The organism is Chitinophaga jiangningensis (assembly GCF_900142605.1).
Classification (GTDB): domain Bacteria; phylum Bacteroidota; class Bacteroidia; order Chitinophagales; family Chitinophagaceae; genus Chitinophaga; species Chitinophaga jiangningensis.
The window spans coordinates 403,701-519,043 of record NZ_FRBL01000007.1 but is presented as its reverse complement, the minus strand read 5'-3'; the positions used below and the strand labels follow the sequence as shown (position 1 = coordinate 519,043).

The following is a 115,343-nucleotide window of genomic DNA, read 5'->3' as shown; positions in this document are numbered from 1 at the left end:
TCCGCAGATCAGGTGCGGCACCGTATCTACATTATAATGGTTCATCAGCGCCGCACAGATACCCACTGTACCCGGGCGTTTTCTGATTTCGACCTTCTCAAAGCTGCCATCCGCCTTTTTCTTGAACATATGCTCGCTGCGATGGTACGTAACGTTAATAAAGGCTGGCTTGAACTCCATCAGCGGGTCCAGGTGGTCGTATATAGAGTCGATACTCTTACCTTTCAATGGGGGCAGCACCTCAAACGATATGCGTGTATCTTTCGCCTGGGCTATATGTTCGGTTACTTTCATGTTATTGGCTGGATAATGTGGATGCAAAATTAATTGATCCCCTTAAAATAGTGTTTTTTGATCTTATGATAACTATAACTAGGCCAAGTGGATGAAATGTTTAATTTTGCTAAGTTTCAAAATATGGCACTAAGAATACATACAGACCAGCTTGTAAAGAAATACGGCGCCAGAACCGTGGTGAATCACGTGTCTGTCGAAGTGTCTCAGGGCGAAATCGTAGGGCTCCTGGGCCCTAACGGTGCGGGTAAAACCACATCTTTCTACATGGTAGTAGGCCTGATCAAGCCGGATGAGGGGAATGTTTACCTTAATGACTTGAATATCACCAAGTTACCCATGTATAAGCGGGCACAGATGGGCATCGGATACCTCCCACAGGAGGCATCGGTATTCCGTAAACTGAGCGTGGAAGATAACATCGCAGCAGTGTTGGAGATGACCAAACTGAAAAGAGCTGAGCAAAAAGAAAAACTGGAAGCATTGCTGTCAGAGTTCCGCCTCACACACGTGCGTAAAAGCCCGGGTGATGTACTGAGCGGTGGTGAACGCCGCCGCACAGAAATTGCGCGCGCATTGGCAGTAGACCCGAAATTTATTCTCCTCGATGAGCCATTTGCCGGGATTGACCCGATAGCTGTGGAAGACATTCAGTCGATTGTAGCAAAACTGAAGTACAAAAACATCGGTATTCTCATCACAGACCATAACGTACAGGAAACCTTATCCATCACCGACCGCGCATACCTGCTGTTTGAAGGAAAGATACTGAAGTCTGGCTCTGCTGAAGAGCTGGCAGAAGATGAACAGGTAAGAAAAGTGTATCTTGGCCAGAATTTCATTTTGCGCCGTAAGAATTACCTGGACGAAGCAGCTAAACAATAAACCATTCCACAGTAATCCTATTATGCGAATTTTAAGTCCTGCAATATCACAGTTGGCCAGATTACGTATGGGGCGCATAGCGCATTTCATGCAGTATCCGGTGCAAGTGCAACAGCAGGTATTTCAGAATCTTATCTCTGCCGCTCAGTATACCGAATTCGGAAAACAACACGGATTCTCCAAAATATACAAGATCGATGAGTATAAGAAGGCTGTTCCTATTCATACCTATGATACCATCAAACCCTATATCCAGCGGGTGATGGAAGGCCAACAGAATGTACTCTGGAATACTCCGATAAAATGGTTTGCCAAGTCAAGCGGCACTACCGCAGATAAAAGCAAATTTATTCCCGTAACTGTAGAAAGCCTCGATGAGTGCCACTACCGCTCCGGCCGGGATGTACTCACTTTATATTATAATAACTTCCCCGACTCGGATGTGCTCACCGGCAAATCACTCGTGATCGGAGGAAGCCACCAGGTGAATAAATTGTCGGACGACAGCGACTCCTACTTCGGAGATCTCAGCGCCGTGATGCTGCAAAACATGCCGTTTTATGGCAACATGATCCGCACGCCCGACCTCTCCATCGCCCTGATGGACGAATGGGAAGAAAAAATTGAGCGTATGGCCAATGCCGTTATACATGAAAATGTAACCAGCATCGCCGGTGTACCCACCTGGACCATCGTATTGATTAAAAGAATATTTGAGCTCACCGGTACAGACAACCTGGCCGATGTGTGGCCCAATATAGAACTATATATGCACGGCGGCGTAAGCTTTACCCCTTACCGCGAACAGTTTAAAAAACTGATCCGCAAGCCGCTGATGTATTACCAGGAAACCTATAATGCCTCCGAAGGCTTTTTTGCCGCACAGGATGTTATAGGAGAAGAAGGATTACTCCTGTTCCTCAACCATGGTATATTCTACGAGTTTATGCCAATGGAGGAACTGGGTAAGGAAGAGCCGCGCACGCTGCAACTCCAGGAAGTAGAGCTGGGTAAAAACTATGCACTGGTGATCAGCACCAATGGCGGCCTTTGGCGCTATATGGTAGGGGATACCGTACAGTTTACCTCCCTGCTGCCTTACCGGATCAAAGTAAGCGGCCGCACCAAATCCTTTATCAACGCCTTCGGGGAAGAGGTGATCGTGGAAAACTCGGATACCGCCATCGCCAAAGCCAGCGAAGCTACCGGCGCTATCGTGAACGACTATACGGCTGCTCCCGTATATTTCAGCGATAACGGCAACGGTGGCCACGAGTGGCTGGTGGAATTTGATAAGGCGCCGGACAATATGGAACACTTTATCGACGTTCTTGACGGCACACTTAAAACCATTAATTCCGATTACGAAGCTAAAAGACATAAGGACATCGCACTGGCACGACCACAGGTACACGTAATGCCACAAGGCACCTTCTGCGAATTCCTCAAAAGTAAAGGCAAGCTCGGAGGACAACACAAAGTGCCACGCCTCAACAACGACCGCAACTATCTCGAAGAGATCCTGCGGTTTGCTAAATCAAACATGAACGCTTAAAAACCTATCAACTATAACATGAAATTACTGGAGAACAAAGTAGCGATTGTAACTGGTGCCAGCCGTGGTATCGGTGAGGCTATTGCCCTGAAATTTGCAGCACAAGGCGCAAACGTAGCTTTCACATATGTAAGCTCCGATGAGAAAGCGAAAATTCTTGAAGATAAACTCACCGCTTTAGGCGTAAAAGCGAAAGCATATAAATCTAACGCAGGTGTATTTGAAGAAACCGAAGCACTGGTAGCGGATGTACTGAAAGAATTCGGTCAAATCGATATCTGCGTGAATAATGCCGGTATTTCCAAAGACAACCTGTTACTCCGCATGAGCCCTGATCAATGGGATGATGTGATGAACATCAATCTGAAGAGCGTATACAACATGACCAAACAGGTAATCCGCCCGATGATGAAAGCGAAAAGCGGCTCTATCATCAACATGAGCTCTGTTATCGGTATCATGGGTAACGCAGGTCAAAGCAGCTATGCCGCTTCTAAAGCAGGTATCATCGGTTTTACCAAATCAATTGCACAGGAAATGGGTAGCCGTAATATCCGCGTAAACGCCGTAGCGCCCGGCTTCATCGAAACTGATATGACCAGCTACCTCAAAGAAGGCGATGCTGCTAACAACTATATTTCTCAAATTCCACTCAACCGCTTCGGTACACCGGAAGATATCGCAAATGTATGCCTGTTCCTGGCTTCTGACATGAGCAGCTACGTTACCGGACAAACGCTGAGCACCTGCGGTGGACTTTGCATGTAATTACTATATGACTGATAAGTTATATTAATAAAAAACGCGGACTTAAGTCCGCGTTTTTTATTATTCCAAAGTTACGTATCTTTTGCCCTACAGTGAACCGGGGATAATCCCCAGCCAGCCATACTTTGGAGCATAAAACCTTAAATATCAGGCGTGAGAGTAGTGAATTAGCCGACTTTGAGTATTTATTCAAAGTCCACTATGACGCGCTCTGTACTTTCGCGTTTGATTTTGTGGGTCGCCGTGAACTGGCCGAAGAGATTGTACAGGAAACCTTCCTGAAAATATGGGAGCGCTTTTCAGAATTGCAAATTGAAGTCTCCGAAAAAGCCTACCTGTATAAGGCGGTACAAAACAATTGCCTCAATTGCCTAAAGCAGGACAAGATCCGCCAGCGGTATGGGTCAGAGCTGTTGCAGCAAATAGAATCACGTACCTCCCTGATGAACCTGAGCATGCATACGCCAGTAGAAAAACTGGAACACAATGAAATGATTGGCATGGTGGAAAAAGCCATCCGCCGCCTGCCTCCTCAGTGCCAGGATATCTTCCGGCTAAGCCGCTTTGAACAGCTTAGCTATCCCGAAATATCACGGCAGATGGGCATCTCCATCAACACCGTAAAAACACAAATGACCCGCGCACTAAAAAAGCTGCGGGATGATCTGCTACCTGTCCTGAAACCAAAGGAATAATCAACTAAAAATTTTTTTTCAGCTTGTCACCCTGTTGGTACAGGAGGATTGTCTTACACCTGTTTTATTCTTGTTATGACTAACTATTCGCGCGAGGAAATGGATGAACTGATTGCGCAGTTCCTGTCGGGAAACGCTACCACGGCCGAACAGCAGCAATTGGAGGACTGGATTGAAGCCAGTGCGGCTAACCGCCTGCACTTCCTCGGGCTGCGTGAAGCCTGGCTGGCTACTGCCCGTACGGGCAGCTACGATGCCCTCAGCGCCTGGCAGGAAATGAGGACACAGCTATCACCCAAGCCGGTATGGTACGCCGGATGGAAGAAAGCAATTCGTATAGCAGCCTCGTTTATACTGCCATTTATCATCGGTGGTAGTGCGGTACTGGCCTGGGTTTACAAGGGGAAAACCGCCAACCCGGACGGCATGGTAACCATCACCAGCCCCAAAGGAGCCACCACCAGGATAGAACTCTCCGATGGTACAGAAGTATGGCTCAACGCCGGCAGTAAACTGCAATACGCACACTCCTATAATGGACTGCGCAGAGAAGTAAAACTGGAAGGAGAAGCCTTCTTTAAAGTACATACCAATCCTCAGAAACCCTTTACCGTAAAGGCGGCCGACCTGAGGATACTGGCACTGGGCACGAGTTTCAACGTGAAAGCCTATCCGGAAGATAAAACAGTGGTAACCACCCTGATCGACGGAGAAGTGAAAATCGATGGATCCGCTACCAGCAAGCCATTTAATATGATGATGCGGCCACATGACCATGTCGTTTATCAAAAACCTGTCACGAACAATGAAAAACAACCGGCGCCGGCCCCTGATAATGGCCATTCAACCACGCCGGTAGCAACAAAAGCAGTGGATAATACAGAAATCTATACAGCATGGAAAGACGGTAACTGGATAGTAGAAGCACAAACCTTTGCCGAACTGGCAGTAACAATGGAAAGAAAGTTCAATGTACAGGTGATCTTTCAGGACGAGGCACTAAAGGCTTATAAATTCACCGGTACCTTCCGCCAGGAAACCCTGGAACAGGTACTGAATATTTTAAAATTAACCGCACCGCTCAAATACACGATAGACAAAGGAACCGTTACGGTGTCGGTAGATCAGTTGTTAAAGGAAAAGTATTCAAATGCCCTGAAGTCGGGCAGGTAATAATCAGTGAATAACGAAAAAAATTTAATCACCTGTAAAAAATATTCATGCACGATATGAACGACTAAAAAAATTGGGGTAATGCGACTTACCCCAATCAACGAAAATCACCTGATGCAGCCGGGTCTTTGCGACGGACCCACTGCCGTAAAATTCGTTTAACTAAAATCTTTACAAGTTTATGAAATCCACTTCAAACCTGGCGGAATTTATCTGCCCCAGGCGAAAATTATTGCTTATGATGAAAATGACGAGTCTGTTGATTTTCGCAGGATTTATACAGGCTTCCGCATCTACGTATGCGCAGGACCGTATTGCATCCTTATCCGCTGACAATAAGCGGGTTAAAGATGTATTCAAAATGATAGAAGGCAGCAGTAACTACCGCTTCTTCTACAATGAAGATTTCTCTGATCTCAACAAAGCTGTAACCATCGATGTGAAAAACAAAAAGATAGATGATGTTTTAGGTATGTTATTCGACAAAACTAACGTCACCTATCGCGTATTGGAAAACAATCTGGTAGTAATCACTCCTGCCTCAAAAGCAGTAGCAGAAAAGATCTCCGGTAAAGTAACCGATGCAAAAACAGGAGAAGCATTGCCAGGTGTAACGATTACCGTTGAAGGCAGCGGCGCTGGCGCTGTTACTGATGGTAATGGTACTTTCGCACTCAATGCACCCAACGCTAATGTAACCCTGGTGGTAAGCTATATTGGCTATATCCAGCAAAAAATAAGACTGGAAGGTCGCCACGAGGTGAATATTAAGCTGGAACCTGATACCAAGAAACTGGATGAAGTAGTGGTAATGGGGTATACCACCACCACTGTTAAAAATCTTACCGGTGCGGCGCAGGTAGTAAATGCCGCCAAACTCAAAGACGTTACTGCCAACAGCATGGATAAAATGCTCCAGGGTAAAGTATCCGGCGTGTTTGTAGGTAGTAGCTCCGGCGATCCTTCCGCAGCTCCGTCTGTGCGTATCCGTGGTAACGGTACCCTCACCGCAGGTAATGCACCACTGATCGTAGTGGATGGTATCATCGGTGGTTTGCCTAACCCAAGTGATATCGAGTCCGTAACTGTTTTGAAAGATGCTGCCGCTACTACTTTATATGGCGCCCGTGCCGCCAACGGGGTAATGGTGATCACCACCAAAAGAGGTAAAGCAGGTAAATCACAGACTACCTTCCGTACCAACATCGGCGCTGCACAGCTGAATACCGGCCACTTCAAACTGATGAATGGTGCCCAGCTGTTTGACCTGCAACAGGCCGCCGGTGCGAACATGGACCCGGCCATCCGCAACCTCAACACCGACTGGCAGCAACTCGCCTTCCATACCGCTTCTAACCAGAACTATGAACTGAGCACCAGCGGCGGTAGCGAAAAAACGAAATTCTACCTCGGTGGCAACTATTACAAAGAAGATGGTATCCTCAGAGGTACTGGATTGGAGCGCTTTAGCGGCCGCCTGAACCTCGATCATAACATCAATGACAAGTTCCGCATCAGCGCTAATTTCGCTGCTTCCCAGCAAAATGACCATGATAATTCCGGTGGGTCACTGTATCAATACTACACCAACAACCCATGGGATAAGCCATATGATGCAGACGGAAAGCCGATTAATCCTGTTTATGTAGATACCTGGTACAACAGGGACAGATCCAACTTCCTGTATGACCAGCAATATAACTACGACACCAGGAAACGCCAGTCCCTCGAAGGATTGTTTAAACTGGAATATGATATCACCAAATGGTTGTCATTCAGTAGCACCAATCGCGCTGAATCCTACCACTACCGCGAAGAATACAATGGCGACATCAGAACGTCTGCTGGTGGCGATGACCTCGGAAACCTGTATCAGGGCTATATCGATTCATCCGCATATATCAGCTCCAACCTCCTGAAAGCAAGGTATACCATTAAAAAAGATCACCACATTGATGGATTGCTCGGTGCTGAATTTCAGACAGTAAATTATCAGGCCGGCGACGCTACCGGTAAAGGTATCCTTCCGGGCAGAGATGTACTGGATGCTGCTGCTACCCCACAAAGTATCGGAAGCAGCAAAATTGACCGTGCATTCAATTCCTACTTTGTACAGGCGAATTATAACTACGCCTACAAATATTATTTCACCGGCTCTTTCAGACGTGATGGTTCTTCCCGCTTTGGTGCCAATAACCAATATGGTAACTTCTTTGCCTTCGGTGGTTCATGGGCGGCTTCAGAAGAAAACTTCATAAAAAATATCAAACAGATTTCCAACCTTAAACTGCGCGCCAGCTACGGTACTACAGGTAACGCCAACATCGACGATTACCTGGCTGTTGGTTCCTATGCAGCCACTGCACAGTATAATGGCTTGCCTTCCGTTTACCCGTACAGGTTAGACGTGCCAAATCTCTCCTGGGAAAAAGCCTACAATACCAACATCGGTATTGACCTCGGACTGTGGAACAGACTGAATCTTACAGTGGAAATTTATCAGAAGGACAACAAGGGCTTGCTGTTTAACGTACCGCTGCCAGCAAATGCCGGCTACCCTTATATTCCAATGAACGTTGGACAGGTAAGGAACAAAGGACTGGAAATTGCTGTCAACTCTGAAAACCTGATCGGTAAATTTAAATGGAGTACTGATTTCAACATCGGCTTTAACAAGAACCGGGTAATGGCCCTCTACGGTGATCAGTCACAGATCATCGATCCTGCCAGCAGCTACTTTGCCCTGCAAACAGGCCAGGACATGCGTACCTTCTATATGCGTAAATGGCTCGGTGTGGACCCTGCAAATGGAAATCCGCTGTGGGAAAAGGTTACCACTGACCCAACGACCGGGAAAGTTACCAGGACCGCTACCAGCAATTATAACAGCGCCACTTTACAAAACGTGGGCTCTGCATCTCCCAAATTCTTTGGTGGTATCAGAAACACTTTTGGATATAAGAATTTCCAGCTGTCCGCCTTCTTCACATTTGTATCCGGCAACCAGATTTACAACAGCACCAGAGAGCTGATGGATAACGATGGCGCCTATGCGCAGTACAACCTGATGCAGCTGGATAAAGGCTGGAGCCGTTGGGAAAAACCAGGCGATAACGCTACCCATCCTAAATACACACTGAACGGTAATAATAACTCTCACAAGCCATCTTCCCGATTCCTGGAAGACGGTAGCTACCTGCGCCTGAGAAACGTAAACCTGAGCTACTCCCTGCCTCAGGAATGGCTGCAGCGCATGAAAATCGGCAATGCCAGAATTTCTGTAGGTGGCGACAACCTGTGGACCCTTACCAAATTCTCAGGTATTGATCCTGAGGTGGACGACCGCGGTATCAATAGTTTCAAGTATCCTATTGCCCGAAAATGGTTTGCCGGTCTGGAAATTAATTTTTAACAGGTATTAAAAAGAGATTTATATGAAGCATATATCAAAATATTTCGCAGGTCTTTCGCTGGTGTTACTGGCTACTTCCTGCTCCCTCAAAAAAGATCCGCATGATGCTGTTCCTAACAAGGATGTAAAAGATCCGGCTATGTGGCAAAATGCTACAGACGGTAATTATGCCTTATTAAAAGAAGAGAATTTTACCCGTAACTATTGGCAGATAGGGGAGTTCCCAAGTGATGATATTGCATTGAGCGGCACCACAACAGACCCGCTTTTTTATTCATACACTTACGGACACCTGACCAACCAGGGCAACACTTCCGCCTACTGGCGCGCTGCTTACAGAACCATTAACGCCTGTAACCTGCTGTTGGCAGAAATGAAAGAAGGCACCTCCGCAGATGTAGATCAGATGATGGGGGAGAACCTGTTTCTCCGTGCGTTTGTACACCACAGCCTGGTGCGCACTTTCGGCCGCCCTTATCAGCAGTCGCCGGAAACAAACCTGGGTGTGCCGGTAGTCACCACTCCGGATATAACGGCTAAGCCTAAACGTAATACTGTTAAAGAAGTATACGACCAGGTAATTGCAGATTTGCTGAAGGCGAAAGACCTGATGACGGAAGACAGAAGCAACAGCTATGCTTCTAAAAACGTTGCCATGGCGATGCTGGCAAGGGTATACCTCTACAAAGGCCAGAATGACCTGGCGTATGCCTATGCGGATTCTGTGATCAGATCAAACCGCTATTCCCTGGTGCCTACCGTGGACCTGGCGAAATATTATACAAAGGGTAATGAAGATAATAAGGAAACCATCTGGGCAATCCATCATACCGCACAGGATGACAGAGACTGGTCATCCATCGGTTCCATGTATTATACTTCTCCGAGCGGTCTTGGTTATGGCGAAATCTATGCGTCAGAAGCCTATCGCAAACTGCTGGATAAATATCCGGAAGATGCCAGACATAGCTTTGTGCAGCCGGTAATACTGAAGAAAGCCAACGGCCAGGATTCTACCGATGCCAGTGGCAACAAGGTGATAGCTACCCGTGGTAAAGCCGGTGGTATCCAGGTGCAGAAGTGGTATATCCTGAAGTTCTCTAACCAGGATAATATCCCTACACTCAGCTCTCCGGTGGTATTCCGCCTGGCGGAAATGTACCTCATCAGGGCAGAAGCGGCAGCTAAAATGGGTAATAATGACCAGGCCATCGCAGATGTGAATACTATTCGTAGTCGCGCAGGACTCAGTGGCAGCGCACTTTTCACCACTGCCGACCTGAAAGGGTATGCCTCCGTACTCGACGTGGTACTCGACGAAACCCGCCTGGAGCTTGCGTTTGAATCGCACCGTTGCTTCGACGTGTTCCGGAATAACAAAAATCTGGTAAGAAATTATCCCGGTTATCACCCGGTAAATCCTCAAACGATTGAGTACACCAATCCAAGGGTAGTGCACTTTATCCCAGAACAGGATATTGTACTAAACCCTAACCTGGTACAAAACCCATAAGAATAACCATATACTATGAAAGGCTCCCTACGAAAGCAGGGAGCCTTCCTTTTTACCGCTTACACAGTCTTAGTAGCGATTCGCTATTTTTTTCCATATTTTTCCCGGATCAATTATTCTTACATGCTACAACTTCAGCCTCATACCCGTTTTGTAACAAAAGGATTGATATTGGCTGGTCTTACCTTTGGATTGTTTGGCACCGCCAGGGCCCAGCAGCTGAAGTATACCACCGGTAACAACTCCTGGAATGCAGATTCATTGGGTAACCACCGGGTGGTGGTCTATTTTAACGGCCCCGGAAACGTTGCCAGGGTAGTAATTCCCTGGCGCCGCCGTGATGAAAATCCAGCGGGCAAACGCATCGTCATCCAGGATGCTAAAACTAAAGCAAGGATAAAAAACATTAAACTTTTATCCATCAATCGTGAACAAGGAGATATTATTTTTGAACCCACCTCCGGCAAAGGTGAGTACTACATTTACTACCTGCCATACCAAAATGAAGGTCGCGCCAATTATCCACAGGGCGTATACCTGCCACCAGGGACTTCCGCTGATGTAACCTGGACGGATACTCTCCCTGCTGCCCCTAAACCGAATACCACGGTGAAGGCCATGGAGTCAGTGGATGAGTTCAACAGCTTTTACCCAATGGAGGTAATTGCTACCCAGGCAGAAATGAAATCCCTGCTGCTGAAGCACCCCGGCGCGGGTTACCTCATCTTCCCGGAAGACAGAGCCTTCCCCATAAAAATGACGGATGATATTCCGCAACGCTGGATACAGAAAGGGCCATCACAAGCCTTTCAGGGCCAGGCGGATAAAGGAGAGTACTATGCGTTTCAATTGGGTATATACGCACGTAAGGACCTGAAAGATGTACAAGTCCGATTCTCTGATCTGAAAACCGCCGACGGTAAACAAATTCCGGCTGACCAGCTGAGCTGCATCAATACTACCGGTACTACCTACGACGCCAAACCTTTTACCAGTACCGTAAATGTAGCCTCAGGCAAAGTGCAGGCACTCTGGTGCGGCATTGATGTACCAGCCAATGCACAGCCGGGTATATATAAAGGTATTGTTACCGTGCAACCGGAAGGAGCACCCGCCATGCCGGTACGTGTAACCCTTACCGTTACCGCTAAAACTGCTGTCAACAGCGGGTTTAACGAACCCTGGAAACAAACCCGCCTTAAATGGCTGAATTCTACACTGGCACAGGAAAATGCGGTGATAGCGCCGTACACGCCGCTGGTGATGACGGACAGCGTTATCTCTTTACTGGGCCGAAAGGTAGGTATCAATAAAGATGGCTTCCCTGCGCAGATACAGACTTTCTTTACCCCGGAAATGACCAGCACTACGGACAAGCCCCGTAACCTGATCATTGAGCCGCTGCACTTCCACTTCATCGGCGCCGCTACCGGCAAGGATTTGAAATGGACCAGCCAGGGCTGGACAGTGGCCTCCCGCGATAATGGGAAAATTACCTGGCATGCCGTGAATACAACACCTGGCTTACAGATGGATGTAGATGGCTCCCTGGAATTTGACGGACATATGGAATACGTGGTGAAAGTAACCGCCACCGAAGAAGTGGCATTTAAAGACGTTACTTTCCACATTCCTTTTGATACCACCGTAGCCAAATACATGATGGGCCTGAACCAGAAAGGAGGCCTCCGCCCGTCGATGGTGGATTGGAAATGGGATGTGGCACATAAAAACCAGGATGGCGCCTGGGTTGGCGATGTGAACGCCGGGCTGCAATTCACCCTTCGTGACGAGCACTATGTTCGCCCGCTGAACACCAACTTCTACCTGCAAAAACCTTTACTGCTGCCTACCTCATGGGGTAACGACAATAAAGGCGGTATCACACTTGGCCTCAAAGGCAAGTCGGTACTGGCAAATGCTTATACCGGCACCCGCACCATGAAAAAAGGAGAGGTGCTCTACTACAATTTCAACCTGCTGATAACGCCGTTCCATACACTGAATACAGATTTTCAGTGGTCCAACCGGTTCTATCATAAATACGCCAACCCGGATACCATCAAGGCTACCGGCGCCACTGTCGTGAATATCCACCATGGCAATGAAATCAACCCATGGATTAATTATCCGTTCATTGAGTGGAAAAAAATGAAGGATTACATTGATGTGGCACACAGCAAAGGGCTGAAGGTGAAGATCTACAACACGGTACGTGAGCTGTCCAACCACGCATGGGAAACCTTCCCGCTGCGTAGCCTGGGGCACGAAGTGTACAGCCCCGGCAAGGGTGGTGGCTTCTCCTGGCTGCAGGAGCACGTGGGAAAAGACTACATCGCTGCCTGGTTTGTTCCTGAATTTAAGGATGCCGCCATCATCAACAGTGGTATGAACCGCTGGCATAACTACTATGTAGAAGGTATGAACTGGCTGGTGCAAAACGTGGGCATTGATGGTATTTACCTGGATGATGTAGCCTTCGACAGGGTGACCATGAAACGCATCAAGCGTGTACTTACGCAGGATGGGCATCCGGGGATTATCGATCTGCACTCCGCCAACCAGTACAATAAATCTGATGGATTCCAGAACAGCGCTATGTTGTACATGGAGCATTTTCCTTACCTGAACAGGCTCTGGTTTGGAGAGTATTTCGACTATGAAAAGAACGGACCTGATTTCTTCCTCACGGAAGTAAGTGGTATTCCATTTGGTCTCATGGGCGAAATGCTGCAGGATGGCGGTAATCCATGGAGAGGCATGGTTTATGGGATGACTAACCGGATGCCCTGGTCGGATAATGCTGATCCTCGGCCTATCTGGAAGGTATGGGATGATTTCGGTATCCAGGGTTCCCGTATGGTGGGCTATTGGGTAGATGATAATCCTGTAAAAACAGATGATCCACAGGTGCCGGCCACGATCTATCGTAAGAACGGGGCGGTATTGGTATCCCTGGCAAGCTGGGCAGGCGGGGAAACCTCCGTGCATCTGAATATTAACTGGCAGGAGCTGGGCATCGACCCGGCAAAGGCAGTGATTACGGCACCGGATATACGTAATTTCCAGCAGGGACAAGTGTTTGCAAAGGATGCCGCCATACCGGTGGCGCCTGGAAAAGGCTGGCTGCTGATCATAAAATAAAATAGAAAAGACCGGAGGAGCCACCTCCGGTCTTTTTTTCAACAACTAAAAACTGAGGGGGTGATGCCCCTGATATCTTAATAACGCTTTCCTGCGATTTCCACCCTAAAGGTTTCCACACATTTTCTGTCCTGTAAGGTTACATACACCGTTTTTCCGTCCGGATCACCAAAGGTCAGGTTGCTGCATTGCTTGCCTTTTAGGGCTACTTCCCTGATCAGTTCACCTTTGGGCGACAATACCGCGATCGTCCCTTTACCCCAGCGGGCGATGTACAGGTTTCCGGCCTTATCGCATTTCATACCATCGAAGCCAAAATCCGGGAAGGTAGCGAAGAGGGTTTTATTGGAGATATTCCCTTTTTTATCTACATCGTATTTCCAGACTTTCCGCTGGGTGGCCTCATTTACGTAGAGTGTTTTTTCATCCGGGCTGAGCTCAATACCGTTGGTGGTACCCATGTTTGCCTCCAGCAGCACGGGTTTGCGGTTGGTATCGATGCGCCATAGCTGGCCGGTATTGTTTTTCCAGTTGGGGTCAGATGCAAAGATCTGGTCCTTTTTATTGATGCAAAGGTCATTTGGCTGATTGAACTGGTCGGAATGTACGTATACACTCACCTTTTTTGTCTTCATATCTACCGTAAGTACATTATGTCCTTTGAAATCGGGGAGATACATAGTGCCTTTGCTGTCAAAGTTCACGGAGTTGCCTATACTACTGTCCGGCAGTGTCACGAACACTTCGCCTGCACCGGTTTTCGTATCAATTTTCCCTACCGTGCCATCTTTCTGGAAGTTGACAACATAGAAGTTGCCGGCCTTATCGAAGTTGGGGCCTTCGATGTTTACGGAAAACATTTTTTCGGCGGTGAGGTCCTTTGCAGTGTAAAGAGGCCTTTCCTGCGCGAGGACGGACAGGCTACCACCTGCGAGTAGTGCCAGCATGTATGTTTTTTTCATTTTAATGGATTTTTGCCGCATTAAAATAATCAACTATTCCAAAAAAATATTTTTTACTTGATCAAAGGAAAAGCACTGCTGTTGGGCTTTTTATTTATCAAGTAGGATTTTCGGGGGAGATAGCAAATTCCGTTGCGTGGTATTTTACTACTTTTGCCCGCATGATTCACGTTTCGGAGTTTAAAGATCTGGCGCACCTGACTATTCATAAGGTAGGAAATTCCTCCAATGAGGAGATGCTGCTTTGTTCCAAAGCACCGCTGCAACTGGAGGATGAAACCATCAGCCAGCTGCTGATCACTTATTTTATTCAGCCGTTTACCAAGTCGGCAGAGTATTTCAGGTTTTTTCACGAAGCAGATTTGCAGCTGAATGAAGTTTTTCAATATTGTCGCCGTATATTTGGCGACCAAAATGAGTTTCAGGAGCAGTCTGTAAATATTGCCAAACATCTATATAAACATTCCACCCATCCCAAAATAAAAGGTGGAGAGCTCTATATAGCCTACTTTAGCAAGTGCCTTGTGGATGGAGAAGAAGTGCCTGCCATTGGAATATTCAAGTCAGAAAACCGGGATACCTATTTGAAAGTTTTCCTTGAAGACGATAATTACCAGGTGAATTATGAGGACGGCATCAATATTAATAAGCTTGACAAAGGCTGCCTGATCTTTAATACAGAGGAAGAGGAAGGCTATAAAGTGAGTATAGTGGACAGCACTGGAAAGCAAACAGAAGCTGTGTATTGGAAAGATGCATTTTTACAGGTGACCAGGAGGGAAGATAGTTACCATCAGACGGAACTGGCTGTAAACATGTGTAAGCAGTTTATAGATAACAAACTGCCCACGGAGTATGAAATGGACAGGGTAGATCAGGTAGATCTGCTAAACAAATCAGCCGCATACTTTAAGGAAAAAGAACATTTTCAGTTAGATGACTTTGCAAACGAAGTGTTGGGCCATCCTGAGGCTATCGCATCGTTTAAAGAATACAGGAACGAATACCAGCAAGCGTTCCAACAGGATATCCCTGATGAATTTGAAATATCTGCACCAGCCGTTAAAAAGCAACAGAAAGTCTTTAAGAGCATTCTGAAGCTGGACAGGAATTTTCATATCTATATACATGGTAATCGTGAGCTGATTGAACGTGGGTTCGATGAGGCTACTAATATGCACTACTACAAGCTTTTGTTTGAGAACGAAGCCTAGTAGGCCCCTATAAAGAATTTTAAAATTTTCTCATAAGCAAAAACCAATTATTAACAAAGGCTGCTCCGTCTGGGCGGCCTTTTAAGATTACGCAGCGCGACTATCAAGATAACAAAAATTTTATCTATATATAAAAAAAGAACCGGCTTTACGGCCGGTTCTTTTTTTATGATTTATTGTTGTTGTTATTATTAGGATTGGAAGGTTTTGGTTTGTGATGTTTAGGTGGGCGGCGGTCCTGTTTAGGTGGCTGACCCTGTCCTTGTCCTTCTCTTTCCTGTTTAGGCCCTTGCTGTTGCTGGCGGCCCTGGTGCTGATCGCGTGGCGGGCGGTTTTGCTGGTTGCCTCCCTGGTTAGGTTGTCCTCCTTGATTGGGTTGTCCTCCCTGTTTGGGCGGGCGGTTGTCCTGCTTTTGCCTGTTACGATCGTGGTGGCGGTTATCTGGGCGGCCCTGCTGTTGTCCTTTCTGCTCTTGCTTAGCTTCCTGACGTTGCTGCGGCTGTTTGCCCGGTTCGCCTTTCTGTTGTTTCTGTTTGTCCTTGTCCTTCTGCTTGCGCTTCTGAACAGTTTTTTCCAGAGACTTCAGGCTGATCTGTCCTACTACATCTGCAAATCCGAGATCGGTTTCTTTCGGTTTATGCACATTTACTACCTCTACAGCTTTCAGATCATCCGGCTTCACACCTTGTTTGTTGAGCTGGCGGATTTCTTTGGCCCTGGTAATGGTCAGCGGATATTGCTTGTTACTTCCTTCGTAGGAATACCACATGAGGCTTTTGAAGATATCGCGTTTCTGTAAGGTGGCTACCCCGTTCGCAGTTTCTATGGTGTCTGCATCTTCAGGGAAATCTTTCAGTGCATCCATGTAAGTATCCAGTTCGTAGTTGAGGCAGCATTTAAGGCGGCCACATTGTCCGGATAACTTCGCCTGGTTGATGGAAAGGTTCTGATAACGAGCAGCAGTGGTGTTCACGCTTTTGAAATCAGAGAGCCAGGTAGAGCAGCATAATTCGCGGCCGCAGCTACCAATTCCTCCTACTTTTCCGGCTTCCTGGCGGGCACCTATCTGGCGCATCTCCACTTTAGCTCTGAATTCGGAGGCGTAAACCTTAATCAGTTCACGGAAATCGACACGATCATCGGCAGTGTAAAAGAACGTTGCTTTTCGGCCATCGGCCTGAATTTCGACCTCGGTAAGTTTCATTTCAAGGCCCAGGCTGCGGGCTAATGCCCTTGATTTAATCAATGCCTCCTTTTCTCGGGCCTTATTATCACTCATCCTTTGCAGGTCGTCGTGTGTTGATCGACGCAGGACCTTTTTGACTTCGGGTGTGTCCTCTGCGCGTCGTTTTTTCATCTGTAGTTTTACCAGTTCACCTGTCAGGCTTACTGTTCCAACGTCAAAGCCGCTGATCCCTTCTACGGTAACCATCTCACCCTTATCAAGATGCTGTCTGGTTACATTACGGTAAAAATCTTTGCGGCTTCCATTGTTAAAACTAACTTCAATAATGTCAAATGGTGATAAGCTGTCTGCTAGTGGAATATTGGATAACCAATCAAACACATTCAGTCTGTTACAACCTCCTGTACTGCATCCTCCATTACTCTTACATCCTGCTGGCTTACCATCTACACCCGTACCACATCCGGCACAAGCCATATTATTAAATAGTTTAAATTTTAGAAATAAGCATTTCAGGTCATTCCATCCCCTTAATATACAGTATTCCTGTAATAAAAACAAAAAGACGGAAAGCAGCAAAGATAAGGAAAACAAGGGGATATGGCTTCCTAACGCCCCAGGTTATTACGTTTGAGGCAGAGGTTTCTTTTTAAATATATATTGTAGCTTGATGGACAGTGCATGAAAGAGCATTTTAGCGTTGGCATTTCGCTCAATATGGTAGTAGGCATTATCCAGGAGCTCCACAATCTGCTCTATCTGCTCCATCCCCGCCAGCTTCAGCAGCTTGGAAGAAAAGTCCATTTCCTCCGCAGAAAAGGCCAGCTGGCTACGATCGATAAACTGCAACCGCACTGCGTGCTCCAGTAGGTTGATGAAATAACGGAGGAATTGTTTCTGGTTTTCACGGCCGGTTTTGGCGCTGGAAATGCCTTCAATCCAGTCCTGTAGCGCGCCCCTGTTGCCAGTAAAGATGTAGTTAAGCCAGTTGCGCAGCAGCTCGTGGTAGTCGTCATCGGAATTTTGAAGCAGGTACACCGCCTCCCGGTAGTTGCCTGCCGCAATGGTGGCAATTTGCTGGGCCCTTGCTGCCGGCACGTTTCGGTCGGTGAGCGATTTTACCATATCCTCTTTAGGGATAGGATTTACTTTGATCAGGTGTGTCCTGGAAAGAATGGTAGCCAGGATCTGCTCCTGGTTTTCTGCTACAAAAATAAAAAGAGTATTTACCGGGGGCTCTTCTATTAGTTTGAGCAGGCGGTTGCCTTCATTGCCCAGGTATTCAGGCATCCACATCAGCAGGATCTTATAGCCGCTCTCAAAACTTTTGAGGTTAAGCTTGCGGATAATGTCCTGGCACTCCGTAGCTGTAATGTTACCTTGTTTATTCTCCGCCCCGATGAATTGCAACCAGTCATAGGTATTACCATATGGATTAGTAGTCACAAATTCTCTCCACTCACTCACATAATCAGTGCTCACCGGTTTATCGCCCGCCTTACGGGGAATTACCGGGTAAGAAAAGTGAATATCGGGGTGGATGTACTGTGATGCTTTGATACATCCCGGGCAATGGCCACAGGCGCCTTCCGGTTGCTTGTTTTCGCAAACGAGGTACTGTGTAAAGGCCAGCCCAAGCGGAAGTCCGCCGCTACCTTCCGGTGCAAGCAATATCAGTGCGTGACTGAGTCGGTTCTGCTGTACGGATTGTACCAGCTGATGTGCTACGGCGGACTGTCCTATGATCTCTTTAAAAAGCATGCCGCAAGATAATGAAAAGGGGATAAACCTTAGCGCGACAAAGAGCTGTAACAGGTGTTCTGAAATACTCCCTGACCGGTAACGGTATTGCCGGTATTAGCATAATAGTAATAACCGGTTATAGTTTTTTTCCGGGTATTAATTCTGGTGATGGTGATACTGGAAGTATCCGTTTCCAGGAAATGGTAATCGAAACCCGGTACCCTGGTGCCGATAATAATTAATCCACCTTCTACTTTTGCCTTCCGGGAGTAGGTATAGGTTTTTAATCTGATAGAATCGTTGCTCAGGAGGCTGTCCACATACATCCCGTCAAATAAATTGATGATCACTTTCATGCTATCGCTGATGCCTTCAATACTCACGTATTTCTGGCCACCGCTGTCTGTTTCCGCACGAAATAATAGACTGCTGGAAAGGTTCAGTGGCGTGGTTTTACCCTCGGTATTGAAGTTAAACACCATTTCGGGGCAGGATAAGGTAGGCTCATCGATGATGTTCTGGCATGCGGAAAGCCCGATGGCTGCGGCCAGACAAAGCATAGTTGGTCGTAAATATAATAGTAGATGTTTCATGCAATGGTTGCTCCAGGGTGAATGAATATTAGTGTCACACGGTCACGGGTATACGTAACCGAAGTAACATTTCGTTACCCTAAATATGGCAAAAGAGTATGTTCGGGGGGAGGTTGAAAATTATTTTTTCTCGATCGCTGCAATTACCTCCGGAGCATCTGGTTGCGTTTTTGGTGAAAACACAGCTACCAGGTTACCTTTTTCATCCAGCAGGTATTTCTGGAAGTTCCAGGTAACTGCTGCAGGCTCCAGGTGTTTAGCTTTGCTTTCGTCCATTAACCACTGGTACAGCGGGTGTATGTCAGCTCCTTTTACAGAGATTTTTGCAGCCATAGGAAAAGTGACAGCATATTTCTTGGTGCAGAACTCCTGGATTTCTTTGTTGCTACCAGGCTCCTGGCTTCCGAAGTTATTGGCAGGAAAGCCTACTATCACGAGGTTTTTCTGGTATTTCTTATATAGTTTTTCCAGGCCTTCGTACTGTGGTGTATTACCGCAAAGGGAAGCGGTGTTTACAATCAGCACTTTTTTGCCTTTGTATTTGGAGAAATCAATTTTACCACCGTCAACGGCGTCTACTTTAAAGTCGTACAAATGTGATGCAGTTGCTGCGAACAGCATAAAAATGGAGAGTAGTGTAATCTTAAACATAAACCAGGGTTGTTGAAAATTTGCAGGAACAAAAATAACGGCTCAGACTCAGGCATAAAGTTAAATATCCGTTATCATAAAATTTATTTTTTTTCAGCTCCAGGCGTATGCCAGGCAGGCGATGCTTACGGTAGCGCCTGCATTTACCAGGGCTTGGCTGCAGGCTTCGGTAGTGGCGCCAGTGGTGATCACATCGTCTACGAGTAGCAGGTGCATTCCCTGAACAGCCGGGGTAGCCCTGAAGACGGTTGACACATTGCTCCAGCGCCCAACTCTTCCTTTCCTCGTCTGGGTATTGGTGTAGGTCTCTCTTTTTAATAAACTGGTATCCAGCGGCTTGCCTGTAATCTCAGCAATCCCAGCAGCCAGCAGCTGCGCCTGATTGTAGCCTCTTTGCTTTTCTTTTTTGTGGTATAGCGGCACAGGTATGACCGCATCAATTTCGTATAGCCATGAAGTTTGGATGAGCATCAAACCGGTTTTGCGTCCTAAGTAAATGGCGAGGTCCTTCCGGTTCTTGTATTTAAACTGATGGATAAGTTGTTGAATACCGGACGACTGCGAATAGTAATAGGCCGCCATCGCATGCGCAATTTTAGTTCTCCCCCAGAAAATTTTTTCTATTGGATTGTCCGGAAATAAATGGAACTGTGTGGCAGGGAGTACGGCCTCGCAGGCGATACAGATTTTATCAGACTGAAGGTCCAGGTCCGTGCCACACACAGCGCAGCAGTGAGGGTAGAAAAGATCTACCAGCGGTGTTAACAAACGGGTTATCATCGTAATGGATATGTGTTTAAAAGAGCTGGCGGTATACTTCTTCTACGCGACCGACAGCAATTACTTCAATATTAAATTTAGTGAAATCAATTCCTTTTTTATTATAACGGGAGATAAAAATCTTTTCGAATCCTAGTTTCTCCGCTTCCGCAATACGTTGTTCTATTCTGTTGACCGCCCTTATTTCTCCGCTCAGGCCGACCTCTCCTGAGAAGCATACTTTGTTGGGAAGGGAGATGTCTTCATAAGAACTGAGCAGCGCACAAAGTACCGCCAGGTCAATCGCAGGATCTTCTACCCGCAAGCCGCCGGCGATGTTGAGAAAAACATCTTTTACACCGAAGTGGAAGCCCCCGCGTTTTTCCAGTACTGCCAGCAGGAGTTGGAGCCGGCGCAGGTCAAAGCCGGTAGCGGTGCGCTGCGGTGTGCCATACACCGACTGTGTAACGAGCGCCTGTACTTCTACTAACAAGGGGCGCATGCCTTCCATGGTTGCAGAGATGGCTACACCGCTAAGCAGATCTTCCCGTTGTGAAATAAGGATTTCAGAAGGGTTGGTTACCTGTCGTAATCCCGTGCCGGTCATTTCATAAATGCCAAGTTCGGCGGTGGAGCCAAATCTGTTTTTTATGGTACGGAGAATACGGTAAGCGTAATGCTGGTCGCCTTCGAACTGGAGCACTGTATCTACCATGTGTTCCAATACTTTAGGCCCGGCGATGGACCCATCTTTGGTGATGTGCCCGATGAGGAAAACGGGGGTATTACTTTCCTTGGCGAAGCGTTGCAGTTCAGCCGTAGTTTCACGGATTTGGGATACGCTGCCGGGTGCTGATTCGATAAAAGGAGATTGCAGCGTTTGTATGGAGTCGACTACCACCAGTTGTGGTTGCAGTTTCCTGATTTCTGCAAATATGGTTTGCGTAGAAGTTTCTGTGAGCAGATAAAATTGATCATTGGATACATTGATGCGATCCGCTCTCATTTTTATCTGTTGTTCACTTTCTTCTCCACTGATATAAAGTGTTCTGATATCTTTCAGCTGTAAGGCATTTTGCAGGAAGAGTGTGGATTTTCCGATGCCGGGTTCACCACCTACTAAAACGAGGGAACCCGCTACTATTCCGCCTCCCAGCACGCGGTTGAGTTCATTGTCCGGGGTGAGCAGTCGTTTTTCCGCCACTGCTTCCACGTCGGAGAGGTTAACAAATTTTTGCGTACGTGCGAGTGGGTTATCAATGGTTTTCCATTCCTGTTTTACCGGAATATCTTTTTGTACTCTTTCTTCAACGAAGGTATTCCATTGACCGCAACTCGGACATTTACCATTCCATTTTGCAGATTCGTATCCACAATTCTGACAGAAAAAAGCAGTTTTAATTTTACTCATATCGATGTATAAAGAGAGGGTACAAAGTAAGGAGATTTACAAAAATTGAAGCGGGGGATTTCCTAAAATGAGAAAAGAGCCAAACGGAAGATTCCGTTGACTCTTTCTACTTACTAACCCATTAAATTCAGGTCTAAATTACTAAATGGCTTCAGAATAAAAAAGTTTATTTAATCGATGTGAATAACTTTTGATGTATTTTTTTAATGTTATAAAGTGGCTGCCAGCGCTTATTTGGACCGTTATTTTGGTTCAATATTACTTTCATTGGCAAGCCGTAAAATGTTGATAAATAGAGGTGATGTTGGGGATTTTTACATATGAAATCTCACTGATGTATGGGTCCTGGCGTACTGACAAATAGGCTTATTTTTTCCTCAAAAAACTTCAATTTCGCCAATTTGGCAGTGTTAAATTTCTTGATGAGCGGTGGTCGGCGAAGGATGAAGCAGGTATGACAGGTGTCTGCTAAATAAATCTTAAATTGGAGTAGTTGGATCATTTTTTGACCCTTCATGTACCTATAATATTCTGTAAAAAAATTGCATATGACACCAGGAATTATGTTTGTTTCACTGATTTTTGTGGGGATCAGTATGCTTGTTGGCTTTATTCTGAAACGGCGCTTTCATGAATTTAGCGAAATACCCACCTCTTCTGGCCTGACCGGGCGGGAAATAGCGGAGAAAATGTTGAAAGACAATCAGATATACGATGTAAAAGTACAATCTGTGGATGGTTTTCTGTCGGATCACTACAATCCGGCGGATAAAACGGTGAATTTGAGTCCGGATGTATATAACGGGGCTAATGTGGCTGCTGCGGCAGTAGCGGCACATGAGTGCGGCCACGCGGTGCAGCATGCCACCCAATATCCCTGGTTGGGCTTCCGGTCGAAGCTGGTGCCTATTGTGCAGGTGAGTGCCAACCTGGTGAACTGGGTGTTGCTGGCGGGTATTCTGTTAATTAACACTTTTCCGCAATTACTGCTGATAGGTGTGATCCTTTTTGGTGTAACTACTTTATTTTCAGTGATTACGCTGCCGGTGGAGTTTGATGCATCCAGGCGAGCGCTGGCATGGCTGGACAGCAGCCGGGTGATGTCGGCCGGGGAGCATGATAAGGCTAAGAATGCCCTGTGGTGGGCGGCTATGACTTATGTGGTAGCGGCTTTGGCTTCCATTGCTACGTTTGTACAGTATTTAATGATATTCCTGGGGGCCCGGAACAGGGATTAAGGGAGATATTAAACATATAAAGGGAGGTTGGTGCCTGGAGGTGCCAACCTCTTTTTGTTTTGGAGGATCGGAAGAGGAGGGAGATGACACCTTCGGTGTCATCTCGGTGGGAGGGCGCGCAGCGCCCTCCCGGTTTCATGCATTTAACGTCTATACGTACGACTAATTGCAGGCACTATGATGGCTATAGGTGGTTGCCTGCAACAGCGAAAGTGCTTCGGTTGGCCCGGCAAGCGTCGCGGCGGCCTTAAAAGCGCCGGCCGCGCGTAGCGCGGCTCCTCCCACGTGATGCCGAAGGCATCACGTGCTACCCAACAAAACAAGCTCATCTGCAAATTCAGCAGCATCTGCATCTCCATACATTACAAAAAAACAAGTTATCAACCATTTCTTTCGATGTTGTTAATAACTTTGAAACAAATTTTTTATTGAACATCAATTAGTTGCAAAGGTGCCTTGTAAAAAACTGGTTAAAATGTATGGTTATTAAGAATGGGGAATGTACCTTTGCACTCCCTCATTGTGGGGGAATTGTTTACAAGACGTAATCTTTATCGTATACAACAATGAACACATTAAGTTTTAGAACAAAATCGGCTAACGACGCTTACGTAAAGCGTGACTGGCACATCGTAGATGCTACCAATCTGACACTTGGCAGGGTTGCTGCTAAAATGGCCGCCATTTTAAGAGGTAAGAATAAACCTTACTATACTCCTCATACTGACTGCGGTGATTATATCATCGTTATCAACGCTGAAAAAATCGTTTTAACCGGTAACAAAATGGAAGAGAAAGAATACATCCATTACACTGGTTTCCCTGGTGGTCAGCGCGTAGAACTGGCTAAAAACCTGATTCGCCGTCGTCCTGAGGTTATGATTGAGAAAGCTGTAAAAGGTATGCTGCCTAAAAACCGCCTGGGTCGCAAAATGTACAAAAAACTGTTTGTATATGCTGGTGCTGAGCATCCTCACGCAGCGCAGAAACCACAACCTTTAACTTTCTAATTTTTCTCTGATACATGGAAAAGCAAAAAAATACAATAGGTCGTCGTAAGGAAGCGGTTGCCCGTGTTTATATCAACAAAGGTACCGGTAACATTACTATCAACGACAAAGATTATAAATCCTACTTTTCTCTGGTTTACCTGCAAAACCAGGTAGAACTGCCTTTAAAAACTATTGACGCTGTTGATAAGTTTGATCTGAAAGTGAACGCTCAGGGTGGTGGTATCAAAGGTCAGGCGGAAGCTATTAAACTGGGTATCGCTCGTGCACTGTGCGAAGTGAATATCGAATTCCGTCCTGCACTGAAAGCTGCTGGTTTGCTGAAACGTGATCCAAGAGCTGTTGAACGTAAGAAACCAGGTAAAGCTAAAGCTAGAAGAAGCTTCCAGTTCTCTAAACGCTAATATTTTTGAGCTGTTGGCGGATGCTTTTTTATATCCGCTACAGTATTATTATTTGATCCTTTTAATTGAGCAATATAAACATGGAAAATAATACCTCATTGCAGCAGCAGTTACTGGAGGCAGGTGTTCACTTCGGTCACCTGAAGAAAAAATGGAATCCGAAAATGCTGCCTTATATTTTCGCAGAAAAGAAAGGTATTCATATCATTGATCTGAACAAAACCGTAGAAGGTTTACAGGAAGCAGCAGCTGCCCTGAAATCTATCGCAAAAAGCGGTAAAAAGATCATGTTCGTTGCAACTAAAAAACAAGCGAAAGAAATCGTAGCTGACGCTGCACGTAACATCAACATGCCTTTCGTTACTGAAAGATGGTTAGGTGGTATGCTGACTAACTTCGCTACTATCCGTAAGTCTGTAAAGAAAATGCAGAGCATCGAGAAAATGCTGGCTGACGGTACTTTCGACAATATCACTAAAAAAGAACGTCTGACTTTAAGTCGCGATAAAGAGAAAATGGAGAAAGTGCTGGGTGGTATCGCTCAACTGGCACGCGTTCCAGCTGCGCTGTTCCTGGTAGATATCTCTCACGAACACATCGCTCTGGCTGAAGCAAAACGCCTGGGTATCTCTACTTTCGGTATGGTGGATACCAACTCCGATCCTACCAAAGTTGACTTCGCTATCCCTGCGAACGACGATGCTACCAAATCTATCGCTATCATCACCAGCTATATCTGCGCAGCAATCGCTGAAGGTCTGTCTGAAAGAGCTAACGAGAAAACTGAAGATGTAGAAGAGGAAGAAGAAGCAGACGATAAAGCACGCAAATTCGAAGTTGAAGGCAACGACGAAAAAGGTGAAAGAGGTCGCAGACCAGGTGGCGGCGGTGGCCGTGGCCAGGGTGGCCAAGGCGGCGGTCAAAACCGTGGCGGTGGTCAAAACCGTGGTGGTGGCCAGAACCGTGGCGGTGGCCAGGGTGGTCAACGTCGTACTTCTAACACCGGTGGTGGCGGTCCTCGCAAACCAGGTGGCGGCGCTAGATAATATTTTCTAAAATACAGATTACGAATTGCGCTATTGCAGGAACTATCCCGCAAAAACGTAATTCGTAATTTGAGTTTAATATCATTTCAATAATTCTTAAACTTTATATAACTCATGGCAACAATTACAGCTGCTGATGTTAATAAACTGCGTCAGCAAACGGGTGCTGGTATGATGGATTGTAGAAAAGCACTGGTAGAAAGTGATGGTGATTTCGAACAAGCTGTGGACTACCTGCGCAAAAAAGGTCAGAAAGTAGCTGCACTGCGTTCTGATCGCGAAACTAAAGAAGGTGTTATCATCGCTAAAACTGCTGCTGATGGTAAATCCGGCGTTATCGTTGGTCTGGGTTGCGAAACCGACTTCGTTGCTAAAAACGAAGACTTCGTGAAATTCGCTCAGTCTATCGTTGACCTGGCCCTGGCTAACAACATCACTACTGTTGAAGCACTGAGCGCAGCTCCACTGGACGGCGCTACCGTTGCTGATAAAGTAAACGATCAGGTTGCTAAAATCGGTGAGAAAATCACCCTGAACAAATTCGAATACGTTACCGGTGAAGCAGTTACTGCATACATCCACGGTAACTACCGCATGGGAGTTCTCGTAGGCTTCAATCAGCCAGTTGCTGAAGAAGTTGGTAAAGACGTAGCTATGCAAATCGCTGCGATGAACCCGGTAGCTATCGATGCTTCCGGCGTTTCTGAAGAGACCATCGCCCGCGAAAAAGAAATCGCTATCGAGCAGATTAAAGCTGAAGGCAAAACCGCTGAAATGGCTGAAAAAATCGCTGCCGGTAAACTGAACAAATTCTTCAAAGAAAGCACCCTGCTGCAACAGGCCTTCGTTAAGGATAACAACAAATCCGTAGCGGATTACCTGAAATCAGTAAATGCTGGCCTTACAGTAACTGCGTTCAAGCGCGTTGCTTTAGGTTAATAACTTACCAATAGGAAAAGGAGAGAAAGAAATTTCTCTCCTTTTTTTTGCGCATAGATTTTCATGACCAGCAATTTTTTCGGAAATTGCACTGGTAATCCACACTCTTACAATATTCTTATAGCGTCATGTTGCCAAAGTACAAGCGAATCTTACTCAAACTGAGCGGTGAAGCCCTCATGGGTGAAGGAAATTATGGAATTGATCCTAAGGTGATAACTCAGTATGCTTACGACATCAAAGCCGTTACTGACCTTGGAGTACAGGTGGCTATCGTTATCGGAGGTGGTAACATCTACCGTGGAATGAATGAAGCAGAAACCGGTATTGAAAGGGCACAGGGTGACTATATGGGCATGCTGGCTACAGTGATCAATGGAATGGCCATGCAAAGCGGCCTTGAAAAAATCGGACTTTACACCCGTCTGCAATCCGCCATCAAAATGGAACAGATCGCAGAACCTTACATCCGCCGCCGCGCCATCCGCCACGTGGAAAAAGGTCGCGTCGTAATCTTCGGCGCCGGTACAGGTAATCCTTACTTTACTACCGATACCGCAGCCTCCCTGCGCGCTATCGAAATCCAGGCGGACGTTATCCTCAAAGGAACCCGCGTGGATGGTATCTACACCGCAGATCCTGAAAAGGATAAAACAGCCACCAGATACGAAACCATTACCTTTTCTGAAGTTTATCAGAAATCACTGAACGTGATGGATATGACAGCTTTCACTCTCTGTCAGGAGAATAAGCTGCCTATCATCGTTTTCGACATGAACAAACCAGGAAACCTCCTGAACGTCATCATGGGTAAAAACGTAGGTACCCTCGTTCACTAATTTCTTACAGATACTATTAAAAAGGCCGGATAGAAAGGTGCTACCTTTTCATCCGGCCTTTTGATTTTTATGTTGTGGCAAAACCTTCGGTTTTGCTGCTGCTGGTTCCGCGCTTCGCGCGGGGATATGCTTTAAAGGTATGTTTAGTATCGGAGCAGCCATTCTGGAAAATGTTGATTTATTACTGCTGAATATACCAATCCTTAATCTCACTGCGCGGTATATACAACATCACCTGTCCCAGCGCATACGGCCCTATCTCATAAGGCACATACACAAATACCACTCCCTTGTCCGTCAGCACGAAATTATCATTCGGCAGGATAGACGGCGTCAGTAATGCCTCGCGGATGGACTCATCGTTGCCAATCTTGTACTTTGCCCGGAAAGCCTTTTCCAGCAAGGGACTGAAAGCTTCCTTATAACCCGGTTTAAACACATCCGCCGGCTTTAACACCTGTTTCTTCGATAGATCCATGGTCACAAAGGTAGAACCCCAGTTGCCATGCGCCCCACCGGTATAGGCATAACCATATTTTTCAATGACCAGTAAAGGCCATTTGTTGTAGATCACCTTCATATCATTCTCTGAAGTCCAGTTCCAGGTGGCGGAAAGGGAAGCGTCAGTTAATTCGCTGATATCCGCAATATTAGCACTGGTCCTGTATCCCAGCAAAAAGGAATCGATGCTACGCTTCAGAAACTGCTGTGGATCACGCAGGGGAGAAGCTGTAATCTGTCCCTCAATAAAATCAGCGATCTCTTTTGTAACCACCGGCTGTGGCCATAAAATACTGTTGCTGGCCATGCCGATAGGAGAGCGGGGATTACCCGGCAGCAAAGCAGCAGAGTCAGTAGCAAACAACACCGCAAATGGAATAGCATCTTTCATGGCTGTTTCCAGCGAAAAGTGCTGAGAGGTACCGTTGCCATGCCATACGCCTTTGAAATTGCCCGCATCGTCCAGGGATCCACTAAAGAAACGCTCATTCTCCGGATCAATACTTTCTTCATATATTTTCACCAGTCCGGAATCTCCATTCCCCCAGATGGTTATCGGCTGACCGCTGGAATCAAAAGAATAGTAGCCACGATACATGCCTGGCGTGGTTTTCAGCAGCTGCATAGTGATAGGATGGTTATCCAGGTTTCCTTTGAGCTGTGTATAGAAAAAGGGAGTACTCACTAATCTGAGGGTGGCAACAGCGCTGTCCTTTTCCGCATTATTACCGCCGCCACGGGGGTTACAGGCCAGGAGTACGGCCAGGCCAAGCACTAAAAATAAGGCTACTCTTTTCATAGTATGATTTATATCAGGTAGGCCAAAATTAAGCATATCCTTCCATACCTTTGTTATCAGCTGCACTTTAGCAAGTTTACCCTTAAACTTATAAACCATGTTAAACCAGAAAATAGCAGATCTCCGCAAGGATTATATCATGGCTTCCCTTGATGAACACGACGTAGCAAAAGAACCGCTGCAGCAGTTTTCTCGCTGGTGGAACGATGCCACTACCGGCGAGGTAGAGGAGGCCAATGCCATGACGCTGGCCACCAGCACGCCCGACGGGCACCCGTCTGCACGTATCGTATTACTGAAGAGTTTTGATGATGAAGGATTTCTCTTCTTCACCAATTATGATAGTCAGAAAGGAGAAGAGATGGCCGCTAATCCCCATGTATCCCTGCTGTTTTTCTGGCGGGAGCTGGAGCGACAGGTACGTATAGTGGGCACCGTTAGTAAGGCGCCGGCAGCAGTGAGTGACGCTTATTATAATAGCCGGCCGGAAGGCAGCCGCATAGGGGCCATTGCGTCGCCGCAAAGCAGGGTGATTTCAGACCGTTCAGTTTTGGAAGAGGAGGTAGCCAGGCTTACGGGAAAATACGCCGGCAATACGCCTGTAAGGCCCGATTACTGGGGTGGATATATCGTGAAGCCTGCATCATTGGAATTTTGGCAGGGCAGAAGCAGTCGTTTGCATGATCGTATCCGCTACACTCTGCAAGGGGATGGTAACTGGAAAATTGAGCGCCTGGCGCCATAAGCGGCAACAGGACTAAAAATACAAAGGCGCAAATCATCTTATCCAAGATTATTTGCGCCTTTTAACTTCGTATACGAGAAACCTTAAGCTTTCTTTTCTGCTTTAGCGGCAGCAGCTTTTTTGGTTCTAGCTGGTCTTGCTTTACCAAAAGATTTATTGGAAATCTTACCTCTTTTGGTTTTTACATCTCCTCTACCCATAACAAATGATTTGTAGTTTATTAATATGATGTTGATAACAGCTGCAAATTAAATCAATTCGCTGAAATTCTATACAGCTGGCGGTTTTGTATAAAAAAAAAGCAAGAAACATCGGATGTTCCTTGCTTGAATAAGTTGTGCTAACTGATTAGAGCTTGTCAGACAGAGCTTTACCAGCTTTGAATTTCGCAACTTTCTTAGCTTTGATCTTGATGATCTGACCAGTTTGTGGGTTTCTACCGTTACGTGCAGCACGTTTAGAAACGGAGAAAGTACCGAAACCAACCAGGGTTACTTTACCACCTTTTTTCAGGGTATCAGCAACAGCTTTAGTGAAAGAATCCAGCGCTTCGTTAGCTTGGGTTTTGGTAATGCCAGCATCTTTGGCAAGTTTGTCGATTAATTCGGCTTTGTTCATAGTTAGTAAGATTTAACTAGTGAAAAAATGTTTGATGTGAGCAAATATAGCGCGTTTTATCAGATTACCAAATTTTTTACAACTTTTTTATACAAATTTTTATCGGCTGAAAAACGCTACAGGTAACGGTTCCAGCAGATTGCCCTTTGCAACGCTTTCACCTTATTTGTATTGTGAAATTCGTAAAACGCTGTACTGTAGCTACTTTGATAGTCTTTTTAGCATTGTTCAGCAGTTTTTCCAACTATTGTACCAAAGTCCCAAGCCCGTGAAAACAGTGGATTTCCTGTGGATAAGTTTACTGTTTTAAGTGCTATTATATGGTCTGCATCACCGTTCCAAACGCAATAAACTGGTCGCCAAACAGCTCGTAACCGCGCTGTCTTAACCCCCCGGAATGCTCTGCCATAAAGGTATTGTAGTTCTCCATGCTGTCTGTGAAGTACTGAATCGCATAGGTAGGCCCTTCGGAATCATCCTGGTCCAAAAGCCGACACATGCGGTAGTCATGGAAAAGACCTGTATTCAGGATAGCCGGAATCTGCTCTTCACGCATCCAGTGCATCCACTCCGGATGTATGCCTGTAGCCACTTTCGTAGTAATATTATAGATGATCATGTGTGCGATAAAAGTACTTGTTGATACCTTATATTATAAGGCCAGCTCCAGGTATACCGGACAATGATCCGAGTGCTTTACCTGTTGGTAGATGGCTGCATGCTTCAGCTTTTCCTTCAACGGCGCTGTTACATTGATATAATCAATTCTCCAACCCTTATTATTGTTCCTGGCATTGGCCCGGAAACTCCACCAGCTGTACTGATGCGGATCAGGATTGAAGTGACGGAATGTATCCACAAAACCACTGGCAAACAGCTTGTCCATCCAGGCCCTTTCCTCTGGCAGGAACCCGGTGGAGTTCTTGTTACTCACCGGATCATGGATGTCAATCGGCTGATGGCAGATGTTGTAATCCCCGCAAACAATCAGGTTAGGACGGGTTTTACGCAGCTCCGTGAGGTACGCAAAAAATTCATCCAGCCATTTGTATTTGTAGGTCTGCCGCTCATCGCCGCTGGTACCGGAAGGAATATAGGTGTTGATCAACGTCAGGTCGCCGAAATCCAGGCGGATAAAGCGGCCTTCCGAGTCACTCTGCAGGTTACCGTTACCGTATTGTACATTGTCAGGCTTAATACGGGTGAGCACTGCCACACCGCTGTAACCCTTCTTCTGTGCGGAAAACCAGTAATGTTCATACCCCAGTTTATCAAACTGTGCAAAGTCGACATTATCCTTGTTGGCTTTAATCTCCTGTAAACAGATAATATCTGCCGGATCTTCCGTTAACCATTCTGTAAAGCCCTTGGTCATAGCGGACCTCAGGCCATTCACATTATATGAAACAATTCGCATGATGCTCTACTGCTTTTACATGTCATATTCCAGGTTAGGGCGTAACCATTTTTCCGCCTCTTCTATCGTCCAGCCTTTACGCTGTGCATAGTCTTCTACCTGGTCTTTTTCAATCTTACCCAGCCCGAAATATTTGGCTTCAGGGTTGGCAAAATACCATCCGCTAACGCTGGCTGCCGGGTACATAGCGAGTGACTCTGTGAGGGTAATACCGGTGTTTTCCGTGGCATTCAGCAGGTCAAACAGCTTGTATTTTTCGGTATGCTCCGGACAGGCAGGATAGCCTGGCGCTGGGCGGATACCCATATAGGATTCTTTGATCAGTTCTTCATTTGATAAATGCTCCGCGCTGGCATAACCCCAGAACTCTTTACGTACACGCTCGTGCATCAATTCTGTAAAGGCTTCTGCAAGCCTGTCGGCAAGGGCTTTGAGCATGATACTGCTGTAGTCATCATGTTCTTCCTTGAACTTCTCCAGCCATTTTTCGATGCCCACGCCGGCAGTAACGGCAAAGCCGCCGATATAGTCCTGTTTGCCCGTGGCAGCAGGGGCAATGAAATCGGCCAGCGACAAGTTAGGCTGCCCTGGTGCTTTCTTGATTTGCTGACGCAGGAATTCAAGTTTAACAGGAGGAATCTCAGATTGTTCAGGAGTTACCTGAATTGTATCTGCGGCAATGGCATTGGCAGGGTAGAGGCCTATTACAGCATTGGCACCCAGCCATTTTTCAGCGATGATTTTTTTCAGCATCGCCTGCGCATCATTATAAAGGTTGGTAGCTTGTTCGCCTACCACCTCATCTGTCAGGATCTGAGGGAATTTTCCATGGAGCTCCCAGGAGATAAAGAACGGCTGCCAGTCGATGTACTTAGCTATCTCCCCTAAATCATAATTTTCAAACTTTTTGATGCCGGTAAATGCAGGACGTACGGGGGTAAAATTATCCCAGTTGATCGCTGTCTTATTTTCCTGGGCAACAGGGAAAGGCAAGTATTGTTTTACCGGCTTTTTATTCCGGAATGATTCGTTGAGCTTATTATATTCCTGGTTAAGGTCACCAAGGAAGTTCTTTTTAAGTGCCTTGTTGAGCAGGCTACCTGTAACGGTTACGCTACGGGAGGCATCCAGTACATGTACTACACCGTGCTGGTACTCAGGAGCAATTTTAACCGCCGTATGGGTACGACTGGTGGTAGCGCCACCAATGATCAGCGGCACTTCAAATTGCTGCCTTTTCATTTCGCGGGCCACGTGCACCATTTCGTCCAAACTGGGGGTAATCAGGCCACTCAGCCCAATAATATCTACCTGCTCCTGCTTAGCGGTCTGCAGAATCTTTTCAGCCGGCACCATTACGCCGAGGTCAATGATCTCATATCCGTTACAAGCCAGTACTACGCCTACGATATTTTTGCCGATATCGTGCACATCGCCTTTTACAGTAGCGAGGAGGATTTTACCGGCGGATTTAATTTCTCCCCCATGTTCTGCCTGCATACGCAGTTTTTCCTCTTCGATAAACGGTGTGAGTACGGCAACGGATTTCTTCATTACACGCGCACTCTTTACTACCTGTGGCAGGAACATTTTTCCGGAACCAAAAAGGTCACCCACGATGTTCATACCATCCATCAGCGGCCCTTCGATAACATCGAGCGGGCGTGGATATTTTTGTCTGGCTTCTTCCGTATCTGCTTCAATATAGTCGGTGATACCATTCACCAGCGAGTGACTGAGTCTTTCCTCTACGGTGCCCAGTCTCCAGCTTTCGTCTTTTTCCACGGTTTTACCTTTCGCCTTCACGGTTTCCGCGAAGGTGATGAGGCGTTCTGTGGCATCTTCCCGGCGGTTGAGGATAGCGTCTTCGCAGAGCTCTCTCAGTTGTGGTTCGATGTCGTCATAAATCTGCAGGGCGCCGGCATTCACGATACCCATATCCATACCAGCCTTGATAGCATGATACAGGAATACGGAGTGCATAGCTTCGCGCACGGCTTCATTACCTCTGAAGGAGAAGGAAACGTTGCTGACACCACCACTTACTTTGGTCAGTGGCATCAGTTCTTTTACGCGGCGGGTGGCATTGATGAATTCTACCGCATAATTATTGTGTTCTTCGATACCAGTGGCGATAGCGAAGATGTTTAAGTCAAAGATGATATCTTCCGGAGGGAAGTTTACTTTTTCCGTGAGGATTTTATAGGCACGGTGGCTGAATTCCACACGTTTATCTTCTGTGTCGGCCTGACCATGCTCATCAAAGGCCATTACAACCACGGCAGCACCAAATGCCTTACATATTTCAGCGTGTTCAATGAATTTTTCTTCACCTTCCTTGAGGGAGATGGAGTTTACGATGCACTTACCCTGCACGCATTTCAGACCTGCTTCAATAACACTGAACTTACTGGAATCGATCATTACCGGGATACGGGAGATGTCTGGTTCAGCAGCCAGGAGATTAAGGTAGGTGGTCATGGCCTTTTCGCCATCGAGGAGGGCATCATCCATGTTTACGTCCAGAATCTGGGCGCCGCTTTCCACCTGTTGACGGGCAACAGACAGGGCTTCTTCAAAGTGTCCTTCGCGAATGAGACGGGCGAACTTTTTAGAACCGGTTACGTTGGTTCTTTCCCCGATGTTGATAAAGTTGGCTTCCGGACGGATTACCAGTGGTTCCAGACCGCTCAGCCTCATGAAAGGCGGAATGATCCGGCGTTGCTGATCGTTTACAGTTGCATCTGCTTTAGTGGTAGTATCGTTCAAAGTAGTTACACTCATTGTTACTTGTCGTAGAATTGAATAAAAATTGACTATGCCAGTGTACGTGTCAGGACAGGTCGCTGACGTGGTTTAATACGCTTCACATGTTCTGCGATATGGCGGATGTGATCGGGTGTGGTACCGCAGCATCCTCCAACAATATTCACAAAACCGGATGCGGCAAAGTCTTCAATGATACAGGCGGTATCTTCCGGCTCTTCGTCGTACTCTCCAAATGCATTTGGTAAGCCGGCATTAGGGTAGCAGCTTACATTACAGGTAGCGATGTTGGACAGTTCTTCCACGTAAGGGCGCATCTGCTGGCCGCCGAGTGCGCAGTTAAGTCCTACTGAGAAAGGATTGGCATGCATTACAGAGATATAGAAGGCTTCCAGTGTCTGACCGCTGAGGGTACGACCGGAAGCATCTGTAATGGTACCGGAAATCATGATGGGCAGCTCAGGTTTGCCGCTTTCACGGAAATATTTTTTAATAGCGAAAATGGCCGCTTTACAGTTCAGCGTATCGAAAATGGTTTCGATCAGCAGGATGTCCACGCCGCCATCGGAGAGGCCTTTGATTTGTTCTTCGTAGGCAGCAACCACCTCGTCGAAGGTTACAGAGCGGTAGCCAGGGTTATTTACGTCCGGCGAGAGCGACAATGTTTTATTTAACGGACCAATAGCGCCGGCCACAAATCGTGGCTTGTCCGGGTTTTTAGCGGTGTATTCCTGCGCCGCTTTTTTGGCAATACGGGCTCCTTCCACATTCAGTTCATACGCCAGCTCCTGCATGTCGTAATCCGCCATGGCAATAGAAGTACAGCTGAAAGTATTGGTTTCAATAATATCAGCACCTGCTTCGAGGTATTCTTTGTGAATTGCTTCTATAATCTGAGGCTGAGTGAGGTTGAGGAGGTCGTTATTCCCTTTAAGGTCGCTGGGATAGTCTGCAAACCGGGTGCCTCTGTAATCTGCTTCGGTCAGTTTGTATCTTTGGATCATGGTGCCCATTGCACCATCGATGATGAGCACGCGCTCATCGGCACAGTCTTGTAAAGATTTCATGGCTCAATTGGTGTTTATTAGTTACTGTTAAAATAACAGGGGAACAATAAACAAATCCACCCTGTATATCCTTGCAAATATACTATATTCCTTACTATTATCCCGGTTTTCCATGCTTTCACAGCCATAGGCTAACATTTATATTCATGTTATAAGATATAGATTTTATCTATTTAATCGACTAAAATTTGGAAGTAGTCTACAAAGTCTACTATATTTGTAGGGTAATAATCAAGCATCATGCAACACGATAGTTTAAAGACAATGCAATTTTCAGCCGTGGCTCCCCACCAGTCAGGCTCCAGCTGCTACCCGGCAGCACGATGTATCTGCCTCTAATTATTCTAATTGTCATCCGCTTTTTCATCATTACAACAAAAAATCTAACCATGACGATATCTCAGCATATCCATACACTCCGTGAACACCTGGCAGGGTTGGGGTTGCAGCCAGTAGCGGAACTCTCTTCCAATCATCAGGAAGTATTTAAGGTATGTTTCCTTAACAAGTATGAAATGCAGCGCTGGAAAGAGTTAAAGGAACAAGATCAATCAGTGACCAACCATACAATATTTGAAGGGCTGGGCGAAAGCCAACCCTGATATGATTTTCATAACGTGGAATTACAGGTTAAACGAAGACGGGTGCTATTGAGCACCCGTATTTTTTTGTCCAAAATGATAAGAGGGACCTATGGCCCCTCTTATCATTTCGAGAGATGCTAACCCAGCGGCACTTACATCTCCCCGAAAAAATTAAAAGCAGTTATTTTTGCTGTACATAGCTTTCCAAAGGCAACCTGTTGGATATAGACCTCGCCAGCGTCATCTCATCCGCATACTCCAGTTCCCCGCCAAATGCAATACCACGGGCAATTGTAGTGATCTTTACCGGCAACTCTTTTAAACGCCGGCTCAGGTAATAAATGGTGGTATCTCCTTCAATAGTAGGGTTCAGTGCCATAATCACTTCGGTAACTCCCTTTTGCTGTACCCGCTCTACCAGCGAATGAATATTCAACTGCTCAGGCCCAACACCATCCAGCGGAGAAATGATCCCGCCTAATACGTGGTAGAGCCCGTTGTATTGCTGGGTGTTTTCAATCGCCATCACGTCGCGGATGCTTTCCACCACACATACCATCTGTTTGTTACGGGAATGGCTAATGCAAATGCTACAGGTATCCTCATCGGAAACATTGTGGCAATCTTTACAAAACCTGATCTGCTCCCGCATTCTCGCTATCGAATCACTAAACTGCTGCACCTGTGCAGGCTCCTGCTTCAGCAAGTGCAACACCAACCGCAGCGCGGTCTTTTTTCCAATGCCCGGAAGCCTGGAAAACTCATTAACCGCATTCTCTATAAGTGCAGATGAAAATACCATATTACAAAGGTAGCAATTCCTGTATGCCTAAATCTTCAGTGTTTTTATATTGTTCCAGCCCGCCTTGAGGTTGTATTTCTCCGGCAGCAGTATCACCCTTTCCGGCTGGCGCTTAGGCTCGGTAAAATAACTACCCCGATCCCACTTGCCATTGTTATTGGCATCCAGCAATACCCTTACGGTATACTCACCGGGAGTAATCAGCTCCTGCGTCCACTTCCCATTTACGGTGGTACCGGAATATTTGATGGACTTATCCTGCACCAGCTGCACCACAAAGTGCATGGTGCTGTCGCCTATCGCTTCGCGGGTGCTGTCGCTCACCACCAGGTCAGCCTTGAAAATGGAATACTCCACCAGTTTTTTAGTAACGAAATTCACGGTATCCGGTTTCAGCAATGCCTGGTTGGACGTATCTCTCACCGCATCCTTAGGGATAATCAGCTGATAAGGGGTGTTCTCCTTCCATGGATAATGCAGCACCCAGCTAACCCTGTTGCTGTCCAGCTGGGAATGATAGGTAACCTGCTCACGGGTGGAGTCCTGAAAGAGCTGAATCCTGTTGCTGTCTATCATTCTTAAAGGTTGGTTGAAATCTATACGCAGTGGTTGCGGCAGTTCCTGTTTATTTCCCTCCAGTTTGGGTGTAGCAGCCAGTTTAGGCAGCTTCTTCCTCCGTTCTTCTCTTTCCTTCTCCGTTTCTTCCACCTGCTCCGGTACATCCAGCGAATCCAGTGGATTTACCTTTTTGATGGTACTGTCGGTCTCCAAAAACAGCAACATGTTCACATCGGACAAATTTTTCTCAGTAATCGTAATCGGCTTTTCAATAAAGGCTATCAGCTCCGATTCCGCACTGTACATAAGATCTTTATCTTCTTCCTTGATAGCAAATATTTTATAGGTACCCGGTGCCAGGTTCTTAAATCGGAAACTACCGTCACTCTTGCTTTTTGCGTAGTATAACGGCTTTTCCTTGCTCACAATGGAATCCGGACTATCCCCCTGGTACAACAATACAGATACACTACTATCCAGCGTACCATTTTCTGCATTGATGATGCGCCCCATGATCTGCAAACTATCGAGATAGTCGCCGGTGGATACTACATACTGGAAATCCGGAATCGGGTTGCGCTCATTAATATCCCTCACCCCATCCGCAAAGTTGAACGTGTAGGTTGTATTAGGTTTCAGTGTATCCTTAAACGTAATAGTCACCGTTCTGAGCTTAGCCGTAGCCACGGGCTGGCGCTTCAGGGTAGGGGATACGATTAGCTTATCGTTAATGTTATCCAGCTCCACATACTCGTCGAAAGTAAACTGAATCTTCTGCCCCTTGAAGTGAAGGGTAGAATCAGCAGGGCGCGCCTGCAGCAATAACGGAGGCAGGGTGTCCCTCGGACCACCACCCGGCGGTACTATGTTGGCACAGCGTGAAAAAAAGATAATCGCTACTGGTATAAATATCAGCCAGAAAGTCCAGCTCCTGAATTGTTGATTCATGAATGTTAGAATATTTGGCAAACTTACGAAATGACTCGAAAGCGGTTGTTATATTTCATGTTCTTCTTGCAGGGCAGGTAGATAAATGTGTAACTTATTGTTATTCATTGCCTGGCCACTATTTTCCGGAAGCCCGAGTGTGCTTTTTAAAGGCGGTGTGCTAAAATACATTAACTTAAACGTACTAAGCTTTTAATGTTGACAACTCATGGGTGCAGTTTATTCCCTTTCGCGTATTCAAACCATACCGGCCCCGCTGGAGGCCGTGTGGGACTACTTTTCCGCTCCCGGAAACCTCGTGTCCATCACACCTTCCTATATGCGTTTCCGTGTTACTTCGGCGCCATATGACGGTAGCATTTATCCCGGGCAGATCATTACCTACAAAGTAAGTCCTGTTATGGGTATCCCGCTTACCTGGGTAACAGAAATCACACATGTCAATCCGCAGCGCTTTTTTGTGGACGAGCAGCGTAAAGGCCCGTACCGGATGTGGCATCACGAGCATCATTTTGAGGCCATACCGGGAGGAGTGCGTATGCAGGACCTGGTTCATTACGAATTGCCATTGGGAGTGTTGGGAACACTTGCCCATGGCATGTTTGTAAAGAAACAGCTGGAGGAGCTGTTTCTTTACAGAACTGCCAGAGTAGAAGAGGTATTTGGTAAGATGTAGTGGCTACTCCTGTTCAGTGACGGTTTTAGCCAGGTCGTTGCCACTATAAAGCCGGATAGCCGTTTTCCCGGTTTTGGGAATACTCCCCAGCCATAGCGGAACGATTGCCGCAGAGCCTTTCTCCGCATTAGCGGCCGCTGAAAAGTGCAGGGCAGCATTGTTGGTGTTTGTGTTGAGGGTGGCTGAATCCAGCGACAGCTGTGTGCCGTAGTAGGTTGGGGGCATGGTAGCCGCAATCACCACACTGGTGCCAAAATCAGGGGCTACTACATTATCCGCCATCGTTCTGGCCATGCCAAACAGGCTGTCAAATGTCTGCTGGTTATCGATCACCCAAAAGGTAAGGCTATCGGTGATCGTCACCGTATTCTTCACAAAAAAACCTGACAGCGGCTTTACGTCCAGCTGGGTAATCGGGTCAGGAGAGGTAGCTACCGTGCTGTCCATATCCTCCGTGTGTTGTTGGGGGGTATTCTGACAGGACAACGCCATGATCAGCATGGCAGCGGAAATAAAGGTTTTAAGCATAATCAGAAATTTTTTCAAATTATTGAACAGGTGGTGGCACCGGTGCCTTTGATAAGGAAATCAGCAGGGAAATGTTGCCCACACTGTGTTTGCCGGTACCGCTCATCCAGGCCGACCTGGTTTGTTGCGTATAGATGACGGAGCATCGGTTGAAGCCGAATCCGACCCCGTAGTCGATGCCCACTGTAAAGTGTTTCATATGCGTCACCTGCTGGCTGGACTGATCTATAAAATCTTCATTACGCCACTTAAAAATTCCTCCCTGCAGCAGGGCATTGTAATACACGATATTAAACATGGGATTGCCGAAGGCATACACCTGGAATTTGTTTCTGGTAGCGATTTTCAGATCAGCATTACCAAAATACGGATTAAATTTTCCTACCCTGATCACTGACTTTGCCTGCATGGAAGCCACCATGGTACCCGCTTGAGCAGTGGCGCTACCCACGATTTCGAGGAAGGGTTTAGGGGTATAGAGCATTCGCTCGTAGGTGAAATTATAGTTCAACAGCGGAGCATTGGGCACCTGATGCTCCCAGCCATTGGGCTTTTGATAATGGATCAGGTTATGAAAAAACGTCTGGGTTTCTTCCGCAAATGACCATGGGCCCATTACCCCAAACAGAAGTTCCGAGTGCAGACTGTATTGCTTCTCCGTATTATAGGAAGTGAGCTCATGGCGGGCAAACAGCGCACCGGCGTAGTAAAAGTCGTCCGGTATAAAAGAAGAATCACTGATGATATTCGGTGTGATCATGATCTGCATCAGGTTCCATTCCCATACATTGATCGCTTGTTTACCCGCTTTCGGCATTATCCATTTATCCAGAAACCTGCTCGGCTTATATTTCATATAGCGGTAACCGATAAGCGTACCGTTACTGTAAGCCCTGTCAGTTCCCTTGCCCCAGATGTTGAAGAAGTCATCATCTTCGTATATCCGTAGGAGTCGTGTGGCGTTTTGTGTAATCTGGGCCAGCGCCATAACGGGGATGCCCATGAGCAGGATCAATAGTAGCGTTATTTTCATGCCGTAGATATTAATGCCTATCGGAGTAATAACCATCTATCATGATCCATTGTTGAGCCGGTGTATGCTAAAAAATCTTGAAGATCTCGAATGCATCACGGGAGAGCTGTTCCCGGTGATCCGGGTGTGCAATATTGATTAGCTCCTGGGCTCTTTGTTTCAGGTTTTTCCCTTGCAGGTAAGCGATACCGTATTCTGTAACTACGTAGTGCACATGTGCCCTGGTAGTTACTACGCTGGCGCCGGGTTGCAGCCGTGATACGATGCGGGAAATGCCTTTAGACGTGGCGGATGGGATGGCGATGATCGGTTTCCCGCCCTGGGAAAGGGCTGCACCGCGCATGAAATCCATCTGACCACCTACGCCGCTGTATTGCCTGATGCCGATAGAGTCTGCACAAACCTGCCCGAAAATATCAATTTCGATGGCGCTGTTAATGGCAGTAACCTTTGGATTTTTGCGGATGTTAGTAGGGTTGTTAACGTACTCCACATCCAGCAGGCGCACGATGAGGTTATTATCCATGAAATCGTACAGGCGGCGGGAACCAATGGCGAAGCTGGAAATCAGCAAACCCGGTTGTATAGCTTTTTTGCGGCCGGTAATCACGCCTTTTTCCACGAGGTCGATGATGCCATCCGAAAACATTTCTGTATGGATACCCAGGTCCTTATGTGTATCCAGGCATTGGAGCACTGCGTTGGGAATACCGCCGATGCCCATTTGCAGCGTGGCGCCATCGTCGATCAGGGAAGCTACATGCTGGCCTATAGACAATTCCGCCTGGCTGGGGGCATTAATTTTTTGTTCATAAATGGGGTAGTCAGCTTCCACAGCGGCATTTATACGGGAGATGTGAATGACGCCGTCACCCAATACCCGCGGCATAGAAGGATTGATTTCTGCAATAATCACGGGGGCCAGTTCAATCGCTGACCGGCTCACGTCGCATGACACGCCTAAGGTGCAGTACCCGTTTTTATCCGGCGGTGAAACGGAGATCAGGGCTACATCAATGGGGTGGTCCATAGAGCGGAAGTACTTGGGTATTTCGCTGAGGAACATGGGTACGTAGTTGGCGCGACCTTCATTCACCGCTTTACGGATGTTTTTGCCAACGAAGAAGGTATCTACCTGGAAGGAGTTGACGTGTTCCACATCGGCATAGGGTGCATCCCATTCCGTGTGAATGCTTACCAGTCGTACGTTCTGGAGTTCGTGACTGCGGCGTGCCATTTCTTTTACGAGTAATTTTGGTGTGGCTGCAGCGGTATGTATGAATACGGTATTATTGGATTGAATGAGTTGTACGGCTTCTGCAGCAGATGTGTAGGGCATATGTTCGGATTTAACTACGCTAATGTATGGTGCCGGGGGCTGCTGAAAAATGAGTAATGTCATATCTGCGCAGCGGGTGGCTTCGTTTGGTGATAGGAACAAGTGATAACGGGTAATTGTTGGCAGGGCAGCCCTTGTCATTTTTTTGTTCAGGGAGATATAAATCTATATATTGGAAAATAATTAATATCACGGAACAGGCCGCTATGGCCGATTTCAAAAATGGAGTTGTCCATTCTAGCTGCAAGTGTGCATAAATTTTGCCGGTGCAGCTGTATCAAATACTTTTGGAATGTCATATTTTAGCAATCTAAACCGGTACTACTACTAATTGCGGAGAGATCTGGCACATATAAGTGAGCAAGCGCTGATAGATCGGCTTATTTTAGGGGACCCTGCAGCCAGGGAATTTCTTTATGACCGATATGCAGCTGCTTTGTATGGTGTAGTGCTCCAGTTGGTTCCTGTAAAAGATAGAGCCAGCGATGTGATGGTCCGGGTGTTTACCTGGGTATATCTAAATATCAAAAGTTATCAGACCTCCGGTTACAAGACGCTATTCGCATGGCTGTTGCGCAAAACCAGGGAAATGGCTATCAAAGAGGCCATACCGGAAGGGTCGCTGATCGGCACCGAATTGATCAGAAATGAAGAAGGAGTGTTACAGCGTTTTTATGTAAGGCTACCCACAGCAGAGCAACAGGTTTTCCGGTTGTGTTATTTCAGAGGATTATCAACAACAACGATAGCCCGTATGATGGCAATATCAGAAGGGCAGGTAAATGAAATATTGGAAGCTGCCATGAAGGCTTTCAGAAAATTCTTATCAGACACTTGGAACTAAAGTTTTACATAGAAAGCGGGATCATTGAATCCTACGTCTTAGGACTCGTATCAGAGGCTGAAGCAGAAGAGTTTCAGCTGATGAGAAAACTTTATCCTGAGCTCGAAACCGAAATCGAAGTGGTGGAGCGCAGGATAGAAAGAGCCGCCTTCGACGAAGCGGTACTACCTCCGGCAGAGGTAAAGGACCGCGTTATGCAAAGCTTTCGCTGGGAAGGTAACGGTGCGGGTGCCGGATTTGGTGGCGCTACGGCAGACCCTCCTCCCAACTACACCTTTATCAACATCCAGCCAAAAGACGGCGACCAGATAACGGTCCACAAAAACTGGCGGTTGTTCTTTATTTTCGTGGTGTTACTGGCAAAAATCCTCCTGTTTTTTGCCATCTTCTATTTCCTGAAATATGCACAGGTAAAAGAAGAACAGAAAAAAACAGGTCTGTATTACCATCCCTCCTCCATTACAGTCTCCCAGGTTTCCAAATAGCTGAAAATATTTTTTCACTTTGAGAATCCAGTTGCCATTAAAAGACGTAAGTATTATTACTAATATATTTATTAGTTAAGCTTGACGGACTTATATTATTTATCTTGAATATTAAGGAATATATCGACAGTGGTATCATCGAGCGGTATCTGCTTGGATTGGCCACTCCTGAACAGGAGGCCGAGCTGCAGTACCTGCGGGAAATATATCCGGTCCTGCGCAGGGAAGCGGAGGCTGTAGAGCTGCGCCTGGAAACGATGGTATTCGAGGAAGCAGTGAAGCCGCCGCCAGCTATCAAAACCAGGGTCATGGATGAGATTCGTGAGCCCTACTCCCACGAATCCTATAACGGCAGAAACTATACGAATAATAACAACGATACTTATATCCACCTCAATCCAGGATGGAAACGACAAATCACCGTGAGCGTATGGTGGAGATGTGCCTTCATCGCCATGTGTGTAGCCTTGATGGCATTGGCAGCCACTACCTTGTATCTGCACAACCAGGTGCAACGCCTCCAGGACGTGATCATTCACCACAATTATCCCTCTCCGCCAGCCACGCGCTGATACATTACAATTTCATTTGGTACGTTTATTGCAAATGCTGAAATTGCCGGCGATTTCAACGGGTTAAACCTTATAGGGATACCGTATGTTGTTATCAACAAGAGCATTTAAAATAAACAAATACACTTTCCATGAAAAATTTATCATTTGCTGCTGTACTGCTCGCAATGATCGCTATTATCGGATCTGCTTGCACTCCTAAACAAGGCGTAACCACCGACATTAATAAAGCTGCTGTAAAAGGTAACTGGGTACTGACCGATGTTAAATATGAAGGGATTCCTGATAACGCCAAAGTAACCGTTTTCGACCAGGCAGAAGCTAAATGTTTCATCGGAAGCCAGTGGGTATTGCCAGATAACGCTGCCATGGGTTCTTACACCCTCAGCGCCAGCGATAATGCCTGCGCTCCCGCTTCTCAGAAAATCGTTTGGTCTATCTTCAAAGGTGCCAACGGTATGCAGTTCCAGTTTAAAAAACTTTACTCCGGTGAAAAAGCGAAGAACGTGACCGACGGCTACCGTGTAGATATCCTCGGCGCCGGCAGCACCATGACCTGGAGAGCAAACGTAAACTTTGAAGGCAACAACGCAGCTATCATCTACACTTTACAGCGCCAGTAATCTGATACTAACATATTTCGTATAGCCGTTCCGATTATAACCGGAACGGCTTTTTTTATGCGGCCCAGAAATAGTATATTCGGTAAGCAGTAAAACCGGCATTTATATGAGCACGCAGCACACCAAAATCAAGTTCCTCGCCCATGCTAGTTTTCAAATAACTACCCCGGAAGGAAGAACCATTCTCATAGATCCATGGTATACCGACAATCCGTATCTCCCCGCCGGTACAACCATTCCGGAACAGGTGGATCTGATCCTGCTCACACATGGCCACGGCGATCACATGGATAAAAAGATTATTGAGATAATCCGCAACCTCTCGCCCAAAGTGATTGCCAATCCCGCCGTAAGAGCTTACCTGGCAAACAACAGTGTGCCTGCACATGTATTTGAAGCCATGAACGCCGGCGGCACCGTGTCATTGCTGGATGTAAGGATTACCATGACCAACGCCTTTCACCATGCAGCCATCACGCAGCCCGACGGCAAGCAAGGCTACCTGCACCAACCCAATGGCTTCATCGTCTGGCTCAGCGACGATGTATCTGTATACTACGCCGGCGATACCTCCGTATTCGGTGATATGGCCCTGATAGGTGAGATATACGAACCGGATATTGCCATACTCCCCATTGGCGACCGCTTTACCATGGGGCCGCTGGAAGCCGCTTTCGCCACCAGGTTGCTGAAAGTAAACCACGTTATTCCCTGTCATTACGGTACCATGCCCGCACTAACAGGAACGCCACAACGATTAAAAGAACTGACGCAAGACCTTTCGCACCTGGAAATACACGAGCTCAAACCCGGCGAAGAATTGGAAACTTCCGGGCTGAAGCTGAAGCATTGGTAAAAATCTGCCACTATTTTATCTGTAATACCAACTACTATGTTACCCCTGACAACGAGCAGGTTGATGGTATATCCGTGCCGGCTTCCATTGCTGACACATATATACCTCGGGAATGAACAAGCCGCCACAGCGCTGGATGCATACATCCCCGCCGAATGGCCCCCGGAAGACCTGAAAGAAATGATACCGTATTTTATTGAATCCCTGCAACATGATCCTAAAGCCTTTCCATGGCTGTTCTGGATCATCGTTACCCGGGCAGAAAGAACAGTGATCGGCAATGTAGGCTTTAAAGGCCGCCCGGATAAAAACGGTCAGGCCGAAATCAGTTATTACCTCCTGCCTGCATACAGAGGACAGGGTTATATGAGAGAAGCCGCGGCTGCACTGATCAGCTGGGCCTTCACGGCCACGCCTGTACGAAGAATAGTGGCGGAATGTGATGCTACCAACATCGCCTCGCTAAGGGTATTGCAAAAGCTGGGAATGCGGCTGGGATATAAGTCCGGAGATATGCTGTACTGGCATCTCCCTAAAAAATAAAAAACTACTCGGAAATATTCTGACGGGTAAAACGGATAAACAACTGCGCGAGTTTATCCTGCTGGCCTTGCAAATAGGTGAAATGCAGCTTCCTTACCAGTTTAAAATTCCGGATGGGCAGCACCACAAACTCACCTGCTTCCAGCTCGCGCTGTACTGCCTGCAGCGATATGAACGCTGCACATGGCGCATGATAGAGGTATGATTTAATGCTCTCCGTATTGCCCATATACATGGCAATATTGAGGTCCGTAATTTTCAGCTTCAGGCGCTTCAGCTCTTCCGTGAGCACTTCCAGCGTACCGGAACCATGCTCACGCATCAGCAGTGGAATGGTTTTTAATTCCGCCGGCGATAACGGCTCGCCATTACCGTAAGAATGCCTGGAATTGCCCACGAGCACAATTTCATCTTTCGCAAACTCCACATATTTTAACTGGGGATTTTTAGAGCTTCCTTCTATAATCCCCAGCTGTATACTTTTTTCAAACAGCGCTTGTTCAATCTGCTCCGTATTGCCACTGGTCAGTGAAGTTTTCACATCGGGATAACGCTGGTTAAACTTCGCCATCAGCGGTGGAATCAGGTACTGCGCAATGGTACTGCTGGCGCCAATCGGCAACATACCACCCTGGGTATGTTTGAGTTGATTAATGTCGTATTCCAGGTTACGGTAATCGGCAAAAATGATTTCTGTATGGTGCATCACCAACTGACCTGCACGGGTCAGTTTAATCTTGTTACCGATGCGCTCAAATACAGCCATACCAAGCTGCTGCTCCAGTTCGTGAATATGCTTTGTAACTGCCGGCTGGGAAATATAAAGCTCTTCCGCTGCCTTGGTAAAACTGAGGCGCTTGGCTACGGTATGAAATACTTTGAGTCTGAAATCGAACATGTGATAAAAATACTTAAAATCCGCTATTATGGATGAATATAGGCCCAGCCTTCCGTTTGTTTGATGATCAGCTCACCGTTACCGCTCGGCGTGTACTGGATAAACGGGAATAACTCGGATTTGGAAATGTTACGCTCTTTCAGTGTATTCTCGCACTCCACCAGGATAACACCTTTGGCTTTCAGGTCCTGCAACAGCTGTTCGTAAGGCTTACTCTTTTGAAATACCGCTACACCGCTGCCATGAGCCACCAGTTCCACAGTAAGCCTGTTTTGTAGTCGCGGGTCGGAAAGTGCGTTGCTGATGTTTCTTAACGTAGCACGGATAACTTTATCATCGTCACTGTTGAGTTGGTAAACAGCCTTAAACGTGGATGGCTGCTGGGCTTTGGCTTGCAGAAAACTACAGGCGCAAATAGCCGCTGCTAATAGTAATTGCTTCATGATCGCAATATAAAAACAAAAGCGCCGATTTGCGGCGCTTTCGTTTTTATGATTTTTTCTTGCCTGCGTCTTTGTTATTGGATTTGTAACGCATGTCCGGAGTACCATCTTTCTTTTTAGGCCCTTCGGTTTTGGCGGTTTGTTTGTTTTCTTTGAACCGCTTATCCGGTGTGCCGTCCTTCTTGGTTGGCGTAGCCTTGGCGGTGGCTTCTTTCTTGGTGGCCTCTTTTTTAGTGGCTGTGGCAGGTGTTTGCGCTATGGCTGCTGAAACGATCAGCATAAGTGCCATCAGGCCGGTCAGAAACTTTTTCATAAAAATATGTTTCCAAAAAATTAAGAAAAATTTCTATAAATAATATACCCACCCGGGCTTTTTAAGGGAGATTTAATTTTTCTCTACCCACATGCCATTGTCCCTGATCAGATTAATCAGTTCATCCACTGCCACATCGCTGTTAAGCCCTTTCTTTACAATTTCTTTGCCCCTGTACAGTGTGATTTTACCTACGCCGCTGCCTACATAGCCAAAGTCGGCATCCGCCATTTCCCCTGGTCCGTTTACGATACAACCCATAATGGCGATTTTAACGCCTTTCAGGTGGTGGGTCACCGCGCGTATGCGAGCCGTGGTTTCCTGTAAATCAAACAGTGTACGGCCACAGGAAGGGCAGGAGATGTATTCAGTTTTGGAGATGCGGGTACGGGTAGCCTGTAAAATGCCAAAGGCTACATTGTTGAGCGTAGCATACTGACTGGCATCCATTGGCTGGTTAGTTAACCAGATGCCATCGCCAAAGCCGTCCAGCAGCAGGGCACCCGCTTCGGTAGCGTGGTGGATCAGGTGCTGGTCGTTTGTTTCCTGCTGACTGCTGCTGTGAATAATAACAGGAACGGTTATATTTTTTTCCAGCAGCAGGGTAAAGAACCGGCGTACATTAGCCATCGCGGTAGGTCCGGTGCTGCCTGCACAAAATACCATAGTGGCCGCTTGTTGGGGGTCTGTGGCTAGTTGCAGCAGGGATGCTATTTCCGGTGTGTCCAGGTTATCGCAGTTCACGGCAATAAACTGTTCTTTGGCTTTCGGTCCTGCTTTGCCAGCCTGCAGGTATTCAGTAGTGGTATAATAAGGGAGATATTGATCTTTCTCAGCGAGGGTATTCCAGGTAGCGGCATTGAGTACTACACGCAACGTGCCTGGTAATCCAAAGGCAGGCACCTGGTCGGCAGTGTAGATGTAATCCGCCGCGGCATCTGCAATATTCCATTTGTCGCTGGGTTCATCGTAGGTGTAGCCGATGGCGGTAAGGTCGGCAGGCTGAAGCGCTGCGGCATTCCTGTAATCAGCAACCACTACCGGTACCTGCTTAGCGCCAATATTCTCAACGGCTTCACTGTCCCTCCGTTTGTAGGTGAAAGGGGAGTATGGCACATGTATCAGCGGTGTTGTTGTGGCTTCAGGTGTGGGAGTGCGGTTGGTATATCGCTTAATAATATCGCGGCATACCGGCAGTTCGAACTCAGGGTCCTCCGTGAGGGATACGCGAATGGTATCACCCACGCCATCTTCCAGTAAAGTGCCTATTCCGATGGCGGATTTAATGCGGCCATCTTCCCCGTCGCCGGCCTCCGTTACGCCCAGGTGCAACGGATAGCTGTGACCCAGTTCCTGCTGCATGGTTTGCACCAGCAGGCGGTAGGCTTGCACCATCACCTGTGGGTTGCTGGCTTTCATACTCAATACAATGTTGCGGTAACTCAGGTCTTCCGCAATACGCAGGAATTCCATAGCGCTCTCCACCATCCCCATTGGGGTATCACCGTAGCGACTCATGATACGATCGCTCAAGGAACCGTGGTTAGTACCAATGCGCATAGCAGTACCGTTTTCCTGGCAGATTTTCACCAGCGGCGTAAAACGTTCCCGGATACGGTCTATCTCTTCCTGGTATTCACTATCCGTGTAATCCAGTGTTTCGAATTTCTTTTTATCAACATAGTTCCCCGGGTTGATACGTACTTTTTCCACTATGCGGGCGGCTATTTCCGCTGCATTAGGTGTAAAGTGAATATCAGCCACCAGTGGCGTATGGTAACCTTGACGGCGAAGTTCTTTTTTGATGGCCAGCAGGTTTTCTGCCTCTTTTTTGCTGGGGGCAGTAATCCTTACCAATTCAGCGCCCGCTTCGATGCAACGTATGGTTTGGGCCACAGTAGCAGCCGTATCCATTGTATCGGTAGTAGTCATGGTCTGAATGCGGATAGGGTGATGGTTGCCTATCACCAGGTCTCCCACTTTCACCTCTAAGGTGTCCAGACGTTTGTAGGATGTTAATGAGTTGCAATAAAGCTGCATGCGATTATGTTTTCCTTGCTGTGCAAAGTTAAGAAAGTGGGCTTCAATATTCCTTGCAGAAAGGAACATTAAGTTTTTCTGAATAAACGGAGCATTTTGTGCCCTGTTATTCAGAAAAATCCCCCCGCCAACGGCGGGGGGATTTTTCTGCTATATGCTTAGTTAGTTGATTACCAATCTTTTTCAACCGGAACGACCTGGCCTTTAGCCTTCTTGGTTTTATCCTGAAGTTTCTTTTCTTCCTGCCCTAAGGCCTGCAGGAGCCTTTCAGCTTCCTGTTTGCTCATTTTACTGGGCTGTGGTTCTGGTTTCTGCTGCTCCTGGTTTTGTTTGTCTTTATCCTGCTGGTCTTTGTTTTGCTGATCCTTATCTTTATCCTGTTTGTCTTTATCCTTGTTTTGCTGGTCTTTGTTCTGGTCTTTGTTCTGGTCTTTATTTTTATCTTTCTTATCCTTGTCTTTATCCTTGTTTTTGTCTTTGTTGTCGCCGCCGCCACCTTGGTTTTGCTGCTTTTTCAGCATTGCCTGTGCATAGGCGAGGTTATAGCGGGCATCTTCATCTTTAGGATTAATTTTCAGTGCCTGTTTGTACGATTTGATGCTCTCTTCCCACTTTTTATCTTCCATGAAGGTATTGCCGATGTTGTAGTCGGCATCAGATTTCAGGTCTTTTTTATCTGCCAGTTTCAGGCTGTTAGCGTATTGGTTACGTGCTTCTTCGTACCGTTTTTGCTTATACAGCGAGTTACCGAGGTTATAGTTACCTGCGGCCGACTGTGCGTTTTGCTCCAGGGCCTTTTTGTAGTTGGCTTCCGCGTCGGCAAATTGTTGTTTACTGTACAGCTCATTGCCCTTGCGGATGTATTTATTGCCGGAACCTTTTTGCTGTGCGCTGGCCGAAAGGCCTGTCAGCACTGCAATGCAGATAAATCCATATTTTATTAACTGTAGTTTCATGTGTGTTGTTGTTGTTATGCTACTGAAGATGGCAATTCCTCTTTTTTCTTACGGCGTACTTCCGGGATAAAGAATTCTATCAGTAACAATGCCAGGGCTACGCCCAGGAAATATTGAAAATAGCTGTTGTAATCGGTGAAAATGTTTTCGCCAAACTCTTTTTGTTCCATGCTGTCAATTTTGGCAGCGAGGGAGTTGACCACTTCATCGGTATTATTTTCCAGGTGTTCGTAAATACCGTGGCCGGCGTAGGCGATGCCTTTCAGCTCCGCTTCATTGAGTTTGGATACTACGGTGTTGCCTTCCCTGTCTTTTTTATAGCCGCCGGTTTCAGGGTCGGGCAGGGGAGAACCGGTGGTAGAACCGATACCAATTGTATTGATAACCACCCCGTTTTCGAAGGCTGCTTTGGTTTTTTGCACCGCGGTTTCGTCATGGTCTTCCCCGTCAGAAATTACGATGAGTGCTTTATGTTTACGTTCTTTTTTATTGAAGGCATCATCGGCAGTCTGTATAGCTTGTCCGATCGCAGTTCCCTGGGTAGGGATCATGTCGGGCGATACAGTGCTCAGGTACATTTTTGCTGCCGAATAATCGATGGTGAGTGGCATCTGGAGGTAGGAGTTGCCGGCAAAAACCACGAGACCGATACGGTCGTTTTCCAGTTTGTCCATCAACTTGGTAATCAGCTGTTTGGCGCGTGTGAGGCGGTCGGGTTGTACATCCGTGGCCAGCATACTTTTACTTACGTCCAGTGCGATCATTACATCCACGCCTTTACGGGTGATTTTCTCCATACGGCTGCCTTTCTGGAGGTTGGCCAGGCCAATTACGCCAAAAAAGAAAGCGAAGAATATCAGGAAAAATTTGAGCACAAAAAGTTTGCGGGAGTAACCGGTGAAGAGCTTTTCCACCAGCGCCGGATCGCCCATACGTTTGATAGACCTGCGTTTCCACCAGGATACAGCCAGGAAGGCCAGCTGTAAAACCAGCAGGAGGGTCAGTGCCCATAAATACTCACTATGCTGAAATCGTAACATATTCTATTTTAAGATATTCATTACCGGTAGTAAACCAGGTAAGAACTCAAAAATAATTTTTTTGTAACGTATTCCAAGTGGCGGGTGCAGGGTTTAGGTATTTTTTAACGCTAAAAAGGGGTTCATAAAGTGAAAAGGGCCCAGGACCTTTGGTCCTGAGCCTTTTTCCAATGATCGTGTGTCAATGGCACGCGATCATTGGAGAGAAGAAATTATTACATCTCCCCTTTATAATAACCTGCATCCGTGAGGATATTACGAAGGATGGTAGCACGTGCCTTTACCATGTCGAAGTTAGGATCTTCAGATTCGATGTTGAGCACGAAGAAGGTTGGATGCCTGTTTTCTTCGATCCAGCCTACCATCCAGCCGATATGTTTTTTGCCTTCTCTGCCCCAGCCGGTTTTGTGGAAGAGCTCATATTTATCGGTCTTTTCGCGAAGCATCATGCCTCTCACTTCTCTCATCGCAGTTTTGGAGAAAGGCAGCTGATCGAAATATAATTTCTTTACAAGACCCAATTGCTCATCAGGAGTGATTTTCAGGGAATTGTCCAGCCAGAAGGTGTCAATACGGCTGATTTTCATGTTGCCATATTTTACGGAATCCAGCCACAGCTGCATGCCTTTCTGACCAATGCGGCGGGCTAATTCCTGGTAATACGGTACGGCGGATACCCTGAAGGCTTCGCCCATCGACAGATCTTTATTCCACTCCGGCATTTCGCGTGTAACACTGTCCCATGGAATAACGAGGGTGGTATCTTTGGCCACACCTGTTTGCAGGCCTACCAGGGAGTTGAAAATCTTGAAGGTAGATGCAGGAAGGAATGGTTGTTTGGCGCGGTCCAGGTTATATACTTTGAACACACCATTGCTGTTGTTGAAGAGCATGAAGGTTCCTTCTACCTTAAATTCACTAAAGTATTTTTCCCAGCTTTTTTCTTCTTTAACGTTGTTGGGAGCACAGGCTGCCAAGGATATAACGACAACTGCCAGCACCCAGCCGAGTTTTTTGATCATGATCTAATATTTGGTAGCTGCAAAAGTAAGTATAAAGCTGAAAGCAAAAAGCCAAATGGCGCAAAGTGAAGGCAATCAATGCCACACCTTGCGCCAATTTCAGCATTTATGAGGATGGGAACTCCTGCCTTATTTAATTACCCCCAGTTCTTTACCCACTTTGGTAAAGGCGGCAATGGCCTTGTCCAGGTGTTCCTGTTCATGTGCCGCGCTAAGCTGCACGCGGATACGAGCCTGTCCTTTCGGTACTACCGGGAAGAAGAAACCGATCACGTAGATACCTTCTTTCAGGAGCTTATCTGCAAATTGCTGGCTCAATACGGCATCGTACAGCATTACCGGTACAATCGGGTGATCGCCTGGCTTGATGTCGAAGCCGGCTTCCGTCATTTTGCTGCGGAAATATTTGGTGTTGTATTCCAGTTTGTCGCGCAGGGCGGTGGTTTCGCTCAGCATATCCAGTACTGCAATGGAAGCGCCTACTATGCTTGGTGCTACCGAGTTGGAGAACAGGTATGGGCGGCTGCGCTGGCGCAGGATGTCGATTACTTCCTTAGGGCCGCTGGTGAAACCGCCGGATGCACCACCCAGGGCTTTACCCAGCGTGCCGGTGATGATATCAACCCGGCCCATTACGCCACGGTATTCGTGTGTACCGCGACCCGTTTTACCCAAAAATCCGGAAGAGTGGCTCTCGTCAGACATTACTATGGCATCGTATTTATCTGCCAGGTCGCAGATTTTATCCAGCTGGGCGATGGTACCATCCATGCTGAATGAACCATCGGTAACGATGATACGGCTGCGGCAATCTTTGGCTTCCTGCAGTTTTGCTTCCAGGTCAGCCATGTTATTGTGCTCATAACGGAAGCGTTGTGCCTTACACAGGCGCACCCCGTCAATAATAGAAGCGTGGTTCAGGGCATCGGAGATGATAGCATCCTGCTCGCCAAACAGGGGTTCAAATACACCGCCGTTTGCGTCGAAAGCTGCTACATATAGGATGGTATCTTCGGTGCCGAGAAATTTAGAAATTTTCTCTTCCAGTTCGCGGTGAATATCCTGGGTGCCACAAATAAAACGTACGCTGCTCATGCCGTAACCATGGGTATCGATCGCATCCTTGGCCGCTTTGATCACCGCCGGGTTAGATGACAGTCCGAGGTAGTTATTGGCGCAAAAGTTAATTACAGTTTCGCCTCCAACCTGTATTTCAGCTCCCTGCTCCGAAGTGATGATGCGCTCTCTTTTATACAGACCGGCCTTATTGATTTCGTCCAGTTCTTCCCGTAAGCGGGCAGTAAACTTGGTATTCATGTGTTTTTTTTCTGTTTTAACCTTGTAATTGCTTGTTGCAGCACTAAAATATTACGATTATCAATCGTTTAGGCCAGAACAGGAGATTGATGTAAAAAGTTTGACTGAGGTGTAACATTTAGTTACTGCTCTCCGTCATAATAATATCATGATTATTGATGCCATGATGGAGTAAACTGATGCAAATAACTTATAAAGAAGGAGTTATTTTTTCTCCAAATATATAAGAAATAGAAAGTCAGTTTGTTGTAACTGTTCCCTGCAACTGGTATGTGTGAGAGTGTGGTTTGTAAGTGGTGTGGGATAATAAAACCGGATTAGATCCGGGGATTGGCATTGAAGTATTTGTCGGAACTTAGCATTAAATCCCGCGCCACCTGAATGACGGAAAAGGAGTACAATAAGTGTGTGGATCTGTACTCGGACAATCTCTTTCGGTTCATTGTCAAGAATTTAGAGAACGCGGAAGATGCCCGGGACGTAGTACAGAACTCATTTGAGATATTGTGGAAGCACTGCCAGGATGTGCCTTTTGAAAAGGCCAAGTCATACCTGTTTACAGTAGGCTACCACAATATGATCGACCATGTCCGTAAGGTGAAGCGCATAACACTGGTAGAACAGTTTAAGGAAGAGGAGAAGATATCAGACCATAAGATAAACAATGCCAAGGAAGTGATAGCCCAGGCATTGGCCAAACTGAGTGAAGTACAGCGTTCGCTGGTGATGTTGAAGGATTATGAGGGTTATAGTTATGAAGAGATTGGAGAAATCATGAATCTGAACCCTTCCCAGGTAAAGGTTTACCTGCACAGGGCCAGAATTCATCTGAAGAACTACCTCGTAAAAATCGAAAATGTTATTTGATATTATTATAATTGCTAATAATTAGTTTGTCAATAGATATTAACATATCAAACTATGAGTCTTTCCTGCTTAGTTATATAGATAACGAGCTGAGTGAGGAAGAACGGTCTGCACTGGAAGCATTCCTGCAACACCATCCGGCCATCAGGCAGGAACTGGAGTTATTGGATAGCATCCGGCTGGAGCCCGATGAGGAGATCGTGTTTGATCAAAAGCACTCCCTGTACAGAGGCGTGGAGTCGGATGAGCATATACAATCTCTTCTGCTCGATTACATAGATGGCGAACTGGATACTGCCGGCCAGCTGGAACTGACCACTTATTTGCAGGAGCATCCTGAATCAGCTAATACATTGGCACGGTTTCAGGCGGCAAAACTTGATCCGTCTGAGCAGATTGTGTTTCCGGACAGAGCCCTGCTTTACCGCACCACAAAAACACAGGTGCGCCGCATATCTCCCGTATGGTGGGGGGCCGCCGCAGCAGTTGTGGCCGGGATACTGGTATGGATGATGCCTTTTAATAATGCGGAGCATCAGCCTGTTAAACCTGTGCTCGCTCACGTTACTCCCCAAACAGCTCCTGTGCCGGCGCCAGCCCCAACGGTACTGGATAAGAACGATGATTTAGTTAATAGTAATACTGTCACTACTCCTTCCGCAGAAAAAAGTACTGCTAAACTGCAGGCAACGGTAAAATCGAAGATTGCCACCGTGCAGCAGGAAGCTGTACCACTAACTGCTGCCAGCCAGGTGAACAAGCCTGATGTGGCAGCCGTACCATTGCCACCACCCAGAAATGTATCCCAGGAAATTGTTGAAAAGCAGGCTGCTACAGTTACACTACCATCTGTAGCCGCTAATCACCCGCTTGTAGCTGATAAACCAGTTGAGAAAGAACCAGTGATCGCAGCTAATGCGGCAATAAGTTCCGGCACAACTGCCAGCCGTCCCGCTCCGGAAATCAAAGGCGAACTGATCATCTCTGTTAGCGGAAGCGATAGTAAGATCCTGGATAAGGTGACCAATGTGGCTAAATTTTTCTCCCGGAAAAGGAATAAATAATATTTGAAAATAGCATATGAAGCATAAAAGTTTACTCACACTGTTGCTGTTGATGTTGTGGTCAGGATTAACTCATGCACAGAAGGCTGTTGATACTTACAAAGACCCCGCTGCAGCGGCCGATACCATTCAGATCAAAGGACTCATCATTATAAAAAGTAAGAACGATAAAGGCCGTAACAGCTATAAGTTCTACAGTGATACCGCCTACGCCAGAAACAAGCTCAAGAAAAATCTGCAAACCAGGTTCTTCGTATTTGATATAGGTTTTAATAACTATATTGACAGAAGTGATTACACCGGCGCTGCATACGTTAATTACTTTTCCGGCGTAAACCAGTATACCCAATTGGCAGCAGCCAATAAGGCCGCCTACAGCTATTCCGCAGTAGGTTTAGCCACTATGGCACCACGGTCTGCCAGCGAACCGCTCACGCCTTCCGAGTTTAAACTAATCACCGGAAAGTCTATCAATTTCAATATCTGGCTGTTAGAACAGCGACTTAATATAACAAAACACAAACTTAACTTGTTATATGCTGTAGGATTGGAAATGAATAACTACCGATATGCCCGTAATATCACCTACGAACCGGGCTATCCTACTACCATCATTCGTGATAGTATAGAGTTTTCAAAGAACAAGCTTTTTGCCGAATACATATCAATTCCGGTAATGCTGAACTTCAATTCTAACCCTGCCCGACCCGCACGCGCCTTCCAGGCAAGCTTCGGTGTTCAGGGAGGTTACCTCCTGAAAGGCAGAACTAAACAGGTAAGTGATGAAAGAGGAAAAGTCAGAAAGACAGATGACTTCAATCTGAATAAATGGCGTTTCGGACTCGCCAGTGAACTGGGTTACGGACCAGTTAAACTGTACGCTAATTTTGCACTCACCGCCCTGCATGACTACGGTTTGCAGCAGTATCCATTCTCCATCGGCTTGAGATTGAATGGATTCTAAATGTTTTTGACCAGATTCTAAATTGAAATTATGCGTTCATTAGTTGCCCTTATGGCCTGCATAGGCTGTATTGCATGGGTACATTCCTGTGATGAGAGACTGCTCGGCGTTCGTGTAGGAACGCAACCCGAAGTAAATATTCCTACACTGGCTAGCCCAGGAAGCCCTGTTGATAACGATCGTGCTGTATTTGCAGCCGCCAGTGCACTCGAACATACCATTGTAGCTGCACCTGCTAATGACAGGCAGCTGGCAAAAGTATATCACTCGAAATCAAGGGCTTACAGAAAACCCGCTGAACACGCAAACATCCTCCTTGCTACCGCTGTCAGTGAGGTCGACTCGATGTTTGTAAGCACGGTGAACTACACACAGTCCACTCGTCATAACACTGACCTCAACCCCTGAGAGGTATCCCGCTTACTCCATCACCCCTTCCCATCTGGATAATTACAACCGGTTGTAATTACCCCTGCATTGCCGTTTATACATTTATCTTGCCCATTTACAGGTTTTTTTTATAGTTCCGGCTATATTTGAGTGCTATTTTAAAAAACCAATCATTTTATGAGAATTCTTAAACAGGCGACCCTGGTATTGGTGCTCGCAGGCTCATTTTCAATGGCCGGAGCACAGGATAAATACGAGTGGAAAGATGCCTCCTCGGGCGGTTACACCTACAAATACGTGACCAACGACCCGATGAAGGCCCGTTTCTACACCCTGAAAAACGGACTTACTGTTATCCTCAGCGTCAACAAAAAGGATCCAAGAATCCAGACCCTTATCGGTACCCGCGCCGGTAGCAACAACGATCCTAAAGATCATACCGGTCTGGCCCACTACCTCGAACACCTGCTCTTCAAAGGCACTCAGGTGTACGGAACACTCGACTGGTCAAAGGAAAAACCTTACCTGGACCAGATCGAAAATCTCTACGACAAATACAATAAAACCACCGGCAATGAAGCCCGTAAAGCAGTATACCACCAGATCGACAGCATCTCCGGTATCGCCGCCAAATACGCCATCGCCAATGAGTACGATAAACTCATGACCGCCATGGGCGCTCAAGGTACCAATGCCCACACCTGGACAGAAGAAACCATCTACGAAGAAGACATCCCTTCCAATGCAGTAGATAAATACCTCTCTGTACAGGCAGAACGTTTCAGAGACCCGGTTTTCCGCCTCTTCCACACTGAACTGGAAGCAGTATACGAAGAGAAAAACCGCGGACTGGATAATGATGGCCGTAAAATGTACGAAACCATGCTCAGCACATTGTTTCCTACTAACAACTACGGTCAGCAGTCTACCATCGGTACCGTGGAACACCTGAAAAATCCAAACCTGAAAGCTATCCGCCAGTTTTATAACGAATACTATGTGCCTAACAATATGGCCATCGTAATGGCAGGAGACTTTGATCCGGATTATGTGATCAAAGCCATTGACCAGCGTTTCAGCTACATGCAGCCTAAACCGGTTAAAGAATACAAACCAGCTCCTGAAAAGCCAATCAGCGCCCCTATCGTTAAAACAGTAATGGGCCCTGATGCTGAAAACTTAATGATTGCTTACAGAATGCCAGGTGGACTGGATACCAAATCCAACCTCCTGCTGGGTGTAATGTCTGCCATCCTCCAGAATGGTAAAGCAGGCCTGTTTGATCTGAATCTGAATAAAAAGCAGGAAGTATTAGCAGCCGGTGCTGACCTCCTGCAATGGAAAGACTACTCCATCCTGATGCTAAATGGTAAAGCAAAACCTGGCCAGTCCCTGGAAGATGTGAAATCCTTATTGCTCGGCCAGATCGAAATCCTTAAAAAAGGTCAGTTTGATGAGTCTCTCGTTAAAGCGATTGTTAACAACGCTAAACTGGCTGAACTTCAGGGGCTTGAAAATAATGGCAACCGCGCTAACAGCATCATGGACGGGTTCATTAAAAGCCGTGGCAAAAACTGGGCTTCTGATGTAGCTTATGTAACCGATATGAGCACTGTTACCAAACAACAGATCATCGATTACGCTAACAAATACCTGGGCAACAACTATGTGCTGCTGTACAAACGTAAAGGTGAAGACAAAGACATCGAGAAAGTAGAAAAGCCTGCTATCACGCCGGTAGAAGTAAACAGAGAAGCACAATCTCCTTTCCTGGAGAAAATTGCCGCTATGCCAGCTACTCCGGTACAGCCTCAGTGGCTCGACTACCAGAAAGATATTCAGAAAGGTAAAGTAGGGAACGCCGATGTTTTATACGTGCAGAACAAAGACAATGGCCTGTTCCGCCTTTACTACCGCTTCGATATCGGTACACTGAACGACAAAAAACTAATGCTGGCAGCCAGCTATCTGCAATACCTCAGCACCGATAAATACAGCGCAGATCAAATCAGCAAAGAGTTCTACAACATCGCTTGTAACTTCAGCGTTCAGGCAGGTAGCGAAAACACAACCGTTACTATCAGCGGTTTGCAGGAAAACTTTGACAAAGCAGTAGCTTTATTCGAACACATCATTGCCAACTGTCAGCCAAACGACGCTGCACTGGCGGCACTGAAAAGCCGTTTAAATAAAGTAAGAACAGACAGCAAACTGAATAAAGGTAATATCCAGAAAGGTTTGAGCAACTATGCCATGTATGGCGCTAAAAACCCTTTCAACTACACGCTGCCACAGGCTGAGTTGGATGGTCTCACTGCGAAGGAGCTGACAGATATGCTGCATAACCTGATGAATTACAAACACTCGGTGATTTACTGGGGCCCGCAAACACTGGCTGCTGCTACAGCAGACATCTCCCGTCTTCACAAAGTACCAGCTACTTTTGCGCAGGCGCCAGCAGCTACCAAATTTGCAAAACAAGCTACCAACAATGCACAGGTGCTGTTTGCGGATTACGACATGGTACAGTCTGAAGTTAACTGGGTAAGAAACAACGGCGAATACGATCCGGCAAACACTGGTATTATCAGCCTGTTTAATAACTACTTTGGTGGCGGTATGGGTTCTATTGTGTTCCAGACTATCCGTGAATCCAAAGCCCTGGCTTATTCTACCTACGCATTCTACGCATCTCCTGACAGAAAGAATGAGAAATATTCTACTGTTGCTTACGTAGGTTGCCAGGCAGATAAAATGAATGAAGCTATTGCAGGTATGAACGAACTGCTGAATGTAATTCCACGTTCAGAAAAAGGACTCACTACTGCTAAGCTCAGCATGAAACAGGATATCGAAACAGAACGTATCACCAACGATGGTATCATCTTCAGCTATCTGGCTGCTCAAAAGCTGGGTCTGGATTACGACATCCGTAAACAGGTATACGAGTCTATCGATAAAATGAATTTCGATGAAGTGAAGAAATTCCATGATAACAATCTTGCTAACAAGCCATATATCTATTGCATTGTGGCCAGCGAGAAAAAAGTAAACCTGGAAGATCTGAAGAAACTGGGTGAAGTGAAAAAAGTATCTCTCGAAGAAATCTTCGGGTACTAAACTTAACCATATTTCCGCAAACGGGGATAAAGCAGCCATAGGCCGCTTTATCCCCGTTCTGCTTTCCGGATGTTATGTAGCCTGCGATCACAATAAATAAAGGTCTTCCTGCGTTAAAAGCATTTTATCGAATACCCTATGGAAAAGTGCCGTCTTTATTGGATCGCAGCCCTGTTGTCGTTATTTGCATTAACAGGGTTTGTGAACAACAATGATCTGTATAATGTGCGATTAACTAATTCAAACATTGATGCAGATAAAATTTTTTTACTGATAGATAAGAGTGATTACCGCATGTATGTGTATGAAGATGTAACCTTGCGGAAGATTTATAAAGTCGTATTCGGAAATCGCGACCAGACAGACAAGCGCCGGGAAGGCGACCGACTCACACCTGAAGGAACATTTCATATTCAAAGCAAACGGATTGACAGATTGTGGAGCCGGTTTTTGTTATTGGATTACCCGAATGAAGCAAGCATACAAAAGTTCAGGACCATGCAGGAAAACGGTATCATTGCTGCATCTGCAACGCCAGGTGGCGGCATCGGCATTCATGGCGTGGAATCAGGCTCAGGCATAACAGATGCTTATGTAGATGGCCGTATTAACTGGACCCTCGGATGTATAAGCATGAAAAACCGGGATGTGAATGAACTGTTTGAGTTCATTAAAGTGGGTACACCTGTAGTAATTAGAAAATAATTTTTTCCATTCACGCTGTTGGTGCGCGCTTTTAGTGTTTTAAGAAGTGGAGTACTTCCCTTCTCCATTCTGTGGGCACTTTGCGGCAAAATGACTCATGGCCGGCCTTTTCTACCATGTATAATTTCTTGTTTTTTGTTGCCAGGTTATTGAATACGGATAAGGTTTCATGTTGCATAACGCGGATATCAGCTTTTCCCCAGAAGTAGAGCGTGGGCATGGTTACCTTTTTGGCGTATTCGGCCGGTTGCATGCCAAAGCCCCAGAATCCCTGTTCAAGGCCTCCCCAGAAGGTTAGCAGCTGCGACAGTGGGGTGGTGGGTAAATGCACGGAGCGCATGCGACTGTTTACGGCATCTACCAGGGTAGCATATGGGCATTCGATGATGATTTTAGCCGGTTGCAGCCGGTATTGAGCTATACTGTTCAGAATAGCAGCGGCACCCATGCTTACGCCCCAGAGCACAATTGGTTTTTGAGATTGTGCCTGCACATATTCCATGGCGAGTTTTACTTCTTCCTTTTCATAAAACCCGATACTGCAGGTATTACCTCCACTGTTACCGTGTGCCCGGAAGTCCACCAGCAGCGTATTGTATCCCAGGCTCCGGAAATAAGCTGCTTCCGGCAGTGGCCCTTGTTTGGAGCCGTTGTAACCATGGAAGAGAATAACGTTGCCTATGGGATGGGCCACCGGTATCCACCAGGAATTTATACGAATCCCTTTTGCTGTCTTAAGATTTACATCTTTATACACCGTATCAGGAAAATGCTTTATTACGGATTTGGATATACGAACGCCGAGAAGCACCATTTGCATTTTTTCGCCCACGGCCATTTGTTCCGGCTTTTTGTTGATATGATTAGGGTCGTTGTAGAAATGTGTAAACTTCCACGCGTGGAAGGCGGCGATAACATTCAGGAGGAGGAAAAGGGCCAGGAGTAAGTATCCCAGGCGTTTAAGCAGTTTCATAAAATGTCAGTTCCGGGCTTTGGCTACGTATTTACAGCTGACTCGGGAAGGGAAGTAAAAAAGCAGCTGCCCCTGGAGGCAGCTGCTATAGCAATTAAAGTTTACCGCGTTTGATTTCTTCCACCACGCCCGGATCGAGCAGGGTAGAGGTATCACCGAGGTTGTCCATATCATTTTCAGCGATCTTACGGAGGATGCGGCGCATGATTTTGCCGGATCTTGTTTTAGGAAGGCCGCTTACAAATTGAATCTTGTCTGGTTTGGCAATAGGGCCGATGATTCTGGCTACTGTTTGTGCGATATCTTTTTTAGTAAGCTCTGCATCATGGGTCATTTTTTCCATGGTAACGTAGGCGTATATACCCTGGCCTTTGATATCGTGAGGATAGCCGACTACAGCGCTTTCCACCACGCCGGCGTGCATATTGATAGCGTTTTCCACTTCTGCAGTACCGATGCGGTGACCACTTACGTTGAGAACATCATCTACGCGGCCGGTGATGCGGTAGTAACCATCGTCGTCGCGGAGGCAGCCATCGCCGGTGAAGTAGAGGTTTTCGTAAGTGCTGAAGTACGTGTTACGGAAACGTTCATGATCGCCGTAGGTGGTGCGCAGCATGCCTGGCCATGGGAATTTGATACAGAGGTTACCGTTTACGCCGTTGCCTTTGATTTCCTTCCCGGTTTCGTCAACCAGTATTGGTTGTACACCCGGGAGTGGGAGGGTGGCGTAGCCGGGCTTTTCTTTGGTAACACCTGCAATGGGTGTGATCATGATACCACCGGTTTCTGTTTGCCACCAGGTATCCACGATCGGGCATCTGCCTTTACCGATATTATCTTTAAACCAATGCCATGCTTCTTCGTTGATAGGTTCACCTACCGAGCCCAGTTTACGGAGTGAACTGAGGTCTTTATGGTTTACCGGACCGAGGCCAAAGCCCATCAGGCTGCGGATGGCTGTTGGTGCGGTGTATAAAGTGTTTACGCGGTATTTATCTACGATTTCCCAGAGGCGGCCTGCATCAGGATAGGTAGGTACCCCTTCAAACATGAGGGTGGTAGCTCCGGCGGACAATGGTCCGTAGATGATATAGCTATGACCGGTGATCCAGCCGATATCTGCGGTACAGAAGTATACTTCGCCTGGCTGGTATTGGAAAGTATTTACAAATGTATAGTTGGCATAAACCATGTAGCCGGCACAGGTGTGCACTACGCCTTTAGGTTTACCGGTGGAGCCGGAAGTGTAAAGGATGAAGAGCATATCTTCAGCGTCCATTTCTTCGGCGGCTACCGGAGGGTTGCCCATTGTTTCTACCGCTTTGATTTCATCTTCCCACCAAACGTCTCTGCCTTTGAGCATACTTACGGGAGTGCGGGTGCGGGTGCACACGATTACTTTTTCTACGGTAGGGCATCCCATGAGGGCGTCGTCTATCACGGATTTCAGCGGAATGTCTTTATTGCCGCGGAATGCGCCATCGCAGGTAATTACGAGGCTGCAGGAAGCGTCTTTGATTCTGTCGGCGATGGACTGTGCTGAGAAGCCTCCGAATACTACTGAGTGTATAGCACCGATGCGGGCACACGCGAGCACGGAGATGGCCAGTTCAGGAATCATGCCCATGTAAATACATACACGGTCACCTTTTTTAACACCATTGTTTTTGAGTACGTTGGCAAACTGGACTACTTTATTATATAGCTCGCGATAAGTGAGAATGCGGTGTCTTTCTTCCGGATCATTAGGTTCCCAGATGATCGCAGGCTGGTTCCCGAGGGTACCGAGATGGCGGTCCAGGCAGTTTTCTGTAATATTCATTTTGCCGCCCTGGAACCATTTAATCTCCGGGTCTTTAAAGTTCCACTCCAGCACTTTGTCCCATTTGCGTTTCCACAGGAAGTGGTCTGCAATGTTAGCCCAGAACCCTTCCGGGTCCATTACGCTCTGTTGATAAGCCTGCTGGTATTCTTCAATGTTCTTAATCTGGTATGGGTACGACATAGCACCGTAATTGTTATTTGGTTAAGTACAAGCATTTCCTAACGGGCTTTAAATTTAAGAAAAATTGGAAGTTTGATAGAGAAAATCTAAAAAGGAAGGTTATTTGTTAAAGTTTTATTCAACAGAAAAACCTCAGCTTACAAGAATGTAAAGTGAGGTGCTCATTGTTTTGTGTCGATAAAAATTAGTTTATGTCATCATTTTGATGATTTTTTTTTCTGGTTACGTGCAAAATAGCGGTTCGTATCCTGTAGTACTTCGAACAGGATTGCTATTATTTTCTCTTTCTCTGCATTGCTCAGCGCAAAATTGATTTCCCCGTTTTCATCCGGTTTGTCTTTCAGGCGCATTTTGCGATAGAATGTAGGAACACTCCATTTGCATTCTTTGCAAACTCGTTCCCGAAACGTGATCGGAACGTCTGATAGTCGGGCGTGAAAAACCGCCAGGATATTTTTAGTGCTTTTGGGCATCGTGGATTTATACTTCCCAATGGTTGATTTGAGAACGGGTAACATAATTTATAGTTTTAACAAAGGATGAGTGAATTATTATGTAAGCAAATATATTTATAAAGATTTTAAATGTAACAATTTATTGATACATTTTTTTAATCAATATTTGTCCTTTGTAATCCAATGCTGTAGCTAATTTTCAAGATATGATAGTTGACAGTGGCGGGTAAAATTTCTCAAAAATGTTCAAAACTTGTCAAGTGGTTTGCTGACATAAAAAATATCACGCGCAAATCGATATTCCCGTTTTAAATCTGATAAAAATCTGATCATTTTTCTTCGTTTACGCGTCGGCGTTAGGCCTGTCCAGGTGGCATTTATGGATTAATAAAATGTTGAAATAATAATTTAATTATCATCATGCGCCAGTTTTTTGCTAAATTATACGGCGATTGCTCCGGAAGGGTCCGGAAAGCAGTCATGTAAACAAAAAACTTAACGATGCAGACGAGCCTGATACACATGGGGCAACGGTTAAAGCAGATTCTGAAACAAAGGAAGATTAAGGTGATCGACTTTGCCAAGAAAGCCGGTTTTACCAACCAGATAGCACATTATCATTTACGCAAAAGTGATATGAAAAGAGCCAACCTGGAGCGTTTTTGCACCATCATTGGCATCACTACTGAAGAGTTTATGCGCTGGAATGGCGCACAGCTGATTGCGCAGGATAAGAACCTGCACCACGGGGAACGATTACTGGCCATTATTGCCGAAAAAGGGCTTAATAGAAGTCGTCTCGCAGAGCGGATGGATATGAGCCGCAGGACCATGTATAATCTCTTCGAAAAACAGACTTTTTCGCCCAGTGAGCTGGAGCGGGCCGCAAAAGCCGTAGATATAAGCCTGGAGGCCTTTTTGAACCCCGGTACCGTTGCCGAAGCCCGCAATAGCGATACCGAAGAAATGATGACCCAAAGAGAGAAATATTATAAGCTCCTCGAAGACCATAATGAACTGCTGCACCTGTACAATAACCTTAAGGATGAAGTGATTCAGCTGCGCCGCGAACTCCAGGAAGTGAAAAAAGTCGCAAAAACCCGCTGATTTGATACGCTGCGTATCAAAATGACATCCTTTTGTAAATAATAAGAATGATATTGAGTGTTATTTTGTAATTACAAATAGCTATATTTGTACAGCTGTGTATACCCCATAAAAAACTAAAAAGCACAGCATTACATGCTTATGGTACCACAATATGAGATCCATCACGGCATACGTTTGAGGCGCATTTTAAGAGATAAAAAGTTTGTACTCACCACCTTCGCAAAGCTGACGGGGTACACCCGACCAGGGCTGTACGACAACTTCCTCAAACCTAAAATCAAAACGGAAAAATTGATGAAAATGCTCCAGGCCATTCCTATTACCCTGGAAGAATTCCTGAACTGGAACTCCCTGAATGAGCAAAATACCCCACACCAGGGCGAACGACTCCTGCTCTACTTTGCTATTCATAAGCTGAAACCAAAGCAGGTAGCCATTTCGCTGGATATTAAGACGGATGAATTGTACGAGTGGACAGACCAGGAGGTATTAACCGCCGCGCAGCTTCAACTACTGGCGAATAGCATCCAACTTGATCCTGCATGGTTCACCAATCCGCAAACAGCCCTGCAGGAGGTAAACTGGATGGAAGCCTACCTGGATAAATGTATGGAGCTACAACAATGTGTAAGAAGGTTGAAAGCACTGGAAAAGAAACAACCAGTGCAGGTCTGACTATCGTTTGTGAACGGTTTACTTTACCAGCGCAGGCGTCAGCTGAAAATACTCCGCCACTTCCTGCCAGTTGTTTACCCGCTTGTAGTCGTTTAACAGGATATTATGAGGAGCCGTAAATAATAAGCGCTCACCCTTGAAATAACGCAAGTTCTTATCGTGGTCGTCAATCATGTAGTCGGCTTCTATGATGGTCTTGGAGCCACATAAAACTACATTTCTCCAGCTGATATAAGGGAAATGTTCACCCAGCCAGTCTATCTTCTCCTTAAGCGATAACGGAAACTCCGTGGCTGCAGATACGATAAACACCTCATGCTTATCCATCAGCGACTTTATCACCTCCTGGCTATCCGGCATTACCGGCAGGCTGCGGAAAAAGCCCTCCTCATGGATAAATTTCAGCGTTTCTCCCTCAATAGGAAATCCACCACCGTCCGGATGCCCGTTGAGCGATTCCCTCGTTACTCTTACGCCATGCTTCTGTTCATATAAATGGATCATGTGAGCCGTTAAGTCCGCCATCACATTGTCCATATCAATTGCTATTCTTGCCATATTTTGCTGTTTTTTGCAAACTTATGCAAAATTCAGCAAATTATCGCAAAATATTTCATAATATTGCAGAAAATGGCAAGATTATGCTGAAAGAGGAAAGGCTGGATTATATTTTAAAGAAACTGCAGGCAGATCATAAAGTATTGCAGGCAGAACTGAGTAACGACCTGCAGGTATCAGAAGATACCGTGCGCAGGGACCTGGAAGCACTGGCACAAAGTGGTCAGCTCATCAAGGTACGCGGCGGCGCCATCCCGCACTCACCCAACCCATATTCGTTTAAAGAAAGAATCGTTTACCACGAAGATGATAAGAAGCACATCGCTTCAAAAGCATTGTCGTTCATACACGACGGGCAAACCATCATCCTCGACGGCGGCACCTCCACGCTCATGCTGGCGCAGATACTGCCACTTCACCTTAAAGCCACCATTATCACCAACAGTGTTCCTATTGCAGCTAAACTGGTGGACCATCCATCCATTGACCTTATATTTACCGGCGGACGCATCGGGAAGGACTCCCAAACGGCCGGAGGCATGGAAACAATTAAAATGTTTCAACGGATTAAAGCCGACCTTTGCTTCCTCGGCATCTGCTCCCTGCACCCGGACGCCGGCGTAACGGGACTGGACCTGAATGAAGCCGATGTGAAAAGAGAGATGGTGGCATCCTCCTATAAAACCATTGCCCTCGCTACCAGCGATAAAATGGGGACAGCAGAACCTTACAAGGTATGCGACATACAAGGCATTGATACCATCGTGACGGATAACCCGGAACTTCCTTCCCTCAAACCATATAGCAACCTGGGCATCCAGGTGATATAACATTAACGACAGTAAATGATAAACGAGTTATCCTTACACGCAGCAGGTAAACGAACCATCCGCATTGCGGTAAGTGCCCTGTTTTTCCTGACAGGACTATGTTTCAGCAGCTGGACATCCCGTATTGCTGATATCCAGCAGGCCATGCAGCTTAATAATGCAGGGCTGGGCACCGTGTTGCTGGCATTGCCTATTGGCTCCATCATCTCCCTGCCCACGGCAGGCGTGCTGGTATCCAAATTCGGCAGCCGGCAGGTGGTAGTGAATGCAGGCATCGCCTACGCGGCACTGCTGCCTGTACTGGGGCTGGCAACAGCACCCTGGCAGCTGATGGGCGTGCTCGTGCTGTTCGGCTTTTGCGGTAATCTCGCCAACATTGCCGTGAATACACAGGCAGTAGCGGTGGAAGCGATGTATGGTCGCTCTATCATGGCCTCCTTTCATGGCCTCTGGAGCGCTGCCGGAGCAGCCGGAATCGGCATAGGCTGGATCATGGTGGCCCTGCGCATCGAACCCGTTTATCACTTCCTTTTTGTGGCTATGATGGGATGGACCATTGTAGCACTTACATCTTCCCGTATCATTCAGCAGGACACAAATATCTCCGCCAACCAACCGCTTTTTTCCAGGCCGGATAAATTTCTGCTTACGCTTGGTATCATTGCGTTTTGCTCCATGATCTGCGAGGGAACTATGTTTGAATGGAGTATTATCTATTTCCGCAGGGTATTAAAAATTGATCCTTCTTTTGCTGTAGCCAGCTCATTTGCGTTTATGACCACCATGGCAACCGGCCGGTTTATTGCTGATCGTTTGCGCGTAAAATATGGCGCTAAAGTAATGCTGATCGCCAGTGGTTTACTCACCGCTGGAGGCCTGCTGATTGCCGTTATTTTCCCTTATTTCTTCTCTGCCATTTTCGGTTTCATGCTGGTAGGGCTGGGGGTATGCTCCGTGGTGCCGCTGGTGTACAGTGCCGCCGGCAAAACAACGCTCATGTCGCCCGGTATGGCACTGGCCACCGTTTCCACAATCGGTTACCTCGGCTTCCTTTGCGGGCCCCCACTGATTGGCTTTGTGGCGCAGGTGAGCAGCCTCTCTGTTTCCTTTACGATGATTGCGGTGATGGGCGCGCTGATAGCAGTGCTGGCGAGCAGGATCAGGATTTAACCCCGGTTGTCATCGTCATCAGCAGCTGATGGCAATTGCTCAATAGAGTTTCCAGTGCCTGTTCTGTTTTATAAAAACTGCCCACCCGCAGGTACAGGTTGTGTTTGGTAGTAATTGCATCCTGGTAACTGGTGGTGAGATATAAATTCTCGCTTTTATGGAGTTCAAGGAGCCGGAACAAGGCCGTTTTGAATGTTTCCCGATCCTTATTGCAATAGATATGCAGGCCCTTCCCTATAAACCCGGGTGTGGTTTTAATTTCTCTGCCGGTAAATCCTTGCATAAACCTGCGGTAAATGGATCGCGGCCCTACATCAAGGAAGAGCTCGTTATTAGGTAACTCGAAAAATATTTCAGTTGAATAGTTATATTCTTTTCTAGTGGTGGAGAACCGCTTATTTCTTCCTTTAAGCAGGTCCAGTATCCATAACAGATCCCGGATAGGTTTATAATTGTTTGAAAAATCCTGTTCGTGATTTTCCCAACTGACTCTTATCCTTCCTTTTGCGCCGTGGTAGTCTATTTCAAAGGAATAGGAATGTACTGGCTGGTCTCTTGTACCTTCTACATAAAGGACATTACTGCCATATTTAACAGCGATTTTTCTGTACTGCGGAAACATGCCCTACAAATGATTATTTCTGCATATATAATACAAAATTTTCCTGCAAAAAACAGACGGTCGAAAAAAAAATTAAAATTTTATTGTGCAGTAATCTCTAATCTCCGTAACTTTGCACGATTTTTTTGTTCCCATCGTTGGCAGAAAGATCAATTTGGTTTTTCATTTTCAATAGATTACACAAATGCCAAAAGACTCATCTATCAAATCTGTTCTCATTATCGGTTCTGGTCCTATTATTATTGGTCAGGCTTGCGAATTTGACTATTCCGGTTCCCAGGCAGCACGCTCGCTGCGCGAAGAAGGAATAAAAGTGATTTTGATTAATTCCAACCCCGCGACCATCATGACAGATCCAATGATGGCCGATAAGGTTTATTTGCTGCCACTGACCGTGGAAAGCATTGAGCAGATCCTGGAAGAAAACCAGATAGATGCCGTATTACCTACTATGGGTGGGCAGACTGCGCTGAATCTTTGTAAAGAAGTGGATGAACTGGGTATCTGGGAAAAATTCAATGTGCGCCTGATTGGTGTGGACATCAAAGCTATCGACAAAGCGGAAGACAGAGAACAATTCCGTCAGTGGATGATACAGCTGGGTGTTCCTGTAGCGCCTGCCAGAACTGCTAACTCCTTCCTGGAAGGTAAAGAGTTTGCACAGGAAATCGGATTCCCGTTAGTAATCCGTCCTTCCTTCACTCTCGGTGGTACCGGCGGTGGATTCGTACACAGCAAAGACGAACTGGATGAAGCACTCGACCGCGGTCTGAAAGCTTCTCCGATTCACGAAGTACTGGTGGAAAAAGCCGTACTGGGTTGGAAAGAATATGAACTGGAATTGCTGCGCGACAAAAACGACAACGTAGTGATCATCTGTACGGTGGAAAACCTGGATCCTATGGGTATCCATACCGGTGACTCCATCACAGTGGCTCCTGCCATGACCCTGAGCGATACCGCTTTCCAAGACATGCGTAACAAAGCCATGATGATGATGCGCGACCTCGGAAACTTCGCAGGTGGTTGTAACGTTCAGTTCTCCCTTAATCCGGAAAACGAAGAGCTGATCGCCATCGAAATCAACCCACGCGTAAGCCGCTCTTCCGCACTAGCTTCAAAAGCAACCGGTTACCCTATCGCTAAAATTGCAGCGAAACTGGCCATCGGTTACACCCTGGATGAACTGGAAAACCAGATCACCAGAACTACCTCCGCATTCTTCGAACCAGCACTGGACTACGTGATCGTGAAAATGCCACGCTGGAACTTCGATAAATTTAAAGGAGCGGATGATACCTTAGGTCTGCAAATGAAATCAGTAGGTGAGGTAATGGCAATTGGCCGTACTTTCCCTGAAGCGCTGCAGAAAGCCTGCCAGAGCCTCGAGAACGATGCACTGGGATTGGGCTACTACGGTAAATCCATGCTGAAAGGTGAACAACTCCTGGAAAAACTGAAACGCCCAACCTGGGATCGTATCTTCCGTATTAAAGATGCACTCATGGAAGGTGTTTCTGTAAAACATATCCATCAGCAAACGTATATCGACCGCTGGTTCCTGCACCAGATCAATGATATCGTTACCCTGGAAAAACAACTGGCTGAGCACGACCTCGAAAGCGTTCCGGTAGATATGCTGCGCGACGCCAAGAAAATGGGCTTCTCCGATAAACAACTCTCCATCCTCTTCGGTAACTGCGAGGAAGAAGAAGTATACGCTAAACGTAAAGAGAACAGCATCATCCGTACCTATAAAATGGTAGATACCTGCGCAGCAGAGTTTGAAGCTAAAACTCCTTACTTCTATTCTACTTTCGATACTGAAAACGAAAGCAAGGTTAGCAGCGATAAAAAGAAAATCATTGTACTGGGCTCTGGTCCTAACAGGATCGGTCAGGGTATCGAATTCGACTACTGCTGTACACACGGTCTGCAGGCCATCCAGGATTGCGGTTATGAAGCAATCATGGTGAACTGTAACCCTGAAACAGTATCTACCGATTTCGACATGGCAGATAAACTGTACTTCGAGCCAGTATTCTGGGAGCACCTGTGGGAAATCATCGAACTGGAAAAACCAGAAGGAGTGATCGTACAGCTGGGTGGCCAAACAGCGCTGAAACTCGCTAAACGCCTCGAAGAAAACGGAATCAAAATCATCGGTACTTCTTTCGATAACATGGACATCGCGGAAGACCGTGGTCGTTTCTCCGACATGCTGAAAGAACTCGGTATCCCTTATCCTAAGTATGGCACCGCTTACAGCACAGACGAAGCTATCGAAGTAGCCAAAGAAGTTGGATACCCTGTACTGGTGCGTCCTTCATATGTACTCGGTGGTCAGCGTATGCGTATCGTTATCAACGAAGAAGAACTGGAAGAATCAGTACTGAGCCTGCTGCGTCACCTGCCAGGTAATAAAATCCTGATCGACCACTTCCTGGATCGTTGTCAGGAAGCTGAAATCGACGGTATCTTCGATGGTGAGCAATTCCATGTAATGGGCGTGATGGAGCACATTGAGCCTGCCGGTATCCACAGTGGTGACAGCCACGCACTGCTGCCAGCATTCAACCTGACTCCAATTGAAGTAACTACCATGGAGTACTACGCTGAAAAAATTGCCCGCGCACTTAACATCCGCGGTCTGATCAACATTCAGTTTGCAATTAAAGATGGTAATGTGTACGTGATCGAGGCAAACCCTCGCGCATCCCGCACTACTCCTTTCATCGCGAAAGCTTACCAGGTTCCTTACCTGAACATCGCTACCAAAGTGATGATCGGCGCTAACAAACTGGCTGACTTCAAGATCGAGAAAAAACTGACCGGTTTCGCCATCAAAGAACCAGTGTTCTCCTTCAACAAGTTCCCGGGAGTTAACAAAGAACTCGGACCTGAAATGAAATCCACAGGTGAAGCTATCCGCTTTATCAAAGACCTGCGTGATCCTTACTTCAGACAGCTCTACAAAGAGAAAAGCATGTACCTGAGCAAGTAATCAGGTATTGAAATAAATGGGAAGCCCTTCAGCTACTGCTGAAGGGCTTTCTTGTTTTACGCCTGAGAAGACCAGGCCGAAGGCCTGGTCTTCTCAGTATAGGGTCGCGGTAGCGACCCTATGCACAAATGCAGAGGCAGGTGAGTACACGGCGCAAGCTGTAGTGCGCGTAACCGAAAAAGCTTTTGCGCATGCCAATGCCCTATCAGCTGCACGCCCCCGCGACGGCAATACCCAAAACTACCTGTGCAGCATAAACAGCCCTGCCATAGGTAGCAACTCCGCTTTCTCACAAAAGCCTGCCAACTGAAGAAGCACTAATCGCATAGTTAAATAGAAACGCCCCGCGCGCAGCGCGGCCTTCCCCAATGATGCCGAAGGCATCATTTGCAAACGAATTAAAAAGAGATAAAAAAGTATTACCGGCTATCCCAGAAACAGGATGTTAAAAAACTATCAGATTTCCCCTTAAAAAAAATAGAGCCTGATAAAGATCAGGCTCCTTCTTTTCCCTCAAAATAACCATTAAAGACACGACTATTGATTCTAGAAGAAGTCAAATAGCGTGACCGGTAATGCAGTTTACAAATAATATTATATTTAAAGAAGATGTTAACTAATCAATAACAGATTAATAAATAATTAATATTAAATATATTGATTGGTAGTAATTTATGAAAAATTTAATCTTGACCTATTGGTGCATTATTAACGCAGTAACAAGAAAATTTTCAAGCTCCCATATATTGATATGCCCCGCTAAAAAATCGTTTTAGTTAACATCTGATTAAGGTTCTGCATGCTTCGGAATACTAACTTTAATGTATAAACTGTTAGCCCACCGATGTTATTTGAATCCTCTTTATCGAGCCCTGACACCAAAGGTTCAGCTCCTTTTATCCGGTTAATAATACCCTTCACTGCGGGTATATTGCTGCAATATTATCTAGACTTAAACGTATATGCGTTCCTGTTGGTAGTTCCGCTGCTGATTTTCAGTGGGTTATACCGCCAGTTTACTGCTGCCTGGCGCTTCCGGCTAAAAGTCTGGCAGGCCCTTGTACTGTGGCTTTCCCTGTTTTTCGTAGGGGCGTTGCGTTTATACATGGCCGACCTCCGGCATCATACTGCATTTTACCCGCAGTTTTATGCACCCGGAGATATGATGTTGCTCGAAATAACCGGCCCTCCGCAGGTGAAAACCAACAGCATCAGCGCTGTAGCACAACTAAAATATATCCGGCATAACGGCCATATCATCTCCCCTAAAGGAAAAGTAATGGTATATGCTGACAAGCGATTAAAGGACAGTATACGATGGGGCAGCCTGTTGTATAGCAACAATACGCTTATGCCTATACGAAACAGGGCAGAAAGTAGTTTTGACTACCAACAGTATTGCGCGGACCGGGGTATTTACCACCAGGTATATATTCCGGCAAACGGGTATCACCCAGCAGGAATAGCACCTGTAAACCGGATCAGCCTATTTCTCTACCGGGCCTCCGGATTTTGTATCGCCACGTTTAACCGCTACCTGGGGTCCGGTCCGGAAGCAGGTATGGCTGCTGCCTTGCTGATTGGCGACAGGCAAGGGCTCGATAAAGACCTGGTCCGTGATTACAGTAATACCGGGATTGTACATGTCATCGCCATTTCAGGTATGCACCTGTCGCTGCTCTACGCCTCCCTGTTGCTATGCCTTTCCTGGCTGCCCACAGGGCGCCGGGCGGACTATCTCAAAGCCTTACTGGTGCTGCTGTTTCTTTGGGGATTTACTTTTTTAACAGGTGCCTCAGCCTCCGTGTTACGGGCGGCTGTCATGTTCACCGCTACTACGTTAGGGCAGTTTGTGCTGGCCAGGAAAAGCAATATTTTCAACGCGCTGGCAGCATCTGCCTTTATATTACTGGCCGTAAACCCTTACCTGATCATGGATACCGGCTTTCAGTTGTCGTACCTGGCGGTGCTGAGCATTGTCCTTTTCCAGCCTAAGATTTACAACCTGCTGCATTGCTCCCGTAAATGGCTGGATTACCTCTGGCAAATGGTGGCTCTCACCCTGGCGGCGCAGCTCCTGACTACGCCGCTATGCCTCTATTACTATCACCAGTTCCCCACCTGGTTTTTGCTGGCTAACCTCGTGGCAGTACCATTATCCACTGTTATTATTTACGGGGAGATATTATTGCTGTTGTTAACGCCGCTTCCGTTACTGGCCAGCTGGATCGGCCGCTGTGTTCACCTGTTAATATGGTTCATGGACCTCCTGGTGAAATGGATAGGAGCATTGCCACTGGCACTGATTACCAATATCCCCTGCAATAAAGCCATGCTGGTGTTGCTCTACCTGGCGCTGGCCGCCCTGGCACTATACTGGTACCACCGCTTCAGGGAGGCAAGGCTGACCGTGATCTGCTGCCTGAACTTTACGCTGGTAGCGCTGTTATACCTGCAATGGCGGCCGGCCAACAAGCCTTATCACGTGCAGCACTATACGTTGCAGCATGGTAAACGACTGGTGAGCATAACCACCGCCCTGCCAGATGTGGCACCCGCAAAAAAATTCAGAACAAATTATATTTTCCTGTCACGCAATCCCCCTGTGGATATTAGGCAAATAGCGGCCTTCTATGATTTTGATACCCTCGTAATTGGCCCCGGAAATAGTAAGCGGAGGATTGAACAGTGGAAAAATGATTGTTACGTCTTAACTTTGCGCTTCATTTCGGTTCCGGACCAGGGAGCCTATGTTATTAATTTCTAATGTTTTCCATACATGCAAAAGCAAATTAAATCAGCGCTGATCTCCGTTTTCTATAAAGATAACCTGGAGACCATTGTTAAAAAATTGGGTGAACAAGGTGTAACTATTTACTCTACCGGTGGTACTCAAAAATTTATAGAAGAGCAGGGCGTGAAATGCGTAGCAGTTGAAGATGTAACTGCTTACCCGTCTATCCTGGGTGGCCGTGTTAAAACACTGCATCCTAAAGTTTTCGGAGGTATCCTGGCTCGCCGTGAAAATCCACAGGACCTGGAACAGCTGAAACAATACGAAATTCCGGAAATTGACCTGGTAATCGTAGACCTGTATCCATTCGAAGAAACAGTTAAAAACACCTCGGAAGAACAGGCGATCATTGAGAAAATCGACATAGGTGGTGTTTCCCTCATCCGCGCAGCCGGTAAAAACTTTAAAGATGTAGTAATCGTTGCATCTAAAGACCAGTACGCTGACCTGGAAAAAGTGCTGATCGAAAACAATGGCGCTACCTCCATCCAGGACCGCAGAAACTTTGCTTCCAAAGCATTTGAAGTTTGCGCTAACTACGATGTAGCCATCTCCCAGTACTTCCTCAACAACGAACCAGGTGATTACTTCCAGGTATCAGTAAGGGAAGGCCAGGTAAACCGCTACGGCGAAAACCCTCACCAGCGTGGTGTTTACTATGGTAACCTGGATGAAACCTTCAACAAACTGCATGGTAAGGAACTCTCCTTCAATAATATTGTGGATGTAGACGCTGCCTGCCAGCTGATGCAGGAATTCACTGAAACTACCTTCGCTGTTATCAAACATACCAACGTTTGTGGTATCGCTTCCCGCCCTACACTGAAAGAGGCATGGGATGCAGCACTCGCCGGCGATAAAGAAAGCGCATTCGGTGGTGTACTGGTTACCAACAAACAAATCGATAAACAAACCGCTGAATCCATCAGCGAAATCTTCTTCGAAATTCTGATCGCTCCGGGCTTCGATGCAGATGCGCTGACCGTGCTGCAGGCTAAGAAAAACCGTATCCTGCTGGAACAGAAACAGCCGGTAACCGCTAAATACACCTACAAAAATGTATTAAACGGTGTACTGCTGCAGGATGCTGATAACGGTAACTATAAAGAATGGAACGACGTAGGCGCCCGCCCAGCCAACGCTGCTGAAAGAGCAGACCTGGAGTTTGCCAACATCGTGTGCAAACACCTGAAATCAAACGCCATTGCACTCGTTCGTGATAAACAACTGGTTGGTAAAGGTTGCGGCCAAACTTCCCGCATCGATGCCCTCCGCCACGCTATCGAAAAATCCAAACAGTTCAACTTTGACCTCAAAGGTGCTGTGATGGCTTCCGATGCGTTCTTCCCATTCAACGATTGCGTAAGCATCGCTCACGAAGCAGGTATCACCGCTGTGATTCAGCCTGGTGGCTCCGTTCGTGATAATGACTCCATCGAGTTCACTAAACAGAACAACATGGTGATGGTAATGACCGGTATGAGACATTTCAGACACTAATAGTACAGTGGCTTCCGGGAAGCATTATGCCTGCCCCGCCAGTCTGTAGGATACTCCCCGTGGCTTTGCGTGCTCCGGGTGTAGTTACCAAAAGAAAGCCGCTACGCGCGCAGCGCGTAGTCCTGCCAGCAAAACCGAAGGTTTTGCCTCTGAAATCAAAAAAATAAATTCCCGGGGCTGAGTAAAAAAACTCAGCCCCTTTTTTATGCCTGAAAGAAATCCTATTATTGCTTCCATAACATACCCACAAATCAGTTGTTTATTCATCAAAATATTATGAAAGACGCCACCGACGCGGATTTGATCCAGGAGTACAAACGCTCCGGCAAACTCGACGTACTGGCAGCCCTTTACCAGCGTTACATGAACCTGGTATATGGGGTGTGTCTGAAATATTTTGATGAAGATGCCAGTAAAGACGCGGTGATGCAAATTTTCGAAGAACTGATCGAAAAGCTGAAAGTTCATGAGGTCCAGAACTTTAAGAGCTGGCTCCACGTGCTCTCCCGCAACCACTGCCTTATGAAACTCCGTTCCATGAAAAACAAAGAATCCAAACAGGTGTCAATAGATGATAACCTGGTTATGGAAAACGGAGAAATCGCGCATCATGACAACGGAACCTCCCTGGAAGACAACCTCCAGGCCATGGAAAAGTGCCTGGAAACCTTACCGGAAGAGCAAAAGCGCAGTGTAGATCTATTCTACCTCAAGGAAAAAAGCTACCGGGAAGTGAGCGCCCTCACCGGCTATGATATGAACAAAGTGAAAAGCTATATCCAAAACGGTAAGCGTAATCTTAAAAATTGTATGGACCAGCATGCCTGATCAACAACCATATAAACACCAGTCAGTTAGTTCGGAGCTGATTCGCCAGTATCTCGCAGGAGAGCTGGATGATAAAGCTATGCACGACCTGGAACGCCAGGCCCTCGACGATCCGTTCCTGGCCGAGGCACTGGAAGGTTTTGAAACGGTTGCACCCCAGCAACAACCCAACCTGGACGACCTGCACGCCCGCCTCAACGCCCGCGTGGCGCCAACGAAAACCAGGGTGCGGCCTATGTACTACCGCTATGCCGCCGCCGCAGCCATACTGCTGCTGCTCGCCACCGGCGGCTGGTATCTGTTCAGAGAACCGGCTGTGAAACCTCAGATTGCAGGGGTACAGCCTCAAGCACAAACTGAACACCAGGCACCGGCGGCACCTGCCGCTGACACCGCACCTGCCGGGGCGAAAAAACCGGAAGCCGCCAAAACAGTAACCCCGCCCGTTGCCGCAATGAAACAGGCGGAAACACCAGTGCTGGCCATGAACTCACCACAGGCAGAAATATCGGATACCCAGCAGGAAATAACTTCCCTGGCGGACTCCCTTATCACCGCAAATGATAAAAAAGCTGCGGATACTTATAGCCGTGGCTACACCCAGGAGGCCGCGCCTGCTTTAATGCTGGCTGACAGCCACCGTTCCAATCGCTATACCACCCAGGCAAAAGAACATACAGAAGATGTAAGGGGAATGGGCAGGCAAAAAGCCCTTTTAAGCCGCGAAAAAGCAGCAGAGGTATTTATAGGCGAGAAAGGTCCGGAGCCGGAAATAGGCCTGAAATCCTACCAGGAATACCTGTCACGGCGAAGTATCACTTCCGACCCGGAGATCGCAGGTAGCGAAGTGTACCTGATCTTTAGTGTAAAACCAGACGGGGGGATTGATAGTGTAAACGTCATTACGGGCAAAAATATAGCCGCCACGAAGGCAGCTATAACTATTATCAAGGATGGTCCTAAATGGAAGCCTGCTGCCAATGGCCAGCCGGCAAATGTTTCCGTCAGATTATTCTTCCGGAAAGACCAGTAATTATCTTCTTTCTTTCCAAAGCTGATTAAAGGACTTGGGAGCGAATTCAGGTAACGCTCTGTTATCTCCCCAACTCCTGGAAAAAAACCGCTTCAACAGGAAATTTTTCATTTTACCACCAGCCATATTCATCATTTTCCTGCTCATGCAGCCTTGTTTCCAGGCAAACCAGGCCATCTTTTCGCTGCCGGAAGTATAATTTTCTTCCACCGCTTTTTGCCGGTTGTGCAGCAACAGCTCATGCAGGTTGATGCGTACCGGGCACACCTCCGTGCAATTGCCGCAAAGGGAAGAGGCAAAGCTAAGATGCATGTAAGTGCCCATATCCTTTAGATGCGGCGTAATTACAGAGCCAATAGGGCCACTGTAGGTAGTGCCGTAGGTATGACCACCAATATTTTTATAAACAGGGCAGGCGTTGAGGCAGGAGCCGCAACGGATGCAATAAAGGCTTTCCCGGGCAGTAGTATCCTGCAGGATGTTGGTGCGACCATTATCCATCAGGATCACGTACATTTCGTCAGGGCCGTCGATCTCGCCTTCCTGGCGGGGACCACTGAAAATACTGTTATAGGCGGTTACCTGCTGGCCGGTACCATAAGTGGCAAGCAATGGCCAGAAGAGTGCCAGGTCAGTAATAGAAGGCAGTACCTTCTCTATTCCCACCAGCACTATATGTGTTTTGGGAAATGCAGTGCTCAGGCGGGCATTTCCTTCGTTTTCCGTTACACAGATAGAACCGGTATCCGCAATAATAAAGTTGGCGCCGGTGATACCGATTTCAGCATCCAGGTACTTCTGGCGAAGTTTTTCCCGGGCAACCATGGTGAGTTGCTCAGGGGTAAGCCCCGGATCAGTACCCAGTTTTTCCGCAAACAGCCTTGCCACATCTTCCTTGCTTTTATGCATGGCCGGTGTAACAATGTGGTAGGGCGGTTCGCCGTCCAGCTGCTGGATATATTCTCCCAAATCTGTTTCTACACAGGCGATATTATTTGATTCAAGGAAAGAGTTGAGGTGTACTTCCTCCGTAGCCATGGACTTGCTTTTTACAATGCTCTTGCATTGTTTTGCTTTGCAGATGGCAAGGATTTCCTGCTGTACCTGCTCGGCAGTTTCAGCCCAGATCACCTTTGCGCCACGCCTGGTGATATTCATCTCGAATTCTTCCAGGTGCTTGTCCAGGTGCTCAATCGCACGCCACTTGATGTTCTTGGCGCGTTCCCTGGCCCCCATCAGGTCCGTAAACTGAAGCTTGCCGGCCTTTACAGCCGTATTATATTTTCCTATGTTGAAGTTGATAGTCTGCCGGTGACCTAGATCAGACGCTTTTTTTTCGCTTTCTTCCAGAAAGGTGGACGCTGTTTCGTGCATAAGCATATCCGATAAAATGCGTAATAAAGATAGTTTATACCGGAGGAATTATGAATTCATAATTTCCTCATTTGTATTGCTTCTGAGCAATTTTATCCAGCACTTCATAAAATTCCGTGCCGTATTTTCTGATCAACGCATCTTTTAGAAAGCGATAAACGGGTACCTGTAAAGCTTTTCCGTTTTTACAGGCTGGTTTACAAATGTCCCAGCGGTCATAATTCACCGCTTCAAAGCTTTCATATTTAGTAACGCGGATAGGGTAGAGGTGACAGGAAATGGGTTTCTTCCAGTCCACCACACCATCGTTGTAAGCCTTTTCGATGGCGCAACCAACGTGTCCGTGTTCATCAATTGACGCATACGCACAGATACCACCTTCGATAATAGGTGTTACGTAACCGTATTCCTTATCAACAGTGTTGGTGCCGGTATGTTCAATTTCACGGATTCCCTCGGGGCGCAGGTAAGACTTAATTTTAGGGTAAATTTTCTTCAGTATTTTAATCTCCGTTTTATCGAGGGGCGCGCCACAGTCGCCCGCTACACAACAAGCGCCTTTGCAGGCCGACAGGTTGCATACGAATTGCTCTTCAATTACTTCGTCACTAATGTACTTATCGTCGATAATAATCATTGGGTATGGTACGGCTGTACGGTGATACAGCGAGTTTTAGTTTCAGACCCAAAGTTACGGGAAATTGTGTGCTTTTTAGCGCCAGCGGAGTGATTTTACGAGCTGCAGCAGGTCTTCGTTCAGGAATTTATTGACAGGCGCCAGGGAGTCGGCATTAGGTGCCGCATCAAAATACAGGGCGCCGCGGAGGAAGTGGCTGGAGGAATCGGTCACAAAAAACTGCTGGGCGCTGGCGGCGTTTCCGCCTACCTGGTAAAAGGTACCATACACTTTAAACGGGGTACTGATGGCGTTTTCATCGATGTATTCCGCTTTGTATGTGTGTTTATAAGTCATTTTAAAGGCATCGTCCACCAGCTTTTGCAGGTTGTTTTGTCCCTGACCGATGATCTTGTAGCTGAGGTAAATTTTGCCGTTGAGGCTGGGGAAGTCGATATTGATCCAGTAAGGATTTTCGGGTTTATCTCCGAAAAAGGAGGTATCCTTAATGATGGTGGCATATTCCGGATACTCGAAAGTATACGGGTAGCCTGGCTGATCGAAGGTTTTATATTTCCTTTCCGGGAATTTGATCTCGAAGTAGCCTCTGGGCTTGGGTGTATAGGCAGTATCACAGGCATTAAAGGCAATTGTTATTGCCAGAAATAGTACCCATGCAAGATTTTTATGTGGCATTGGTCTGTTGTACGTTAAAGGCTATGCTTGTTCTGCAGCATCGGGCCTGATGGTTACCTGCACTTTCTGGATGCGCATTTTATTTACTTCCAGTACAGTAAAATCAAAGTTGCTGTAGCTTATAACGCTGTTTTCATCAGGAAATTTTCCGGAGAGTTCCAGTATTAATCCGCCGAGAGAGTCACTTTCCCCTTTTACTGTTTCAAAAGTATCGGCAGGGATGTTAATGATGCGGCATAAGTCGTTGAGCATGGTTTTACCTTCGAACACGTAGGTGAAGTTGTCGACTTTGGTGAAGTTGAATTCTTCTTCATCGAATTCATCTTTGATATCACCGATTACTTCTTCCATGATATCTTCCAGGGTCACGATACCGGAGGTGCCGCCAAATTCATCTACCACTACGGCAAAGTGCATTCTTCTGCTTTGGAACTCGCTCAGGAGGTCTTCAATGAGTTTGTGTCCGTGTACGAAGAAGGGTTGGCGCATTACTTCATGCCAGTCGAAGGTATTGTCTTTATCGAGGTGAGGCAGGAGGTCTTTGGTGTGGATGACGCCTACAATGTTATCCAGGTTGCCTTTGTATACCGGCAGCCGGGAGTAGTGGAGGTCCGCCACGCGGGCTACCACGTCAGAAAAGGATTGGTCGTACTGGATGCCATTTACATCGAGGCGGCCACGCATAATCTGTTTAACGGTGATATTGCCGAATTTGAGAATTCCTTTGAGGATATTTTTTTCTTCCTGGGAGGCGGTAGGGTCTACGCTCATTTCGATGGCCTGATCGATTTCCTGGTAGTTTACCGGACCGGTGCCGCGATGGAAGAATTTATCTTCTATGCTGCCACTCATGGATACGAAGAAATCGCTCACGGGTTCGAGGGTAGCGTGTACGATGCTCACGAACCAGGCGAAGTAGGTTGCGAAGCGAATATTGTTTTGGGCGGCCCAAACCCTTGGCAGGATCTGGCCGAAAAACAGGAGTATGAAGGCTATGATGGAGATGCGCACCACGTAGGATACTACCGGCAGTGTCTGCAGGTCTTCCATTTGTGTGATCAGGAAGTTGGTGGTGAGAATGAATGCGATGGCCAGCACTACACCGGCGATCTGCAGGGATGCCAGGAGTGATTTTGGTTTCTCCAGCATCTTTGTGATGAGCTTGCCGGAGGCATTCTGTCTGGTTTTCAAGACGTTAAGATCCTTGTAGTTCAGGGAAAAAAACGCCACTTCTGCACCTGCAACAATAAAGGTGAGTAACAATAGTACAAAAATCACCAGCGAAAACACCACGACGTTGGGTGTAGCAATTACGCTGTTGGTTTGTAGGAAATAGGATATGTTGCTTGCCGGAGTGATATCCAAGTTTTACAGCTTTGATGTAACGAATCAAAAATAGAGAAAATTCGGGCAGTGTTTCCTTACTGGGAATTTTCCATGCACGCAAATATAAGTAATGTCCGATTACGGGATTACGTCCTGATGAAAACTTAAACTTTTTTAATATTACTTAAAAAGGCAGATCGTCTGCGGGCTCGTTCAGGGAAGGGGGAATTTCCATGTTATTCGGGAAATTTTCTCCGGAAGAGGAGCCTGAGCTGCTATGGTGAGGTACGGGGTGGTCGGTGCTGTTGAGGTCCATGCGTTTGTCGAGCATAACCAGGTTATCTCCTACAACTTCAGTAGCAAATTTTTTGTTGCCTTCCTTATCCTCCCAGCTGCGGGTACGCAGGCGCCCCTCGATATAGACCAGGCTCCCTTTGTGCAGGTACTTCTGTGCTAATTCAGCGAGTCCACGCCATAAAACCACTGTGTGCCATTCTGTTTGACTGATGAGTTTGCCTGCTCTGTCCTTGAATGTTTCTGTGGTAGCTAACGAAAATTTGGCCACGGCAATATTTCCTTCCAAAAACTGTACATCCGGGTCCCTGCCTAAATTTCCAATCAAGATTACTTTATTAACACCTCTCATAGTTGTAGGTTTTTTTTAGTCTATTGATAAAAAGTTCTTCTTTTAATAAATAAACAACCTTATTAAAGTTAATATTTTTTTGCAATCGGAAATTCAAAAAAAAATTATTCTCCGCAGTGTCTTATAAAAGTAGGCCTGTTTTGGATTGCAGGAAGGTGGTAATCGTTTTGGGGAATGCCAGGTTATCCAGTGTATCCGTCGGAGTTAGTTGGTAGCCAGGAATATCCGTTGGTTGTGCCAATTCAATGTTAATGAATTGACTATGAATGGTTTGATGGGTGAGTTGTTGTTTAAATTGTTTGGAGATGCGGGTGATTTCGTAGACGGTAGTGCCAAAGAGCTCCTTAAAATCGGTTCCTGAGAGCAGTTGGGTACTGTCGGCTGCCTCTTTTGATTCGATGAGTACGAATTCATGGAGATTTTGCCAGATATCGTCTGCTGTACGTTTTCTGATGTACACTTTGTCCTTCCAGGAGGCGATTATATAGTTGAAATATCTTTTTTTGATCTGCAGTTTTTTGGTTTTGACGGGCAGCAGGGAAATGAGTTGCTGGTGGTATGCCACGCATTTTTTCTGGAGAGGGCAGCTGCTGCATTCGGGCCGTTGCGGCTTACAAACCACGGCGCCAAAGTCCATAAGTGCCTGATTATAAGTGGCTGCGTTATCTTTGGGCAGTAATTCCTGCGCCAGTTCGGCGAACTCCTTTTTTCCGGCGGTGCTGTCGATGGGGGTATCTATCCCGAAGAAGCGGGAAAGAACGCGGAATACGTTTCCGTCGAGCACGGCATGTGGGAGGTTAAAGGCGAAGGAGGCGATGGCGGCTGCAGTGTAGGGGCCAATGCCTTTGAGGGCTTTTATCTGGTCGTGTGTATTAGGGAACTGACCATGATAGGTTTGTTGGATTTCCCTGGCGGCTGCCAGCATATTTTTACAGCGGGCATAATAGCCGAGTCCCTGCCAGAGGCGGAATACTTCTTCTTCATTAGCAGCTGCGAGATCTGATACGGTGGGGTAGTTGGCGATGAACCGTTCGTAGTAGGGCCAGCCTTGTTCCACGCGGGTTTGCTGAAGGATGATCTCCGACAGCCAGATACGGTAGGGGTCTTTTTCACCTTTCCATGGCATGGAGCGGTTATTCATTTCCAGGTTCCAATCCAGTAATTTCTCGGTAAAAAAAAGTCGGGCGGCACGCATTTATATATTATTTTAATAAAATTATTTAGTATATTGATATGGCAAACGAAGGCCTGAAAACCCTATGAAGGCATATCTGATGACCCTTTCCAGGGATGCAAATAAATAGAAATAATCGCCAATACAGGTATAAGAAAAAATAGTAAAATTTATTTGCTTAAAATTCAGCAATTAAAAATTTTAAATTAACTTTGAGAGTAAAGTAATCCTCTCGCTTTTATATGAGAAAAGCTGATTTAATTAACAACATTGCTGAAAAAACCGGCATCCCCAAGGTAGATGTGTTAGTAACGCTAGAAGCTATGTTCAAGGAAGTGAAAGAAGCACTTGCAAATGGCGAACACATTTACATCCGAGGGTTTGGCAGTTTTATCACCAAGAAAAGAGCCGCCAAGATTGGCCGCAACATCAAGAAGAACGTTGCTGTGGAGATTCCTGAGCACTTTATTCCTGCATTCAAACCTTCGAAAGAATTTGTTGCTGAGGTAAAGAAGCTTAAAAGTTCTTAATTTCGCAGCCTAATTCATTTAGGCCATGCGAAAATCACAAGTTCTCCTTATTGGTGCTGCTGTAGCGTTATTGGTGGTATTATATGCCTTTGGCCGTACGGTACCCAAACCGGACAAGAAAGCTATGTCAACTGCCGCTCCTATGCAGGGCGGACAGGAGGTGGCCCCTATTGCGTTTTCTGAGCTGCTCGATGCAGCCAAGAAGCGTATTCCCGCTGAAAAGCTACTTCAAGTAAACACGATTGAAACAAATGTGGTGCGTGGGGACGTAAAGACCCAGCAGATCGCCGCATTTAAGGCACTCTACACCGCTTGGGACTCCCTCAACGAGGCCCCGGTAGCTGCTTATTACCTTGGTGAAGCAGCTAAGTTGGAAAATTCCGAAAAAAGCCTCACCTTTGCAGCCAATTTATTTTTAACTCATCTGCAGCACGCAGAGAATCCTGCTGTTGCCAAATGGGAAGCTGATCAGGCAATACAATTGTTTGATGCGGCAATTGCACTCAGCCCGGAGAACGATACGCTCAAAATGTCACAGGCCATGGTTTACATGAACAGTGGCGAACCAATGAAAGGCGTAGCTAACCTCAGGGATATAGTGGCAAAACACCCGGATAATATTGATGCACAGGTTACTTTAGCGAACCTTGCCATTACATCCGGACAATATGATAAAGCTATTGAAAGGCTGGAAGGAGTTATGCAAAGGCATCCGGACAATGCAAAGGTCATCTTTGTACTGGCTGAATCCTACAGAAGTAAGGGAGACAATAAGAAAGCAATCGAATTGTTTGAGAAAAGCAAACAGTTCATGGACGATCCGGAACTGAAGAAAGAAGTAGATAGTTATATCAAAAGTATTCAATAATATTTATTTTTTCAATCATCTAAAAACGTATTAGCGTATGCCTTGCGGTAAGAAAAGAAAAAGACATAAAATTGCCACTCACAAGCGTAAAAAAAGACTGAGAAAGAACCGGCATAAAAAAGGTAAGAAATAATTACTCCAGTTTCCCGCCATTTATACTAACCAGGTATTATTAACCCGGCGCGGCGATCGGATAAAAATTTTCATATATCCTGCATGATTTTAGCTTTAATTCTTAAATTGCTAAAGTCATGCAGGTTGTTTCCATAGATCCCGCAACTGATTTCTCCGGATACTACCTGCAGTGATCGCTGAACCCTTAAGCAATCCATCACGTACGTGACGAAATAAGCTAACTTTATAGTCAGCTAAAATCTGGTATGCAGCAAGCTGTTATATACAGTCGTGTGCATAGCCCAAAGGTGAAGTATTAAAGGTTAAAATTTTGGACGCTTGAATAAGGAACTTATTATAAATGCGGCTCCGACAGGGGTAGAAATAGCCTTACTGGAAGATAAAAAGTTAGTAGAATTACACCACGAAAGCGGCAATCCTAACTTCGCAGTAGGCGATTTGTACCTGGGCAAGGTTAAAAAGCTGATTCCCGGCTTAAATGCTGCATTTGTCGACGTTGGCTTCGAAAAAGACGCCTTCCTCCATTACACGGATCTAAGCCCCTATATCCGCTCCATTCTTAAATTTACACAACAAGCCCTCGGCGATAAGTCACCTGAAGGTTTTGATTTCACTAAATTTAAAAATGAACCGGAAATAGTTAAGACCGGTAAAATTACTGACGTATTGGGCGGTAAACCCAATCTACTCGTTCAGATCCTCAAAGAACCAATTTCTTCCAAAGGCCCGCGCCTGAGCTGCGAAATTTCTCTACCCGGAAGGTTTATCGTGTTAACACCCTTTAATGATATTGTAGCGGTTTCTAAAAAAATCCACTCTTCCGAAGAAAGAAAAAGACTGCAGAAAATTGTGGAAGCCATCAAGCCTCCCAATTTCGGCGTTATCGTACGCACAGCCGCCGAAGGAAAGAAAACGGCAGAACTACACGAAGACCTCACCACCCTGGTTGAAACCTGGAAAAATATCCAGTCCAACCTCAAAGGAGGACAGGCACCGCAGAAAATACTCAGTGAACAGGCTAAAACCACCAGCATTCTGCGCGACCTCCTCAACGAGAGCTTCAACAGGATCGTGATCAACGATAAAAATATATATACCGATACCAAAACGTATATCCAGAAAATAGCACCGGAAAAACAAAATATTGTAGACTACTACAATAACGGTTCTCCTATCTTCGATAACTTCGGTATCACCCGCCAGGTGAAAGCCTCCTTCGGTAAAACCGTAAACCTCGACTCCGGCGTTTACCTTATTATCGAGGCCACAGAAGCCCTGCACGTAATCGATGTGAACAGCGGTTATAAATCATCCAGCAACAACCAGGAACAAAATGCCCTCGCATCCAACCTGGAAGCCGCCGCTGAAATAGCCCGTCAACTACGCCTGCGCGACCTCGGAGGGATCATCATCATCGACTTCATTGATATGAAACTGCCTGAAAATAAAAAGACAGTTTTTGAAGCAATGGAGAAATTCATGCAGCTCGACCGGGCCAAGCACACCATTCTGCCTATATCCAAGTTCGGACTCATGCAGATCACCCGCCAGCGCGTAAAACCTGAAGTGACCATCTCCGTGGCAGAAGATTGCCCAACCTGTAAAGGAACCGGTAAAATAGGCGCCTCCATGCTGATTCTGGAGGATATAGAGAAAAACCTGCAATACCTGATCAATCACCAGCACAAAGGACTGAGCATTCACGTTCACCCAATCCTCTTTGCTTACCTCACTAAAGGATTCCTGACATCCAAACAGTGGAAATGGTACTTCCAGTTAAAGAAATGGATCAAAGTAAAAGCTGATGCTAACTACCACCTCACGGAATACCGCTTCTTCGACGCAAATGAAGAAGAGATAAAGCTTTAAACAATCAGATGCACCAATAAGTTATTAAAGGGAGATGTAACAAGTAGCAGTTACATCTCCCTTTAAATTTTTAGAACATGCACCTCCCGGCATCTTTAACTCGGTTAATTTCATACATTTACGCAATCGATCACCCCGTTATTCAGGCATCGGAATTGCCATGCTTATTCTTAGAACCACATCCATAACTCATATGAATCTACGCTTTTATACCTCAATCGCCCTGCTCTTTGCCCTCGCCTTTGCAGCATGCCAGCAGAACAGTGGCCAGCGCAAACGCCTAAAAGCAAGGGACACGGTGCACTATAGCAAGGAAGAGTACATCGAACGTACGCTCGACAGCAACCAGCTCAATACCTTCCTTTCCGCGCACCCTAACTACCAGCCCTATGCTGAATTCATCAAAAATTTCTACAGTGAGCGGAATTATCACTACGCCTGGATCAACAAGGAAGGACTTACCGAACAGGCTGGTAACTTCATTAATATGATGAAAACAGACGCGGCCTTCGGTATTAAGGACAGCGCGGTTAATACCCCTGAACTGCGAATGCTCATCGATACACTGGAGCTGAGCGATTCCAGTCTCAACGCTAACGTGGCCGAAATACCACGCGTGGAAATGATGCTGACCTCACAGTTTTTCAGCTACGGCAACAAAGTATGGGGCGGCCTCACCAGCGATAATGCCAAAGACCTGGAATGGTTTATCCCCCGGAAAAAACTGGACATGACCAGCCTGCTGGACTCCATGATCACCGGATCAGGTAATATTGAAACCAATGCCCCGGTAAATCCGCAATATAAAATGCTGCGCGAACGCCTGAAGCAACTGGCAGTGGTAAACGAACATGTCAAATGGGATACACTGGCATCTCCCCAAAAAAACCTGAAAAAAGGAGATTCCTCCGCCCTGATTGCCGCTGTGAAATTGCGACTGCAAGCCTATGGCGACCTGCCCGGCCATGATAGTTCCGGCATTTTTGATGCTGCCACGGACACGGCTGTACGAAACTATCAGATCCGTATGGGCCTTAAAGACGATGGTCTAATATCTCCCGCTATCATAAAATCCCTGAATGTGCCTATAGCACAGCGTATCAGACAGGTACTGCTGAATATGGAACGCCTTCGCTGGGTTCCTGTAGAACCACCTAAAACTTATATTCTGGTTAACGTACCGGAGTTTAAAATGCATGTTTATAAAGATGGTAAGCTCGACTGGAGTTGTAACGTAGTAGTGGGTACGCCTGGCGCCAATACCGTTATATTCAGCAACGAGCTGAGATATGTGGTGTTCAGTCCCTATTGGAATGTGCCGCCGGGTATCCTGTCGAAAGAAGTGCTGCCAGGTATCAAACGTAGTGGTAACGCATATCTGGCGCGACAAAACATGGAAATTGTAGGTGCCAGCGGAAAAGCTATTTCTCCGGGCGCTATTAATTTCAGTAAGTATTCCGGCAGAAATTTCCCTTACATCGTGCGGCAGCGGCCGGGTGGAAAGAATTCGCTGGGTAAGGTGAAATTCCTGTTCCCAAATGAATATAATATCTACCTGCATGATACACCTGCCAAATATTTATTTGAGAGAGATAAACGTTCGTTCAGCCACGGTTGTATCCGGGTGGAAGAGCCTAAACATCTGGCCATGTGGTTGTTGAGAAACGACTCTTCCTGGACAGAAAAGAAAATTGACGATGCCATGAATGCCGGTAAAGAGAAATATGTAACGCTGAAAGAGAAGGTGCCGGTGTTTATCGGGTACTTCACGGCCTTTGTGGATAGCGAAGGGCGATTGAATTTCAGGGATGATGTATATGGCCACGATGCCAAGCTGGCGGCTACATTATTTGGGAAAAACTAAGTTTTTTTATTCGGGAGACCTTTGGTCTCCCGAATAAAAAGTCCCTTCCGCCTTCGGCGGAAGGGACTTTTTTATAAGACTGCAATAACAGAAATCTCCACATTTACTCCTTTAGGTAACGCAGACACCTGTACGGTTTCACGGGCAGGATAAGTGCCGGTGAAATAGCTGCCGTATACGTCGTTGACTTGCGCAAAGGTGTTCATATCAGTAATAAAAATGGTGCTTTTAACCACATTGTCGAAGCTCATACCGGCTTCCGTGAGGATTGCCTGCAGGTTCTTCATAACAAGATGGGTTTCGTCCACTACACCGCTTTTCACCAGTTCTCCGGTAGCTGCATTCAGGGCAATCTGACCGGAAATATACAGTGTGTTACCAGCTTTCACAGCCTGGTTATATGGCCCGATAGGAGCAGGGGCATTCTGGGTATTAATGATTTGCTTTTCCATGAAGGCGAAAGTATAAAATAAATAGGTTCAACGCCAGTGGCACAGAGGCGGTTGCATCATATTTAATGATTCTTTATTAGGTTTGCTGAAATTTTACGCATGAATATCCTGGTAATTGCAGACGCCCAGCGGTATGAAGAGTTGCAGGAGAAAGGGCTGGGGAAAAATAATGTACAGTGGAAAACCAACCTGGAAGATGTTTTATCAGTAAAGGCGTTTGACCTGGTGATAGATACCCTGTTTGACGACAGGCTTTCCAATGCGGCCATCTACGCACGTAATCCGGAAGTGCCGGTACTGGCATGTATGGTCAAGGTGTCGCTGGCTGAAACAATGAACCATACTGCGTTTGAACAGGGTTTCAACATCATGGGATGCAACCTGTTACCTGGTTTTATCACCATGCCGGTAACAGAGGTATCGGTGTTGGATGAAACGCAGTTCGGAAGCCTGGATAACATCATGTACCAGCTTGGCTGGGAATATGCCGTGGTGGGGGATTCCGTAGGACTGGTTACACCGCGCGTGGTATGTATGATTATCAATGAGGCGTACATCACTGCGGAGGAAGGAACGGCTTCCCGCCAGGACATTGACATCTCCATGAAACTGGGTACCAATTATCCGTTCGGACCATTTGAGTGGTGTGAGCGTATAGGCGTTAAAAATGTATATGAAGTGTTGAAGGCAGTGCAGGAAAGTGCCAATGATGGCCGTTTTGAAGTAGCTGCCTTATTAGAAACCGAATACGAAGCAATATAGAACATGGCACTGATAATAAATATCGATACTGCAACAGTAAGAGGGTCCGTTAGTTTGGCCCGCGATGGTAAAGTAATGCAAACCCTCGACAGTGAAGAGCAGCGTGATCATGCAGCTACGATGGTATTATTTATTCAGCAGTTGTTGAAGGAACAGGGGATTAGTCCCGCTGCGGTGGATGCTATTGCTGTGAGTGCAGGGCCGGGTTCGTATACGGGTTTACGTGTGGGCGTGGCTACTGCCAAAGGCTTGTGCTACGCCTGGGAAAAGCCGCTGATAGCGGTTTCTACGCTGCAGATGATGGCGCAGGGGATGCTGCTTCAACAGCAGGATGCAGCAGCATTGTATTGCCCGATGCTGGATGCACGCCGTATGGAAGTATTTACAGCAGTGTATAATAGTAAGTTAGAAGAAGTATTGCCACCTCAGGCCATGATCCTGGAGGAGGGTTCCTATAAAGAGCTGTTGGCTCAACACAAAGTTATTTTCTTTGGAGATGGTAGTCCAAAGTGGCGCCAGTTGCTGCCTGCAGCGGAAAATGCCGCGTTTGCCGAATACGAAATGAACGCCGGCGATATGTCCCTGTTGTCGGAGGCTGCATATACGTCAAAATCCTTCGCTGACCTCGCCTATTTCAGTCCTTTTTACCTTAAACCGTTCTTTTTTCCTAAAAAAGCATAGCACGGACGTGTGATTCTGTCATAATTCTGTCAAATTACATCTTTTTTGCACGTATCTGGCGGATATATATGAAAAAATAAGGTATAGAAATTTTTTTTATTGTGACAGATATTATATTTTTGTATAAATCGATAACCACAATTGTTGTCTAACTGTTTGTGTGTACTGTCCGTTGATCCCTTTCATTTCATCATTTTTTAAAACTATTATGCGATGGAAAAAACATTATTAACTACCTCTTCTAATACTCTTATTATTTCTAGAGGTAACAATGAAAAAGACCAGATCAAATTGGATTACATTGCCGTTAAAAAAGCCGCTATGGTTTTGCGTGCTATCAACCATAAGCTGCGCCAGCAGATGATTAAGCTGCTGGAGGATCATAAAAAAATGACTGTGACTGAGATTTATGTGAAATTGCGTCTGGAACAATCGGTAGCATCACAGCATCTCGCAATTTTAAGGCGAGCAGGCATCGTAATTACAGAAAGAGATGGTAAGTTCATTCACTACACTATCAACAAGCAACGCATTGCTGAAGTGGCTAAATTTGTGGAAGAACTCGTAGGTTAATAATTCGGTATAGCTGCCACGCCAGTTATGCAGAGAAAATTATATAAAAAAGTAGCCGCATGCGGCTACTTTTTTATTTTGGTATAGATTTTATCCATACTTCCACCAGCCATATAATTCGTAAATTTGTGAAAATCAAAAACCATGTTCGTAAAGCAATTATACACCAACTGCTTATCAGAAGCGGCATACTTCATTGAATCCAATGGGGTAGCGGTAGTAATAGATCCGCTGCGGGATATTGAAGTATACCTGGAGCTGGCAAAAGAACGCAACGCAACCATTGAGTACATTTTTGAAACGCACTTTCATGCCGACTTTGTATCCGGTCATCTGGAACTGGCGCAAGCCACAGGTGCTAAAATAGTTTTCGGCCCGGATGCGGTTACTAACTTCAACGCATATATTGCCAAAAACAACGAGGAATTCAAGATAGGGGAGCTCACTTTAAAAGTGCTGCACACACCTGGTCATACCCTGGAATCCACCTGCTACCTGGTGCTAGATGCGCAGCAACAGCCCTATGCAGTGTTTACAGGCGATACCCTGTTTGTTGGCGATGTGGGTCGCCCGGATTTATTCAGCGGCAACCTCACCAAAGAAGAGCTGGCTGGAATGCTGTACGATTCACTGAACAACGTGATCAAAGCGCTGCCTGATAACGTAATCGTTTATCCTGCACACGGTCCGGGTTCGGCCTGCGGTAAAAACCTGGGTCCGAACACCTACAGCACTATCGGCGAGCAGAAAGCAACCAACTACGCACTGCTGGCTACTGATAAAGCTGCTTTCATCGAAGAAGTAACTACAGGGCTTTCTACACCTCCTTCCTACTTCCCCATTAATGCAAAGATCAATAAAGAAGGTTACGATGCACTGACTGCCGTGATGGAAAAAGCCATGCGACCGCTCACACCGGCTGAACTGAAAGCCAAAGCAGCTGCAGGTGCCCTGATCCTGGATACACGCCCGGCCACTGAATTTGGCGACGGCTTCGTACCTGGCTCGGTAAGCATTGGTCTGGAAGGCCGCTTTGCTGAATGGGCTGGCAGCCTCCTCCCATTTGACCAGGATATTGTATTGGTGACTCCTGCAGGCAAAGAAGAGGAAACAGTGGTAAGAATGGCGCGCGTAGGCTTCGAAAATGTAGTAGGCTACCTCAAGGGAGGTTTCCCTGCCTGGGAAGCTGCCGGCGAGCAAAAAGACCTGATCATCACCGTAGAACCAGATGAACTGGCGATGGACATCCCGCACGATGATAATCTCGTGATACTGGACGTACGTAAGCCCGCTGAATTTGCGAGCGGTCACATCAAAGACGCAGTTAATCTCTCCCTGATAGATATGAAAGACCCGGGTAACCTGGCCGATATGGAAGATAACCTGAACTTTTATGTGCATTGCCAGGGCGGCTACCGCAGCATCATTGCCTGCTCACTCCTGAAAAGAGAAGGTATCCACAACATCCGCAATGTAGAGGGTGGGTACGCTAAAATGAAAGACGAAAAGGGATTAGTAGTAGTACAGGAAAAACCTGCACTGAACTAAAAACTTTTCTAAGAATATTTCAAGCCTGATCTGTGCCCTTCGGCGGCAGATCAGGCTTTCCCTTTACGGGGTTCAGCCGTTGCCACCGGCGACGGCTGAACCCCGGTTTTCTTTCGGGCCGAAGGCCCGAAAGAAAACCGGGGTAACGATTACATGCTAATAAGATATAACATGACAATTTAATGTCATGTTTATATATGATTTACAATAAGTTAAAGCCGGAAAAAATTGTCCATTCGGGTGTTTATCCTTAACTTCTATGGCTAAAACATCCAGTCATGAAGAGAAAATCCTTACTTGTTGCCCTGATCATATCCATGGGCGTATTTATGTTTGCCTGCAAACCTTCTGACAGCAAAATTCAACAGGCAGCGAATGAAAAACTAAGTGCCATCCCCGGCATTTCCGCTGATGTAAAAAATGGGGTAGTTACTCTTTCCGGAGAGGTATCAGATGAAGCAGCACGTTCAGCCGCTGAAGATGCACTCAAAGATGTGAAAGGCGTAAAATCTGTTGACAACAAAATTATGGTGAAGGCACCGGAACCAGCGCCGGCACCTGTTGTTATTAATCCCGACGATGTGCTGAAACGCTCGCTGGATTCGGCCTATGCAGCAGCAGGATTTTCCGGCATCTCCGTAACTATCCTGGATGGCGTGGTAACACTGGAAGGCACCGCCTCCAAGTCGGACCTCCAAAAAATTGTACGCACTGCACAGGAGTCAAAACCTAAAAAAGTTGTGAATAACATTAAAGTTAAATAACCCTTTAAATCTTTTTTGTCATGAGTTTACAGGACAAATACCAGGAACTGATAAACCAGGCTAAAACAGCCGGTGTAGCTGATCTGCAAGTTAGAGAGCAGGATAATGTGCTCTATATTGATGGTGCTACTACAGCCGCTGTAAAGGACCAGCTGTGGGATACCTACGAAAAACTGGACCCGGAAATGCGCTCGGCCGATGTGGTGATGAACCTTAAAGCCACCGATGCAGCAGCGGAAGAAAAAATCTACGAAGTAAAATCAGGGGATAACCTGAGTAAGATTGCGAAAAATTATCCGGGTGTATCCTGGAAAGATATTTTTGAAGCGAATAAAGATCAGATCAAAGATCCGAATTTGATTCATCCGGGACAGAAGTTGAAGATTCCGTCTTAAACTTTCATTTCCTTTTTAGCGGCATACAGAGACCTTCGGTCTCTGTATGCCGCTTTTGTTTGCCCGCCGCAGGCGGGTAAACAAAAGCGTTATTGATGGTCTTCATACCGGTGTTTCCACCTCCGGTGGCTCCACACCCATACTTCCGGCTGTTCGTGAATGTTTTTTTCCAGGAACCGCACGAATGTTTCGGTGATCTTGCCGGGAGGCTCATTAGCCGGATCTTCAAATTGCAGCGTTAAGGTAGCATGGTAATATCCCCGCTTTGGCTTCCGGATATCTGCGAATACAACCGGGATATTATGGCGTTTGGCGCTCATTTCAGGGCCTTTGTAGAAAGGCGTCATCTTGTTAAGGAAGGGATACCATAAGCAGCTGCGTGGATTGCCCGGATTTTGATCCGCCACCAGTGCGATGAGATATTGTTTATCCAGCCAAGGTTTAATGCTGTTACCCATATCGTTGGCTGGCAGCAAAATAGACCCTGCCTTCTCCCTGAAATGCCTGAAAAGCCTGTCAGCCGCTTTATTGGTAAGGGGCATATACACCACCAGGAAAGGAAAATCCACGCCCTGCATGCAGAAAACATTGGCCCATTCCCAGTTGAAATTATGCCCGAGGTGCATCTGGCAGCTCCTGCCTTTTGCATACAAATCCCGCAGCACAGTAAGATCGCAGATGAAACGTTTTTTTAGCTGCTTTTCGCTCATGGTGAGCAGCTTGATGGTTTCCACCATCATATCAGTGAGATTACGGAAGTATTTTTTGGCGATGCTGGTAATCTCCGCATTCGACTTATCAGGAAAGGCCTGGCGTAAATTCTCAAAAACTACTTTTTTCCTATAGCCAACTACGTAGTATATCAGCAGATAAAGAAAGTCACTTATCAGATACAACACACGCAATGGCAACAACGAAATCCCGTAAAATATAACCAGTAGTATATAGTACATTCTTCCTATCATTAAATTGATAGCAAAGGTAATGAAAACCAGCCGATTGCCTTACAGGACTATATTCTGCAACAGCTCGCACTTAAACGGATAATCTGTATTGAAATGCAGGCCACGGCTCTCCTTACGGAAGGCAGCACCTTTAACAATCAGGTATCCAACAGTAATCATATTTCGCAGTTGGCATAACTGGGGAGATACTTCTGTTTTCTCGTACAAAGATTCCGTTTCCTCATGCAGTATATCCAGGCGGCGAATAGCTCTTTGCAAACGTACATCTGTGCGTACAATACCCACATAATCACTCATTATCTGCTGCAGCTCCTTGAGGCTCTGGGTAATCAGGATCATTTCTTTTGGCGCCGTAGTACCGCGTGCATCCCAATCCGGCACATTATCCCGAAAAGGAATAGTATCGATTTTACTGGTAGCATCCATAAAGCAGCGGTGTGCAAACACCATGGCTTCCAGCAGGGAATTGGACGCAAGCCGGTTGGCCCCGTGTAAACCAGTGCTGGCGCATTCGCCGCAGGCATACAGGTTACGGATGGAGGTGAGTCCCCACTCGTTGGTTTTGATACCGCCGCAGCTGTAATGTGCCGCAGGCGCCACTGGTATCATCTGGTGCTGTACGTCTATGCCGGCAGCTTTACAGGTTTCGTAGATATTTGGAAAATGATGGATAAACTTTTCTATATCCATATGCCTGCAATCAAGGTATACAAACTCAGTACCGGTGATCTTCATTTCACTATCCATGGCGCGGGCCACAATATCACGGGGAGCGAGCGACAGCCGCGGATCATACTTATGCATAAAGTCCTCGCCATGAATATTCCGGAGAATACCACCGTCGCCACGAACTGCTTCGGTAATCAGGAATGACGGGCTAACACCCGGCTGGTACAAAGCCGTAGGGTGGAACTGGATAAACTCCATATTCTCAATACGGCCTTTGGCGCGGTACACCATCGCCACTCCATCGCCGGTAGCAATGGTAGGATTGGTGGTACTGCGGTATACCTGGCCGTTTCCGCCGGTAGCCAGCAGCGTTACTTTGGATAAGATCTTTTCAATTTCGTTGGTCTTGCGGTTGAGCACATACACACCGTAGCACTCGATGTCCGGGGTGGACTTAGTAACCAGGTATCCCAGGTGGTGCTGCGTGATCAGGTCGATCACAAAACAATGCGTTACCAGCTCTATGTTTGGCCGCTGGTGAATTGCTTCCAGCAGCGCTCTTTCTATTTCCTTACCGGTGATATCCTTGTGGTGAATTACCCTGAAAACGGAGTGCCCTCCTTCGCGGCCAAGGCTGAAGTCGCCATTGGCAGTTTTATCAAAGTTGGCTCCCCATTCAATGATTTCGTTCACCCTTTCCGGTCCTTCTGTTACTACAATCTCCACAATGCGGGGATTGCATAATCCGTCGCCGGCTATCAGTGTATCTTCGATGTGCTTTTCGAAACTATCGTTTTCCAGATCGTTTACTACCGCCACGCCACCTTGTGCATACTTGGTGTTCGTTTCATCCTCCCTGCTCTTGGTAATGACAGTAATTTTTTTGTCAGGACACTGCTGCGATACTTTCAGCGCGTATGTAAGTCCTGCAATACCCGATCCTATAACAAGAAAATCTGTTTGCATAAGGCAACAAAAGTACGAATTAAGCTGAAAGCTAATAGCCCTAAATTGAGGAGTGGTTACGCTGTAATAATGGGTTGAAATACAGTACAGCACCGGCCACCAGCAGCCACTGCGCCAGGCCGTAGGTGATCATCACCAGCACACCACCCGCGGGGAAAGGCCCTACAAATTTCCCTACTGCGATCAGGCTGTCGGAAAGGAGGAAGAGCACGGCGCCGGTTATACAATAAGCACCCGCTTTCTGCCAGTTCAAATGAAACGCATGAAGGGAACTTTGCACGGTGACGCTAAGTGTAACAGCGTATATAATCACGGGTATCTTCAGATCACCCAATACCGGGAACAGGTAGATCAGGAAGCCGATTAGAAACGCCGCATGCAGAAAGATCCATGGATATTTACATAACGGTACCGGGGGATTACTATACCGGATTTTTAAAAAGAAGCTGATATACATTACATGTGCCAGCAAAAAGCTACCCAGCCCGCCGAGGAAAAAGTTAGGATTAAGCTGGTCAAACATCAGCAATACATCCCCCCAGAAAGAGAAAAATAAAGCCAATAACAGGAAGACTAAATAGCTGCGTTTTATGTATCCCCTTTCCGTTAACACGAAAATGGCCAGTACGACCGTGAGCAGTGGCTTGGTTACGTAGCGTGGCACTGGCAGTTGCTGCGCAGTGAATATAACGTCCAGCAATAAAATTATACTGTATACCCATAGCCATTTGGAACGAAACAGAGGAGCCATCATATGGTTAAATATTGAGGATGATAGAAAACGTAGAGCCATGACCGCTAGTGGCAGGACTGCTGGCCCGCAGCTGACCCCCATGTAATTGTATAATCTGTTGCGACAAGCTTAAACCTATGCCTGAACCTTTTTTCTTCGTGGTAAAGAAAGGAATGAAAATCTTTTCCATGGCCGCTTCATCGATCCCCGGGCCGTTGTCCGTCACCTCTATATGTAACAGTCCAGTACCGGGCTGGTAAACGTGCATGGTAATTAGCGGATCAGTGGTGTGTTCCAACGCATCCATGGCGTTTTTTACCAGGTTAATCAGCACCATCTGCATCTGCGAAATGTCCGCATGAATCTCTGTTTGCTGTATATTAATTTCCAGGGAGAATTGAATGCCCGCCTGCTTCAGATCCGCCTGAAACAGGTTGGCCACAGCAGTAACGAGCGAACGGGTATTTACCACTGTGAACTGTGGTTCGGGAAGGGCGGTGTAATCGCGGTAGGCGTTTACAAAGTTCATAATGCCTTTGCTGCGACTCTCCACGGTGTCCAGTGCCTCCTGCAGGTCGGCAATACCTTCCGCATTGCTGGCTCCCGGCGCAATATCCAGTGCCACTATTTCCTGCATGGTACCGATGAGCGATACAATTGGTGTCACGGAATTCATGATCTCATGCCGCAGAATTTTAGTGAGGTTTTGCCAGGCATCCAGCTCTTTCTTTTGCAGTTCCGCATGAATGTTCTGGATGGAAATCAGCTTGATCAGTCGCCCCTGCAAGCGCAGGGCGGTAGCGTGTATGGATAACTGTTGCTGCTGTTTGGTAGCGTACAGCGATTTATTACCGGAGGGTAATTGCAGTAACAGCTCGTCCAGTCCGGGATGCGAGGCTTTCAGCTCCGAGAGGTTCCGCAGCCGGTAGATATTGAGCAAACGAAATGCGGCAGGATTGATCAACTCAATTTTTCCGGCTGCATCAAAGGAAATCACGCCTATGCTGATATGCTGGATAATTGTATCGATGTATTTGAGGTTCGCCTCTTTTTCCGCACGTGTTTGCCGGAAGGCTTCCAGTACTTCATTGAACTGCTGGTTCAGCTGCTGGAAGCTTTTACCCAGTTTATTGTCACTACTGAAACGGATCGAAAAATCCTGGTAGCGGATCGACTCGAGGAACAACGTCAGCTTACGATTAATGCGGTTCAGGTAATGATAGATACCGTACATCTGCCCCAGTACCAGCGGGATACAGAGGTAGGCAAGCACCCGGCTGAAATCGAAAAACAGCCATGCACCTGCGGTAATTGTTACTGCAAGCAGCACAACACGTATACAGAGGTTGGTACTGAACCGGTTCATGCAGTGTAGTTATATGTTATATTTTTCGAGCCGGCGATACAGCGCAGCCCTGCTCAACCCCAGTTCCCTGGCCGCTTCCGTGATGTTGCCGCTGCACTTTTTCATCGCCTGCGTGATGATGTTTCTTTCCATATCTTCCAGGTTATAACCGGTATCAGCTGCCTGATCATTGGCCTGGTTGTTCTTGGTGAATACATCTTTAGGTTGCAGCGTTTTTCCTTGTGAAAGAATCACGGCCCTTTCTAAAGCGTGTTGCAGTTCGCGGATATTTCCCGGCCATTCGTATTTCTGAAGCTGGGTGATTAGCGCATCGCTGAGACTATTAACAGGGCGTTTGTACTTATCGCGGTAGATGTTGAGGAAATGTTCTGCCAGCGGCACGATATCGTCTGTGCGTTCCCGTAGTGGGGGCAGGTGTATTTCAATGGTGTTGATTCTGAACAGCAGGTCCTGGCGGAATTGCTGCTGGGTGGCCATCTGCGGGAGGTTTTTGTTGGTGGCGCAGATCAGACGCACATCGATATTGATTTGTTTGTTGGAGCCTACTTTGGTAACATTTCTGTTTTGAAGTACCGTCAGTAATTTGGCCTGGAAAGGGGTGGTAATGTTCCCTATTTCATCCAGGAAGATGGTACCGCCGCTGGCCTCTTCAAACCTGCCTTTCCGGTCGTCCCGCGCGTCAGTAAAAGCACCTTTTACATGACCAAAAAGTTCACTCTCAAACAGGCTTTCGGAAATGGCACCCAGATCCACGCTCACAAAGGGTTTATCTTTCCGGTGTGACTGCTGGTGAATATGCCTGGCCAGCATATCCTTTCCTGTACCGTTTTCACCGAGGATGAGGATATTGGCATCGGTGCCGGCTACACGTGATACAGTTTCGAATACTTCCTGCATGGCCGGGCTTTTGCCAATCAGCAGGTTGCCACCGGTGCCGGCGTGTGTGGTACCTGGCTTAGCGGTAGCCGCTACGTGCTTTTGGTAGGCCGACTGTATAGTAGCCACGAGTTTATCATTTTCCCATGGCTTGAGCACGAAGTCGGCCGCACCGGCTTTAATGGCCCTCACGGCCATTTCCACGTCGCCATAGGCTGTAAACAGCACCACTGTTGACTGGGGTTTGATATCGAGAATACGGTCCAGCCATTCAAAGCCTTCCTTTCCACTACTGAGGTCGCGGGTAAAATTCATATCCAGCAAAATCACATCGTAGTCGAAATTACTTATCAGGTAGGGTATTTTCTGGGGGTTCCTTTCAAAGTCAACCTGTTCAAAATGTCTTTTAAGAAGTAGTCGTGCAGCGCGTAACACGTCTGCATCGTCGTCTATAATAAGAATTTTCCCCTGTTGCATTGTGGTCATAGCGGTGATATTGTGTGGGTATTGGCTACAATAATAAAGAATTTTTCTCCGCACGGAAGTAAAGATTTGAAAGTGTCCGAATGTGAACAAATGCTGTGCGGAACAGGACATAGTTTAACGGCGGAATACGCTTTAATGCATTGTAATATAGTAAGTTACGTTATTGGCATATGCATTGACTTCTACCGGGCATCAAACTTTCCAATAAATCATGGACAGAAAATTAGAAAAGAAATTTTGGACCAGAAAACGCATCCTGATAATAGGAGCGGGCAGTATAGCCGTACTGTTGCTGGCATATAACCTCATCTTCGCAGATCACAGGGCCACCCTCAACGTGGAAAAGGAGAAAATTACCATTTCACCGGTTACCAAAGGAACTTTTGATGTATACATAGCTGTAACTGCTGTAGTAATGCCATTAAAAACCATCCGCCTGGATGCGATTGAAGGAGGATATGTAAGTCATAAATACCTGGAAGGCGGCAGCATGGTGAAGGCTGGCGACTCCATCCTGAAGCTGGATAACCAGCGGCTGATGATGGATTTCGTGAACCATGAAACTGAAATTTACCGTTTACAGAACGAATTGCAGAATACCCGGTTGGCCATCCGTCAGCAGAAATTTACCATGCAGCAAACGATGTATGAAATGGAGGCGAAGATAGCAGCAGCGCAGGATTTGTACGACCGCAACAAGCAACTGGTAGACGAAAAGATCGTGGCCCGCCAGGAGTTTAACAAGAACAAAATTGAGCTGGAAGGCTTAATCAAGCAAAGGGATATACAGCAGCAATCCCAGCAATACCAGGATGAAAATGCCGTGCGCCAGATAGCCCAGCTGGAAGGCACGCTGGTAAGAACACAGCGTAACCTCGCGCTGATGAAGGAGAACCTGAACAGCTTAATTGTACGTGCCCCCGTGGATGGCCAGTTATCTTCAATAGATGTGGAAGTGGGCTCCAGCATTACTGCCGGCCAGAATCTGGGTCAGATAGATGACCTGAACGGCTTCAAATTACGCGCAGATATTGATGAACACTATGTTTCACAGGTATTTGCCGGCTTAAAGGCCACCTTCGAGTTTGATGGTAAGAGTTACGATATGATGGTTACCAAAGTTTATCCCGAGGTAAAGAACGGCCGTTTCCAGGCGGATCTTACCTTTGAAAAGCAAACCCCGGAAGGTATCCGTCGCGGCCAGTCCAGCCCTATACGGCTGGTACTTGGGAAGTCTAACGAAGCTATACTGCTGCCACTGGGAGGTTTCTTCTCAGACACCGGTGGGAACTGGGTGTATGTACTTGATAAGGATGGCAAACGTGCCGTAAAGCGTAACATCACCCTGGGCCGTAAGAACCCGCTGTTTTTCGAGGTGTTGGAAGGGTTGCAGCCTGGTGACAAGGTGATCACTTCTTCCTACGAAAGTTTTGGCAACAAAGATGTGTTAGCCTTTTAGTAATATTATATTCAGAATCCCATAAAAGCCTTTTTATGATACGTACCGTTAACTTACAGAAGCTCTTTACCACAGAAGAAGTAGAAACCACAGCTTTGAATGGTATTAATATGGAAGTACAGGATGGCGAATTTGTGGCCATCATGGGACCTTCCGGATGCGGAAAATCGACCCTGCTCAATATTCTGGGGTTACTGGATAATCCTACTGACGGTGAGTATCATTTCTGGGGAAAAGAGGTGGCGCGCATGAGTGAGCGCCAGCGGGCCCAGTTGAGGAAGGGAGCTATTGGTTTCGTATTCCAGAGTTTTAACCTGATTGATGAACTGACCGTTTACGAAAACGTGGAGTTACCGTTGCTGTACCTGAAGGTGCCGGCACCGGAGCGCAAGCAGAAGGTGGAGGAGGTGTTGGAGCGCATGAACATCATGCACCGTCGCAACCACTTTCCGCAGCAGCTGTCTGGTGGGCAGCAGCAGCGTGTGGCCATAGCCCGTGCCGTGGTGGCCAAGCCCAACCTGATCCTGGCCGACGAGCCTACCGGTAACCTGGACTCCACAAATGGTGAAGAAGTAATGAAGTTGCTGCAGGAGCTGAATAATGCCGGTACCACGCTGATCATGGTAACCCACTCACCTTATGATGCGGGATTCGCCCACCGGGTAATTAACCTGTTCGATGGCCGTGTGGTAACTGAAAATATCAAGGAGCAATTCCACGTATAGACCTATACGTTACCTAACTGCGTGTATTCCATCGCGTTATAATATTTTAACTTTTACGAGTAGAATAACAAGTGAACAAGTAACCAGGGAGTGTGTCCACACACTCTGTCTATATAATTTGCAAAAATTAAACTATGATACAGTTACAAGATATCTCCAAACACTATCCGGTAGGATTTGGTAAGAATGAAATTCTGAAGAACATAAACCTGGACATCCGGGAAGGTGAGTTTGTGTCGATAATGGGCCCTTCCGGTTCCGGCAAATCCACGCTGCTGCACATTCTGGGACTGCTGGAAGAGCCATCTTCCGGCAAATATCTTTTCCAGGGGGAGCGGGTGGATAGCATGAATGAAAAAAAACGCACCCAGTTGCACAGAGGTGCCATTGGCTTTGTTTTTCAGGCCTATCATCTGATTGACGAGTTAACCGTTTACGAAAATATTGAAACCCCTTTATTATATAAGAACGTACCGGCATCCGAAAGGAAAAGCAAGGTGGCCGACATCCTGGACCGCTTTAACATGGTGGCGAAAAAGGACCTTTTTCCGAGCCAGCTTTCCGGCGGCCAGCAGCAGCTGGTAGGTATTGCCCGGGCACTGGTGGCGGAGCCTAAGGTCATCCTGGCCGATGAGCCCACCGGTAACCTCCATTCCGATCAGGCTAAAGTAATTATGGAACTATTCAGCCAGTTAAACAAACAGGATAAGATTACCATTGTACAGGTTACCCACTCCGATGTGAATGCCACCTATGGCAACAGGATCATCCAGATACAGGACGGTATAATTCAATAATAATAATCTGATAAAAAAAGATTATGTTGTACACTCAAATTTTGAGGTATGCCACCATACCTACTAAAATTTTACCTTCCGTCAATAAGAACAGGAAAGTATCGATACAATTACTATATTTTTGTAATGCTATGAGATTATCCCGATATGCAGGCTGGTGCCTGTTACTATTCATGTTTGCTAACATCTCACAAGCTGTAGCGCAGGATACGTGGAGTTTGCAACGTTGTGTTGATTACGCATTGCAACATAATATACAAGTGAGGCAACAGGACATACAGAAGCGTATGGCCGAGCTTACCCTGAAGCAAAGCAAGTTGAACAGAATTCCGTCTGTTAATGCCAGCTTAGGTGGAGCGTACAATGAAGGTCGTAACCCCAGCCCTGAAACCAACACTTATATTCAACAGTCCTTCACATCGCTGAACGGTAGTGCCAACGTGCAGGGTGACATCTTTAACTGGTTTGCCAAGCAAAACCTGGTAAAGGCGAATACCTTTGATTTACACGCCAACAATTTCCTGCTGGATAAAGCAAGAAATGATCTCGCGTTTAACGTGGCCACTGCATTCCTTCAGATACTGCTGAATATTGAACAGGTAAAGGTGAACGAGGTGCAGGTAAAACTTACCAACTCCAACCTGGCAAATACCAAGAAGCTGGTAATTGCCGGTTCTGTTCCGGAAAGCAACCAGGCCGATCTGGAAGCACAGCTGGCAACAGACAGCGTAAATCTGGTAACTGCTCAAAATAATGTTATCACATCTATTTTGCAGATGAAGGCATATATGAACCTGGATTTTGAAATTCCATTTCAGCCAGAGGTGCCTGAAAATATATTTGATCTGCCCATGGCCCATCTGAGTGAGATGGCGCCGGAAATGGTGTATAGCGCGGCTACCACCACATATCCTTTGCTGAAAGCGGACGATTATAAAGTGCAGGCAGCGGAATATAATTACAGGTCTACCAGGGCAGGCTTATATCCATCGCTGGGTTTTAACGCAGGCCTGGGTTCCTCTTTTGCCAATAACTTCAGAAGCCTGGACCTGACGAAGGTGCAGAGAACAATAGATACAGTGGGGTATCTTGCAAATGCCCCTGCGCAGTTTGTTGTAAAAGAAGGGGCACACATTCCTTCCAATGCATATTTCATGACTCCCTTTGGTGATCAGATCAGCAATAACTTCCAGCAGTTTATTCAGTTGAACCTGCGTATCCCAATTTTCAATGGCTGGCAGGTAAGGGCTAATACCAAAAAAGCACAGCTGAATGTAGAAAATGCTAAGCTGACTAAGGAACAGGATGTGCAAAAGCTCAGACAGGATATTTACACCGCCCATGCCAATGCTGTTGCTGCCCTTCAGAAGTACACCGCGTCTTCAAAAGGAGTGGATGCTGCACAGAAAGCCTATGACTTCGCGACTAAACGATTCAACCTTGGTCTGATGAATACCATCGACTATATTACCACGCAAAGTAAACTGTTCAGGGCCCAGATCGACAAGGTTTCTGCACAGTACGATTATATATTTAAAATGAAATTGCTGGAGTTCTACAGAGATCAAAAAATATCCCTGTAGCGCTTTTCAGGAAATAAACTGCTTTATGAAGAAAAAGACACTTTACTGGCTCATAGGCATACTCGGTTCACTTATTGTTCTACTCATCGTCCTGAAAAAAACAGGTGTTATTGGTAAGGAAGAAGGTATTAAAGTCGCTACAGAAAAGGCGGGCCGCAAAAACATTATTGAAGTAGTAACGGCCAGCGGAAAAATTTACCCCGAAGTAGAAGTAAAAGTTAGCTCCGACGTTTCCGGTGAAATCACAGACCTCCTGGTGCAGGAGGGCGATAGCGTAAAAAAAGGCCAGGTACTGGCACGCATATACGCAGATATTTATGGCTCCATGGTGGACAAGGCTGCAGCCTCTGTTAGTCAGTCGCAGGCCCAGCTGGCCAACACCACAGCCGCGCTTAATTCTTACAAAGCCCGTCTGGATCAGAATAAAGCAGCGTATAACCGTAATAAGGAACTGCTGGAACAGAAGGTAATTTCAAGGTCAGAATATGAAACTGCTGAAGCTACTTACCTGGCTTCCCTTGCAGATTATAACGCCGCAGTGCAGCAGATCAACAGTAATAAATTTGCTGTTGCCAGCGCACAGGCAAACCTCACCGAGGCTAATAAAAACCTGGGTCGTACTACCATCAATGCCCCCATGGGCGGGATTGTATCACTGCTTTCCGTAAAGAAAGGTGAGCGCGTGGTAGGTACGGCGCAAATGACCGGTACTGAAATGTTACGCATCGCAGATATGAATGCCATGGAGGTGCAGGTAGATGTTGGAGAAAACGATATCCCTAAAGTAAAGTACGGGGACACAGCCATCATTGAAGTAGATGCTTATAATAACCGCAAGTTTAAAGGGATCGTTACCCAGATTGCAAGTAGCAGTAAAGGCGCAGCCACTACTACAGCTGCGACCAGCAGCGCAGAACAGGTAACCAATTACATCGTTCATATTCGTGTGCTGGCTGAGAGCTATGCCGACCTTATGACTGTTACCAACGGTGGCCGGAAGATTTATCCTTTCCGCCCGGGCATGAGTGCCAGTGTGGATATTCAGACAAGGCACGTCAATAATATCCTGGCTATCCCTATTAATGCTGTTACTACCCGTGACCAGGATAGCGTGAAGGGCGATAAGAAAGTACAGGATAATACTACCCCTGGTTCATCTGAAAGCACCAAACCAGCGTTAAATGAGGTGGTATTTGTGTTACAGAAAGATATGACCGTTAAGATGGTGAATGTAACCACCGGCGTACAGGACGATACGAACATCGAAATTTTGTCCGGCTTAAAAGAAGGGGATGAGATTATCACTGCGCCTTATTCAGCTGTTTCACGCACCCTGTCTAATGGTAAGAAGGTGAAAGTAGTTCCAAAAACACAGTTGTTTGAGGGTAACCAGAAGTAAGCCTGATAACAGATAAGATACTTGAAGCCGCGCCTTTGGTGCGGCTTCTTCCTTTTCAATAGGGGCAATTTCATTACATTGCGTAAAAATTCGCGTAGTGAGTAAGGATAAAAGCATAGGTATTATCGGCGGTGGTAGCTGGTCTACCGCGCTGGCCAAGATTCTGACCGACAACGGTCACCGCATTAACTGGTGGATCCGCAATGAGGATACGATCAGGCACATGCATCTTCGCCATCATAACAAGCATTACCTGACGTCCGTATATTTTGATACCAATCTGCTGGAACTGAGCAGCGACCTGGAGTACATTGTAGGGGCAAGCGATCAGCTGGTATTGTCTGTTCCCTCGGCTTTCCTGGAAGATGCCTTGCGTGAACTGCCGGCAAATGCGTTTGAAGGCAAGGAGGTAATATCTGCTATTAAAGGGCTGGTGCCTAGTACGAATACGCTGATTAATAATTATATGGCGGAGCGGTTCCAGGTACCACTGGATCGTTATTTCACAATTACAGGGCCTTGCCATGCGGAAGAAGTAGCCAACGAAAAACTGTCGTACCTCACCTTTTCCGGAGTGAGTCCTGACAAGGCGCAGGCTATTGCGGATAAGTTTACCAACAGTAACCTGCAAACAGTGGTGAATACTGATGTGATTGGCGTACAACTGGCGGCGGTATTGAAAAACATCTATGCGTTAGGTGCCGGTATTGCACATGGGCTGGAGTATGGGGATAATTTTCTGAGTGTGTTCATCACCAATTGTTTTGGGGAGATGCAAACCTTTCTGAAGCAATATGAAACCATACATGCTGCGGAAGAAGGCGTAGAGAGCACGGCGCATAACTACAGTGCCAGCGCTTACCTCGGTGATTTGCTAGTAACCTGCTATTCGCTGCATAGCCGTAACCGTACTTTCGGTAATATGATAGGCAAGGGGTACTCCGTAAAGGCCGCACAGCTGGAGTTGAACATGATTGCAGAGGGGTATTATGCCAGCAGGTGTTTACATGAAATGAACCGGGAGATTGGTGCTTATATGCCGGTGGCGCAGGCCGTGTATGCTATATTATGGCAGCAGCTGCATCCAACGGAGGCTTTTATGGCCTTGGAAAAAGGCTTTATTTAGGTAGCAAAATTATTTACAAATAAAAAAGCGGGAGGCAGATGTCTCCCGCTGTGTTCCATAAAGTGCTTGATGAGTAACCCCTCATCTAAAGCACACTTTGATGAGAATTTATAATTAGTTTATTCTTCCTCGTAATCGTCATAGCTGTCAGCCCCCACTTTCATAATCGCCCTGACGTTGGGAAAATATTGTTTGATAATCCACACCACCCGCGCAAAATACGTATCACTCAACATCGGACCATCGTAATATTCTACTTCATTCGTGACATCAGAAATAATGTATTCAGTTGGTGTTGTACTCCCGTTCAGGGACGCCTGAAATCTTCTTTCTTTTGCTACTTTACGCAGTACCACTTTGTTAGGTACTCCATCTACTTTGAATGTACAAGAGATATTCCGCATGTAACTCTGGTTTTTGAAGTTAAATGGAGGAGCATTTCCCCGCTAAATTTGATGCTTGCTTGCCATAGAATTTTTCTCATTTTGGTGCTTTGGCTATTCCGTTGCACCAAAATTATCAACCTTCGGACAAACTTCCGGTAATGTAAAACTTGTGCTGTCATAATGATTATAATTGAGTAATAATTTGTGATTTGTTAAGCATTTTGTAATACGAAGTAAATATTTATGTTTACAACAAACCTTTACTAGATGTTAACGATATGGCGGATTAACAAATGATTTACAAAATGGCCTGCCTGGGCAGCAGTTGCCCTACCCAATTCCTCAGTTGTACCGTAAAATTTGTAGAGAAAATTCTACAGTTCTTGAAAGAGGTCAGCCAGCACACCGGCTATTACGGATGGATTAATATTTGAACTGATTGTCCCGTACGGCTGTATCTAGTAAAACGAAAAAAATTGTGGAACATGACCAGAACATTGCTATTTGTTACATCCTTTCCTCCCAGGGAATGCGGAATCGCTACTTTCTCCCAAGACCTCATTAATGCGATGGAAAAAAGCTTCTCCGGTAAACTGGAAATCGAAGTTTGCGCCTTACATGAAGCCGGAAAACAGTTAACCTACCCTAACCCTCAGGTAACTTACACGCTTAACCCATTCGATATTGACAGTTGCGTGGCCTTTGCGCATGAAGTGAATGCAAACAGTAAAATCGACCTTATCGTATTTGAACATGAATTCGGATTATGGGGTGGCGAATACGGCCACAACCTGCTGGGAATGTTGTCCCTGCTGGATAAACCATTTGTTATCCGCTTTCATACCGTATTACCATATCCTGACCCCAAATGCACCAAGGTGGTAAGCCTTATCAGTGCACTTGCGGCCAAAGTGCTGGTGATGACGAAATCCTCTGCCAGACTCCTGGAAGAGGTATACCATGTACCGGCATCCAAAGTGGAGTATATTCCGCATGGAACACACGCCCATATTGTGGATGACCTTGACGCACTGAAAAAACAGTACGATGTACAGGGAAGAACGGTCCTCAGCACTTTTGGCCTTTTATCAGAAAATAAAGGCATAGAAACTGGTATCAAAGCCATGCGGGATATCGTAAAGCACGACCCTAATGTATTATACCTCATCCTCGGGAAAACACACCCAGTGGTATTCAGCCATGAAGGAGAGAAATACCGTGACTCTCTGGAGCTACTCGTGAAAGAATATGGCCTGGAAAACAATGTACGGTTCGTCAACAGTTACCTGTCGCTCAATGCCCTGCTGGACTACCTCTCATTGACTGATATCTACCTCTTTACCTCTAAAGACCCGCATCAGGCAGTAAGCGGCACTTTTGTGTACGCCATGAGCGCCGGCTGCGCTGTCATCTCTACGGAGTTCGTTCAGGCAAAGGAAATGCTGGATGAGCACTGCGGTTGCCTGATCGATTTTAATAATCACGAACAACTGGCCGCCGCCGCTATTAAGCTGATTGCCAACCCGGAACTACGCCACAGCATGAGCCAGAATGCCATCGAAAAAACCCGCAGCTCCATCTGGGAAAACGTTGCCATCGCTCATATGAGCGTGATCAACGAGGTGTTTGCGGAAGACAAACCACTGTTGCCAAACCTGCCAGCTCCTTACCTGGATCATATCGACCGCCTCACCACCGAATTCGGCATGCTCCAGTTCTCCAAGTATGATACGCCGGACCCGGAATCAGGCTACACCCTGGACGATAATGCCCGCGCACTCATAGCCATGTGTATGTACATGAAAGAACTGCAGCCAAGCAGTTTTATATATAGCCTGAGCCGTAAATACATTGATTTTATTGCCTATTGTCAGAAACCTTCCGGGAAATTTCTGAACTATGTGAACTTAGATGGTTCCTTCTCAGAGATGAACGATGAAGTGAACCTGGAAGATGCCAATGGGCGCACTATCTGGGCACTCGGTTATGCCCTTTCCAACTATAAATACCTGCCTTTTGATATGCTTCAGGAACTTAATTCCATCTTCAGGCCATGCCTGAAATGGATGGAGAGCCTGAAATCACCACGCGCTATTGCCTTTGCTATCAAAGGATTATACTATTTCCGTCAATACCGTCGCAGTGATATTACGGAAGATATAGTACGTACCTTAGCTTTCAGGTTACAACAGGCCTATAACCAGGAGGCCGACAGCACCTGGAAATGGTATGAATCCTACCTCACATATGGCAACGCCGTACTGCCAGAAGCAATGATGATGGCATGGCAAATAACCGGGGACGACAGGTATCGGAAGACCGCCGAGGAAAGCATGCACTTCCTTTGGCACAAAACCTGTAATAAGAATCACATGAAGATGATCAGCAACAAATCATGGTATCACCGCACGGATGTCGAAATCGCCGAAGGAGGCGAGCAACCCATCGAGGTAGCCTATACAATGCTGGCACTTCATACATTTTATAATATCACAAAAGATCCTTCCTGCCTGGAGAGGTCACGACTGGCTTTCAGCTGGTTTTTAGGTAACAACCACCTGAAACAGCTGGTATATAATCCCCTGACGTATGGTTGCTATGATGGCTTGGAAACAAATAACATCAATCAAAACCAGGGGGCAGAATCAACCGTCTGCTACCTGATGGGCCGTCTGCTAATGGAGGAATGGAATAAACATAAGTATGTTACATCGAAACAAGACAACAGCCTGGAACCGGCCAGAATCGGTTTCAACTGAGGAGAGAAAAACAGGACAACATATCCTGATTATAGACGATGAACCTGACATTTGCAGGTTACTGCAACTGAGTCTTGTTCGGCATGGCTATTCCGTAAAATATGTTCATGCCCTGCGCGACGGGATGCAGTACCTGCAAACTTACAAACCTGATCTGCTGTTCCTGGATATCCACCTCCCGGATGGCTCAGGCCTGGATGCATTGCCTGTAATCAAAGGTATCATTCCTACGCTGCCTATCATTACTATCAGCGCCTATGATAATGAGATGGAGAAACAAAAAGCACTGACTACCGGCGCCTCTTTTTTTCTTGCAAAGCCGTTTAACGTCAAAAGCGTTGATGAACTGCTGGGCAAGATAAAAAGTTAGTAGTCCACATTTTTAATTATTAAATTAGATAGCTGTTCCCACAAAATTTATATGAATCCAGTATGAGAAATATTCTGATAATAGATGACGAAATCAACATCTGTACCTTGCTTAGTAAGTTCCTTACCAAGCACGGATTTGCTGTTGAAACCACCATGACCGGAACATCAGCCCTCAAGATGATGAAGGAAAAGCCTTTTGACCTTGTACTATGTGATTACCGGCTTAAAGATACTGACGGCGCACAGCTGCTCCAGGATATTCGCCAGATCAATCCTAATACCATCGTAATAATTATCACCGGTTATACGGATGTACGCGTAGCTGTGGAAATGGTGAAAAACGGTGCTTACGACTACCTGTCGAAGCCACTGTACCCGGATGAAATTCTTAACCTTGTACATAAGGCATTCGCACATAAAGAAGCGGAACAGGAGCGACGCGCCTCCCAGCCGGTAGAAGCAGGCAGCGAGGTAGAAGCCCGCGAAACCCTGCTGCAGCGCAATCAAAACGATAAAAATGATAAATACGTGTATGGTGAAAGTGCCAACTCACAGGAATTGATCCGCCAGATCAAACTGGTAGCACCCACTGACTATAGCGTAATCATCTTCGGGGAAACCGGTACCGGTAAGGAATCGGTAGCCCATCTTATCCACTATCACAGCAAACGCGCAGAACAACCATTTGTAGCACTGGACTGTGGCAGCCTCTCCAAAGAACTGGCCGCCAGTGAACTATTCGGTCATGAAAAAGGAGCGTTTACCGGCGCAATCAATACAAAGATCGGCGCTTTCGAGCAGGCACAGGGCGGAACCCTCTTCCTGGACGAAATCTCCAATCTCTCCTATGATATCCAGGTTGCACTCCTCCGTGTACTCCAGGAAAAAGTAATCAGAAGAGTCGGCAGCCTGAAAGAAATTCCAATTGATGTACGCATCATCGTTGCCTCTAACGAAAAGCTCTCTGAATCCGTACAGCGCGGTAAATTCAGGGAAGATTTATTCCATCGCTTCAACGAATTCACTATATACATTCCGCCATTAAGAGAACGCCAGGCCGACCTGCCATTGTTTGTTGAGGCATTCGTTCGCCAGGTAGAAAAAGAACTGGATAAAACCTGTGGCAGCATTTCTCCTGAAGTATGGGAATGCTTCCGCCAATACAACTGGCCAGGTAATATCCGTGAACTTAAAAATGTGATTCGCCGCGCATGCCTGCTCACACCTGAAAGAGAGGAAATTACCATGGCTGCACTGCCGCTGGAAATGAAGGAATCATTTAATCAGCAGGTGGAAGAAATGCCAATGGTGGGTGAGCTTTCATCTATTCTTTCCAATGAAAATGACTTGAAGTCAGTGGCATTGCAGGCGGAGTACAACAAGATTATCAATGTACTGAAAGAGGTAAAATACAATAAAACAAAAGCTGCACAACTGTTAAACATTGACAGAAAAACACTGTATAACAAGCTGCGGTTATTGAATATAAATTACTAAAACCGTTTAGGTTTTATTGCGCAATGGGTAAAGTTATAGTGAAAGCTGTTCCTTTACCCATTTCGCTTTCTACGTGTATGGTGCCTTTGTGGTTCAGCAGGATATTTTGTGTGCTGGTGAGGCCCAAACCGGTTCCCTTGGCTTTGCTGGTGTAAAAAGGATCAAACAGGCGTCCTTGTTGTTCTTCAGGAATACCAGGGCCATTATCTGATATTTTGATGATCGCCTTATCCTGAAAACGCCTGGTGGAAATGGTCAGAACACCTTTGCCCGGTGTCATAGCTTCAATGGCATTGATAACAATATTCAGAAAAGCAATCACTACTTTTTCTTCATCTGCCACTACCTGAATTGTCTCATTTTCCAGCAACAGTTCCAGGTTGATTTCATTCAGTTTCATGCGGTCTCTGGAAAGAGCCAGCGTATTGTTCAGCAACCTGTCAAGGCTCACTGCTGATGCATGGAGTTCCATCATACGGGTGCTATGCAGCAGTTCCGTAATCAACTGATTGATGCGGGTACAATTTCTCTCTATAATATCCGTATACAGCATGGCATCATCACTGGCAGAAACGGCCGGATCATCTTTAAACTGGCTAACGGCAAGGAGTATATTGGTAAGTGGGTTCCGTACTTCATGTGCAATTACACGCGCAATACGACCTGTAATTACAAATTTTTCCTGGTGTTGCTTTTCCTGCTCTTCACGCTTTCTTTCGGTAATATCCTGGATCACACATAAAAAAATCTGTGCGGCTTCATCCAGCATCACGGCATTTATCTGTACTACCAGCTTTTGATTGTCGCTGGTTTTGAAATCATATTCCCTCAAGGCTTCGCCTTCTTCACAAATATGCCCAATGAAATTATCGCTTTGTTCCTTGTTGACAAACAGGTCGCGCAGGTGCTTATTCAACAGCTCTTCCTTGTGGTATTTGAGTGTTTTAAGCGCCGCAGGATTGGCATCTATAATATTCTTGTTACAGTCGGCAAGCAATATTAAATCATGTGCTTTTTCGAATATGCCGAAGTATTTTTTCTCACTCTCTTCGATGGTGCGGAGATGACTATATTCATCGAGTGCATACCTGATACTTCTTTCCAGCAGGTCAGCCGTAATATCTCCCTTAACAAGATAATCATAGGCTCCGGCCTGCATGGCCTCCCGGTCAATAGCATAGTCACCTTTACCGGTAAGCATAATCACCGGCGCCTGGAAATCCAGCTCCTGGAAATAGTGAAGTATGTCGAGCCCTGTAAATGGGCCCAGCCGATAATCCACGAGATATACATCATGCCCTCTCCGGTTAATGGCTGCTTTCCCCTTATCAAAGGTAGGTGCCCATTCCAGTTTATACTGGCCTGGAGAGATGTCATGTAATAGTTCGTTGACAAGAAAGAAATCATCCTCATCATCGTCAATCATAAGTATGTTAACTGGATACTCACTCATCGCTGTAGCAGGTAATATTTCAGGCATTTAATAACACGCAGATTTACAGCAAGAACGATGCTAAGCTTTATGTTGATCTGCATATTCTTCACTTTTCAGGGGTTGTACCATTGGTAAAATGACGGTAAACGTGGCGCCTTTATCGGGGTAGCCATTGGCCATAATAAAGCCATGGTGACTGTCCGCTATTTTCTTACAGATCGCAAGCCCAATGCCGGTTCCGCTGTATTCGCTGATGCCATGTAGACGCTGGAATATGAGGAAAATCCGGTCGGCATAGGTCTGGTCGAAACCGATACCATTATCCGCTATACTAATCCTGCAATATTTTTCTTCCCAGTGGTTCTCCTTTACAAAACCCAGGTCTTCGCCGGATACCAACTCATTGTGGATATTTATATGCAGTTGCCTTTCCGGGTGCGAAAACTTGATGGCATTGGCAATCAGGTTCTGAAACAGCTGGTGAAAGGCGGTAGGGTTGCCTTCAATTACAGGCAGCTCATCAATGTCAATCACGGCGTTTTTCTCTTCCAGCGTGATTTCCAGATCGCTCACCACCTCTTTCAGTAACTCATTCATGTCTACCGGTACAATGCTTTCCGGCATAATACGGCCCGCCCTGGAAAAGGTAAGCAGGTCGTTGATCAGCACGCGCATACGGGATACGGCGGCCACCATGCGGTCTATCAGCTCGCTCGCATCCGCTGGCAGCTGCTCTTTGTATTTTACCTGCAATCGGTCAGAGAAGGTAGATATTTTGCGGAGGGGCTCCTGCAGGTCATGGGAGGCTACATAGGCAAATTGTTCGAGTTCCTGATTAGTTTTATTTAAGAGTGAAATGTTTTGTTGTAAATCTCTTTGGTAAGACTTCAGTTTCGATTCGATATGGTGTTGCAGTCTTACCTCTTTTGTAAGCGTGATGTAGGAATAAATTCCGATGGTAATGGCCACCAGTGAAGAAATGAAGATCATAGGCACCCAGAGGCCGGAGAAGAAGTTAAAGAGTTCCGACTTTT

At 46.4% G+C, this 115,343-nt stretch carries 107 protein-coding genes (2 of these 107 cut by a window edge); 58 read left to right on the top strand and 49 right to left on the bottom strand.

What is annotated here, in order from left to right:
• Positions 1 to 294, bottom strand: the 5' end (the start) of a protein-coding gene (locus BUB18_RS20410) for a methylenetetrahydrofolate reductase (protein ID WP_073084761.1). Its footprint begins 660 nt before the window's first position; the window shows 294 of its 954 coding nt (coding positions 1-294); it begins with the start codon at positions 292 to 294; the stop codon falls past the left edge of the window.
• A gap of 123 nt (positions 295 to 417) precedes the next feature.
• On the opposite strand from BUB18_RS20410, the gene lptB reads away from it, so the two are divergent.
• The 8 genes from lptB to BUB18_RS20370 all read left to right on the top strand — a co-directional run bounded on the left by lptB (position 418) and on the right by BUB18_RS20370 (position 13,439).
• Positions 418 to 1,179, top strand: coding sequence for an LPS export ABC transporter ATP-binding protein (gene lptB, locus BUB18_RS20405; RefSeq protein WP_073084592.1), 762 nt, complete (start codon positions 418 to 420; stop codon positions 1,177 to 1,179).
• Between the two features lie 52 nt (positions 1,180 to 1,231).
• A complete protein-coding gene (locus tag BUB18_RS20400) occupies positions 1,232 to 2,734 on the top strand; it encodes a GH3 auxin-responsive promoter family protein (RefSeq protein WP_245805708.1) in 1,503 nt (500 codons plus the stop codon).
• Positions 2,735 to 2,752: 18 nt separating this feature from the next.
• A complete protein-coding gene (gene fabG, locus BUB18_RS20395; RefSeq protein WP_073084589.1) occupies positions 2,753 to 3,502 on the top strand; it encodes a 3-oxoacyl-[acyl-carrier-protein] reductase in 750 nt (249 codons plus the stop codon).
• Between the two features lie 125 nt (positions 3,503 to 3,627).
• Positions 3,628 to 4,197, top strand: a complete 570-nt coding sequence (locus BUB18_RS20390; protein ID WP_073084587.1) for an RNA polymerase sigma-70 factor — start codon at positions 3,628 to 3,630, stop codon at positions 4,195 to 4,197.
• Between the two features lie 75 nt (positions 4,198 to 4,272).
• On the top strand, positions 4,273 to 5,370 hold the full coding sequence (locus BUB18_RS20385; protein ID WP_083550362.1) for a FecR family protein: 1,098 nt from the start codon (positions 4,273 to 4,275) through the stop codon (positions 5,368 to 5,370).
• Positions 5,371 to 5,608: 238 nt separating this feature from the next.
• A complete protein-coding gene (locus BUB18_RS20380) occupies positions 5,609 to 8,782 on the top strand; it encodes a TonB-dependent receptor (RefSeq protein ID WP_218588069.1) in 3,174 nt (1,057 codons plus the stop codon).
• Positions 8,783 to 8,804: 22 nt separating this feature from the next.
• Complete coding sequence (locus BUB18_RS20375; protein WP_083550356.1) at positions 8,805 to 10,295, top strand: RagB/SusD family nutrient uptake outer membrane protein; 1,491 nt, start codon at positions 8,805 to 8,807, stop codon at positions 10,293 to 10,295.
• 123 nt (positions 10,296 to 10,418) lie between these two features.
• Positions 10,419 to 13,439: a glycoside hydrolase domain-containing protein gene (locus BUB18_RS20370; protein ID WP_073084755.1), complete on the top strand. Its 3,021-nt coding sequence runs from the start codon at positions 10,419 to 10,421 to the stop codon at positions 13,437 to 13,439.
• 77 nt (positions 13,440 to 13,516) lie between these two features.
• On the opposite strand, the gene BUB18_RS20365 is transcribed toward BUB18_RS20370, so the two are convergent.
• Positions 13,517 to 14,401 (bottom strand): SMP-30/gluconolactonase/LRE family protein, encoded by an 885-nt coding sequence (locus BUB18_RS20365; RefSeq protein WP_083550402.1) that lies wholly within the window; start codon positions 14,399 to 14,401, stop codon positions 13,517 to 13,519.
• Positions 14,402 to 14,562: 161 nt separating this feature from the next.
• Here BUB18_RS20365 and BUB18_RS20360 point away from each other — a divergent pair, with 161 nt between their 5' ends.
• Complete coding sequence (locus tag BUB18_RS20360; protein WP_073084583.1) at positions 14,563 to 15,615, top strand: nucleoid-associated protein; 1,053 nt, start codon at positions 14,563 to 14,565, stop codon at positions 15,613 to 15,615.
• Positions 15,616 to 15,781: 166 nt separating this feature from the next.
• Here BUB18_RS20360 and BUB18_RS20355 read toward each other — a convergent pair whose 3' ends face one another.
• The 6 genes from BUB18_RS20355 to radA all read right to left on the bottom strand — a co-directional run bounded on the left by BUB18_RS20355 (position 15,782) and on the right by radA (position 21,958).
• Positions 15,782 to 17,278, bottom strand: coding sequence for a PSP1 domain-containing protein (locus BUB18_RS20355; protein WP_073084582.1), 1,497 nt, complete (start codon positions 17,276 to 17,278; stop codon positions 15,782 to 15,784).
• Between the two features lie 147 nt (positions 17,279 to 17,425).
• Positions 17,426 to 18,562 (bottom strand): DNA polymerase III subunit, encoded by a 1,137-nt coding sequence (locus tag BUB18_RS20350; RefSeq protein ID WP_073084580.1) that lies wholly within the window; start codon positions 18,560 to 18,562, stop codon positions 17,426 to 17,428.
• Positions 18,563 to 18,591: 29 nt separating this feature from the next.
• Positions 18,592 to 19,104, bottom strand: coding sequence for a hypothetical protein (locus tag BUB18_RS20345; RefSeq protein WP_073084579.1), 513 nt, complete (start codon positions 19,102 to 19,104; stop codon positions 18,592 to 18,594).
• A gap of 153 nt (positions 19,105 to 19,257) precedes the next feature.
• Positions 19,258 to 19,788 (bottom strand): glutathione peroxidase, encoded by a 531-nt coding sequence (locus BUB18_RS20340; protein ID WP_073084577.1) that lies wholly within the window; start codon positions 19,786 to 19,788, stop codon positions 19,258 to 19,260.
• Positions 19,789 to 19,881: 93 nt separating this feature from the next.
• Positions 19,882 to 20,568, bottom strand: a complete 687-nt coding sequence (locus BUB18_RS20335) for a ComF family protein (RefSeq protein WP_073084575.1) — start codon at positions 20,566 to 20,568, stop codon at positions 19,882 to 19,884.
• 16 nt (positions 20,569 to 20,584) lie between these two features.
• Positions 20,585 to 21,958 carry a DNA repair protein RadA gene (gene radA, locus BUB18_RS20330; RefSeq protein WP_073084574.1) on the bottom strand — a complete coding sequence of 458 codons (1,374 nt, stop codon included), beginning with the start codon at positions 21,956 to 21,958 and terminating at the stop codon, positions 20,585 to 20,587.
• Positions 21,959 to 22,506: 548 nt separating this feature from the next.
• Here radA and BUB18_RS20320 point away from each other — a divergent pair.
• The 6 genes from BUB18_RS20320 (at position 22,507) to pyrH (ending at position 27,434) form a co-directional block, all read left to right on the top strand.
• Positions 22,507 to 23,196, top strand: coding sequence for a zinc metallopeptidase (locus tag BUB18_RS20320; protein WP_073084570.1), 690 nt, complete (start codon positions 22,507 to 22,509; stop codon positions 23,194 to 23,196).
• 566 nt (positions 23,197 to 23,762) lie between these two features.
• Positions 23,763 to 24,206 carry a 50S ribosomal protein L13 gene (gene rplM, locus BUB18_RS20315; protein WP_073084569.1) on the top strand — a complete coding sequence of 148 codons (444 nt, stop codon included), beginning with the start codon at positions 23,763 to 23,765 and terminating at the stop codon, positions 24,204 to 24,206.
• 14 nt (positions 24,207 to 24,220) lie between these two features.
• Positions 24,221 to 24,610 carry a 30S ribosomal protein S9 gene (gene rpsI, locus BUB18_RS20310; protein WP_073084567.1) on the top strand — a complete coding sequence of 130 codons (390 nt, stop codon included), beginning with the start codon at positions 24,221 to 24,223 and terminating at the stop codon, positions 24,608 to 24,610.
• An 80-nt stretch (positions 24,611 to 24,690) separates the two neighbouring features.
• Positions 24,691 to 25,656, top strand: a complete 966-nt coding sequence (gene rpsB / locus BUB18_RS20305; protein ID WP_073084565.1) for a 30S ribosomal protein S2 — start codon at positions 24,691 to 24,693, stop codon at positions 25,654 to 25,656.
• Positions 25,657 to 25,770: 114 nt separating this feature from the next.
• Positions 25,771 to 26,595: a translation elongation factor Ts gene (tsf, locus tag BUB18_RS20300; RefSeq protein ID WP_073084563.1), complete on the top strand. Its 825-nt coding sequence runs from the start codon at positions 25,771 to 25,773 to the stop codon at positions 26,593 to 26,595.
• A gap of 128 nt (positions 26,596 to 26,723) precedes the next feature.
• Positions 26,724 to 27,434 carry a UMP kinase gene (gene pyrH / locus BUB18_RS20295; protein WP_073084562.1) on the top strand — a complete coding sequence of 237 codons (711 nt, stop codon included), beginning with the start codon at positions 26,724 to 26,726 and terminating at the stop codon, positions 27,432 to 27,434.
• A gap of 181 nt (positions 27,435 to 27,615) precedes the next feature.
• Here the strand turns inward: pyrH and BUB18_RS20290 are convergent, their stop codons facing one another.
• Positions 27,616 to 28,734, bottom strand: coding sequence for a DUF3298 and DUF4163 domain-containing protein (locus BUB18_RS20290; protein WP_178372162.1), 1,119 nt, complete (start codon positions 28,732 to 28,734; stop codon positions 27,616 to 27,618).
• Positions 28,735 to 28,831: 97 nt separating this feature from the next.
• On the opposite strand from BUB18_RS20290, the gene pdxH reads away from it, so the two are divergent.
• Entirely contained in the window at positions 28,832 to 29,479 is a 648-nt protein-coding gene (gene pdxH / locus BUB18_RS20285; RefSeq protein WP_073084558.1) for a pyridoxamine 5'-phosphate oxidase, read from the top strand.
• A gap of 83 nt (positions 29,480 to 29,562) precedes the next feature.
• Here the strand turns inward: pdxH and BUB18_RS20280 are convergent, their stop codons facing one another.
• The 6 genes from BUB18_RS20280 to BUB18_RS20255 form a co-directional block, all read right to left on the bottom strand.
• A complete protein-coding gene (locus BUB18_RS20280) occupies positions 29,563 to 29,679 on the bottom strand; it encodes a 30S ribosomal protein THX (protein ID WP_073084556.1) in 117 nt (38 codons plus the stop codon).
• Between the two features lie 148 nt (positions 29,680 to 29,827).
• A complete protein-coding gene (locus tag BUB18_RS20275; RefSeq protein WP_012788562.1) occupies positions 29,828 to 30,097 on the bottom strand; it encodes an HU family DNA-binding protein in 270 nt (89 codons plus the stop codon).
• A 316-nt stretch (positions 30,098 to 30,413) separates the two neighbouring features.
• A complete protein-coding gene (locus tag BUB18_RS20270) occupies positions 30,414 to 30,716 on the bottom strand; it encodes a DUF4286 family protein (protein ID WP_073084555.1) in 303 nt (100 codons plus the stop codon).
• Between the two features lie 33 nt (positions 30,717 to 30,749).
• Positions 30,750 to 31,514 carry an exodeoxyribonuclease III gene (locus BUB18_RS20265; RefSeq protein WP_073084553.1) on the bottom strand — a complete coding sequence of 255 codons (765 nt, stop codon included), beginning with the start codon at positions 31,512 to 31,514 and terminating at the stop codon, positions 30,750 to 30,752.
• A gap of 15 nt (positions 31,515 to 31,529) precedes the next feature.
• The gene (metH, locus tag BUB18_RS20260; RefSeq protein WP_083550353.1) at positions 31,530 to 34,298 is read right to left on the bottom strand and encodes a methionine synthase; all 2,769 of its coding nucleotides are present in this window, start codon (positions 34,296 to 34,298) and stop codon (positions 31,530 to 31,532) included.
• A gap of 32 nt (positions 34,299 to 34,330) precedes the next feature.
• Positions 34,331 to 35,347 (bottom strand): homocysteine S-methyltransferase family protein, encoded by a 1,017-nt coding sequence (locus tag BUB18_RS20255; protein ID WP_073084551.1) that lies wholly within the window; start codon positions 35,345 to 35,347, stop codon positions 34,331 to 34,333.
• Positions 35,348 to 35,736: 389 nt separating this feature from the next.
• Between BUB18_RS20255 and BUB18_RS20250 the strand changes: the two genes are divergently transcribed.
• Positions 35,737 to 35,949 carry a hypothetical protein gene (locus BUB18_RS20250; RefSeq protein ID WP_073084549.1) on the top strand — a complete coding sequence of 71 codons (213 nt, stop codon included), beginning with the start codon at positions 35,737 to 35,739 and terminating at the stop codon, positions 35,947 to 35,949.
• Positions 35,950 to 36,112: 163 nt separating this feature from the next.
• On the opposite strand, the gene recR is transcribed toward BUB18_RS20250, so the two are convergent.
• Together recR and BUB18_RS20240 are read right to left on the bottom strand one after the other, a co-directional pair.
• Positions 36,113 to 36,733, bottom strand: a complete 621-nt coding sequence (recR, locus tag BUB18_RS20245; protein WP_073084548.1) for a recombination mediator RecR — start codon at positions 36,731 to 36,733, stop codon at positions 36,113 to 36,115.
• Positions 36,734 to 36,760: 27 nt separating this feature from the next.
• The gene (locus tag BUB18_RS20240) at positions 36,761 to 38,239 is read right to left on the bottom strand and encodes an Ig-like domain-containing protein (RefSeq protein ID WP_073084546.1); all 1,479 of its coding nucleotides are present in this window, start codon (positions 38,237 to 38,239) and stop codon (positions 36,761 to 36,763) included.
• Positions 38,240 to 38,447: 208 nt separating this feature from the next.
• Between BUB18_RS20240 and BUB18_RS20235 the strand changes: the two genes are divergently transcribed.
• Entirely contained in the window at positions 38,448 to 38,915 is a 468-nt protein-coding gene (locus BUB18_RS20235) for an SRPBCC family protein (RefSeq protein WP_073084544.1), read from the top strand.
• A gap of 3 nt (positions 38,916 to 38,918) precedes the next feature.
• Here the strand turns inward: BUB18_RS20235 and BUB18_RS20230 are convergent, their stop codons facing one another.
• The 3 genes from BUB18_RS20230 to BUB18_RS20220 form a co-directional block, all read right to left on the bottom strand.
• Positions 38,919 to 39,443, bottom strand: a complete 525-nt coding sequence (locus tag BUB18_RS20230) for a hypothetical protein (RefSeq protein WP_073084543.1) — start codon at positions 39,441 to 39,443, stop codon at positions 38,919 to 38,921.
• Between the two features lie 19 nt (positions 39,444 to 39,462).
• The gene (locus BUB18_RS20225; RefSeq protein ID WP_178372161.1) at positions 39,463 to 40,476 is read right to left on the bottom strand and encodes a lipid A deacylase LpxR family protein; all 1,014 of its coding nucleotides are present in this window, start codon (positions 40,474 to 40,476) and stop codon (positions 39,463 to 39,465) included.
• Positions 40,477 to 40,543: 67 nt separating this feature from the next.
• The gene (locus tag BUB18_RS20220; protein ID WP_073084749.1) at positions 40,544 to 41,815 is read right to left on the bottom strand and encodes an acetyl-CoA hydrolase/transferase family protein; all 1,272 of its coding nucleotides are present in this window, start codon (positions 41,813 to 41,815) and stop codon (positions 40,544 to 40,546) included.
• 331 nt (positions 41,816 to 42,146) lie between these two features.
• On the opposite strand from BUB18_RS20220, the gene BUB18_RS20215 reads away from it, so the two are divergent.
• The 6 genes from BUB18_RS20215 (at position 42,147) to BUB18_RS20190 (ending at position 45,738) form a co-directional block, all read left to right on the top strand.
• Complete coding sequence (locus BUB18_RS20215) at positions 42,147 to 42,659, top strand: RNA polymerase sigma factor (protein ID WP_073084539.1); 513 nt, start codon at positions 42,147 to 42,149, stop codon at positions 42,657 to 42,659.
• Complete coding sequence (locus BUB18_RS20210) at positions 42,650 to 43,144, top strand: hypothetical protein (RefSeq protein WP_073084538.1); 495 nt, start codon at positions 42,650 to 42,652, stop codon at positions 43,142 to 43,144. The genes BUB18_RS20215 and BUB18_RS20210 overlap by 10 nt, the downstream gene beginning before the upstream one ends.
• Positions 43,145 to 43,248: 104 nt before the next feature.
• Positions 43,249 to 43,716 (top strand): hypothetical protein, encoded by a 468-nt coding sequence (locus tag BUB18_RS20205; protein ID WP_073084536.1) that lies wholly within the window; start codon positions 43,249 to 43,251, stop codon positions 43,714 to 43,716.
• 131 nt (positions 43,717 to 43,847) lie between these two features.
• Positions 43,848 to 44,339, top strand: coding sequence for a lipocalin family protein (locus tag BUB18_RS20200; protein WP_083550350.1), 492 nt, complete (start codon positions 43,848 to 43,850; stop codon positions 44,337 to 44,339).
• 106 nt (positions 44,340 to 44,445) lie between these two features.
• Positions 44,446 to 45,195: a metal-dependent hydrolase gene (locus BUB18_RS20195; RefSeq protein WP_073084535.1), complete on the top strand. Its 750-nt coding sequence runs from the start codon at positions 44,446 to 44,448 to the stop codon at positions 45,193 to 45,195.
• Between the two features lie 36 nt (positions 45,196 to 45,231).
• Complete coding sequence (locus BUB18_RS20190; RefSeq protein ID WP_073084533.1) at positions 45,232 to 45,738, top strand: GNAT family N-acetyltransferase; 507 nt, start codon at positions 45,232 to 45,234, stop codon at positions 45,736 to 45,738.
• A gap of 4 nt (positions 45,739 to 45,742) precedes the next feature.
• Here BUB18_RS20190 and BUB18_RS20185 read toward each other — a convergent pair whose 3' ends face one another.
• The 8 genes from BUB18_RS20185 to kbl all read right to left on the bottom strand — a co-directional run bounded on the left by BUB18_RS20185 (position 45,743) and on the right by kbl (position 53,767).
• Entirely contained in the window at positions 45,743 to 46,636 is an 894-nt protein-coding gene (locus BUB18_RS20185) for a LysR substrate-binding domain-containing protein (protein WP_073084531.1), read from the bottom strand.
• A gap of 26 nt (positions 46,637 to 46,662) precedes the next feature.
• Positions 46,663 to 47,079 carry a DsrE family protein gene (locus tag BUB18_RS20180; RefSeq protein WP_073084529.1) on the bottom strand — a complete coding sequence of 139 codons (417 nt, stop codon included), beginning with the start codon at positions 47,077 to 47,079 and terminating at the stop codon, positions 46,663 to 46,665.
• Between the two features lie 46 nt (positions 47,080 to 47,125).
• Positions 47,126 to 47,392 carry a hypothetical protein gene (locus tag BUB18_RS20175; protein WP_073084527.1) on the bottom strand — a complete coding sequence of 89 codons (267 nt, stop codon included), beginning with the start codon at positions 47,390 to 47,392 and terminating at the stop codon, positions 47,126 to 47,128.
• A gap of 72 nt (positions 47,393 to 47,464) precedes the next feature.
• Positions 47,465 to 49,432 (bottom strand): (E)-4-hydroxy-3-methylbut-2-enyl-diphosphate synthase, encoded by a 1,968-nt coding sequence (gene ispG, locus BUB18_RS20170; RefSeq protein WP_073084745.1) that lies wholly within the window; start codon positions 49,430 to 49,432, stop codon positions 47,465 to 47,467.
• A 170-nt stretch (positions 49,433 to 49,602) separates the two neighbouring features.
• Positions 49,603 to 50,388, bottom strand: coding sequence for a tetratricopeptide repeat protein (locus BUB18_RS20165; RefSeq protein WP_073084525.1), 786 nt, complete (start codon positions 50,386 to 50,388; stop codon positions 49,603 to 49,605).
• A gap of 14 nt (positions 50,389 to 50,402) precedes the next feature.
• Positions 50,403 to 51,428, bottom strand: coding sequence for a VWA domain-containing protein (locus BUB18_RS20160; RefSeq protein ID WP_073084523.1), 1,026 nt, complete (start codon positions 51,426 to 51,428; stop codon positions 50,403 to 50,405).
• A gap of 215 nt (positions 51,429 to 51,643) precedes the next feature.
• A complete protein-coding gene (gene blaOXA / locus BUB18_RS20155) occupies positions 51,644 to 52,450 on the bottom strand; it encodes a class D beta-lactamase (RefSeq protein WP_073084521.1) in 807 nt (268 codons plus the stop codon).
• Between the two features lie 129 nt (positions 52,451 to 52,579).
• Positions 52,580 to 53,767, bottom strand: a complete 1,188-nt coding sequence (gene kbl / locus BUB18_RS20150; protein WP_073084519.1) for a glycine C-acetyltransferase — start codon at positions 53,765 to 53,767, stop codon at positions 52,580 to 52,582.
• A gap of 381 nt (positions 53,768 to 54,148) precedes the next feature.
• Between kbl and BUB18_RS20145 the strand changes: the two genes are divergently transcribed.
• From BUB18_RS20145 to BUB18_RS20120, 6 genes are all read left to right on the top strand, one after another.
• Entirely contained in the window at positions 54,149 to 54,634 is a 486-nt protein-coding gene (locus BUB18_RS20145) for an RNA polymerase sigma factor (RefSeq protein ID WP_073084517.1), read from the top strand.
• A 26-nt stretch (positions 54,635 to 54,660) separates the two neighbouring features.
• The gene (locus BUB18_RS20140; protein WP_073084515.1) at positions 54,661 to 55,698 is read left to right on the top strand and encodes an anti-sigma factor; all 1,038 of its coding nucleotides are present in this window, start codon (positions 54,661 to 54,663) and stop codon (positions 55,696 to 55,698) included.
• Positions 55,699 to 55,714: 16 nt separating this feature from the next.
• Positions 55,715 to 56,662, top strand: coding sequence for an outer membrane beta-barrel protein (locus tag BUB18_RS20135; protein ID WP_073084514.1), 948 nt, complete (start codon positions 55,715 to 55,717; stop codon positions 56,660 to 56,662).
• 30 nt (positions 56,663 to 56,692) lie between these two features.
• Entirely contained in the window at positions 56,693 to 57,070 is a 378-nt protein-coding gene (locus BUB18_RS20130) for a hypothetical protein (protein WP_143160017.1), read from the top strand.
• A gap of 159 nt (positions 57,071 to 57,229) precedes the next feature.
• Positions 57,230 to 60,172, top strand: a complete 2,943-nt coding sequence (locus tag BUB18_RS20125; protein ID WP_073084510.1) for a M16 family metallopeptidase — start codon at positions 57,230 to 57,232, stop codon at positions 60,170 to 60,172.
• 138 nt (positions 60,173 to 60,310) lie between these two features.
• Complete coding sequence (locus BUB18_RS20120) at positions 60,311 to 60,877, top strand: L,D-transpeptidase family protein (protein WP_073084508.1); 567 nt, start codon at positions 60,311 to 60,313, stop codon at positions 60,875 to 60,877.
• Between the two features lie 31 nt (positions 60,878 to 60,908).
• On the opposite strand, the gene BUB18_RS20115 is transcribed toward BUB18_RS20120, so the two are convergent.
• The 3 genes from BUB18_RS20115 to BUB18_RS29440 form a co-directional block, all read right to left on the bottom strand.
• The gene (locus BUB18_RS20115; protein ID WP_073084506.1) at positions 60,909 to 61,850 is read right to left on the bottom strand and encodes an alpha/beta hydrolase; all 942 of its coding nucleotides are present in this window, start codon (positions 61,848 to 61,850) and stop codon (positions 60,909 to 60,911) included.
• Positions 61,851 to 61,944: 94 nt separating this feature from the next.
• Positions 61,945 to 63,858, bottom strand: coding sequence for an acetate--CoA ligase (gene acs / locus BUB18_RS20110; RefSeq protein ID WP_073084505.1), 1,914 nt, complete (start codon positions 63,856 to 63,858; stop codon positions 61,945 to 61,947).
• Positions 63,859 to 64,055: 197 nt separating this feature from the next.
• Entirely contained in the window at positions 64,056 to 64,376 is a 321-nt protein-coding gene (locus tag BUB18_RS29440; RefSeq protein ID WP_143160016.1) for a hypothetical protein, read from the bottom strand.
• A gap of 438 nt (positions 64,377 to 64,814) precedes the next feature.
• Between BUB18_RS29440 and BUB18_RS20105 the strand changes: the two genes are divergently transcribed.
• Both BUB18_RS20105 and BUB18_RS20100 read left to right on the top strand, forming a co-directional pair.
• Positions 64,815 to 65,420, top strand: a complete 606-nt coding sequence (locus tag BUB18_RS20105; protein ID WP_073084503.1) for a helix-turn-helix transcriptional regulator — start codon at positions 64,815 to 64,817, stop codon at positions 65,418 to 65,420.
• A gap of 135 nt (positions 65,421 to 65,555) precedes the next feature.
• A complete protein-coding gene (locus tag BUB18_RS20100; RefSeq protein WP_073084501.1) occupies positions 65,556 to 66,098 on the top strand; it encodes a hypothetical protein in 543 nt (180 codons plus the stop codon).
• Between the two features lie 18 nt (positions 66,099 to 66,116).
• Here the strand turns inward: BUB18_RS20100 and BUB18_RS20095 are convergent, their stop codons facing one another.
• The gene (locus tag BUB18_RS20095; protein ID WP_073084499.1) at positions 66,117 to 66,656 is read right to left on the bottom strand and encodes a 5' nucleotidase, NT5C type; all 540 of its coding nucleotides are present in this window, start codon (positions 66,654 to 66,656) and stop codon (positions 66,117 to 66,119) included.
• Positions 66,657 to 66,739: 83 nt separating this feature from the next.
• Here BUB18_RS20095 and BUB18_RS20090 point away from each other — a divergent pair, with 83 nt between their 5' ends.
• Positions 66,740 to 67,486: a DeoR/GlpR family DNA-binding transcription regulator gene (locus BUB18_RS20090; protein WP_073084743.1), complete on the top strand. Its 747-nt coding sequence runs from the start codon at positions 66,740 to 66,742 to the stop codon at positions 67,484 to 67,486.
• Between the two features lie 15 nt (positions 67,487 to 67,501).
• Positions 67,502 to 68,656 (top strand): MFS transporter, encoded by a 1,155-nt coding sequence (locus BUB18_RS20085; RefSeq protein WP_073084497.1) that lies wholly within the window; start codon positions 67,502 to 67,504, stop codon positions 68,654 to 68,656.
• Here BUB18_RS20085 and BUB18_RS20080 read toward each other — a convergent pair.
• Entirely contained in the window at positions 68,646 to 69,278 is a 633-nt protein-coding gene (locus tag BUB18_RS20080; protein ID WP_073084495.1) for a hypothetical protein, read from the bottom strand. The two genes, BUB18_RS20085 and BUB18_RS20080, sit on opposite strands and share 11 nt — an antisense overlap.
• Positions 69,279 to 69,462: 184 nt before the next feature.
• Between BUB18_RS20080 and carB the strand changes: the two genes are divergently transcribed.
• From carB to purH, 3 genes are all read left to right on the top strand, one after another.
• Positions 69,463 to 72,282 (top strand): carbamoyl-phosphate synthase large subunit, encoded by a 2,820-nt coding sequence (gene carB / locus BUB18_RS20075; protein WP_073084493.1) that lies wholly within the window; start codon positions 69,463 to 69,465, stop codon positions 72,280 to 72,282.
• A gap of 844 nt (positions 72,283 to 73,126) precedes the next feature.
• On the top strand, positions 73,127 to 75,049 hold the full coding sequence (locus tag BUB18_RS20070) for a ComEC/Rec2 family competence protein (protein ID WP_073084491.1): 1,923 nt from the start codon (positions 73,127 to 73,129) through the stop codon (positions 75,047 to 75,049).
• Positions 75,050 to 75,061: 12 nt separating this feature from the next.
• Positions 75,062 to 76,576 (top strand): bifunctional phosphoribosylaminoimidazolecarboxamide formyltransferase/IMP cyclohydrolase, encoded by a 1,515-nt coding sequence (purH, locus tag BUB18_RS20065; protein WP_073084490.1) that lies wholly within the window; start codon positions 75,062 to 75,064, stop codon positions 76,574 to 76,576.
• Positions 76,577 to 76,660: 84 nt separating this feature from the next.
• Here the strand turns inward: purH and BUB18_RS20060 are convergent, their stop codons facing one another.
• Positions 76,661 to 76,843, bottom strand: coding sequence for a hypothetical protein (locus BUB18_RS20060; protein ID WP_073084488.1), 183 nt, complete (start codon positions 76,841 to 76,843; stop codon positions 76,661 to 76,663).
• A gap of 9 nt (positions 76,844 to 76,852) precedes the next feature.
• On the opposite strand from BUB18_RS20060, the gene BUB18_RS20055 reads away from it, so the two are divergent.
• Both BUB18_RS20055 and BUB18_RS20050 read left to right on the top strand, forming a co-directional pair.
• Positions 76,853 to 77,404 carry an RNA polymerase sigma factor gene (locus BUB18_RS20055; RefSeq protein WP_073084486.1) on the top strand — a complete coding sequence of 184 codons (552 nt, stop codon included), beginning with the start codon at positions 76,853 to 76,855 and terminating at the stop codon, positions 77,402 to 77,404.
• A complete protein-coding gene (locus BUB18_RS20050) occupies positions 77,397 to 78,437 on the top strand; it encodes a hypothetical protein (RefSeq protein WP_073084484.1) in 1,041 nt (346 codons plus the stop codon). The genes BUB18_RS20055 and BUB18_RS20050 overlap by 8 nt, the downstream gene beginning before the upstream one ends.
• Here BUB18_RS20050 and BUB18_RS20045 read toward each other — a convergent pair whose 3' ends face one another.
• The 6 genes from BUB18_RS20045 to mutY all read right to left on the bottom strand — a co-directional run bounded on the left by BUB18_RS20045 (position 78,438) and on the right by mutY (position 84,290).
• Positions 78,438 to 79,811, bottom strand: a complete 1,374-nt coding sequence (locus BUB18_RS20045) for a LutB/LldF family L-lactate oxidation iron-sulfur protein (RefSeq protein WP_073084741.1) — start codon at positions 79,809 to 79,811, stop codon at positions 78,438 to 78,440.
• 67 nt (positions 79,812 to 79,878) lie between these two features.
• Entirely contained in the window at positions 79,879 to 80,448 is a 570-nt protein-coding gene (locus BUB18_RS20040) for a DUF3109 family protein (RefSeq protein ID WP_073084482.1), read from the bottom strand.
• A gap of 75 nt (positions 80,449 to 80,523) precedes the next feature.
• The gene (gene gldD / locus BUB18_RS20035) at positions 80,524 to 81,123 is read right to left on the bottom strand and encodes a gliding motility lipoprotein GldD (protein ID WP_073084480.1); all 600 of its coding nucleotides are present in this window, start codon (positions 81,121 to 81,123) and stop codon (positions 80,524 to 80,526) included.
• A 21-nt stretch (positions 81,124 to 81,144) separates the two neighbouring features.
• Positions 81,145 to 82,488: a gliding motility-associated protein GldE gene (gldE, locus tag BUB18_RS20030; protein WP_143160015.1), complete on the bottom strand. Its 1,344-nt coding sequence runs from the start codon at positions 82,486 to 82,488 to the stop codon at positions 81,145 to 81,147.
• Positions 82,489 to 82,633: 145 nt separating this feature from the next.
• Positions 82,634 to 83,095: a single-stranded DNA-binding protein gene (locus BUB18_RS20025; protein ID WP_073084478.1), complete on the bottom strand. Its 462-nt coding sequence runs from the start codon at positions 83,093 to 83,095 to the stop codon at positions 82,634 to 82,636.
• Between the two features lie 121 nt (positions 83,096 to 83,216).
• Entirely contained in the window at positions 83,217 to 84,290 is a 1,074-nt protein-coding gene (gene mutY, locus BUB18_RS20020) for an A/G-specific adenine glycosylase (RefSeq protein ID WP_073084477.1), read from the bottom strand.
• A 221-nt stretch (positions 84,291 to 84,511) separates the two neighbouring features.
• Between mutY and BUB18_RS20015 the strand changes: the two genes are divergently transcribed.
• The 4 genes from BUB18_RS20015 (at position 84,512) to BUB18_RS20000 (ending at position 89,535) form a co-directional block, all read left to right on the top strand.
• Entirely contained in the window at positions 84,512 to 84,799 is a 288-nt protein-coding gene (locus tag BUB18_RS20015) for an HU family DNA-binding protein (protein ID WP_073084475.1), read from the top strand.
• A 25-nt stretch (positions 84,800 to 84,824) separates the two neighbouring features.
• Positions 84,825 to 85,667: a tetratricopeptide repeat protein gene (locus BUB18_RS20010; RefSeq protein WP_073084472.1), complete on the top strand. Its 843-nt coding sequence runs from the start codon at positions 84,825 to 84,827 to the stop codon at positions 85,665 to 85,667.
• A 453-nt stretch (positions 85,668 to 86,120) separates the two neighbouring features.
• Positions 86,121 to 87,671, top strand: coding sequence for an Rne/Rng family ribonuclease (locus BUB18_RS20005; protein ID WP_073084471.1), 1,551 nt, complete (start codon positions 86,121 to 86,123; stop codon positions 87,669 to 87,671).
• A gap of 193 nt (positions 87,672 to 87,864) precedes the next feature.
• A complete protein-coding gene (locus BUB18_RS20000; protein WP_073084469.1) occupies positions 87,865 to 89,535 on the top strand; it encodes a L,D-transpeptidase family protein in 1,671 nt (556 codons plus the stop codon).
• A gap of 71 nt (positions 89,536 to 89,606) precedes the next feature.
• On the opposite strand, the gene BUB18_RS19995 is transcribed toward BUB18_RS20000, so the two are convergent.
• Positions 89,607 to 89,987: a RidA family protein gene (locus tag BUB18_RS19995; protein WP_073084467.1), complete on the bottom strand. Its 381-nt coding sequence runs from the start codon at positions 89,985 to 89,987 to the stop codon at positions 89,607 to 89,609.
• Positions 89,988 to 90,086: 99 nt separating this feature from the next.
• Here BUB18_RS19995 and BUB18_RS19990 point away from each other — a divergent pair, with 99 nt between their 5' ends.
• The 6 genes from BUB18_RS19990 to BUB18_RS19965 all read left to right on the top strand — a co-directional run bounded on the left by BUB18_RS19990 (position 90,087) and on the right by BUB18_RS19965 (position 94,710).
• Positions 90,087 to 90,749, top strand: a complete 663-nt coding sequence (locus BUB18_RS19990; protein ID WP_073084465.1) for a 3-hydroxyacyl-CoA dehydrogenase family protein — start codon at positions 90,087 to 90,089, stop codon at positions 90,747 to 90,749.
• 3 nt (positions 90,750 to 90,752) lie between these two features.
• A complete protein-coding gene (gene tsaB, locus BUB18_RS19985; RefSeq protein WP_073084464.1) occupies positions 90,753 to 91,430 on the top strand; it encodes a tRNA (adenosine(37)-N6)-threonylcarbamoyltransferase complex dimerization subunit type 1 TsaB in 678 nt (225 codons plus the stop codon).
• Between the two features lie 213 nt (positions 91,431 to 91,643).
• Positions 91,644 to 92,003, top strand: coding sequence for an ArsR/SmtB family transcription factor (locus BUB18_RS19980; protein ID WP_073084462.1), 360 nt, complete (start codon positions 91,644 to 91,646; stop codon positions 92,001 to 92,003).
• Between the two features lie 144 nt (positions 92,004 to 92,147).
• Entirely contained in the window at positions 92,148 to 93,551 is a 1,404-nt protein-coding gene (locus tag BUB18_RS19975; protein ID WP_073084459.1) for an MBL fold metallo-hydrolase, read from the top strand.
• Positions 93,552 to 93,829: 278 nt separating this feature from the next.
• On the top strand, positions 93,830 to 94,315 hold the full coding sequence (locus BUB18_RS19970; protein ID WP_073084458.1) for a BON domain-containing protein: 486 nt from the start codon (positions 93,830 to 93,832) through the stop codon (positions 94,313 to 94,315).
• 20 nt (positions 94,316 to 94,335) lie between these two features.
• The gene (locus BUB18_RS19965; RefSeq protein ID WP_073084456.1) at positions 94,336 to 94,710 is read left to right on the top strand and encodes a LysM peptidoglycan-binding domain-containing protein; all 375 of its coding nucleotides are present in this window, start codon (positions 94,336 to 94,338) and stop codon (positions 94,708 to 94,710) included.
• An 89-nt stretch (positions 94,711 to 94,799) separates the two neighbouring features.
• Here BUB18_RS19965 and BUB18_RS19960 read toward each other — a convergent pair whose 3' ends face one another.
• From BUB18_RS19960 to BUB18_RS19940, 5 genes are read right to left on the bottom strand one after another with little or no spacing between them, the layout of a single operon-like run.
• Positions 94,800 to 95,675: a lysophospholipid acyltransferase family protein gene (locus BUB18_RS19960; RefSeq protein ID WP_073084455.1), complete on the bottom strand. Its 876-nt coding sequence runs from the start codon at positions 95,673 to 95,675 to the stop codon at positions 94,800 to 94,802.
• Between the two features lie 39 nt (positions 95,676 to 95,714).
• Complete coding sequence (nadB, locus tag BUB18_RS19955) at positions 95,715 to 97,310, bottom strand: L-aspartate oxidase (RefSeq protein WP_073084453.1); 1,596 nt, start codon at positions 97,308 to 97,310, stop codon at positions 95,715 to 95,717.
• 40 nt (positions 97,311 to 97,350) lie between these two features.
• Positions 97,351 to 98,064, bottom strand: a complete 714-nt coding sequence (locus BUB18_RS19950; protein ID WP_073084452.1) for a lysoplasmalogenase — start codon at positions 98,062 to 98,064, stop codon at positions 97,351 to 97,353.
• 4 nt (positions 98,065 to 98,068) lie between these two features.
• Complete coding sequence (locus BUB18_RS19945) at positions 98,069 to 99,409, bottom strand: sensor histidine kinase (protein WP_073084450.1); 1,341 nt, start codon at positions 99,407 to 99,409, stop codon at positions 98,069 to 98,071.
• 9 nt (positions 99,410 to 99,418) lie between these two features.
• Positions 99,419 to 100,771, bottom strand: coding sequence for a sigma-54-dependent transcriptional regulator (locus BUB18_RS19940; protein WP_218588068.1), 1,353 nt, complete (start codon positions 100,769 to 100,771; stop codon positions 99,419 to 99,421).
• A 211-nt stretch (positions 100,772 to 100,982) separates the two neighbouring features.
• On the opposite strand from BUB18_RS19940, the gene BUB18_RS19935 reads away from it, so the two are divergent.
• From BUB18_RS19935 to BUB18_RS19910, 6 genes are all read left to right on the top strand, one after another.
• A complete protein-coding gene (locus tag BUB18_RS19935) occupies positions 100,983 to 102,230 on the top strand; it encodes an efflux RND transporter periplasmic adaptor subunit (protein ID WP_073084446.1) in 1,248 nt (415 codons plus the stop codon).
• A gap of 35 nt (positions 102,231 to 102,265) precedes the next feature.
• Positions 102,266 to 102,955 (top strand): ABC transporter ATP-binding protein, encoded by a 690-nt coding sequence (locus tag BUB18_RS19930; protein ID WP_073084444.1) that lies wholly within the window; start codon positions 102,266 to 102,268, stop codon positions 102,953 to 102,955.
• A gap of 134 nt (positions 102,956 to 103,089) precedes the next feature.
• The gene (locus tag BUB18_RS19925) at positions 103,090 to 103,752 is read left to right on the top strand and encodes an ABC transporter ATP-binding protein (protein ID WP_073084442.1); all 663 of its coding nucleotides are present in this window, start codon (positions 103,090 to 103,092) and stop codon (positions 103,750 to 103,752) included.
• Between the two features lie 131 nt (positions 103,753 to 103,883).
• Complete coding sequence (locus BUB18_RS19920; RefSeq protein ID WP_178372160.1) at positions 103,884 to 105,335, top strand: TolC family protein; 1,452 nt, start codon at positions 103,884 to 103,886, stop codon at positions 105,333 to 105,335.
• Between the two features lie 25 nt (positions 105,336 to 105,360).
• On the top strand, positions 105,361 to 106,734 hold the full coding sequence (locus BUB18_RS19915; protein ID WP_073084440.1) for an efflux RND transporter periplasmic adaptor subunit: 1,374 nt from the start codon (positions 105,361 to 105,363) through the stop codon (positions 106,732 to 106,734).
• Positions 106,735 to 106,831: 97 nt separating this feature from the next.
• Complete coding sequence (locus tag BUB18_RS19910; RefSeq protein WP_073084438.1) at positions 106,832 to 107,860, top strand: NAD(P)H-dependent glycerol-3-phosphate dehydrogenase; 1,029 nt, start codon at positions 106,832 to 106,834, stop codon at positions 107,858 to 107,860.
• Between the two features lie 119 nt (positions 107,861 to 107,979).
• Here the strand turns inward: BUB18_RS19910 and BUB18_RS19905 are convergent, their stop codons facing one another.
• Positions 107,980 to 108,264 carry a hypothetical protein gene (locus BUB18_RS19905; protein WP_073084437.1) on the bottom strand — a complete coding sequence of 95 codons (285 nt, stop codon included), beginning with the start codon at positions 108,262 to 108,264 and terminating at the stop codon, positions 107,980 to 107,982.
• A 467-nt stretch (positions 108,265 to 108,731) separates the two neighbouring features.
• Here BUB18_RS19905 and BUB18_RS19900 point away from each other — a divergent pair, with 467 nt between their 5' ends.
• From BUB18_RS19900 to BUB18_RS19890, 3 genes are all read left to right on the top strand, one after another.
• The gene (locus BUB18_RS19900) at positions 108,732 to 111,005 is read left to right on the top strand and encodes a glycosyltransferase (RefSeq protein ID WP_073084435.1); all 2,274 of its coding nucleotides are present in this window, start codon (positions 108,732 to 108,734) and stop codon (positions 111,003 to 111,005) included.
• Positions 110,950 to 111,375, top strand: coding sequence for a response regulator transcription factor (locus BUB18_RS19895; RefSeq protein WP_083550339.1), 426 nt, complete (start codon positions 110,950 to 110,952; stop codon positions 111,373 to 111,375). Before BUB18_RS19900 ends, BUB18_RS19895 begins: the two co-directional genes overlap by 56 nt.
• A gap of 62 nt (positions 111,376 to 111,437) precedes the next feature.
• Entirely contained in the window at positions 111,438 to 112,874 is a 1,437-nt protein-coding gene (locus BUB18_RS19890; protein ID WP_073084433.1) for a sigma-54-dependent transcriptional regulator, read from the top strand.
• 13 nt (positions 112,875 to 112,887) lie between these two features.
• On the opposite strand, the gene BUB18_RS19885 is transcribed toward BUB18_RS19890, so the two are convergent.
• Positions 112,888 to 114,354, bottom strand: a complete 1,467-nt coding sequence (locus BUB18_RS19885) for a hybrid sensor histidine kinase/response regulator (RefSeq protein ID WP_083550336.1) — start codon at positions 114,352 to 114,354, stop codon at positions 112,888 to 112,890.
• Between the two features lie 33 nt (positions 114,355 to 114,387).
• Positions 114,388 to 115,343, bottom strand: the 3' portion of a protein-coding gene (locus BUB18_RS19880) for a sensor histidine kinase (RefSeq protein WP_073084432.1). The gene runs 580 nt beyond the window's last position; only the last 956 of its 1,536 coding nucleotides appear in the window; its start codon lies off the right edge, out of view; its stop codon occupies positions 114,388 to 114,390.

Bases quoted from the DNA above. Each gene is read 5' to 3' on its own strand.
- lptB (WP_073084592.1), top strand. From the start codon at position 418: ATGGCACTAAGAATACATACAGACCAGCTTGTAAAGAAATACGGCGCC.
- fabG (WP_073084589.1), top strand. From the start codon at position 2,753: ATGAAATTACTGGAGAACAAAGTAGCGATTGTAACTGGTGCCAGCCGT.
- BUB18_RS20385 (WP_083550362.1), top strand. From the start codon at position 4,273: ATGACTAACTATTCGCGCGAGGAAATGGATGAACTGATTGCGCAGTTC.
- BUB18_RS20380 (WP_218588069.1), top strand. From the start codon at position 5,609: ATGATGAAAATGACGAGTCTGTTGATTTTCGCAGGATTTATACAGGCT.
- BUB18_RS20375 (WP_083550356.1), top strand. From the start codon at position 8,805: ATGAAGCATATATCAAAATATTTCGCAGGTCTTTCGCTGGTGTTACTG.
- BUB18_RS20370 (WP_073084755.1), top strand. From the start codon at position 10,419: ATGCTACAACTTCAGCCTCATACCCGTTTTGTAACAAAAGGATTGATA.
- BUB18_RS20365 (WP_083550402.1), bottom strand. From the start codon at position 14,401: ATGAAAAAAACATACATGCTGGCACTACTCGCAGGTGGTAGCCTGTCC.
- BUB18_RS20360 (WP_073084583.1), top strand. From the start codon at position 14,563: ATGATTCACGTTTCGGAGTTTAAAGATCTGGCGCACCTGACTATTCAT.
- BUB18_RS20355 (WP_073084582.1), bottom strand. From the start codon at position 17,278: ATGGCTTGTGCCGGATGTGGTACGGGTGTAGATGGTAAGCCAGCAGGA.
- BUB18_RS20350 (WP_073084580.1), bottom strand. From the start codon at position 18,562: ATGCTTTTTAAAGAGATCATAGGACAGTCCGCCGTAGCACATCAGCTG.
- BUB18_RS20345 (WP_073084579.1), bottom strand. From the start codon at position 19,104: ATGCTTTGTCTGGCCGCAGCCATCGGGCTTTCCGCATGCCAGAACATC.
- BUB18_RS20340 (WP_073084577.1), bottom strand. From the start codon at position 19,788: ATGTTTAAGATTACACTACTCTCCATTTTTATGCTGTTCGCAGCAACT.
- BUB18_RS20335 (WP_073084575.1), bottom strand. From the start codon at position 20,568: ATGATAACCCGTTTGTTAACACCGCTGGTAGATCTTTTCTACCCTCAC.
- radA (WP_073084574.1), bottom strand. From the start codon at position 21,958: ATGAGTAAAATTAAAACTGCTTTTTTCTGTCAGAATTGTGGATACGAA.
- BUB18_RS20320 (WP_073084570.1), top strand. From the start codon at position 22,507: ATGACACCAGGAATTATGTTTGTTTCACTGATTTTTGTGGGGATCAGT.
- rplM (WP_073084569.1), top strand. From the start codon at position 23,763: ATGAACACATTAAGTTTTAGAACAAAATCGGCTAACGACGCTTACGTA.
- rpsI (WP_073084567.1), top strand. From the start codon at position 24,221: ATGGAAAAGCAAAAAAATACAATAGGTCGTCGTAAGGAAGCGGTTGCC.
- rpsB (WP_073084565.1), top strand. From the start codon at position 24,691: ATGGAAAATAATACCTCATTGCAGCAGCAGTTACTGGAGGCAGGTGTT.
- tsf (WP_073084563.1), top strand. From the start codon at position 25,771: ATGGCAACAATTACAGCTGCTGATGTTAATAAACTGCGTCAGCAAACG.
- pyrH (WP_073084562.1), top strand. From the start codon at position 26,724: ATGTTGCCAAAGTACAAGCGAATCTTACTCAAACTGAGCGGTGAAGCC.
- BUB18_RS20290 (WP_178372162.1), bottom strand. From the start codon at position 28,734: ATGAAAAGAGTAGCCTTATTTTTAGTGCTTGGCCTGGCCGTACTCCTG.
- pdxH (WP_073084558.1), top strand. From the start codon at position 28,832: ATGTTAAACCAGAAAATAGCAGATCTCCGCAAGGATTATATCATGGCT.
- BUB18_RS20280 (WP_073084556.1), bottom strand. From the start codon at position 29,679: ATGGGTAGAGGAGATGTAAAAACCAAAAGAGGTAAGATTTCCAATAAA.
- BUB18_RS20275 (WP_012788562.1), bottom strand. From the start codon at position 30,097: ATGAACAAAGCCGAATTAATCGACAAACTTGCCAAAGATGCTGGCATT.
- BUB18_RS20270 (WP_073084555.1), bottom strand. From the start codon at position 30,716: ATGATCATCTATAATATTACTACGAAAGTGGCTACAGGCATACATCCG.
- BUB18_RS20265 (WP_073084553.1), bottom strand. From the start codon at position 31,514: ATGCGAATTGTTTCATATAATGTGAATGGCCTGAGGTCCGCTATGACC.
- metH (WP_083550353.1), bottom strand. From the start codon at position 34,298: ATGAGTGTAACTACTTTGAACGATACTACCACTAAAGCAGATGCAACT.
- BUB18_RS20255 (WP_073084551.1), bottom strand. From the start codon at position 35,347: ATGAAATCTTTACAAGACTGTGCCGATGAGCGCGTGCTCATCATCGAT.
- BUB18_RS20250 (WP_073084549.1), top strand. From the start codon at position 35,737: ATGACGATATCTCAGCATATCCATACACTCCGTGAACACCTGGCAGGG.
- recR (WP_073084548.1), bottom strand. From the start codon at position 36,733: ATGGTATTTTCATCTGCACTTATAGAGAATGCGGTTAATGAGTTTTCC.
- BUB18_RS20240 (WP_073084546.1), bottom strand. From the start codon at position 38,239: ATGAATCAACAATTCAGGAGCTGGACTTTCTGGCTGATATTTATACCA.
- BUB18_RS20235 (WP_073084544.1), top strand. From the start codon at position 38,448: ATGGGTGCAGTTTATTCCCTTTCGCGTATTCAAACCATACCGGCCCCG.
- BUB18_RS20230 (WP_073084543.1), bottom strand. From the start codon at position 39,443: ATGCTTAAAACCTTTATTTCCGCTGCCATGCTGATCATGGCGTTGTCC.
- BUB18_RS20225 (WP_178372161.1), bottom strand. From the start codon at position 40,476: ATGAAAATAACGCTACTATTGATCCTGCTCATGGGCATCCCCGTTATG.
- BUB18_RS20220 (WP_073084749.1), bottom strand. From the start codon at position 41,815: ATGCCCTACACATCTGCTGCAGAAGCCGTACAACTCATTCAATCCAAT.
- BUB18_RS20200 (WP_083550350.1), top strand. From the start codon at position 43,848: ATGAAAAATTTATCATTTGCTGCTGTACTGCTCGCAATGATCGCTATT.
- BUB18_RS20195 (WP_073084535.1), top strand. From the start codon at position 44,446: ATGAGCACGCAGCACACCAAAATCAAGTTCCTCGCCCATGCTAGTTTT.
- BUB18_RS20190 (WP_073084533.1), top strand. From the start codon at position 45,232: ATGTTACCCCTGACAACGAGCAGGTTGATGGTATATCCGTGCCGGCTT.
- BUB18_RS20185 (WP_073084531.1), bottom strand. From the start codon at position 46,636: ATGTTCGATTTCAGACTCAAAGTATTTCATACCGTAGCCAAGCGCCTC.
- BUB18_RS20180 (WP_073084529.1), bottom strand. From the start codon at position 47,079: ATGAAGCAATTACTATTAGCAGCGGCTATTTGCGCCTGTAGTTTTCTG.
- BUB18_RS20175 (WP_073084527.1), bottom strand. From the start codon at position 47,392: ATGAAAAAGTTTCTGACCGGCCTGATGGCACTTATGCTGATCGTTTCA.
- ispG (WP_073084745.1), bottom strand. From the start codon at position 49,432: ATGCAGCTTTATTGCAACTCATTAACATCCTACAAACGTCTGGACACC.
- BUB18_RS20165 (WP_073084525.1), bottom strand. From the start codon at position 50,388: ATGAAACTACAGTTAATAAAATATGGATTTATCTGCATTGCAGTGCTG.
- BUB18_RS20160 (WP_073084523.1), bottom strand. From the start codon at position 51,428: ATGTTACGATTTCAGCATAGTGAGTATTTATGGGCACTGACCCTCCTG.
- blaOXA (WP_073084521.1), bottom strand. From the start codon at position 52,450: ATGATCAAAAAACTCGGCTGGGTGCTGGCAGTTGTCGTTATATCCTTG.
- kbl (WP_073084519.1), bottom strand. From the start codon at position 53,767: ATGAATACCAAGTTTACTGCCCGCTTACGGGAAGAACTGGACGAAATC.
- BUB18_RS20145 (WP_073084517.1), top strand. From the start codon at position 54,149: ATGACGGAAAAGGAGTACAATAAGTGTGTGGATCTGTACTCGGACAAT.
- BUB18_RS20135 (WP_073084514.1), top strand. From the start codon at position 55,715: ATGAAGCATAAAAGTTTACTCACACTGTTGCTGTTGATGTTGTGGTCA.
- BUB18_RS20130 (WP_143160017.1), top strand. From the start codon at position 56,693: ATGCGTTCATTAGTTGCCCTTATGGCCTGCATAGGCTGTATTGCATGG.
- BUB18_RS20125 (WP_073084510.1), top strand. From the start codon at position 57,230: ATGAGAATTCTTAAACAGGCGACCCTGGTATTGGTGCTCGCAGGCTCA.
- BUB18_RS20120 (WP_073084508.1), top strand. From the start codon at position 60,311: ATGGAAAAGTGCCGTCTTTATTGGATCGCAGCCCTGTTGTCGTTATTT.
- BUB18_RS20115 (WP_073084506.1), bottom strand. From the start codon at position 61,850: ATGAAACTGCTTAAACGCCTGGGATACTTACTCCTGGCCCTTTTCCTC.
- acs (WP_073084505.1), bottom strand. From the start codon at position 63,858: ATGTCGTACCCATACCAGATTAAGAACATTGAAGAATACCAGCAGGCT.
- BUB18_RS29440 (WP_143160016.1), bottom strand. From the start codon at position 64,376: ATGTTACCCGTTCTCAAATCAACCATTGGGAAGTATAAATCCACGATG.
- BUB18_RS20105 (WP_073084503.1), top strand. From the start codon at position 64,815: ATGCAGACGAGCCTGATACACATGGGGCAACGGTTAAAGCAGATTCTG.
- BUB18_RS20100 (WP_073084501.1), top strand. From the start codon at position 65,556: ATGCTTATGGTACCACAATATGAGATCCATCACGGCATACGTTTGAGG.
- BUB18_RS20095 (WP_073084499.1), bottom strand. From the start codon at position 66,656: ATGGCAAGAATAGCAATTGATATGGACAATGTGATGGCGGACTTAACG.
- BUB18_RS20090 (WP_073084743.1), top strand. From the start codon at position 66,740: ATGCTGAAAGAGGAAAGGCTGGATTATATTTTAAAGAAACTGCAGGCA.
- BUB18_RS20085 (WP_073084497.1), top strand. From the start codon at position 67,502: ATGATAAACGAGTTATCCTTACACGCAGCAGGTAAACGAACCATCCGC.
- BUB18_RS20080 (WP_073084495.1), bottom strand. From the start codon at position 69,278: ATGTTTCCGCAGTACAGAAAAATCGCTGTTAAATATGGCAGTAATGTC.
- carB (WP_073084493.1), top strand. From the start codon at position 69,463: ATGCCAAAAGACTCATCTATCAAATCTGTTCTCATTATCGGTTCTGGT.
- BUB18_RS20070 (WP_073084491.1), top strand. From the start codon at position 73,127: ATGTTATTTGAATCCTCTTTATCGAGCCCTGACACCAAAGGTTCAGCT.
- purH (WP_073084490.1), top strand. From the start codon at position 75,062: ATGCAAAAGCAAATTAAATCAGCGCTGATCTCCGTTTTCTATAAAGAT.
- BUB18_RS20060 (WP_073084488.1), bottom strand. From the start codon at position 76,843: ATGAATAAACAACTGATTTGTGGGTATGTTATGGAAGCAATAATAGGA.
- BUB18_RS20055 (WP_073084486.1), top strand. From the start codon at position 76,853: ATGAAAGACGCCACCGACGCGGATTTGATCCAGGAGTACAAACGCTCC.
- BUB18_RS20050 (WP_073084484.1), top strand. From the start codon at position 77,397: ATGCCTGATCAACAACCATATAAACACCAGTCAGTTAGTTCGGAGCTG.
- BUB18_RS20045 (WP_073084741.1), bottom strand. From the start codon at position 79,811: ATGCACGAAACAGCGTCCACCTTTCTGGAAGAAAGCGAAAAAAAAGCG.
- BUB18_RS20040 (WP_073084482.1), bottom strand. From the start codon at position 80,448: ATGATTATTATCGACGATAAGTACATTAGTGACGAAGTAATTGAAGAG.
- gldD (WP_073084480.1), bottom strand. From the start codon at position 81,123: ATGCCACATAAAAATCTTGCATGGGTACTATTTCTGGCAATAACAATT.
- BUB18_RS20025 (WP_073084478.1), bottom strand. From the start codon at position 83,095: ATGAGAGGTGTTAATAAAGTAATCTTGATTGGAAATTTAGGCAGGGAC.
- mutY (WP_073084477.1), bottom strand. From the start codon at position 84,290: ATGCGTGCCGCCCGACTTTTTTTTACCGAGAAATTACTGGATTGGAAC.
- BUB18_RS20015 (WP_073084475.1), top strand. From the start codon at position 84,512: ATGAGAAAAGCTGATTTAATTAACAACATTGCTGAAAAAACCGGCATC.
- BUB18_RS20010 (WP_073084472.1), top strand. From the start codon at position 84,825: ATGCGAAAATCACAAGTTCTCCTTATTGGTGCTGCTGTAGCGTTATTG.
- BUB18_RS20000 (WP_073084469.1), top strand. From the start codon at position 87,865: ATGAATCTACGCTTTTATACCTCAATCGCCCTGCTCTTTGCCCTCGCC.
- BUB18_RS19995 (WP_073084467.1), bottom strand. From the start codon at position 89,987: ATGGAAAAGCAAATCATTAATACCCAGAATGCCCCTGCTCCTATCGGG.
- BUB18_RS19990 (WP_073084465.1), top strand. From the start codon at position 90,087: ATGAATATCCTGGTAATTGCAGACGCCCAGCGGTATGAAGAGTTGCAG.
- tsaB (WP_073084464.1), top strand. From the start codon at position 90,753: ATGGCACTGATAATAAATATCGATACTGCAACAGTAAGAGGGTCCGTT.
- BUB18_RS19980 (WP_073084462.1), top strand. From the start codon at position 91,644: ATGGAAAAAACATTATTAACTACCTCTTCTAATACTCTTATTATTTCT.
- BUB18_RS19975 (WP_073084459.1), top strand. From the start codon at position 92,148: ATGTTCGTAAAGCAATTATACACCAACTGCTTATCAGAAGCGGCATAC.
- BUB18_RS19970 (WP_073084458.1), top strand. From the start codon at position 93,830: ATGAAGAGAAAATCCTTACTTGTTGCCCTGATCATATCCATGGGCGTA.
- BUB18_RS19965 (WP_073084456.1), top strand. From the start codon at position 94,336: ATGAGTTTACAGGACAAATACCAGGAACTGATAAACCAGGCTAAAACA.
- BUB18_RS19960 (WP_073084455.1), bottom strand. From the start codon at position 95,675: ATGATAGGAAGAATGTACTATATACTACTGGTTATATTTTACGGGATT.
- nadB (WP_073084453.1), bottom strand. From the start codon at position 97,310: ATGCAAACAGATTTTCTTGTTATAGGATCGGGTATTGCAGGACTTACA.
- BUB18_RS19950 (WP_073084452.1), bottom strand. From the start codon at position 98,064: ATGATGGCTCCTCTGTTTCGTTCCAAATGGCTATGGGTATACAGTATA.
- BUB18_RS19945 (WP_073084450.1), bottom strand. From the start codon at position 99,409: ATGAACCGGTTCAGTACCAACCTCTGTATACGTGTTGTGCTGCTTGCA.
- BUB18_RS19940 (WP_218588068.1), bottom strand. From the start codon at position 100,771: ATGACCACAATGCAACAGGGGAAAATTCTTATTATAGACGACGATGCA.
- BUB18_RS19935 (WP_073084446.1), top strand. From the start codon at position 100,983: ATGGACAGAAAATTAGAAAAGAAATTTTGGACCAGAAAACGCATCCTG.
- BUB18_RS19930 (WP_073084444.1), top strand. From the start codon at position 102,266: ATGATACGTACCGTTAACTTACAGAAGCTCTTTACCACAGAAGAAGTA.
- BUB18_RS19925 (WP_073084442.1), top strand. From the start codon at position 103,090: ATGATACAGTTACAAGATATCTCCAAACACTATCCGGTAGGATTTGGT.
- BUB18_RS19920 (WP_178372160.1), top strand. From the start codon at position 103,884: ATGAGATTATCCCGATATGCAGGCTGGTGCCTGTTACTATTCATGTTT.
- BUB18_RS19915 (WP_073084440.1), top strand. From the start codon at position 105,361: ATGAAGAAAAAGACACTTTACTGGCTCATAGGCATACTCGGTTCACTT.
- BUB18_RS19905 (WP_073084437.1), bottom strand. From the start codon at position 108,264: ATGCGGAATATCTCTTGTACATTCAAAGTAGATGGAGTACCTAACAAA.
- BUB18_RS19900 (WP_073084435.1), top strand. From the start codon at position 108,732: ATGACCAGAACATTGCTATTTGTTACATCCTTTCCTCCCAGGGAATGC.
- BUB18_RS19895 (WP_083550339.1), top strand. From the start codon at position 110,950: ATGTTACATCGAAACAAGACAACAGCCTGGAACCGGCCAGAATCGGTT.
- BUB18_RS19890 (WP_073084433.1), top strand. From the start codon at position 111,438: ATGAGAAATATTCTGATAATAGATGACGAAATCAACATCTGTACCTTG.
- BUB18_RS19885 (WP_083550336.1), bottom strand. From the start codon at position 114,354: ATGCCTGAAATATTACCTGCTACAGCGATGAGTGAGTATCCAGTTAAC.